This is a genomic window from Streptomyces sp. NPDC002537, assembly GCF_053594975.1.
The window spans coordinates 1-111421 of sequence record NZ_JBSFWT010000009.1 but is presented as its reverse complement, the minus strand read 5'-3'; the positions used below and the strand labels follow the sequence as shown (position 1 = coordinate 111421).

At 71.4% G+C, this 111421-nt stretch carries 113 protein-coding genes, 1 tRNA gene and 1 pseudogene (1 of these 115 cut by a window edge); 33 read left to right on the top strand and 82 right to left on the bottom strand.

All coding sequences use genetic code 11. The features are described from left to right. Together panC and ACWD4A_RS06945 are read right to left on the bottom strand one after the other, a co-directional pair. Positions 1 to 72, bottom strand: the beginning of a protein-coding gene (gene panC, locus ACWD4A_RS06950) for a pantoate--beta-alanine ligase (RefSeq protein ID WP_451190358.1). 819 nt of this gene lie to the left of the window's left edge; the window shows 72 of its 891 coding nt (coding positions 1-72); it begins with the start codon at positions 70 to 72; the stop codon falls past the left edge of the window. Next, positions 69 to 989 carry a Rossmann-like and DUF2520 domain-containing protein gene (locus ACWD4A_RS06945; protein WP_451190355.1) on the bottom strand — a complete coding sequence of 307 codons (921 nt, stop codon included), beginning with the start codon at positions 987 to 989 and terminating at the stop codon, positions 69 to 71. The genes panC and ACWD4A_RS06945 overlap by 4 nt, the downstream gene beginning before the upstream one ends. A gap of 186 nt (positions 990 to 1175) precedes the next feature. On the opposite strand from ACWD4A_RS06945, the gene ACWD4A_RS06940 reads away from it, so the two are divergent. Next, positions 1176 to 2441: a threonine aldolase family protein gene (locus tag ACWD4A_RS06940; RefSeq protein WP_451190353.1), complete on the top strand. Its 1266-nt coding sequence runs from the start codon at positions 1176 to 1178 to the stop codon at positions 2439 to 2441. Here the strand turns inward: ACWD4A_RS06940 and ACWD4A_RS06935 are convergent. Beyond that, positions 2349 to 2720, bottom strand: coding sequence for a hypothetical protein (locus tag ACWD4A_RS06935; protein WP_451190351.1), 372 nt, complete (start codon positions 2718 to 2720; stop codon positions 2349 to 2351). The two genes, ACWD4A_RS06940 and ACWD4A_RS06935, sit on opposite strands and share 93 nt — an antisense overlap. A gap of 98 nt (positions 2721 to 2818) precedes the next feature. On the opposite strand from ACWD4A_RS06935, the gene ACWD4A_RS06930 reads away from it, so the two are divergent. Then, positions 2819 to 3904 (top strand): DUF5937 family protein, encoded by a 1086-nt coding sequence (locus tag ACWD4A_RS06930; RefSeq protein ID WP_451190350.1) that lies wholly within the window; start codon positions 2819 to 2821, stop codon positions 3902 to 3904. A gap of 32 nt (positions 3905 to 3936) precedes the next feature. Here ACWD4A_RS06930 and ACWD4A_RS06925 read toward each other — a convergent pair whose 3' ends face one another. After that, positions 3937 to 4536: a short chain dehydrogenase gene (locus tag ACWD4A_RS06925; protein ID WP_451190348.1), complete on the bottom strand. Its 600-nt coding sequence runs from the start codon at positions 4534 to 4536 to the stop codon at positions 3937 to 3939. A gap of 127 nt (positions 4537 to 4663) precedes the next feature. On the opposite strand from ACWD4A_RS06925, the gene ACWD4A_RS06920 reads away from it, so the two are divergent. Further along, complete coding sequence (locus tag ACWD4A_RS06920) at positions 4664 to 5521, top strand: LysR family transcriptional regulator (protein ID WP_451190345.1); 858 nt, start codon at positions 4664 to 4666, stop codon at positions 5519 to 5521. A 25-nt stretch (positions 5522 to 5546) separates the two neighbouring features. Here the strand turns inward: ACWD4A_RS06920 and ACWD4A_RS06915 are convergent, their stop codons facing one another. After that, on the bottom strand, positions 5547 to 6224 hold the full coding sequence (locus tag ACWD4A_RS06915) for a response regulator (protein ID WP_451190343.1): 678 nt from the start codon (positions 6222 to 6224) through the stop codon (positions 5547 to 5549). A gap of 68 nt (positions 6225 to 6292) precedes the next feature. Next, positions 6293 to 7489 (bottom strand): sensor histidine kinase, encoded by a 1197-nt coding sequence (locus tag ACWD4A_RS06910; protein WP_451190411.1) that lies wholly within the window; start codon positions 7487 to 7489, stop codon positions 6293 to 6295. Positions 7490 to 7610: 121 nt separating this feature from the next. On the opposite strand from ACWD4A_RS06910, the gene ACWD4A_RS06905 reads away from it, so the two are divergent. Beyond that, on the top strand, positions 7611 to 8627 hold the full coding sequence (locus ACWD4A_RS06905; protein ID WP_451190340.1) for an SAM-dependent methyltransferase: 1017 nt from the start codon (positions 7611 to 7613) through the stop codon (positions 8625 to 8627). 12 nt (positions 8628 to 8639) lie between these two features. Continuing rightward, on the top strand, positions 8640 to 9791 hold the full coding sequence (locus tag ACWD4A_RS06900; RefSeq protein WP_451190338.1) for an NADH-quinone oxidoreductase subunit D: 1152 nt from the start codon (positions 8640 to 8642) through the stop codon (positions 9789 to 9791). 49 nt (positions 9792 to 9840) lie between these two features. Here ACWD4A_RS06900 and ACWD4A_RS06895 read toward each other — a convergent pair whose 3' ends face one another. The 4 genes from ACWD4A_RS06895 to ACWD4A_RS06880 form a co-directional block, all read right to left on the bottom strand. After that, entirely contained in the window at positions 9841 to 10986 is a 1146-nt protein-coding gene (locus tag ACWD4A_RS06895) for a hypothetical protein (RefSeq protein WP_451190336.1), read from the bottom strand. A 75-nt stretch (positions 10987 to 11061) separates the two neighbouring features. Then, entirely contained in the window at positions 11062 to 12051 is a 990-nt protein-coding gene (locus ACWD4A_RS06890) for an ABC transporter substrate-binding protein (RefSeq protein ID WP_451190334.1), read from the bottom strand. A gap of 94 nt (positions 12052 to 12145) precedes the next feature. After that, on the bottom strand, positions 12146 to 12850 hold the full coding sequence (locus ACWD4A_RS06885; protein ID WP_451190331.1) for an ABC transporter permease: 705 nt from the start codon (positions 12848 to 12850) through the stop codon (positions 12146 to 12148). Further along, positions 12850 to 13578 (bottom strand): ABC transporter permease, encoded by a 729-nt coding sequence (locus tag ACWD4A_RS06880; RefSeq protein WP_451190329.1) that lies wholly within the window; start codon positions 13576 to 13578, stop codon positions 12850 to 12852. Before ACWD4A_RS06880 ends, ACWD4A_RS06885 begins: the two co-directional genes overlap by 1 nt. 128 nt (positions 13579 to 13706) lie before the next feature. Between ACWD4A_RS06880 and ACWD4A_RS06875 the strand changes: the two genes are divergently transcribed. Continuing rightward, positions 13707 to 14876 carry an ABC transporter ATP-binding protein gene (locus ACWD4A_RS06875; protein WP_451190327.1) on the top strand — a complete coding sequence of 390 codons (1170 nt, stop codon included), beginning with the start codon at positions 13707 to 13709 and terminating at the stop codon, positions 14874 to 14876. A 255-nt stretch (positions 14877 to 15131) separates the two neighbouring features. On the opposite strand, the gene ACWD4A_RS06870 is transcribed toward ACWD4A_RS06875, so the two are convergent. From ACWD4A_RS06870 to ACWD4A_RS06845, 6 genes are all read right to left on the bottom strand, one after another. Then, a complete protein-coding gene (locus ACWD4A_RS06870; RefSeq protein WP_451190325.1) occupies positions 15132 to 15626 on the bottom strand; it encodes a DUF3180 domain-containing protein in 495 nt (164 codons plus the stop codon). Positions 15627 to 15676: 50 nt separating this feature from the next. Beyond that, the gene (folK, locus tag ACWD4A_RS06865) at positions 15677 to 16270 is read right to left on the bottom strand and encodes a 2-amino-4-hydroxy-6-hydroxymethyldihydropteridine diphosphokinase (RefSeq protein WP_451190323.1); all 594 of its coding nucleotides are present in this window, start codon (positions 16268 to 16270) and stop codon (positions 15677 to 15679) included. Next, positions 16267 to 16626, bottom strand: a complete 360-nt coding sequence (gene folB, locus ACWD4A_RS06860; RefSeq protein WP_451190321.1) for a dihydroneopterin aldolase — start codon at positions 16624 to 16626, stop codon at positions 16267 to 16269. Before folB ends, folK begins: the two co-directional genes overlap by 4 nt. Positions 16627 to 16942: 316 nt before the next feature. Continuing rightward, positions 16943 to 17422 (bottom strand): nuclear transport factor 2 family protein, encoded by a 480-nt coding sequence (locus ACWD4A_RS06855; protein WP_451190319.1) that lies wholly within the window; start codon positions 17420 to 17422, stop codon positions 16943 to 16945. Beyond that, positions 17419 to 18345: a dihydropteroate synthase gene (gene folP / locus ACWD4A_RS06850; protein ID WP_451190317.1), complete on the bottom strand. Its 927-nt coding sequence runs from the start codon at positions 18343 to 18345 to the stop codon at positions 17419 to 17421. The genes ACWD4A_RS06855 and folP overlap by 4 nt, the downstream gene beginning before the upstream one ends. 157 nt (positions 18346 to 18502) lie before the next feature. Continuing rightward, complete coding sequence (locus ACWD4A_RS06845) at positions 18503 to 20353, bottom strand: phosphatidylglycerol lysyltransferase domain-containing protein (protein ID WP_451190315.1); 1851 nt, start codon at positions 20351 to 20353, stop codon at positions 18503 to 18505. A 168-nt stretch (positions 20354 to 20521) separates the two neighbouring features. Between ACWD4A_RS06845 and ACWD4A_RS06840 the strand changes: the two genes are divergently transcribed. Continuing rightward, positions 20522 to 21631 (top strand): alpha/beta hydrolase, encoded by a 1110-nt coding sequence (locus ACWD4A_RS06840; protein ID WP_451190313.1) that lies wholly within the window; start codon positions 20522 to 20524, stop codon positions 21629 to 21631. Positions 21632 to 21742: 111 nt separating this feature from the next. Here ACWD4A_RS06840 and folE read toward each other — a convergent pair whose 3' ends face one another. The 6 genes from folE to dacB all read right to left on the bottom strand — a co-directional run bounded on the left by folE (position 21743) and on the right by dacB (position 29248). After that, positions 21743 to 22348 (bottom strand): GTP cyclohydrolase I FolE, encoded by a 606-nt coding sequence (gene folE / locus ACWD4A_RS06835; RefSeq protein ID WP_451190311.1) that lies wholly within the window; start codon positions 22346 to 22348, stop codon positions 21743 to 21745. Between the two features lie 142 nt (positions 22349 to 22490). Beyond that, positions 22491 to 24482, bottom strand: a complete 1992-nt coding sequence (ftsH, locus tag ACWD4A_RS06830; RefSeq protein WP_451190309.1) for an ATP-dependent zinc metalloprotease FtsH — start codon at positions 24480 to 24482, stop codon at positions 22491 to 22493. Between the two features lie 249 nt (positions 24483 to 24731). Next, positions 24732 to 25271, bottom strand: coding sequence for a hypoxanthine phosphoribosyltransferase (hpt, locus tag ACWD4A_RS06825; RefSeq protein ID WP_116215820.1), 540 nt, complete (start codon positions 25269 to 25271; stop codon positions 24732 to 24734). Positions 25272 to 25374: 103 nt separating this feature from the next. Further along, a complete protein-coding gene (gene tilS / locus ACWD4A_RS06820) occupies positions 25375 to 26397 on the bottom strand; it encodes a tRNA lysidine(34) synthetase TilS (RefSeq protein WP_451190307.1) in 1023 nt (340 codons plus the stop codon). Positions 26398 to 26584: 187 nt separating this feature from the next. Next, positions 26585 to 27724: a zinc-dependent metalloprotease gene (locus tag ACWD4A_RS06815; RefSeq protein ID WP_451190306.1), complete on the bottom strand. Its 1140-nt coding sequence runs from the start codon at positions 27722 to 27724 to the stop codon at positions 26585 to 26587. An 84-nt stretch (positions 27725 to 27808) separates the two neighbouring features. Next, a complete protein-coding gene (gene dacB / locus ACWD4A_RS06810; protein WP_451190304.1) occupies positions 27809 to 29248 on the bottom strand; it encodes a D-alanyl-D-alanine carboxypeptidase/D-alanyl-D-alanine endopeptidase in 1440 nt (479 codons plus the stop codon). Positions 29249 to 29391: 143 nt separating this feature from the next. Between dacB and ACWD4A_RS06805 the strand changes: the two genes are divergently transcribed. Beyond that, positions 29392 to 29889 carry an inorganic diphosphatase gene (locus ACWD4A_RS06805; protein WP_045933001.1) on the top strand — a complete coding sequence of 166 codons (498 nt, stop codon included), beginning with the start codon at positions 29392 to 29394 and terminating at the stop codon, positions 29887 to 29889. Positions 29890 to 30301: 412 nt separating this feature from the next. On the opposite strand, the gene ACWD4A_RS06800 is transcribed toward ACWD4A_RS06805, so the two are convergent. Together ACWD4A_RS06800 and ACWD4A_RS06795 are read right to left on the bottom strand one after the other, a co-directional pair. Then, positions 30302 to 31969 (bottom strand): threonine/serine ThrE exporter family protein, encoded by a 1668-nt coding sequence (locus tag ACWD4A_RS06800; protein WP_451190301.1) that lies wholly within the window; start codon positions 31967 to 31969, stop codon positions 30302 to 30304. A gap of 381 nt (positions 31970 to 32350) precedes the next feature. Continuing rightward, positions 32351 to 33043, bottom strand: a pseudogene (locus ACWD4A_RS06795) (DedA family protein); the annotation flags it as partial. Positions 33044 to 33267: 224 nt separating this feature from the next. On the opposite strand from ACWD4A_RS06795, the gene ACWD4A_RS06790 reads away from it, so the two are divergent. Beyond that, positions 33268 to 33633, top strand: coding sequence for a YbjQ family protein (locus tag ACWD4A_RS06790; protein ID WP_451190300.1), 366 nt, complete (start codon positions 33268 to 33270; stop codon positions 33631 to 33633). 88 nt (positions 33634 to 33721) lie between these two features. Next, a complete protein-coding gene (locus ACWD4A_RS06785) occupies positions 33722 to 35137 on the top strand; it encodes a glutamate decarboxylase (protein ID WP_451190298.1) in 1416 nt (471 codons plus the stop codon). A gap of 42 nt (positions 35138 to 35179) precedes the next feature. Here ACWD4A_RS06785 and ACWD4A_RS06780 read toward each other — a convergent pair whose 3' ends face one another. The 4 genes from ACWD4A_RS06780 to ACWD4A_RS06765 all read right to left on the bottom strand — a co-directional run bounded on the left by ACWD4A_RS06780 (position 35180) and on the right by ACWD4A_RS06765 (position 39174). Next, positions 35180 to 35779, bottom strand: a complete 600-nt coding sequence (locus ACWD4A_RS06780) for a PadR family transcriptional regulator (RefSeq protein ID WP_451190296.1) — start codon at positions 35777 to 35779, stop codon at positions 35180 to 35182. 338 nt (positions 35780 to 36117) lie between these two features. Beyond that, the gene (locus ACWD4A_RS06775) at positions 36118 to 36669 is read right to left on the bottom strand and encodes a DinB family protein (RefSeq protein WP_451190294.1); all 552 of its coding nucleotides are present in this window, start codon (positions 36667 to 36669) and stop codon (positions 36118 to 36120) included. 97 nt (positions 36670 to 36766) lie between these two features. After that, complete coding sequence (locus tag ACWD4A_RS06770; protein ID WP_451190293.1) at positions 36767 to 38224, bottom strand: aldehyde dehydrogenase family protein; 1458 nt, start codon at positions 38222 to 38224, stop codon at positions 36767 to 36769. A gap of 86 nt (positions 38225 to 38310) precedes the next feature. Next, a complete protein-coding gene (locus ACWD4A_RS06765; RefSeq protein WP_451190291.1) occupies positions 38311 to 39174 on the bottom strand; it encodes a helix-turn-helix domain-containing protein in 864 nt (287 codons plus the stop codon). A 312-nt stretch (positions 39175 to 39486) separates the two neighbouring features. Here ACWD4A_RS06765 and ACWD4A_RS06760 point away from each other — a divergent pair, with 312 nt between their 5' ends. After that, positions 39487 to 39981, top strand: coding sequence for an ATP-binding protein (locus ACWD4A_RS06760; RefSeq protein ID WP_451190287.1), 495 nt, complete (start codon positions 39487 to 39489; stop codon positions 39979 to 39981). Between the two features lie 18 nt (positions 39982 to 39999). Here ACWD4A_RS06760 and ACWD4A_RS06755 read toward each other — a convergent pair whose 3' ends face one another. From ACWD4A_RS06755 to rpmG, 5 genes are all read right to left on the bottom strand, one after another. Then, positions 40000 to 40236 (bottom strand): DUF397 domain-containing protein, encoded by a 237-nt coding sequence (locus ACWD4A_RS06755; protein WP_451190285.1) that lies wholly within the window; start codon positions 40234 to 40236, stop codon positions 40000 to 40002. A gap of 131 nt (positions 40237 to 40367) precedes the next feature. Next, positions 40368 to 40634, bottom strand: a complete 267-nt coding sequence (rpsR, locus tag ACWD4A_RS06750; protein WP_451190283.1) for a 30S ribosomal protein S18 — start codon at positions 40632 to 40634, stop codon at positions 40368 to 40370. A 67-nt stretch (positions 40635 to 40701) separates the two neighbouring features. Continuing rightward, on the bottom strand, positions 40702 to 41874 hold the full coding sequence (locus tag ACWD4A_RS06745; RefSeq protein WP_451190281.1) for a GTP-binding protein: 1173 nt from the start codon (positions 41872 to 41874) through the stop codon (positions 40702 to 40704). Continuing rightward, on the bottom strand, positions 41871 to 42128 hold the full coding sequence (locus ACWD4A_RS06740; protein WP_451190279.1) for a type B 50S ribosomal protein L31: 258 nt from the start codon (positions 42126 to 42128) through the stop codon (positions 41871 to 41873). Before ACWD4A_RS06740 ends, ACWD4A_RS06745 begins: the two co-directional genes overlap by 4 nt. Positions 42129 to 42135: 7 nt before the next feature. Further along, on the bottom strand, positions 42136 to 42300 hold the full coding sequence (gene rpmG, locus ACWD4A_RS06735; RefSeq protein ID WP_399935596.1) for a 50S ribosomal protein L33: 165 nt from the start codon (positions 42298 to 42300) through the stop codon (positions 42136 to 42138). Positions 42301 to 42349: 49 nt separating this feature from the next. Between rpmG and rpmB the strand changes: the two genes are divergently transcribed. The 4 genes from rpmB to ACWD4A_RS06715 all read left to right on the top strand — a co-directional run bounded on the left by rpmB (position 42350) and on the right by ACWD4A_RS06715 (position 43820). Continuing rightward, positions 42350 to 42586, top strand: a complete 237-nt coding sequence (gene rpmB, locus ACWD4A_RS06730) for a 50S ribosomal protein L28 (protein ID WP_451190277.1) — start codon at positions 42350 to 42352, stop codon at positions 42584 to 42586. Beyond that, complete coding sequence (gene rpsN, locus ACWD4A_RS06725) at positions 42586 to 42891, top strand: 30S ribosomal protein S14 (protein WP_451190275.1); 306 nt, start codon at positions 42586 to 42588, stop codon at positions 42889 to 42891. Before rpmB ends, rpsN begins: the two co-directional genes overlap by 1 nt. Positions 42892 to 42982: 91 nt before the next feature. Continuing rightward, positions 42983 to 43486, top strand: a complete 504-nt coding sequence (locus ACWD4A_RS06720) for an alkyl sulfatase dimerization domain-containing protein (protein WP_451190272.1) — start codon at positions 42983 to 42985, stop codon at positions 43484 to 43486. Between the two features lie 85 nt (positions 43487 to 43571). Continuing rightward, a complete protein-coding gene (locus ACWD4A_RS06715; RefSeq protein ID WP_451190269.1) occupies positions 43572 to 43820 on the top strand; it encodes a hypothetical protein in 249 nt (82 codons plus the stop codon). Here ACWD4A_RS06715 and ACWD4A_RS06710 read toward each other — a convergent pair. Further along, a complete protein-coding gene (locus ACWD4A_RS06710) occupies positions 43817 to 44551 on the bottom strand; it encodes a hypothetical protein (RefSeq protein ID WP_451190267.1) in 735 nt (244 codons plus the stop codon). The genes ACWD4A_RS06715 and ACWD4A_RS06710 overlap by 4 nt on opposite strands. Positions 44552 to 44690: 139 nt before the next feature. Between ACWD4A_RS06710 and ACWD4A_RS06705 the strand changes: the two genes are divergently transcribed. After that, positions 44691 to 45341 (top strand): maltokinase N-terminal cap-like domain-containing protein, encoded by a 651-nt coding sequence (locus tag ACWD4A_RS06705; protein WP_451190265.1) that lies wholly within the window; start codon positions 44691 to 44693, stop codon positions 45339 to 45341. A gap of 101 nt (positions 45342 to 45442) precedes the next feature. On the opposite strand, the gene ACWD4A_RS06700 is transcribed toward ACWD4A_RS06705, so the two are convergent. Together ACWD4A_RS06700 and ACWD4A_RS06695 are read right to left on the bottom strand one after the other, a co-directional pair. Next, entirely contained in the window at positions 45443 to 45730 is a 288-nt protein-coding gene (locus ACWD4A_RS06700; RefSeq protein ID WP_451190262.1) for a GntR family transcriptional regulator, read from the bottom strand. 33 nt (positions 45731 to 45763) lie between these two features. After that, a complete protein-coding gene (locus ACWD4A_RS06695) occupies positions 45764 to 46018 on the bottom strand; it encodes a GntR family transcriptional regulator (RefSeq protein ID WP_451190409.1) in 255 nt (84 codons plus the stop codon). Positions 46019 to 46188: 170 nt separating this feature from the next. On the opposite strand from ACWD4A_RS06695, the gene ACWD4A_RS06690 reads away from it, so the two are divergent. Further along, the gene (locus ACWD4A_RS06690; RefSeq protein ID WP_451190259.1) at positions 46189 to 46593 is read left to right on the top strand and encodes a hypothetical protein; all 405 of its coding nucleotides are present in this window, start codon (positions 46189 to 46191) and stop codon (positions 46591 to 46593) included. Here the strand turns inward: ACWD4A_RS06690 and ACWD4A_RS06685 are convergent. The 6 genes from ACWD4A_RS06685 to ACWD4A_RS06660 form a co-directional block, all read right to left on the bottom strand. Beyond that, entirely contained in the window at positions 46582 to 47106 is a 525-nt protein-coding gene (locus ACWD4A_RS06685; RefSeq protein WP_451190256.1) for a hypothetical protein, read from the bottom strand. The genes ACWD4A_RS06690 and ACWD4A_RS06685 overlap by 12 nt on opposite strands. Then, complete coding sequence (locus ACWD4A_RS06680; RefSeq protein ID WP_451190253.1) at positions 47075 to 47374, bottom strand: hypothetical protein; 300 nt, start codon at positions 47372 to 47374, stop codon at positions 47075 to 47077. Before ACWD4A_RS06680 ends, ACWD4A_RS06685 begins: the two co-directional genes overlap by 32 nt. After that, positions 47289 to 48833 (bottom strand): hypothetical protein, encoded by a 1545-nt coding sequence (locus ACWD4A_RS06675; RefSeq protein WP_451190251.1) that lies wholly within the window; start codon positions 48831 to 48833, stop codon positions 47289 to 47291. The genes ACWD4A_RS06680 and ACWD4A_RS06675 overlap by 86 nt, the downstream gene beginning before the upstream one ends. Before the next feature lie 20 nt (positions 48834 to 48853). Next, positions 48854 to 49570, bottom strand: coding sequence for an ABC transporter ATP-binding protein (locus ACWD4A_RS06670; protein ID WP_451190249.1), 717 nt, complete (start codon positions 49568 to 49570; stop codon positions 48854 to 48856). Between the two features lie 104 nt (positions 49571 to 49674). Further along, positions 49675 to 50007 carry a hypothetical protein gene (locus ACWD4A_RS06665; RefSeq protein WP_451190247.1) on the bottom strand — a complete coding sequence of 111 codons (333 nt, stop codon included), beginning with the start codon at positions 50005 to 50007 and terminating at the stop codon, positions 49675 to 49677. A gap of 62 nt (positions 50008 to 50069) precedes the next feature. Continuing rightward, positions 50070 to 50366 (bottom strand): response regulator transcription factor, encoded by a 297-nt coding sequence (locus ACWD4A_RS06660; protein WP_451190245.1) that lies wholly within the window; start codon positions 50364 to 50366, stop codon positions 50070 to 50072. A 435-nt stretch (positions 50367 to 50801) separates the two neighbouring features. On the opposite strand from ACWD4A_RS06660, the gene ACWD4A_RS06655 reads away from it, so the two are divergent. Genes ACWD4A_RS06655 through ACWD4A_RS06640 form a run of 4 tightly spaced genes read left to right on the top strand, consistent with a single transcriptional unit; the run spans position 50802 to position 53510 of the window. Further along, a complete protein-coding gene (locus tag ACWD4A_RS06655; RefSeq protein WP_451190243.1) occupies positions 50802 to 50954 on the top strand; it encodes a lasso RiPP family leader peptide-containing protein in 153 nt (50 codons plus the stop codon). A gap of 8 nt (positions 50955 to 50962) precedes the next feature. Further along, entirely contained in the window at positions 50963 to 52804 is a 1842-nt protein-coding gene (locus ACWD4A_RS06650; protein WP_451190241.1) for an asparagine synthase-related protein, read from the top strand. Next, positions 52801 to 53061: a lasso peptide biosynthesis PqqD family chaperone gene (locus ACWD4A_RS06645; protein ID WP_451190239.1), complete on the top strand. Its 261-nt coding sequence runs from the start codon at positions 52801 to 52803 to the stop codon at positions 53059 to 53061. Before ACWD4A_RS06650 ends, ACWD4A_RS06645 begins: the two co-directional genes overlap by 4 nt. Next, positions 53058 to 53510 (top strand): lasso peptide biosynthesis B2 protein, encoded by a 453-nt coding sequence (locus tag ACWD4A_RS06640; protein ID WP_451190236.1) that lies wholly within the window; start codon positions 53058 to 53060, stop codon positions 53508 to 53510. Before ACWD4A_RS06645 ends, ACWD4A_RS06640 begins: the two co-directional genes overlap by 4 nt. On the opposite strand, the gene ACWD4A_RS06635 is transcribed toward ACWD4A_RS06640, so the two are convergent. Next, positions 53477 to 53797: a UBP-type zinc finger domain-containing protein gene (locus ACWD4A_RS06635; RefSeq protein WP_451190234.1), complete on the bottom strand. Its 321-nt coding sequence runs from the start codon at positions 53795 to 53797 to the stop codon at positions 53477 to 53479. The genes ACWD4A_RS06640 and ACWD4A_RS06635 overlap by 34 nt on opposite strands. Positions 53798 to 54435: 638 nt before the next feature. Here ACWD4A_RS06635 and ACWD4A_RS06630 point away from each other — a divergent pair. After that, positions 54436 to 55464 (top strand): rod shape-determining protein, encoded by a 1029-nt coding sequence (locus ACWD4A_RS06630; RefSeq protein WP_451190232.1) that lies wholly within the window; start codon positions 54436 to 54438, stop codon positions 55462 to 55464. 333 nt (positions 55465 to 55797) lie between these two features. Here ACWD4A_RS06630 and ACWD4A_RS06625 read toward each other — a convergent pair whose 3' ends face one another. After that, entirely contained in the window at positions 55798 to 56892 is a 1095-nt protein-coding gene (locus ACWD4A_RS06625) for a type III polyketide synthase (RefSeq protein ID WP_451190230.1), read from the bottom strand. A 10-nt stretch (positions 56893 to 56902) separates the two neighbouring features. Next, positions 56903 to 58111 carry a cytochrome P450 gene (locus tag ACWD4A_RS06620; RefSeq protein ID WP_451190227.1) on the bottom strand — a complete coding sequence of 403 codons (1209 nt, stop codon included), beginning with the start codon at positions 58109 to 58111 and terminating at the stop codon, positions 56903 to 56905. A 340-nt stretch (positions 58112 to 58451) separates the two neighbouring features. Between ACWD4A_RS06620 and ACWD4A_RS06615 the strand changes: the two genes are divergently transcribed. The 4 genes from ACWD4A_RS06615 to ACWD4A_RS06600 are packed head-to-tail and all read left to right on the top strand — an operon-like array spanning position 58452 to position 61367. Continuing rightward, positions 58452 to 58634, top strand: a complete 183-nt coding sequence (locus ACWD4A_RS06615; protein WP_451190225.1) for a hypothetical protein — start codon at positions 58452 to 58454, stop codon at positions 58632 to 58634. Beyond that, entirely contained in the window at positions 58631 to 59374 is a 744-nt protein-coding gene (locus tag ACWD4A_RS06610; protein ID WP_451190223.1) for a hypothetical protein, read from the top strand. Before ACWD4A_RS06615 ends, ACWD4A_RS06610 begins: the two co-directional genes overlap by 4 nt. Further along, positions 59371 to 60288 (top strand): DUF6895 family protein, encoded by a 918-nt coding sequence (locus tag ACWD4A_RS06605; RefSeq protein ID WP_451190221.1) that lies wholly within the window; start codon positions 59371 to 59373, stop codon positions 60286 to 60288. Before ACWD4A_RS06610 ends, ACWD4A_RS06605 begins: the two co-directional genes overlap by 4 nt. Beyond that, positions 60285 to 61367 carry a serine hydrolase domain-containing protein gene (locus ACWD4A_RS06600; RefSeq protein WP_451190219.1) on the top strand — a complete coding sequence of 361 codons (1083 nt, stop codon included), beginning with the start codon at positions 60285 to 60287 and terminating at the stop codon, positions 61365 to 61367. Before ACWD4A_RS06605 ends, ACWD4A_RS06600 begins: the two co-directional genes overlap by 4 nt. Here ACWD4A_RS06600 and ACWD4A_RS06595 read toward each other — a convergent pair. From ACWD4A_RS06595 to ACWD4A_RS06570, 6 genes are all read right to left on the bottom strand, one after another. Then, complete coding sequence (locus ACWD4A_RS06595; protein WP_451190218.1) at positions 61269 to 62168, bottom strand: LysR family transcriptional regulator; 900 nt, start codon at positions 62166 to 62168, stop codon at positions 61269 to 61271. The two genes, ACWD4A_RS06600 and ACWD4A_RS06595, sit on opposite strands and share 99 nt — an antisense overlap. Positions 62169 to 62361: 193 nt before the next feature. Then, the gene (locus ACWD4A_RS06590; protein WP_451190216.1) at positions 62362 to 63108 is read right to left on the bottom strand and encodes a thioesterase II family protein; all 747 of its coding nucleotides are present in this window, start codon (positions 63106 to 63108) and stop codon (positions 62362 to 62364) included. 64 nt (positions 63109 to 63172) lie between these two features. Continuing rightward, positions 63173 to 64888, bottom strand: coding sequence for a dipeptide ABC transporter ATP-binding protein (locus ACWD4A_RS06585; RefSeq protein ID WP_451190215.1), 1716 nt, complete (start codon positions 64886 to 64888; stop codon positions 63173 to 63175). After that, on the bottom strand, positions 64885 to 65700 hold the full coding sequence (locus ACWD4A_RS06580; protein WP_451190213.1) for an ABC transporter permease: 816 nt from the start codon (positions 65698 to 65700) through the stop codon (positions 64885 to 64887). The genes ACWD4A_RS06585 and ACWD4A_RS06580 overlap by 4 nt, the downstream gene beginning before the upstream one ends. Next, the gene (locus ACWD4A_RS06575; RefSeq protein ID WP_451190211.1) at positions 65700 to 66641 is read right to left on the bottom strand and encodes an ABC transporter permease; all 942 of its coding nucleotides are present in this window, start codon (positions 66639 to 66641) and stop codon (positions 65700 to 65702) included. The genes ACWD4A_RS06580 and ACWD4A_RS06575 overlap by 1 nt, the downstream gene beginning before the upstream one ends. Beyond that, positions 66638 to 68149 (bottom strand): ABC transporter substrate-binding protein, encoded by a 1512-nt coding sequence (locus ACWD4A_RS06570; protein WP_451190210.1) that lies wholly within the window; start codon positions 68147 to 68149, stop codon positions 66638 to 66640. Before ACWD4A_RS06570 ends, ACWD4A_RS06575 begins: the two co-directional genes overlap by 4 nt. Positions 68150 to 68418: 269 nt before the next feature. Between ACWD4A_RS06570 and ACWD4A_RS06565 the strand changes: the two genes are divergently transcribed. Continuing rightward, positions 68419 to 69456, top strand: coding sequence for a TauD/TfdA family dioxygenase (locus ACWD4A_RS06565; protein ID WP_451190208.1), 1038 nt, complete (start codon positions 68419 to 68421; stop codon positions 69454 to 69456). A gap of 103 nt (positions 69457 to 69559) precedes the next feature. On the opposite strand, the gene ACWD4A_RS06560 is transcribed toward ACWD4A_RS06565, so the two are convergent. From ACWD4A_RS06560 to ACWD4A_RS06460, 21 genes are all read right to left on the bottom strand, one after another. Next, a complete protein-coding gene (locus tag ACWD4A_RS06560; RefSeq protein ID WP_451190206.1) occupies positions 69560 to 70288 on the bottom strand; it encodes a 4'-phosphopantetheinyl transferase family protein in 729 nt (242 codons plus the stop codon). Then, positions 70285 to 71142, bottom strand: a complete 858-nt coding sequence (locus ACWD4A_RS06555; protein ID WP_451190204.1) for a metallophosphoesterase family protein — start codon at positions 71140 to 71142, stop codon at positions 70285 to 70287. Before ACWD4A_RS06555 ends, ACWD4A_RS06560 begins: the two co-directional genes overlap by 4 nt. Positions 71143 to 71221: 79 nt before the next feature. Further along, positions 71222 to 71854 (bottom strand): response regulator, encoded by a 633-nt coding sequence (locus tag ACWD4A_RS06550; RefSeq protein WP_451190202.1) that lies wholly within the window; start codon positions 71852 to 71854, stop codon positions 71222 to 71224. Beyond that, positions 71851 to 73323, bottom strand: coding sequence for a sensor histidine kinase (locus tag ACWD4A_RS06545; RefSeq protein WP_451190200.1), 1473 nt, complete (start codon positions 73321 to 73323; stop codon positions 71851 to 71853). Before ACWD4A_RS06545 ends, ACWD4A_RS06550 begins: the two co-directional genes overlap by 4 nt. Then, complete coding sequence (locus ACWD4A_RS06540; protein WP_451190199.1) at positions 73281 to 74105, bottom strand: ABC transporter permease; 825 nt, start codon at positions 74103 to 74105, stop codon at positions 73281 to 73283. Before ACWD4A_RS06540 ends, ACWD4A_RS06545 begins: the two co-directional genes overlap by 43 nt. Next, a complete protein-coding gene (locus tag ACWD4A_RS06535; protein ID WP_451190197.1) occupies positions 74102 to 74959 on the bottom strand; it encodes an ABC transporter ATP-binding protein in 858 nt (285 codons plus the stop codon). The genes ACWD4A_RS06540 and ACWD4A_RS06535 overlap by 4 nt, the downstream gene beginning before the upstream one ends. A 76-nt stretch (positions 74960 to 75035) precedes the next feature. Further along, positions 75036 to 75254, bottom strand: a complete 219-nt coding sequence (locus ACWD4A_RS06530; protein ID WP_451190196.1) for a hypothetical protein — start codon at positions 75252 to 75254, stop codon at positions 75036 to 75038. Between the two features lie 28 nt (positions 75255 to 75282). Beyond that, complete coding sequence (locus tag ACWD4A_RS06525; RefSeq protein WP_451190194.1) at positions 75283 to 75519, bottom strand: chaplin family protein; 237 nt, start codon at positions 75517 to 75519, stop codon at positions 75283 to 75285. Between the two features lie 157 nt (positions 75520 to 75676). Continuing rightward, positions 75677 to 76345 (bottom strand): ribonuclease H family protein, encoded by a 669-nt coding sequence (locus ACWD4A_RS06520; protein ID WP_451190192.1) that lies wholly within the window; start codon positions 76343 to 76345, stop codon positions 75677 to 75679. A gap of 79 nt (positions 76346 to 76424) precedes the next feature. Continuing rightward, a complete protein-coding gene (locus ACWD4A_RS06515) occupies positions 76425 to 76748 on the bottom strand; it encodes an AzlD domain-containing protein (protein WP_451190189.1) in 324 nt (107 codons plus the stop codon). Then, entirely contained in the window at positions 76739 to 77551 is an 813-nt protein-coding gene (locus ACWD4A_RS06510; protein WP_451190188.1) for an AzlC family ABC transporter permease, read from the bottom strand. Before ACWD4A_RS06510 ends, ACWD4A_RS06515 begins: the two co-directional genes overlap by 10 nt. A 48-nt stretch (positions 77552 to 77599) precedes the next feature. Further along, positions 77600 to 78505: a menaquinone biosynthetic enzyme MqnA/MqnD family protein gene (locus tag ACWD4A_RS06505; protein WP_451190407.1), complete on the bottom strand. Its 906-nt coding sequence runs from the start codon at positions 78503 to 78505 to the stop codon at positions 77600 to 77602. A 387-nt stretch (positions 78506 to 78892) separates the two neighbouring features. Beyond that, the gene (locus ACWD4A_RS06500; protein ID WP_451190187.1) at positions 78893 to 79936 is read right to left on the bottom strand and encodes a hypothetical protein; all 1044 of its coding nucleotides are present in this window, start codon (positions 79934 to 79936) and stop codon (positions 78893 to 78895) included. Positions 79937 to 80409: 473 nt separating this feature from the next. Continuing rightward, positions 80410 to 80483 (bottom strand) — tRNA-Thr (locus ACWD4A_RS06495). Positions 80484 to 80571: 88 nt separating this feature from the next. Next, the gene (locus ACWD4A_RS06490) at positions 80572 to 82242 is read right to left on the bottom strand and encodes an alpha/beta hydrolase (protein ID WP_451190185.1); all 1671 of its coding nucleotides are present in this window, start codon (positions 82240 to 82242) and stop codon (positions 80572 to 80574) included. 241 nt (positions 82243 to 82483) lie between these two features. Beyond that, a complete protein-coding gene (locus ACWD4A_RS06485; protein WP_451190184.1) occupies positions 82484 to 83701 on the bottom strand; it encodes a DNA polymerase III subunit delta' in 1218 nt (405 codons plus the stop codon). Between the two features lie 126 nt (positions 83702 to 83827). After that, positions 83828 to 87571, bottom strand: coding sequence for a dTMP kinase (gene tmk / locus ACWD4A_RS06480; protein WP_451190182.1), 3744 nt, complete (start codon positions 87569 to 87571; stop codon positions 83828 to 83830). Positions 87572 to 87773: 202 nt separating this feature from the next. After that, positions 87774 to 90611: a type I DNA topoisomerase gene (gene topA / locus ACWD4A_RS06475; RefSeq protein WP_451190180.1), complete on the bottom strand. Its 2838-nt coding sequence runs from the start codon at positions 90609 to 90611 to the stop codon at positions 87774 to 87776. A gap of 338 nt (positions 90612 to 90949) precedes the next feature. Beyond that, positions 90950 to 92482 (bottom strand): DUF7059 domain-containing protein, encoded by a 1533-nt coding sequence (locus ACWD4A_RS06470; protein ID WP_451190179.1) that lies wholly within the window; start codon positions 92480 to 92482, stop codon positions 90950 to 90952. A 113-nt stretch (positions 92483 to 92595) separates the two neighbouring features. After that, complete coding sequence (locus ACWD4A_RS06465; RefSeq protein WP_451190177.1) at positions 92596 to 93168, bottom strand: small secreted protein; 573 nt, start codon at positions 93166 to 93168, stop codon at positions 92596 to 92598. Positions 93169 to 93371: 203 nt separating this feature from the next. Then, positions 93372 to 95759 (bottom strand): sodium-translocating pyrophosphatase, encoded by a 2388-nt coding sequence (locus ACWD4A_RS06460; RefSeq protein ID WP_451190176.1) that lies wholly within the window; start codon positions 95757 to 95759, stop codon positions 93372 to 93374. 169 nt (positions 95760 to 95928) lie between these two features. On the opposite strand from ACWD4A_RS06460, the gene ACWD4A_RS06455 reads away from it, so the two are divergent. Beyond that, complete coding sequence (locus ACWD4A_RS06455; RefSeq protein ID WP_451190174.1) at positions 95929 to 96078, top strand: hypothetical protein; 150 nt, start codon at positions 95929 to 95931, stop codon at positions 96076 to 96078. 123 nt (positions 96079 to 96201) lie between these two features. Here the strand turns inward: ACWD4A_RS06455 and ACWD4A_RS06450 are convergent, their stop codons facing one another. Both ACWD4A_RS06450 and bldG read right to left on the bottom strand, forming a co-directional pair. Next, positions 96202 to 96663 carry an ATP-binding protein gene (locus tag ACWD4A_RS06450; RefSeq protein WP_451190172.1) on the bottom strand — a complete coding sequence of 154 codons (462 nt, stop codon included), beginning with the start codon at positions 96661 to 96663 and terminating at the stop codon, positions 96202 to 96204. Positions 96664 to 96783: 120 nt separating this feature from the next. Then, positions 96784 to 97125 (bottom strand): anti-sigma factor antagonist BldG, encoded by a 342-nt coding sequence (gene bldG / locus ACWD4A_RS06445; protein WP_451190170.1) that lies wholly within the window; start codon positions 97123 to 97125, stop codon positions 96784 to 96786. Between the two features lie 54 nt (positions 97126 to 97179). Between bldG and ACWD4A_RS06440 the strand changes: the two genes are divergently transcribed. Beyond that, positions 97180 to 99636 (top strand): DEAD/DEAH box helicase, encoded by a 2457-nt coding sequence (locus tag ACWD4A_RS06440; protein ID WP_451190168.1) that lies wholly within the window; start codon positions 97180 to 97182, stop codon positions 99634 to 99636. A 68-nt stretch (positions 99637 to 99704) separates the two neighbouring features. Here ACWD4A_RS06440 and ACWD4A_RS06435 read toward each other — a convergent pair whose 3' ends face one another. The 7 genes from ACWD4A_RS06435 to ssd all read right to left on the bottom strand — a co-directional run bounded on the left by ACWD4A_RS06435 (position 99705) and on the right by ssd (position 104622). Beyond that, complete coding sequence (locus ACWD4A_RS06435) at positions 99705 to 100037, bottom strand: Rv3654c family TadE-like protein (protein ID WP_451190167.1); 333 nt, start codon at positions 100035 to 100037, stop codon at positions 99705 to 99707. A 7-nt stretch (positions 100038 to 100044) separates the two neighbouring features. Continuing rightward, positions 100045 to 100389, bottom strand: a complete 345-nt coding sequence (locus tag ACWD4A_RS06430) for a TadE family type IV pilus minor pilin (RefSeq protein ID WP_451190165.1) — start codon at positions 100387 to 100389, stop codon at positions 100045 to 100047. Next, positions 100376 to 100624: a DUF4244 domain-containing protein gene (locus ACWD4A_RS06425; RefSeq protein WP_451190163.1), complete on the bottom strand. Its 249-nt coding sequence runs from the start codon at positions 100622 to 100624 to the stop codon at positions 100376 to 100378. Before ACWD4A_RS06425 ends, ACWD4A_RS06430 begins: the two co-directional genes overlap by 14 nt. Before the next feature lie 2 nt (positions 100625 to 100626). Beyond that, positions 100627 to 101067: a type II secretion system F family protein gene (locus ACWD4A_RS06420; RefSeq protein WP_451190161.1), complete on the bottom strand. Its 441-nt coding sequence runs from the start codon at positions 101065 to 101067 to the stop codon at positions 100627 to 100629. A gap of 371 nt (positions 101068 to 101438) precedes the next feature. After that, on the bottom strand, positions 101439 to 102356 hold the full coding sequence (locus ACWD4A_RS06415) for a type II secretion system F family protein (RefSeq protein ID WP_451190159.1): 918 nt from the start codon (positions 102354 to 102356) through the stop codon (positions 101439 to 101441). Next, complete coding sequence (locus tag ACWD4A_RS06410; RefSeq protein WP_451190157.1) at positions 102353 to 103510, bottom strand: TadA family conjugal transfer-associated ATPase; 1158 nt, start codon at positions 103508 to 103510, stop codon at positions 102353 to 102355. The genes ACWD4A_RS06415 and ACWD4A_RS06410 overlap by 4 nt, the downstream gene beginning before the upstream one ends. Next, on the bottom strand, positions 103507 to 104622 hold the full coding sequence (gene ssd, locus ACWD4A_RS06405) for a septum site-determining protein Ssd (protein ID WP_451190155.1): 1116 nt from the start codon (positions 104620 to 104622) through the stop codon (positions 103507 to 103509). The genes ACWD4A_RS06410 and ssd overlap by 4 nt, the downstream gene beginning before the upstream one ends. 453 nt (positions 104623 to 105075) lie before the next feature. Here ssd and ACWD4A_RS06400 point away from each other — a divergent pair, with 453 nt between their 5' ends. Then, positions 105076 to 105921: an HAD family hydrolase gene (locus tag ACWD4A_RS06400; RefSeq protein WP_451190153.1), complete on the top strand. Its 846-nt coding sequence runs from the start codon at positions 105076 to 105078 to the stop codon at positions 105919 to 105921. A gap of 359 nt (positions 105922 to 106280) precedes the next feature. Here the strand turns inward: ACWD4A_RS06400 and ACWD4A_RS06395 are convergent, their stop codons facing one another. Continuing rightward, positions 106281 to 107102, bottom strand: a complete 822-nt coding sequence (locus ACWD4A_RS06395; RefSeq protein ID WP_451190151.1) for an oxidoreductase — start codon at positions 107100 to 107102, stop codon at positions 106281 to 106283. 101 nt (positions 107103 to 107203) lie between these two features. On the opposite strand from ACWD4A_RS06395, the gene ACWD4A_RS06390 reads away from it, so the two are divergent. From ACWD4A_RS06390 to ACWD4A_RS06380, 3 genes are all read left to right on the top strand, one after another. Beyond that, on the top strand, positions 107204 to 108199 hold the full coding sequence (locus tag ACWD4A_RS06390; protein ID WP_451190149.1) for an ATP-binding protein: 996 nt from the start codon (positions 107204 to 107206) through the stop codon (positions 108197 to 108199). Positions 108200 to 108399: 200 nt separating this feature from the next. Further along, complete coding sequence (locus tag ACWD4A_RS06385) at positions 108400 to 110682, top strand: SulP family inorganic anion transporter (protein ID WP_451190147.1); 2283 nt, start codon at positions 108400 to 108402, stop codon at positions 110680 to 110682. Between the two features lie 287 nt (positions 110683 to 110969). After that, positions 110970 to 111421: acetyl-coenzyme A synthetase N-terminal domain-containing protein (locus ACWD4A_RS06380; protein WP_451190145.1), on the top strand; the 452-nt coding region annotated here is incomplete at its 3' end.

The following is a 111421-nucleotide window of genomic DNA, read 5'->3' as shown; positions in this document are numbered from 1 at the left end:
GACGACGGCGCGGCGGCCGTCCCGGGGCAGGGCGTGGAGCTCTTCGGCCGTGCGGGTGAGCTGGATGGTCATGCGTTGCCTCCGTCCGCGAGGACGCCGAGCAGGTCCTCCGCCAGTTCCGGCTTGAGCAGGCCGTGCGCGAGTGCGCGGTCCGCGGTGGTGCGCGCCATGGCCAGGTATCCGGCGACGGCGTTGGGCGCGTGGGCGCGCAGCTCCTCGATGTGGGCCGCGACGGTGCCCGCGTCACCGCGGGCCACCGGGCCGGTGAGGGCCGCGTCCCCACTGCGCAGGACGTTGTCGAGCGCGGCGCCGAGGAGCGGCCCGAGCATGCGGTCGGGGGCGGCGACACCGGCGGTGCGCAGCAGCTCCATGGCCTGGGCGACCAGGGTGACCAGGTGGTTCGAGCCCATGGCGAGGGCCGCGTGGTAGAGCGGGCGGGCGCTCTCCGCTATCCACTCGGGCTCGCCGCCCATCTCGATGACCAGGGCCTCCGCGGCGAGCCGCAGTTCGTCGGGCGCGGTGACGCCGAAGGAGCAGCCCGCGAGCCGCTCGACGTCCACCTGGGTGCCGGTGAAGGTCATGGCGGGGTGGAGGGCGAGCGGCAGGGCGCCCGCCCGGCGGGCCGGGTCGAGAACGGCCGCGCCGTGCCGGCCCGAGGTGTGCACGATGATCTGCCCGGGGCGGACGGCGCCGGTCTCGGCGAGGCCGGCGACGAGGCCGGGGAGGACGTCGTCGGGGACGGTGAGCAGCACCAGCTCCGCGCGCGCGAGGACTTCGGCGGGCGGGACGAGGGGCACTCCGGGGAGCAGCTCGGCGGCCCGGCGCACGGAGGCGTCCGAGACCCCGGAGGCCGCCACGGGGCGGTGTCCGGCGAGTCGCAGCGCGGCGGCGAGCGGGGGGCCGACACGGCCCGCTCCGACGACGCCCACGGTGAGCCGGGCCGGGCGGTCCTGAGTGCTCGGGTGCTGCGGGATGGGTTGTGCGTTCACGCGGCGATGGCCTTCCGTTCCAGTCCTGGGCTCCCCCATGCCGCGCAGGCCAGGGGCGGGTACCGGACGATTCCTTCGTCATGCTACGCGAGTACGGGGTGGCCTCTTCCGTACGTCCCCAGCCCTGTGGAAAACCTGCCTGTGGATAACTCCGGGTGCGGGGTCGCGGTGGGTCATCATCGAGGCATGACGGGAGACGGACCAGTGCCAGGGGCCGGGGAATCCGGCGGGGAATTCGGCGGGGAATCCGGCGGGGAAGCCGGCGGGGAAGCCAGCGGGGAAGAGGTGCGGGAGATGAGGGAAGGGGTGGGCCGGGCCCGGTGGGCGGCGGCCGCGCGGGGCGCGGAGCGGATCCTCTCGGCGGGCCTGTCCGCGCCGACGGTGCGCGAGCGGCTGGCGGCCCTGGCCGCGGACGCCCCCGGCCCGGCGCTGGATCTGCCGTTGGACGCGTACGGGGACGGGGACGGGATCGTCGGCGAGCTGGAGCGCAGGGTCGCGGAGCTGCTGGGCATGGAGGCCGCGGCGTTCTTCCCGACCGGCACGATGGCGCAGCAGGTGGCCCTGCGGTGCTGGGCGGGGCGTACGGGCAGCGAGGTCGTGGCGCTGCACCCGATGTCCCATCTGGAGCGGGACGAGCGCGGTGCGTACGCGCGGGTCTCGGGCCTGCGCGCGGTGCACCCGACGCACGCGCCGCGGCTGCCGACGGCCGCGGAGGTGCGTGATCTCGACGAGCCGTTCGGGACGCTCGCGCTCGAACTGCCGTTGCTGCGCGCGGGCTTCGTCCTGCCCACGTGGGAGGAGCTGGTGGCGGTCGTGGAGGCCGCCCGCGAGCGGGACGCGGTGGTCCACTTCGACGGGGCGCGGCTGTGGGAGTGCCCGGCCCGTTTCGGGGTGGGGCTGGCCGAGGTGGCCGCTCTCGCCGACTCGGTCTACGTGTCCTTCTACAAGTCGCTCGGCGGCATATCGGGGGCCGCGCTGGCCGGTCCCGCGGAGCTGGTGGAGGAGGCGCGTGCCTGGCGGCACCGGTACGGCGGGAACGTGTTCCAGCAGTGGCCCGCGGCGCTCGCGGCGTTGACGGGGCTGGAGCGGGAGCTGCCCCGGCTGCCGTCGTACGTGGCGCACGCCGAGGTGGTGGCGGCGGCCGTGGCGGAGGCGTTCCGGACAGCGGGGGTGCCGTGGTTCCGGGTGAGTCCGGAGGTGCCGCACACCCATCAGTTCCAGGTGTGGCTGCCGCATCCGGTGGCGGTGCTGGACGAGGCCGGGGTGTCGCTGGCCGAGGAGACGCGGACGCTGGTGTTCGGCGGCTGGTACGCGTCCGAGGTGCCCGGTCTGTCGATCACCGAGGTCACGGTCGGCTCGTCAGCCCTGGGCTGGACGTCCGAGGCGGTCGTCGAGGCGGTCGGTGCCTTTCTGGCCCGGGTGGCGGCGGGCTCCGGAGGCGCAGGCCGATAGGGCATCGGGCGCGGGGGCGGCGGCTGCGGGCCGGCCGGCCGGTCGTGCGGGGGTGCGGGTCTCCTGGCGCGGGAGGGCCCCCGGGAGCAGGAGGCGGAGCAGTGCGCGCCGACGGGCCCGGCGGGCGGCGGCCCGCTCGTCGACGACGGCCCGGAAGTCCCTCCAGGTGCGGAATTCGCGGATGAGGCGGAGCTCGCCCTCGCCCGGGGAGGATGGCGCGGGCTCATGGTGCTGGGCGGTGCGGTAGAGGTCGAGCATGTGCTGCTGGGTGGCGTTCATGGCTCCACCCTGCGCCGGTCGCGGGGCCTTCGCCGTGTGGATTGACAAGGACCGTCAATCGACGGCCCGACCTGCGAGGAGAGAGGCACGATGGGCGCATGAGCGTGGACATCGACATCACCGGCCTGCCGCTGGAGCGCATCCAGTTCTGCCCGTCGCCCCTCGCGGAGCTGGGCGCGATGCTGCACGCGCTGGCCGAGCCGGGCCATCACCCGGGGCTGCACGGCTGGGCCACCGCCACCGCGTCCTCCCTCCAGCCGGATCTCGCCGACAGGCTGACCGAGGCGGACTTCCTGTGGCGCTCCTCGCGCTCGGACTTCCTGCTGCCCGCCGTCCCCCGGGCCACGCTCGCCGAAGAGCTGGACGACCTCGACCGGATGGACGACGAGGCCTTCGTCTCGGCGGCCTTCGAGATCACCTGCCACCCCGGCTACGAGAAGGGGTGGCCCTCCCCGTTGGTCGACGCCGGGCAGCGGGCGCGGGTGCTGGAGCTGTCCGCCGCACGCGGGCCGCTGCAGGCGGCGTTCGCGGCCCGCGTGCTGGAGGACCCCACCACGCTGCGCGGCTGGCTGCGGCGGCTCTTCGAGGACTGCGAGCAGGCGTTCTTCGGCGACAACTGGCAGCGGGTCCGGGTGCAGCTGGCCGCCGACGCCCGGCACAAGGCGGAGCTGCTCCGGCGCAAGGGCCTCGCGGAGGCCCTCGGAGCGGTCTCCCCCGCGATCTCGCTCAGCGAGGACGGGTCGCGCATCGTCATCGACAAGTTGACGGTCGGGCGGACCACCGCGGCACGCGGGCGGGGAGTGGTCTTCCTGCCGACCGCGTTCGGCTGGCCGCACCTGTTCGCCGTCCACCGCTCCGGCTGGAAGCCGGTCGTGCAGTACCCGGTGACCGCCGCCGAGCTTCCCCAGCCCACGGCCCCGCACCTGGTGCAGCAGCGGCTGGAGGCGCTCTCCCACCCGGTGCGGATGCGGCTGTGCCGCACCCTCTCGCGCGGCCCGCACACCACAGGAGAGCTGGCCGCCGCGTACGGCCTGACGCCGCCGGAGGTGTCCCGGCACATAGCCGTGCTGAAGAAAGCCGGCCTGCTGGGCACACGGCGGCGGGGCCGCTACGTCCTGCACCAGCTGGACCTGACGACGGTGGCACGGCTGGGCAGCGACTTCCTGGAAACGGTGCTGCGCTGATCCCGAGCGGTCCCGCGAGGGAGCCTGGGTACTCATCCCACGCGGTAGACCTGCCCCGTCTGCCGTCCCTCCACCGAGCGGACGTACGCCTGTGCGACGCGCGCGGCGGGGACCGGTTCCATGCCGGGGAAGAAGGCGCCGTACGCGGCGACCGACTCCGCCACGATCGTCGGGCTCACGGCGTTGATCCGCTGCGGCGGCAGCTCGATGGCGGCGGCCCGGACGAACGCCTCCACCGCCCCGTTCACGGCGGAAGCGGCGGCGCCCGCCGGGATCGGCTCGTGCGTCAGGATTCCGCTGATCAGGGTGAAGGAGCCGTGCGGAGGCAGGTGCCGGGCGCCCTGGCGGACCAGCTCGATCTGACTCAGTGCCTTCCCCCGGAAGGAGGTGGCGAAGTCGTCGGCGGCCAGTTCACCCAGTGGCTTGAAAACGGCGTCGCCCGCCGCGCACACCACCGCGTCGAGCCCCGTCACCTGCCCGTAGAGGCCCGCCACCGCCTCGGGGTCGGTGATGTCGCAGACGATGTCGCCCTTCGTCCGTCCGACGGTGACCACGTCGTGGCCACGGTCGCTCAGAGCCGTGCGCACCGCGGTACCCAGGGTGCCGGAGGCACCGACGAGGAGAATCTTCATTGCCGACCTTCCAGAAAACGAACGGAATCGAGAACCGCGGGGCGGCCGCCCCGCGGACAACCCCGACGCTAGAAGGCCACCCCCGCATCCGGAAATACCTTCTGCGCAGCGACTATGCTCCGGACGCATGGATGATGTGGAGCTGCGGCACCTCAAGGCCCTGGTCGCCATCGCCGACGAGGGCACGGTCACCGCGGCGGCCGCGCGGCTGTGCCTGACGCAGCCCGCGCTGTCCCGTACGCTCGCCCAGCTCGAACAGCGGGTCGGGGTGCGGCTCGTCGACCGCTCGTCCCGCCGTCTGGCCCTGACCCCGGCCGGGAGCACGCTGCTGGAGCACGGCCGGGCGATCCTCGCCCACCTTGACGCGGCGCTCGCCGACACGGCGGCCGTCTCCCGGCCGCTGCGGCTCGGCTACAACTGCGCCGTCCTCGGTCGGCAGACCGTGCCCCTGCTGCGCTCCTGGCGCCGGGACCACCCGCACGTCCCGCTGGAGCTGCGCCGGATGGACAACCGCACCGCCGGCCTCGCCACGCGCGAGGTCGACCTGGCGATCCTGCGCGTCCGGCCCACCGACCCACGTATCGAGGCGGAGGCCCTCTACCTGGAGGAACGCGTCGCCGCCCTCCCCGACGACCATCCGCTCGCCGCCCGCGACACGGTCACGGCGGCCGAGCTCCACACCGAGACCCTCGTCGTCTGCCCGGAGACAAGCTCGGCCGGGGTCGAGCTGTGGCCCCCGGACCTCCGGCCGCTGCGGACGGTCGAGGCACGCAACGTCGACGAATGGCTGACCGTGGTCTCCGCCGGTCAGGCGATCGGCCTGGCGGCGGCCGGCACGCGGGAGAGCCACGCGCACCCGGGCGTCCGCTACGTCACGGTCACGGACGCCCCCGCCGCGACGGTGTGGCTCGCCCGCCCGGCGCGGCCGACGCACCCGGCGACGGATACGTTCCGCGAGGCCGTACGGGACGTGGTCAGCGGCTGATCAGCCGCAGGAACCCTTACTGCGGCTACTGCCCCGCTCCCCCGCCGGCCCGCACCAGGCCGCTCTCGTACGCGAGGACGACGACCTGCACCCGGTCGCGCAGGCCCAGCTTGGTGAGGATGCGCCCCACGTGGGTCTTGACCGTGGCCTCGGAGAGGACCAGGCGCCCGGCGATCTCACCGTTGGAGAGGCCCTGCGCCACGAGCATCATGACCTCGCGCTCCCGGTCGGTGAGCCTGCCGATCTCCGCGCTCGTCGGCTCGTTTCCCGTACTGGGCAGCATCGGGGTGAAACGGTCCAGCAGCCGCCGGGTCGTGCTGGGCGCGACCACCGCGTCACCGCTGTGCACGGCCCGGATCGCGCCGAGCAGTTCGGCGGGCGGCACGTCCTTGAGCATGAAGCCGCTCGCGCCGACCTTGAGCGCCGAGAAGGCGTACTCGTCCAGGTCGAACGTGGTCAGGATCAGCACCTTCGGCGGGTTCTCCTGCGCGCAGATGCGGCGGGTCGCCTCCACGCCGTCCAGCCGGGGCATGCGCACGTCCATCAGGACGACGTCCACCTCGGTACCGGCCAGCACCTCCAGCGCCTCGGCGCCGTCCCCGGCCTCGGCGACGACGTCCATGTCGGGCTGGGCGGCCAGCACCATACGGAAGCCGGTACGGAGAAGCGCCTGGTCGTCGACGAGCATGACCCGGATGGACATAGAGATCCCTTTCTGGACCGGATGCGTACTACACCGGATGTGTACTACGGAGCAGCGGTGCGGGGCGGTCAGCGGCCGCCCGGCTTGGCGGGCAGGAGGACGCTGATCCGGAAGCCGCCGCCGTGCCGGGGCCCCGCGTCCAGCGTGCCGCCCACCATGCCGACACGCTCGCGCATGCCGATGAGGCCGTGGCCCATGCCGTCGGCGCCGCCCGACTCGTACAGCTCGTGCTGCGCGCCCCGGCCGTCGTCCTCGATCAGCAGTCCCAGCCCGTCGTCGAAGTAGGTCAGGCACACGCTCGCGCCGACGTCCGGCCCGCCGTGCTTGCGGGTGTTGGTGAGCGCCTCCTGCACGATGCGGTACGCGGTGAGCTCGACGCCGCTCGGCAGCGGTCGCGCGGCGCCCTCCACCCGGAAGTCCACCGGCAGGCCCGCGCGCCGCACCTGTTCGACGAGATCGCCGATCTGCTCCACGTCGGGCTGCGGCACGTACTCCCCGCCCTCGCCGCCCTCGTCCGTGCGCAGCACGCCCAGCAGCCGGCGCATTTCGGCCAGGGCCTGCCGGCCGGTGCCGGAGATCGTCTCCAGGGCCTGCTTGGCCTGTTCGGGCGAGGCGTCCAGCACATACGCGGCGCCATCGGCCTGCACCACCATGACCGAGACGTTGTGCGCGACGACGTCGTGCAGCTCGCGGGCGATGCGCGCGCGCTCGGCGGTGACCGCCAGCTTCGCCTGCTGCTCGCGGTCCTTCTCCAGCTGCTCGGCGCGCTCCTCCAGCTGCGCCCAGTACGCGCGGCGGGTGCGCATCGAGTCGCCCATCACCCAGGCGAGGACGAAGGGGATGGTCAGGAGCACCGCCGTGGTCCCGGTCCGGAAGACGTCCGTGTCGTGCATCCAGCGCAGCGTGGCGAGCGAAGGGGCCAGCAGGCCGCCGATCAGCGCCAGCCGTGAGGCCCACTTCACATGGCCGGAAGCGACCGTGTAGACGATCGCGAGCATCGCGAAGTCGTACACGTTCGGCTGGATGTCGAGCACGAGCTGCACCACGCCGGTGGCGATGGTGAGCAGCAGCATCTTCTCCGGCGCCCGCCTCCGCAGGGCGATCACCAGGCACAGCGCGATCGAGACGGCGGCGCCGCCGAGCCGGTGGAGGGCACTGCCCGACTGTTCGGCGACCGCGAGCCCGCTCATGCAGAACAGCAGCAGAGCCCAGGAGGAGTCCACACCCGTCGGGTGCCTGCGGAGAAAGTCGTAAAGGCGCTGCACGTCACCCAGCGTAGGCATGTCGCGTACGTGCCGGGGTCAACCGGACGATCGATCCGACGGCGCCCCGCCTACTCCCCAAGGTGGAGGCGGCTGGCCCGCCCGGGGCGCATAGCGTGTGCGTATGGCAAGCGGAACCAAAACCTGGCGCGCCGCCACGGAGGGCGCCCTCTACGGCCCGAAGGGCTTCTACCGACGTCCCGAGGGCCCCGCCGGGCACTTCCGTACCTCCGTGCACGCCTCGCCGCTCTACGCGGGAGCCGTAGCGGAACTGCTGCGGCGGGTCGACGAGGCGCTGGGGCACCCGGCGGAACTGGCGTTCACGGATGTCGGCGCCGGCCGGGGCGAGCTCCTGACCGGAGTGCTCGCGCGGACCGGGCCCGAACTGGGCGCACGGCTGCGCCCGTACGCCGTGGAACGCGCCGGGCGCCCCCCGGGGCTCGACGAGCGCGTCACCTGGCTGGGCACGGTCCCGGAAGGCGTCGACGGGCTGATCTTCGCCAACGAGTGGCTGGACAACGTGCCGGTGGACGTCGCCGAGGCGGACGCGGAGGGCACCGCGCGCCAAGTGCTCGTCCAGGAGGACGGCGAGGAACTCCTCGGCGCGCCCGTGTCGGGCGCGGACGCCGCCTGGCTCGCCCGCTGGTGGCCGCTGGACGGGGCGCCGCCCGGCAGCCGCGCCGAGATCGGCGGTCCGCGGGACGCCGCCTGGGCGCGGGCCGTGGGCAGCCTGCGGTCCGGGCTGGCGGTAGCCGTCGACTACGCGCACGAGCGCGCCGGGCGGCCGCCGTTCGGGACGCTGGCGGGGTTCCGGGACGGCCGCGAGGTCCGGCCGGTGCCGGACGGTTCGTGCGACATCACCGCGCACGTCGCCCTGGACGCCTGCGCGGGCCCCGGCAGCTCCCTGCTGACCCAGCGGGAGGCCCTGCACGCCCTCGGTGTGGACGGCCGCCGTCCGCCCCTGTCGCTCGCCTCGTCCGATCCGGCCGGTTACGTACGGGCGCTGGGCGCGGCGGGCGAGGCGGCGGAGCTGACGGCCCCGGCCGGGCTGGGCGGTTTCGGCTGGCTCGTGCAGCCGGTCGGCGACGCCTGTGCCGGGCTGCTGGGGCCCGCCCACGGGCACCCGGACGGGGAAGGCTGACAAACTGTTCCCATGGCCCCTACCTCTGAGACGACAGTCGGCATCGGCGGCGCGGCGGAGAGCACCGACATGGTGCTCAACATCGGCCCGCAGCACCCGTCCACCCACGGTGTGCTGCGGCTGCGGCTCGTCCTCGACGGGGAGCGGGTCCTGGAGGCGGAGCCGGTCATCGGCTATATGCACCGGGGCGCGGAGAAGCTGTTCGAGGCGCGCGACTACCGGCAGATCGTCATGCTCGCCAACCGCCACGACTGGCTGTCGGCCTTCTCCAACGAGCTCGGGGTCGTGCTCGCCGTGGAGCGGATGCTCGGCATGGAGGTCCCGGAGCGCGCCGTGTGGACGCGGACGCTGCTCGCCGAGCTGAACCGGGTGCTCAACCACCTGATGTTCCTCGGCTCGTACCCCCTCGAACTCGGCGGGATCACGCCGGTCTTCCACGCCTTCCACGAGCGCGAGCAGCTCCAGACGGTGATGGAGGAGGTCTCGGGCGGCCGGATGCACTACATGTTCAACCGCGTCGGCGGCCTGAAGGAGGACCTGCCCGCCGGCTGGCTGGGCCGGGCCCGGCACGCGGTCGCCGACGTCCGCTCGCGGATGGACGTCTACGACCGGCTGGTGCTCGGCAACGAGATCTTCCGGGGGCGCACGCGCGGCGTCGGCGTGCTGTCGCGCGAGGCCGTGCACGCGTACGGGGTGAGCGGGCCGATCGCCCGCGCGTCCGGGGTGGACTTCGACCTGCGCCGCGACGAGCCGTACCTCGCGTACGGGGAGCTGCGGGACACCCTGAAGGTGGTCACGCGCGAGGACAGCGACTGCCTGGCCCGCTTCGAGTGCCTGCTGGAGCAGACGCACAACTCGCTGGAGCTCGCGGAGGCCTGCCTGGACCGGATCGCGGAGCTCGCGCCCGGCCCGATCAACCAGCGGCTGCCGAAGGTGCTGAAGGCGCCCGAGGGCGCCACGTACGCCTGGACCGAGAACCCTCTCGGCCTCAACGGCTACTACCTGGTGTCGAAGGGTGAGAAGACGCCGTACCGCCTCAAGCTGCGGTCGGCGTCCTACAACAACATCCAGGCGCTGACCGAGCTGTTGCCCGGCACGCTGGTCGCGGACATGGTCGCGATCCTGGGCTCGCTGTTCTTCGTCGTGGGCGACATCGACAAGTAGCGCCGAGTGGCGTCCGCGAGCCCGGGACCGGAACCGGGGGAACCCCGGGTTACGAGATCGCGCTCCGCAGACCGACGACGTCGATCTGCTCCGTCTCGTCGTGCGCGGTCAGGTCGATGACGCCCTCTTTGGCACCGGCGTCACCACCGGCCTCCGCCTCCGCCGCTGCCTCCGCTTCGGCTTCGGCGAGCGCCTCTTCGCCCACGACGTCCGCCAGGTCCGTCTCCTCGACGGGCCGCGCCGCAGGCCGCTGGGTGCCGAAGAAGTCGAACCCGCCCTGCGTACGGGACGCGGGCCGCCGTGCGGGAGCCTGCTGCGGCACGATGGCGGCGGCGACGGACGCGACGGGGGCGTCCTTGGCCGCCTCGACGGACTTGACGGACTTGACGGCCTCGACCGTCTTGCCGGCCTCAACAGCCTTGCTGTCCCTGACGATCTCGGCGATCTCGCCGACCCTGACGAACTTGGCCGGCTTGACGGGCTTGGCGGGCTTGACGTCCTCGGCGGGCTTCGCGTCCGTTGCGGGGGGCGTGGGGGCCGTGGGGACAGCCGCCTTGCCGCTCCCGGCGTCCGCGGCCGCGGTCACGGCCGTGACCGCCTCGGCACGCTCGGCGGCCTTCAGCTCCAGGTTGCGCAGCGCATCCGCGGCGGCGCGGTACGCGGTCGCGTCGACGGGCGTCCCGGCCGTCCCGGCCGTCCGCACCGCGTCGGGCGTCTTCGCGTTCGCCTGGCCCGCCGCGCTCTTCGCGCCGCGCGCCTGACGGCGGCTCTCCAGGGCGCTGGCCCGGCCGGTCTCCGCCGCGGCGTAACGGCGCAGCAGGTCGGCGTGTTCGGTACGGAGCCGGGCCAGTTCGGCGCGCTTGCCGCGCAACTTGGTCTCCAGCCTGGCCCGGCCGGCGCGGGTCTCCTCCAACTCGTTCTCGAGTTCGGCGATGCGCTCGTCGGTCTTCCATTCCTCGCGCACCTGGGCGGCGGTGAGCTGGGCGACCCGTTTTCCTGCGGAGCGGTCCCAACGGCGCGTCAGCACGGCGCCGAACACCGCGGCGGCGGCAGCCGCTGCGGCGAGGCCCCGGATGACGACCGTTTCACCTACCACCCAGGCGCCGGAAGCGGCAGCGACCGATGTCGCGGCGACCAGCGTCGGGGGGAGCAGCCTGTGCAGGGCGGGTGAATGGCGATGGCGTCCTCGTGGCATGGCCTGAAACTTACCGTGCGTCGCCTCAGGAGTGTGACTCCACCACCAAACTCTTCCCTTGATCTTACTTCTCTCCTACTTCTTCTCCCCCGTCAGCAACCCTTTGTCCTTGAGGTACTGAGCCGCCACATCGGCGGGCTTGAGCCGCTGTGCGTCCACCTTCTTGTTGAGTTCGGTGAGATCGGCCGTGGTCAGTACCTTGTTGAGCTTGCCGAGGGCATCGGCGATCTTCTGCGCGCCGGCCTTCTTGGCATTCACCACGGGGAGCACGTTGTCGGAGTTCTGCAGCTTCTTGTCGTCCTCCAGCAGGACCAGGCCGAACTGCTCGAGAGTGGCGTCCGTGGTGGTGGTCAGCACCATCTGGTCCTTGCCGGACTTGACCGCCTGCTTGGCCTGGGTGCTGCCGACCTCCAGCGGGTCGATACCGGTGACGGCGATGCCGTAGGTCTTCTCCAGACCGGGCTGGCAGAAAGGCCGCTGCGGGCATTCGTCACCCGCCGCGAGCTTGACCTTCTCCTTTGCCCTGCCCAGGTCGGAAAGGGTCTTGAGCTGGTGTTTCGCGGCGAACTCGGCGGTGACCGCGAAGGCGTTCTGATCGACGGCCCGGCCCGCGTCCAGCACCTTGAGGCCGCGGGGTTCGGCGAGTTTACGGAGCGCCTTCACCGTGGCATCGGCGTCGGCCGACGCGACGGCCGGCGCATCCTTGCCGTTCTGCTTCTTGTTCAGGAATTCGGCGAGTGTGGCGGCATACTCCGGAACCACATCGATCTTGCCGTTCTCCAGCTCCGGCTCATAGAGCTCGCGGGCGTCCACGGTCTTGACGGACGTCGAATATCCGGCGTCCTTCAGCAGCCCGGCATATATCTCCGCGAGCACCTTGGACTCGGTGAAGGACGCCGATCCGATGACCAGCGATCCTTCACCACCGGCGGCGGAATTACCCCCTCCACCGGACTTCTCCAGACTGTCGCCGCCGCACGCGGCGAGCCCCGCCGTCAGGGTGACGACGCCGGCCGCCGCCAGCAGGGCGCGGGTGGTCCGCGCTCGACACGGGGTCCTGCTCATCGTGAACTCCATCCAGTCGGTCGAACGTCCGGTACGCCCGGATGCCCTTGATCAGTCGTCACCGCGGCGGGGCGGCCTCCGTGGAGCGGCCGGGTCACGCCGGGCCGCCCGCCGGAGCGGCGACCGGCGGGCGGGCACGGCGCCGACGGGGGTCCAGCAGCCGCTCCAGCACCACCAGCGCCCCTTCGACCAGCAGCGCGAGCACCGCCACCAGCAGGGCGCCCGCCACCACTTGGGCCGTGTCGGTGAGCCGGAAGCCGGCCGTGATGATCCGGCCGAGGCCGCCGCCGCCCGGCAGCGCGGCGAGCGTGGTGGTGGCCACGACCTGCACCGCGGCCGTGCGCACCCCGGTGACGATCAGCGGGAAGGCCAGGGGCAGCTCGACCCTGGCGATCAGCTGACGACCGGTCATGCCCATGCCGCGGGCGGCCTCGACCACGTCCCGGTCCACCTCGCGCATCCCCACGTACGCGTTGGTGAGCAGCGGCGGGATCGCGAAGAGCACCAGGGCGATGATCGTCGGCCATGAACCATGCGTACCCAGCGGGCTGAGCAGCAACAGCACCAGCACCGCGAACGTCGGCACGGCACGGCCCGCGTTGGAGATGTTCACCGCGAGGGCGCCGCCCCGGCCCACGTGCCCCAGCAGCACCGCGACGGGCAGCGCGATGGCGCAGGAGATCGCCAGGCAGACGACGGTGAGGAACAGATGCTCGCCGAGCCGGTGCCACACACCGTCGGTGCCGGACCAGTGCGACCCGGTGGTCAGCCACGTCCACGTGCGGTCGATGACGCCCATCAGGCGGCCCCCTCGGCGGCCAGGCCCTCGCCCGCGCCCCCGCGGCTCCGCTTCGCCCGCCCGCCGAGGCGCGCCCAGGGGGTCAGCAGCCGCTGCACGAACAGCAGCGCGAGGTCGGCCACGATCGCCAGCGCCACGCACAGCACCGAAGCGGTGAGCACCTGCGCCTTGAAGTAGCTGTGCATGCCCTCGTAGATGAGATTGCCCAGGCCGCCGTAGCCGATGATCGCGCCGACCGTGGTGAGCGAGACGGTGGAGACCGTGGCGATCCGCAGACCCGCCATCAGGGCGGGCAGCGCCAGCGGCAGTTCCACCCCGAAGAGCAGCCGCAGCGGCCCGTAGCCCATGCCGCGCGCCGCCTCGCGGGCCTCCTCGGGCACCGAGCCGAGCCCGGCCAGGATGTTCCGCACGAGGACCGTCAGCGAATAGAGCACCAGGCCGGTGACCACGACCGACACCGACAGCCCGAAGAACGGGACCAGCAGCGAGAACATGGCCAGCGACGGCACCGTGTAGAGCACGGTGGTCAGCCCGAGGACCGGGCCCGCGGCGGCGCGCCATCTGCGGGCCAGCAGCGCCAGCGGGAAGGCGACGAGCAGACCGATGGCGACCGAGGCCAGCGTGATCCCGATGTGCTGGAGCGTGGCGTCCGTCAGCTCGTGGCCGCGGGTCCGCAGATATTCGCCGCAGATCCACTCGTTGGTGACCAGGCAGTTCTGCCCCGCCATACGCTCTCACCTCCCCCTTGGCCTTGACCGTCGGTTACTGGCGACCCTAACCCCGGGCACTGACATTCGAGCCGGGCGCCACACAACGGCAACAATGTCAGGAGCGAGTACGGCCAGAATGGGGAACCATGATCCGCTTCGAGCACGTCACCAAGCGCTACGCCGACGGCACCACCGCCGTGGACGACCTGTCCTTCGAGGTGGCCGAGGGCGAACTGGTCACGCTCGTCGGACCTTCCGGCTGCGGCAAGACCACCACCATGAAAATGGTCAACCGGCTGATCGAACCGACCGGCGGCCAGATCTTCCTGGACGGCGAGGACATCGCCACCGTCGACCCGGTCGCCCTGCGCCGCCGGATCGGCTACGTCATCCAGCAGGTCGGACTCTTCCCCCACAAGACCGTGCTGGACAACACCGCGACCGTCCCGCATCTGCTCGGCTGGCAGCGCAAGAAGGCCCGCGCCCGCGCCGCCGAACTCCTCGACCTCGTCGGACTCGACCCGGCCGTCTACGGGGACCGCTACCCGGAACAGCTCTCCGGCGGACAGCGGCAGCGCGTCGGCGTGGCCCGCGCGCTGGCCGCCGACCCGCCCGTCCTGCTGATGGACGAGCCGTTCGGCGCGGTCGACCCGGTGGTGCGGGAGCGCCTCCAGAGCGAGTTCCTGCGGCTCCAGTCCCAGGTGCGCAAGACGGTGCTGTTCGTCACGCACGACATCGAGGAGGCGGTCCGGCTCGGTGACCGCATCGCGGTCTACGGCAACGGCCGCATCGAGCAGTTCGACCCGCCGGCGGCCGTGCTCGGAGCGCCCGCCACCCCGTACGTGGCCGACTTCGTCGGCGCCGACCGGGGCCTCAAGCGGCTCTCCGTCACCCCCGTCGAGTCGGGCGACCTCGAACAGCCGCCCGTCGTCCACCTCGACGACGACGCGGCCGGCGCGGCAGACCGGCTCGGCGCGGAAGGGGCGCGCTGGGCGGTGGTCCTGGACCGCGCGGACAAGCTGCACGGCTGGGTCTCGGCGGACGCGCTCGCCGACGCCACCGGGGGTACGGTCCGGGACCGCTCCCGGCGCATGGACGCGTGGGTGCCCGTGGGGGCGTCGCTCAAGCAGGCGTTCAGCACGATGCTCCAGCACGACGCCGGATGGATCGCAGTCCTCGACGGCGACCACGCGGACCACTTCCTCGGCGTCCTCACCCCCGCCCGCCTCCACGAGGCGCTGCGGCGGTCGACGGCGGCCGATGCGACGGGCGCTGCTCGCGCGGAGGTGTCCGTGGAGACCGTGGCGGACGTCTAGCCCTGCGCCTGCGGCGGGCTTGTCTCCTGGGTGCGGGTCGTTCGCCGCCTGCGGCGGTGGCGGCCTGCGGCCGCGTCCTCAAACGCCGGACGGGCTGGATTGTGCGGACCGTGGCCTTGAGCCTGCGGGCCCGCAGTGTGCGGACCACGGTCCACGAAATCCAGCCCGTCCGGCGTTTGAGGACAACGCGGCGAAGCCGTGTTGCGGGGTCCGGGGCGCAGCCCCGGTTCGGGAAGGGGCGGGGCTGGGGAAAAACTAGGCGCGAGCCGACCCCGGCCCGCCCGCTTCGTCGTCGTCCTCCGGCAGGCGACAGACCCGCTCCAGGAAAAAGGCCGCGACCACGACGCAGACGCCCGCCAGAACGGACGCGCCCGCGTAGATGGTCTGGTCGCGCCGCGCCGGATTGTTGTCCAGCCCGGCCATCAGGAGGAAGGCGCCCACGCCGCCGTACATGCCGGCGACCAGCGCCGCGACGAGCGCGCTCGCCTGGCCGAAGACCACCGCGCGCGCGGCGACCAGCGGATCGACGCCCTTCGCCCCGGGGCGCCGCTCGCGCTGCGCCCGCAGCCGGGAGCGCAGGTTGATCGCCGTGGCGGCCAGCACCACGGCGATCACCGCCAGCACGATGGGGGCCGCCACGGGCACGCTCGGCAGCGTGCCGAAGGCGTCCCACAGCCGGGCGCCCGCCCAGGACACCACCCCGGCCACGACGAACAGCCCGGCCAGCACCCTGACCCGCAGTTGCTTCACCGGTTCGCTCCCCTGTCGCCCTTCATCGCCTGTCTCCCTGGACCCAACGCCTACTCCGGCAGCCGGAGTTCCAGATCCACCCGCGGCGCGACCCCGTCCAGGCCGACCGCGGACAGCAGCTCGACGACCGCGCCGCGCCCCGGGACGACGGCCTCCGGGTCGACGTCGTGCCACGGTGCCAGCACGAAGGCGCGCTCGTGGGCGCGCGGGTGCGGCAGCGTGAGGACGGGGTCGTCGGAGACGACGTCCTGGTAGCTGACGATGTCGACATCGAGGGTGCGCGGGCCCCAGCGCTCGTCCCGCACCCGCTCGAAGGCCTCCTCGATCGCGTGCCCGCGCTCCAGCAGCGAGTCCGGCGGGAGGGTCGTCTTCACCAGGACGACGGCGTTGAAGTACGAGGGCTGGCTGCCCGGCGCGACGCCCCACGGCTCCGTCTCGTAGACCGGGGACACGGCCTTGACCCGGAGGCCGGGCGTGTCCTCCAGGGCGTCGATCGCGCCCTGGAGCGTCTCCAGCCGGTTGCCCAGGTTGCTGCCCAGCGAGATCACGGCGCGTTTGGGATTGCTCAAGGTCATGTCCGCGGCATCCACCTGCTCCACGACGGAGGCGGGCACCGGCTGCACGGTCGGGTCGCTGCTGCTCATACTCGGCTCCGGGTGATCGTGATCGTCACATCGTCAAAAGGCACGGTGATGGGGGCGTCCGGCTTGTGCACGACGACCTCCACCTCCCGCACCGCTTCGTGCTTGAGGCACACCTGGGCGATCCGTTCGGCGAGGGTCTCGATCAGGTCGACCGGCTCGCCCTGGACGACGTCGACGACCTCCTCCGCCACCACGCCGTAGTGCACCGTCTTCGCGAGGTCGTCGGTGGCCGCGGCGGCCCTGGTGTCCAGACTCAGCACCAGGTCCACGATGAAGGTCTGGCCCTCCTCGCGCTCCCGGGGGAACACCCCGTGGTGCCCGCGGGCCTTCAGGCCGCGCAGCGCGACACGATCCACACGAATCACTCCTGCTGGTCGTCGGTATGGCGAGTGCGCGCCGGCAGCCACCGGCACATCGCCCGTCCCCCCGTCGGCCGGGGTACCCACTTCGAATCTACCTGCGAGCACCGACAGCGCTCGCACATGGACGTCACGGGGTGGTACAGATATCCAGCGACATTTACGGATCTTTACGGACACTCCAGAGTGTTACGGACAAGGAACCCCGGCGCCGCCGACGGGTCGCGCCGCGCTTACCCCCCGTTTCGCGCCTCACCCCTGCACCGCGGGCAAGCACCCCGAACGAGTGGCCTCCGAATGCCCCGTGCTGACGTCACGCGGCCTCGCCCTCCGGACCGTCCCGCTCGCCGTCCTCCTCGTCCTCCCGGCCCGCGAGCACCGGGGAGCCGTGGTGCGACCACACCTTCCACTCCCGGCCGACCCGCCGGAAGGCGTTGGTCGCCACGACCAGCTGCCCCACCAGAGGGCCCAGCTCGCCCTCCTCCTCGGCGGGCCCCCCGCTGAGGATGTTCTCCGTGCAGGTCACCAGCGCCGTGTCACCGGCCACCGAGACCTCGACGTCCGTCAGGAAGAACTGGATGTAGTCGGTGCTCGCCATGATCAGCGCATACGAGCGGAGCACCTCGTTCCGGCCCCGCAGCACCGGCCAGCCCGGATGCACACAGGACACCTCGGCACCGGGGTCGTCCAGCCACAGCCGCCCCATGGCCGCCGTGTCGCCGCGCTCCACCGCCTCGTACAGCGCCGTGTTCGCCAGCTCGACCTGCTCGCCGTCCGTACGGGCCGCGCTCACTCGGCCCCCTCGGCGCGCTCGGCGCCCGCCGCCTCTGCCGCCATCGCCACCCCTGCCGTCTCCGCCGCCCGGTCCACGGCCCGCACCACACGCACCGCGTCCGCGCTCGCCCGCACCTCGTGCACCCGCACCGCCCACGCGCCGTCGCGCGCGGCGATCGTCGTCACCGCCGCCGTCGCCGCGTCCCGCTCCCTGGCCGGGGGCGGAGTGCCACCGGCCTCCGCCAGCACGCTGCCCAGGAAACGCTTGCGGGAAGCGGCCACCAGCATCGGCAGCCCCAGCTCCCGGCGGAACCGGGCCAGCTGCGCGACCAGCGCCAGGTCGTGATCGGCACCCTTGGCGAAGCCCAGCCCCGGGTCGACCACCAGCCGCTCCGGGTCCACGCCCGCGGCGACCACCGCGTCCAGCCGCTGCCGCAGCTCGCCGAGCACCTCGCCGACCACGTCCCCGTAGACCGCCAGACCGTTCATGCCCTCGCTGAAGCCGCGCCAGTGCATCACCACGAACGGCACCCCGGCCGTGGCCACCACCGGCACCATCGCCGGGTCGGCGAGGCCCCCGCTCACATCGTTGACCAGCGCCGCGCCCGCCTCGACGGCCGCCTCCGCGACCGAGGCGCGCATGGTGTCCACCGACACCACCACCCCCTCGGACACCAGCTGCCGGACCACCGGGATCACCCGGCGCAGCTCCTCGCGCTCGTCGACCCGGGTCGCGCCCGGCCGCGTGGACTCGCCGCCCACGTCGACCAGGTCGGCGCCCTCGGCGACCAGGTCCATGCCCCGCTTGACCGCCACGTCGGTGTCGAACCAGCGGCCGCCGTCGGAGAACGAATCGGGCGTGACGTTGACCACACCCATCACCGCACAGCGGTCCCACTCCGGGAGACCGACGGGCCCGAACCGACCGCGCAACGTACTCATGGCACCAGCCTAGGGCGTGGTGCGAAGGGCGCGCCGCCCGCCCGGCGGCGGATCGCGGGGAACCGCGGCCGCCCCGGCATATGACCGAGGCCCTGCCCGTCGGCACCCTCCGGGGAGGGCGCGGACGGGCAGGGCCTCAAGGGCTCGTGCCGTACGGTCACGCGGCGCGCGTGACCTCCGAGGCGGAGACCTTCTCGTCGTCGACGATCTCCTTGGGCTCGGCGGGGCGGCGGCGCAGCAGGCGCGGCAGCTCCAGGAAGCCCTCCGCCTGCATCATGGCGAAGCCGATGCGCGGCAGGTCGCGGTTGTTCGGGAAGACGATGAAGCGAGGCTCCCAGCGCGGCCGGAACTTCTCGTTGAACTTGTAGAGCGACTCGATCTGGAACCAGCGCGAGAGGAAGACCAGCACGCCGCGCTGGGCGCGCACCACCGGGCCGGCGCCCAGCTTGCCGCCGCGCTCCAGGGCGGAGCGGAAGAACGCGAAGTTCAGCGACACCCGCTTGATCTTCATCTCGCCGGCGCCCTGCAGGAAGGCGACGATGAGCAGCTCGTTCATGCCCGGGTCGGCGCTGCGGTCGCGGCGCATGAGCTCCAGCGACATGCCGTCCTTGCCCCACGGCACGAAGTGCTGCATCGCCTTGAGGTCCCCGAACGAGCCGGGCTCCTCGCCCTCCTCCGGGTCCTTGTGGGCGGTGACGATGATCGCGTCCAGGTCCTTCGGGTCGCCGATCCGGCCGAGCGCCATGGAGAAACCGCGCTCGTCCTCGGTGTCGCGCCAGGCGTTGGCCGCCTTCTGGACGTTCTCCAGCTCCTCGGCGGACAGGTCGCCGACGCGGCGCACCTTGGTGACGTAGCCGTTGCGCTCGATGCGCTTGACCATCTGCCGGACGTTGCGCATGGAGCGGCCGGTGAGCGTGAAGTCGGCCACGTCGACGATCGCCTCGTCGCCCATCTCCAGCGCGTCGAGACCGGTCTCGCGGGTCCACACCTCGCCACCGGTCTCGCTGCACCCGGCGACGGCGGGCGTCCAGGAGTGGCGCTTGGCGAGCGTCATGAACTGCTCGATCGCACCCGGCCAGGCCTCGACGTCACCGATCGGGTCGCCGCTGGCGAGCATCACGCCGGAGACGACGCGGTACGAGACGGCCGCCTTGCCCGACGGGGAGAAGACGACGCTCTTGTCGCGGCGCAGCGCGAAGTGTCCGAGCGAGTCGCGGTCGCCGTGCTTGGCGAGCAGGTCGCGCAGCTTGTCCTCGTCGTCCTCGGTGAGGACGGGCGCCGGGTAGGCCGGGCGGAAGGCCAGGTAGGCGGTGGTGGCGACGGTCAGCAGGCCGAGGGCGCCGAGGGAGTAGCCGACCACGTAGTCGACGCCGTGGCGGTAGCGGATCGAGCCCTCGAAGCCGAAGAGGCCCCAGATCACGTGCTCGATCTGCTCGATGACCGACGGGTTGCCGACCATCTGCCGGTACTGCGAGCCGACGATGACCCAGCCGAGGGTGAAGCTGACGCCACCCATGATGATGAAGTTCGCCACCGCCTTCCAGCGGCTGCGCGGGTCGGGCAGGGCCGTGAAGGAGGGCTTGTGCCAGACCAGGTAGGCGAAGAGCACCAGCGACAGGATCGTGCCGATGATCGAGTGGCGGTAGATCAGCTGGGCGGCCGCACCGATCGGCAGGACGACGACGGCGGCCATCCAGGCGCGCTGCTTGGCGCGGATGAGGCCGTGGGCCAGCATCAGCATCAGGATGCCGACGACGATGGAGCCGGCCGCAGCGAGCTGCGTCACCGTACCGGGCAGAACCTCCGCCCAGGTGTGAAACTTGCTCCAGCGAACCCTCGGGAAGACACCGGCGGCGATGTTGAGCAGGCCGATGATGATGCCGACCCATCCCACCACGGTCGGCACGTTCTCGGGCCGTGGCCCCTTGGCGATACGCGCAAGCCTCGACAGTCGCTTGGTTCCCTCGGGAACCCCATCGGACTTTTTGCCATCTACCCTGACAGACATCTCTTCCCGTCGTCCTGTCGAGTGGTCCTGCGCCTTCTGTTGGCAGCGCCCGGACAATGTGCGCCCTGTAGGACGACGGTTTCGGGGTTGAGGTTCCGCCGGGGGCCGAGCCCGGAAAGAAGTAACCATTTCGCGGCCCGCGGCGGGCCGCTCGGCAGAAAGCACCTCATGGGTCTCACCAGCATGGCGGTTCTGCTGCTTGCCATCGCGGCGGCGGTAGTGCTCTTCGCGTTGACCATTTGGCTCTGGCCCCGTCTGGGCAAGAAGACCGTCGGCTCCGTCCTGGGCCGCTTCGGCATGATGCTCGCCACCCAGCTGACGCTGTTCGCCGCGATCGGCCTCTGGGCGAACCAGTCCTTCGGCTTCTTCGCCTCCTGGGCCGACCTCTTCGGTCTGGAGAAGGGCCAGGGCGTGGTCGTCGACCACAGCGCGGGCAGCAAGCCGGTCCAGGTGGTCGGCATCCAGCAGGTCAAGGGCCATGGCTCGGTGCCGTCGATCGCGGGCAAGGTCGAGAAGGTCAACATCAAGGGCTCCGAGTCCAAGATCGCCAGCCCGGCCTATGTCTATCTGCCGCCGGAGTACTTTCAGCCGCAGTTCGCCAACAAGACCTTTCCCGCCTCCGTCGTGCTGACCGGTTACCCGGGCACCGCCGAGGCGCTGATCAAGGGCCTGCACTACCCGCAGGAGGCGCAGAAGCTGGCCAAGGCCAAGAAGATGCAGCCGACCATCCTGGTGATGATGCGCCCGACCGTGGCCCCGCCGCGCGACACCGAGTGCATCGACATACCCGGCGGCCCGCAGACCGAGACCTTCTTCACCAAGGATCTGCGCAAGGCCCTCTCGGACCAGTACCGCATCGGCATGAAGGCCGCGAACTGGGGCGTGATCGGTGACTCCACCGGTGGCTACTGCGCGCTGAAGTTCGCCATGCGCCACCCCGACTCCTACGGTGCCGCCGCCGCCCTGTCCGGCTACTACGACGCCAAGCAGGACGCCACCACCGGTTCCCTCTTCGGCGGCAACAAGCAGCTGGAGAAGGAGAACGACCTGATGTGGCGGCTGAAGAACAAGTCGCTGCCGCCCGTCTCCCTCCTCGTGACCAGCAGCAAGCAGGGCGAGGACAACTACGGCGACACCAAGAAGTTCATCGCCGCCGCCGCGCACCACCCCACCCGCGTCTCGTCGATGATCCTCGACGTGGGCGGCCACAACTTCAACACCTGGCGCCGTGAGATCCCCGGCACCCTCCAGTGGATGGGCAGCCGCCTCAGCGCGTGACGCCCTCCCGGCCAGAACACAGCAGAGCTGCCCGCCCGGCTTCGGCCGCGGCGGGCAGCTCTTTTTCGGCTCTTCTTCTTCGGCTCTTCTTCGGCTCTTCGCGCGGGGCCGTCAGCGGGCCATGATCAGGCTCATGGCCTCGGCGCGGGTCGCGGGGTCGCGCAGCTGCCCGCGTACGGCGGAGGTCAGCGTCTTGGCGCCGGGCTTGCGGATGCCCCGCATGGACATGCACATGTGCTCGCACTCGATGACCACGACCACACCGCGCGGCTCCAGGATCTCCATCAGCGAGTCCGCGATCTGCGTGGTGAGCCGCTCCTGGACCTGCGGGCGGCGGGCGTAGACGTCCACCAGCCGGGCCAGCTTCGACAGGCCCGTGATCTTGCCGCTGGTCGACGGGATGTAGCCGACGTGCGCGACTCCGTGGAAGGGCACCAGGTGGTGCTCACAGGTGCTGTACACCTCGATGTCGCGGACGAGCACCATCTCGTCGTGACCGAGGTCGAAGGTGGTGGTCAGCACGTCCTCCGGCTCCTGCCAGAGGCCCGCGAATATCTCCTTGTAGGCTCGCGCCACCCGGGCCGGTGTCTCCCGCAGGCCCTCCCGGTCCGGGTCCTCGCCCACCGCGAGAAGCAGCTCGCGGACGGCGTTCTCGGCGCGCTTCTCGTCGAACGCGCCGATGGAGTTCTCGGCGTCCAGCGTCACCGGGTCGGTCATGGAGTTGCCTCGTTCTCTCGTACGTACGGTCCGGCAGCGGTCGCCCAAAGCGGAAAGCCGCGCCTCCCAGGCTAATAACCTGGGGGACGCGGCTTCCATTCCGGGCCCTGTGATGCCGGACCGGTCACGGACCGTGCCGGGCTCAGAGCTCCCGGGTGTCGTCCGGGAGGTCGACCTGCTCCACGGGCTGGCCGCCATTGCTCGGGGCGAGCTCCTTGGGGGAGAGCACCGGCGGGCGGGTGGACGGCGTGCGCCGGGAGGAACCGGTCCACGCCGGGCGGGCCGGGCGCTTCACGATGTGCTTGAAGACCTCGGCGATCTCCTCCTTGTTCAGCGTCTCCTTCTCCAGGAGGGCCAGAACCAGGTTGTCGAGGACGTCGCGGTTCTCGACGAGGATCTCCCACGCCTCGTTGTGCGCGGTCTCGATGAGCTTCTTGACCTCTTCGTCGACCAGCGCGGCGACCTCTTCGGAGTAGTCGCGCTGATGCGACATCTCACGGCCCAGGAACGGCTCGCTGTTGTCGGAGCCGAACTTGATCGCGCCGAGCCGCTCGGTCATGCCGTACTGCGTGACCATCGCGCGGGCCGTGGCGGTGGCCTTCTCGATGTCGTTGGCCGCACCCGTGGTCGGGTCGTGGAAGACGAGCTCCTCCGCCGCACGGCCGCCCAGCATGTACGCCAGCTGGTCGAGCATCTCGTTGCGCGTGGTGGAGTACTTGTCCTCGTCGGGGAGGACCATGGTGTAGCCGAGCGCGCGGCCGCGGGACAGGATCGTGATCTTGTGCACCGGGTCGGAGTTCGGGGACGCCGCCGCGACCAGGGCGTGACCGCCCTCGTGGTAGGCGGTGATCTTCTTTTCCTTGTCGCTCATGATCCGGGTCCGCTTCTGCGGTCCGGCCACGACACGGTCGATCGCCTCGTCCAGCATGGTGTTGTCGATCAGCTTCTTGTCGCTGCGGGCCGTCAGCAGGGCGGCCTCGTTCAGCACGTTCGACAGATCGGCACCGGTGAAACCGGGGGTGCGGCGGGCGACGGCCGACAGGTCGACGTCCGGGGCGACCGGCTTGCCCTTCTGGTGAACCTTGAGGATCTCCAGACGGCCCTGCATGTCCGGACGGTCGACGGCGATCTGGCGGTCGAAGCGGCCGGGGCGCAGCAGCGCCGGGTCGAGGATGTCGGGGCGGTTCGTGGCGGCGATCAGGATGACGCCGCCCTTCACGTCGAAGCCGTCCATCTCGACCAGCAGCTGGTTGAGGGTCTGCTCGCGCTCGTCGTGACCGCCGCCGAGGCCCGCGCCGCGATGCCGGCCGACGGCGTCGATCTCGTCGACGAAGACGATCGCCGGAGCGTTGGCCTTGGCCTGCTCGAAGAGGTCACGGACACGCGAGGCGCCGACACCCACGAACATCTCGACGAAGTCGGAGCCGGAGATCGAGTAGAACGGGACGCCCGCCTCGCCCGCGACGGCGCGCGCGAGCAGCGTCTTGCCCGTACCGGGCGGGCCGTAGAGCAGCACACCCTTGGGAATCTTGGCGCCGACGGCCTGGAACTTCGCCGGCTCCTGGAGGAACTCCTTGATCTCGTGGAGCTCCTCGACCGCCTCGTCGGACCCGGCCACATCGGCGAAGGTCGTCTTCGGGGTGTCCTTGGTGATCAGCTTGGCCTTGGACTTCCCGAAGTTCATCACTCGGGAGCCGCCGCCCTGCATCTGATTCATCAGGAACAGGAAGACCACGACGATCAGGACGAACGGCAGGAGCGAGAGCAGCACCCCGATGAACGGGTTCTGCTTCGACGTCGAGACGTTGTAGCCGTCGGAAATCTGCTTGGAGTCGGCCTTGGCCTGCAGGGTCTTGGCGAGGTCGACGCCCTGGTCGCCGATGTAGTTCGCCTGGATCTTGCTGGAGCCCTTGACCTTCTGGCCGTCCTTGAGCTCGACCTTGATCTTGTTCTCGTCGCCGGTCGTCAGCTCGGCCGATTTCACCAGGTCCTTGTTGATCGCGTTGACGACCTGGCTGGTGTCCACCGACTTGTAGCCGCCGGACGAGCCGACGACCTGCATCAACACGACCACGGCGAGGACGGCCAGCACGATCCACATGACCGGCCCACGGAAGTAGCGCTTCACGTCCATCCATACGGGGCGCGAGCGCCCCGTCCCTCCTGCCACAGTGAGGCACGGCCGCCCCTGTCAGGGGTGCCTGTGCGTACGGTGTTCTGCTCGACCTTGAAAAAGATTGAAAAGACTGACCTTCGGACGGTACCCCAGCATTGTCACCCGACGCCGCCGCAGGCGGTCAACCAACCCGCCTTCCCCTGCTCCAACGGCGGAAACCGTGCATCGGTTCCCGCGCGCTGGAGGGCCCCGTCCGGGCCGGTGGCCCTAGCCGCCGTAGACGTGCGGCGCGAGCGTGCCCACGAAGGGCAGGTTGCGGTACTTCTCCGCGAAGTCGAGGCCGTAGCCGACCACGAACTCGTTCGGGATGTCGAAGCCGACCCACTTGACGTCGATGGCGACCTTGGCCGCCTCCGGCTTGCGCAGGAGGGTGACCACGTTGAGGGAGGCCGGCTCCCGCGAGCCGAGGTTCGACAGCAGCCAGGACAGCGTCAGGCCGGAGTCGATGATGTCCTCGACGATCAGGACGTCCTTGCCCTTGATGTCGGTGTCCAGGTCCTTGAGGATCCGGACCACCCCGGAGGACTGGGTGCCCGCGCCGTACGAGGACACCGCCATCCAGTCCATGGTGACGGGGGTGGACAGCGCACGCGCCAGGTCCGCCATCACCATCACGGCGCCCTTGAGGACGCCGACGATGAGCAGGTCCTTGCCCGCGTACTCCGCGTCGATCTTCGCCGCCAGCTCCGCCAGCTTCGCGTCGATCTCTTCCTTGGTGATGAGCACCGACTTGAGGTCGGTGCCCATGTCCTTGTCGTCCACCCGCGCCACTCTCGTTTGTTGAAGGCTCAACCTGCCTGCCTCATCCGGTGTTGAGGAGGCGGGCCGGGCTCGTTCGCGCTCGTTCGAATCAGCCCTGCCGAAGGACCAGTCTGCCACCCTGCCTGCGGACCGCGACGCGGCCGGGCAGGTTGATGGCTCCCTGGCCGCGCCAACCGGTGATCAACCGGTCGACTTCCTCGATGTGCCGGGCGAAGAGCGAACCGGCCGGAGCGCCCGCCGAGATGGCCGCGCGGCGCAGCACCCTGCGGCGGACGGCGGGCGGCAGGGCGTACAGCTTGGCGGCCTCCAGGGCCCCGCTGTCGTCCCGTACGGAGGGCTCGACGGCGGCGGCCCAGCCGTCGAGGGCGTCGGCGTCGTCCCGGGAGAGCTGGGCCGTGCGGGCGAGGGCCTCGACGACGCCCTTGCCGAGCGCCTTCTCCAGGACGGGCAGCGCTTCGTGACGGACCCGGGAGCGGGTGTAGGCCGGGTCCGCGTTGTGCGGGTCGTCCCAGACGGGGAGCGACTGGACCATGCACGCCTTGCGGGCCGTCTGGCGGTCCAGCCCGAGGAACGGCCTGCGGTAGCGGCCGCCGGCGCCGGAGGCGACGGCCATGCCGGACAGCGAGCGGATGCCCGAGCCGCGGGCGAGCCCCAGCAGCACGGTCTCCGCCTGGTCGTCCCGGGTGTGGCCGAGCAGGATCGCCGCGGCTCCGTGGCGGTCGGCGGCGGCGTCCAGGGCGGCGTAGCGGGCGTCGCGGGCGGCGGCCTCCGGGCCGCCGTCGCGGCCGACCGACACCGCGACGGCCTCGACGGGGTCGAGCCCGAGGGCGGTCATCCTGCTGACCACCTCGGCGGCGCGGATGTCGGAGCCGTGCTGCAGGCCGTGGTCGACGGTGACCCCGCCGGCCCTGACGCCGAGCTTGGGGGCCTCGAAGGCCAGGGCGGAGGCCAGCGCCATGGAGTCGGCGCCGCCGGAGCAGGCGACGAGGACGAGCGGCGGCATACCGGCGGGGGCGGGGGGAACGGATGAGGGTGTGGTGGGGGTGAGGACGTCGTGGAGTACGCGGCGGACCGCCAGGCGTATCGCGGCGACCGCGGGATGTGGACCCATGTCCGTGTGTCCAATCGTTCCATATGGAGATGGTCGGAGCTGCGCGAGCTTCGAGCCTCAGTCACGCTGTGTGCGTCGATGGTGACAGAAGCGAGCCATTACCCGAGCATCGCACGCCCACCCCTGGCTCACGGTCCCTCGGACGGGTGATTACGGAAGCGTTCTACCCGGAGGTGGAGCTTCCGCTTCAGGATTCCGGCTTCCGGTGCACCCGCGCGACCCAGTCCGCCGGTTTGGCGATCTCCGCCTTGGTGGGAAGGGTGTTCGGGGACGTCCAGACCCGGTTGAAACCCTCCATACCGACCTCGTCGACAACCGCTCGTACGAACCGCTCGCCATCACGGTACTGCCGCAGTTTGGCGTCCAGGCCCAGCAGCTTGCGCAGCGCCGCGTCCAGCCGTCCGGCGCCGCTCTGGCGCCGCTGCTGGAACTTCTCCCGGATCTCCGCCACCGACGGCACGACCGCGGGGCCCACGCCGTCCATCACATAGTCCGCGTGGCCCTCCAGCAGCGACATCACCGCCGTCAGCCGGCCGAGGATCTCCCGCTGGGCGGGCGTCTGGACCAGGTCGACGATGCTGCGGCCGCCGTCCGCCTCGTCCTGCGGCGGCCTGCCGCCCGCCATGCTCTGCGCCGCCTCGCGCACCCGTTCCAGCAGCGTCGCCGGGTCGACCTCCGTCTCGCCGAGGAAGGACTGGATCTCCCCCTCGATGTGGTCGCGCAGCCAGGGCACGGCGGTGAACTGCGTCCGGTGCGTCTCCTCGTGGAGGCACACCCACAGCCGGAAGTCGTGCGGATGCACGTCCAGCTCGCGTTCGACGTGGACGATGTTCGGCGCCACCAGCAACAGCCGTCCGCCCCCCGCCGACCCCGGCAGGTCGCGGGTGGCGGGCGCGAACGTCTCGTACTGCCCGAGCACCCTGGACGCGAGGAACGACAGCAGCATGCCCAGCTCCACGCCGGTCACCTTGCCGCCGACCGCGCCCAGCACCGCGCCGCCGGGGACGCCCGCACGGCGGTCCTGCATCTTCTCCAGCAGCGGCCCGAGCAGCGCGCGGAAACCGGCGACGTTCGCCTTGATCCAGCCCGCCCGGTCCACGATCAGCACCGGGGTGTCCACCGCCCCCTCGGCCGCGGCCCCTCCGGGAGGAGTCATCCGGGTGAAGCCCCGGACATGCTCCTCCGACGTCCTCGCGTGCCGCCGCAGCTCCGCGACCACCTCGCGGGCCGCGTCCCGGCCGATCTCCGGGCCCGGCCGCACGAGCCGCGTCGCGGTCGCGACCGCGAGCTTCCAGTCGACCATCTCCGCACCACCGATGCTCGTCATTCCTTCACCGTACGTGCTGCGCATGGCCGGTGGTTAGGGGTTACTCGGTTGCCGGGACGGCCGTCCGCGCCCGCGGCGGACCGGTCAGCGACGGCAGCCGCAGGTGGAGACCGTGGTGGCCAGGCGGTCCAGGGCGCGCTGGGCCGCGTCGGCGTCGCTGGTGCCCGAGGCCATGAAGGCGAACGTCAGGAGGCGGCCGTCCGCGTCCACCGCCGTTCCGGCGAGGGTGTTCACGCCGGTCAGCGTGCCCGTCTTCGCCCGCACCGTGCCCCTGCCCACCGCCTCGTCGTCCGCGTAGCGGCCGCTCAGGGTGCCGCTGAAGCCGGCGACGGGGAGGCCCGTCAGGACGGGGCGCAGTTCCGGGTGGGCCGGGTCCGCCGCGCGGACGAGGAGGCGGGCCAGGAAGGCCGCCGACGCCTGGTCGGACCGGTCGAGGCCGCTGCCGTCCGCGACATGCGCGCCGGTGAGCCCGAGCGCGTCCAGCCGCGCGGTGACCGCCTTCGCCGCGCCCTCGAAGCTCGCGGGCTGCCCCGAGGCGAGGGCGGTCTGCCGGGCGAGCGCCTCGGCGATGTCGTTGTCGCTGTTGGTCAGGGCGCGCTCGACCAGCGCGCCCAGCGGCGGGGAGGACACCGAAGCGAGACGTTCCGCTTTGCCGTCGGCCTTGCCGGAGGCCGGGTCGCCGTCGACCTTGACGCCCTGTTCGCCCAGCATGTCCGCGAATTTCCGGGCGGCGTCCGCGGCCGGGTCGGCGGTGCGGGCGGCGGGCCCGTGGTCCGAGTCGTCGAGGCGTCCCTCGTCGGCCATGAGGGCGCTGACGGGCGCGATGTTGTCGTTCGGGCCGATCGGGTGGGCGGCCGGGCCGGAGTAGAGCGAGGTGTCGTACGTGACCTTGGTGTGGTCCGTACCGCGCTCCTTGAGCTTGCGCGCGGTGGCCTCCGCGAGCTCCTTCAGGCTCGCGGAGGCCTGCCGGCCCGCCTTGACCGGGCGGGCGGAGAGCGTGGGGTCGCCGCCGCCCACGAGCACGATCCCGTCGCCCCCGGCGACGACGGTCGTGTCGATGCGGTGGTCGGGCCCGAGCGCGGCGAGCGCGGCCGCGGCGGTGGCGGGTTTGATCGTGGAGGCGGGCGTGTACGCGGTGTCCTGCGCGACGCCGTAGAGCTGCCGCCCGGTGGCGGCGTCGTACACGGCCGCCGAGCGGTCGGCGCCGAGCGCCGCGTCCTTCAGCAGCGGGTCGAGCACGGCGGCGAGGCCGTCCGGAGTCGGCTGCGGCGCGGCCGTCTTCCCGTCGAGAGCGGTGAGCACGGGCGGCGCGGTGGGCGTCAGGGGCCGGGTGTGGCGCTCGGCGCCCTGTACCGGACCCGTGGCGGCGCGGGCGCGCTCGGCCTTGCGCTGCCCGGACTCCCACGGCCCGGAGGCCCCCACGGCACCCGCCGCGGCGACCAGGCCCGCCATGGCGGACACCGCGACGAACCGCACGGTCCGCCGTTGTTCGCGCGGGGCGCTCCGCCACCACTCACGCACCATGGACCAGCCCCTTTCGCCACCACACACCTGCGTGAGAGACACTTAATCACTGCGCTGTGCCGCGAGCATGGCACCGGCTGTGTCACCCGTCCCGGAGGACGCAGCTTCACAGGACGAATGTGTTGATCTTGGAGGAGCCACCCGTGGAGTTCGACGTCACCATCGAGATCCCGAAGGGTTCGCGGAACAAGTACGAGGTGGACCACGAGACCGGTCGCATCCGTCTGGACCGCCGCCTGTTCACGTCGACCAGCTACCCGGCCGACTACGGTTTCGTGGAGAACACGCTGGGCGAGGACGGCGACCCGCTGGACGCACTGGTCATTCTGGACGAGCCGACCTTCCCGGGCTGCCTCATCAAGTGCCGCGCCATCGGCATGTTCCGCATGACGGACGAGGCCGGCGGCGACGACAAGCTGCTCTGCGTCCCGGCGAACGACCCGCGCGTCGAGCACCTGCGCGACATCCACCACGTGTCGGAGTTCGACCGCCTGGAGATCCAGCACTTCTTCGAGGTCTACAAGGACCTGGAGCCGGGCAAGTCCGTCGAAGGTGCGGACTGGGTCGGGCGCGCCGAGGCCGAGGCGGAGATCGAGGCCTCCTACAAGCGGCTTGAGGCGGCGGGCGGCTCCCACCACTGACCTCGCCGGTCCGGCACGTTGGACGCGCGGTTCCTGGTCGCTCTTTGCGGCCGGGGGCCGCGTTTCCTTTTCCGGCGCTGCCGGTTCGCCGCCTGCGGGTGCATTGCCGCCTGCGGCGGGGGCGCCCTGCGGCCGCGTCCTCAAACGCCGGACGGGCTAGTTTTACTGGCTGTGGTCTTGAGCCTGCGAGTGCGTTGCCGCCTGCGGCGGGAGCGGCCTGCGGCCGCGTCCTCAAACGCCGGACGGGCTGGATTGTTGCCCGGACGGGCGGGAAAAGTGCGGACCGTGGCCTTGGATCTGCGGGCCGCAGGTTCGCTGCCACGGTCCGCGAAATCAGCCCGTCCGGCGATTGAGGACAACGCGGCGAAGCCGTGTTGCGGGGTCCGGGGCGCAGCCCCGGTTACGGAAAAACCTAGAAGCCCCTCGTCCGCTTCGCCGCGCGGCGCGAGACCGCCGTGCCCGGGATGCGGATGAAGAGGCGGGCCATTTCGGAGCCGAGGTTGACGCCGATGGCGATGGCCAGGGCCAGGGCCGCGGCTCTGGTGAGGCTGGAGATGCCGACGTTGAGCTCGTTCTTCGCGAAGTTCAGGAGGGCGAAGTACGTGGCGCTACCGGGCAGCAGCGGCCCGATCGCCGCCGTGACGTACGGCAGCGCGGACGCGTACCGATAGCGGGCCAGCAACTGGCCGAAGAGGCCGACGACCCCGGCGGCGATGGCCGTGGCGGGCACCGGGTCGAGCCGCGCGGTGTCGGCGAGCGCCGCGTAGATCACCCAGGCGACGCCCCCGTTGAGGGTGACCGCCAGCACCGTGTGGCGCTCCTGCTGGAGGAGCACCGCGAAGGCGAAGACCAGCAGCATGGCCGCGACGATCTGGATGAGCGGCCGTTGCTTGTGCTCCAGCGCGGCCTCGGGGCTCAGCGTCCCGCCGCCGATGTGCACGCCTCCGTAGAGGACGATCAGCACGCCGCAGACGATGCCGACGATGAGGTAGCCGACTTCCAGCAGCCGGGCCGCGGCGGTGATGTAGAAGCCCGTCAGGCCGTCCTGGACACCCGCCACGAGCGCCCGTCCGGGGATCAGGGCGAACAGGCCGCCCGTGATGACCGCCGATGCCTGCACGTGCGCGTGACTGGCGCTGACGGCCACGCCCATCGCGGCGGGCGGCATCGCGGCGGCGGCGAACTGGTAGAACTCCGGCAGCCCGCGTCCCGCCGCCAGCCACGCCAGCCGGTCGCCCAGCATCGCGCCCAGGGCCGCCACCAGGAAGACCAGGACACCACCGCCGATGAGCATGCTCGCCGCGCCGGCGAGCAGCCCGGAGGCGGCCGTCAGCGCCCAGCCCGGGTAGGGGTGGCGGTTGCGGCGTATCTCGGCGAGGCCGCGGTAGGCCTCCTCCAGGGTCAGCCCGCGCGTGGTGATCTCGTGGACGAGCCGGAAGACGGCGGAGAGCCGGTTGTAGTCGGTGCCGCGGCGGCGGACGGTGCGGCTGGCCGTGATCGGGTCGTCGACCAGGGACGGCTGGTAGCTGACCGACAGCAGGGTGAAGGTGACCGTGGGCTCGCAGCGCCCGAGACCGTAGGCGTGGGCGACGCCGAACATCGCCGCTTCCACGTCCTCGGCGCCCTCGCCGCCCGCGAGCAGCAGCTCGCCGATGCGCAGGGTGAGGTCGAGTACGCGCGGTACGGGCGGGCCGGGCTCGTCCGCCTTCTCCGCGCGCTCGGGGACGGGCCGCTCGCCCACGGGCATGCGCAGCATCGTGCGCATCCGGTCCTGCCACGGCACTTCCTTGGTCAGGCTGACCTTGGGTATGCCGTGGGGCGGGGTGAAGGCGGGGAAAGGGGTGCTCTGGGTGGTGCTGGGACCGACGGTCCCAGCGGGCAGGGTGAAGGCGGAGCCTTCCGGTTCGCTCCCGGGTTCCGGGGCCACACCCTGCGGGACGGCGAACTCGGAGGTGGGGTGGTCCTCCTCGGAGGGGCTCGGGAGGGGGACGCCGAGGGGCGGGGTGAACGCGCTGTGCGCCTCGTCGGACTGCGGTTTCCGGTCCTCGCCCTGGTCCGCGTTCCGCTGCCGATCGGCCACCACCGTGCTCCTCGTGTGCCCCTGCCACCACTTCGGCCGCGCCCGAGGTCCGTCTCCCCGGCCCGGCGGAATGCGTTCCGCCGGATACCGCCTAGGGTCACCATGCCTGATGGACGACCCGACTGCCCAGTGGGGACGGGGTTTACGCCGGTGTGAGCCGCGTCAGCGGCGCGCGTGGCGGCCGCGCTGGCCGGGCGGGGCGGGCGGGTTGTTGCCGTGCGGCGGCGGAACGCTGCCCTGAGGGGGCGGAACGCTGCCGGGTGCGGCCGGAGTACTGCCGTAGCCCTGCGGGGGCGGAACGCTGCCGTACTGCTGCGGGCCGCCGTACTGCTGCGGAGTGCTGCCGTACGGGTACGAGGACGACGGAGCGCTGCCGTAGGGGGGCGGCGTGCTGCCGTAGGGGGCGTCGGTGCCCATGGGCGCCTGCGGGGCCTGCGGAGCCTTCGGCTCCTTCTTCGCCTTGGCGCGCGCCCGCAGCAGCTCGATCGCGACCGGGACGACCGAGATCAGCACGATGGCGATCAGGATCAGCTCGATGTTCTTGTTGACGAACTGGATCTTGCCGAGGGCCGATCCGAGCAGCGTCACACCGGCGCCCCACAGCACGCCGCCGATGACGTTGAAGATCAGGAAGGAGCGGTAGTTCATCCGGCTCACACCGGCGATGATCGGCGTGAACGTCCGGACGATCGGCACGAAGCGGGCGAGGATCAGGGACTTCGGCCCGTACTTCTCGAAGAACTCGTGGCCCTTCTCCACGTTCTCCTGCTTGAAGAAGCGGGAGTCGGGGCGCCTGAAGAGCGTGGGGCCGACCTTGCGGCCGAAGAGATAGCCGACCTGGTCACCGATGATCGCGGCGGCCACGATCAGCAGACAGACGAGCCACAGGGGCGTCTTGATCTGGTCGGTGGTGACGAGCAGGCCCGTGGTGAAGAGCAGCGCGTCGCCGGGGAGGAAGCAGCCGATCAGGAGGCCGGATTCCGCGAAGACAATGGCCAGCACGCCGATCAGACCGAATTGATCGATCAGGTAGTTCGCGTCGAGCCACTGTGGACCTAGCGCGAGGGTGGTCATGGGGGTCACGGTGACGGGCTCCTGGGTCGAAGGCACAGGCTCGAGCGAGGCCCGGCCGCAGGCGGGGAGGGGTGGTGTGCGGCCCCAAAAGTACAACGCGACCGCGACACGCTCGGTTCCAGTGTGCCTGTCCGACGAGTACGCCCGGTCGGGCTCAACCGCCTCGCCCCCGCGTGCGTCCCGGCCCTTGAACGGCAAAACTGCGACACACGGAGGTGGATGCGATGGGCATCGAGGAGTACGGCGGCGGGCAGTCCCAGGCGGATGTGCTGGTGGTCACCACGAACGACGTGCCCGGCTACAAGGTCGACCGGGTGATCGGCGAGGTCTTCGGCCTCACCGTGCGCTCCCGGCACGTCGGCAGCCAGATCGGCGCCAGCCTGAAGTCCCTGGTCGGCGGCGAGCTCAAGGGGCTGACCAAGACCCTGGTCGAGACCCGTAACCAGGCCATGGACCGCCTCGTGGAGCAGGCCCGCGCCCGGGGCGCCAACGCGGTCCTGATGTTCCGCTTCGACGTGACGGAGGCGGCGGACGTGGGCACGGAGGTCTGCGCGTACGGCACCGCCGTCGTCATCTCCCCGCGCGCGTGACGCCCGGGGCGGGGCCCGGCCGGCCCCGCCCCCAGTCGTACGGCGTCCGGGCGCGGCACGCGGACCGGACGGTGGAAGGGATGCGGCCATGGCACTGCACAAGGGCGGCGGGGGCAGGGGCGCCAAGCGGGGGTACTCCGTCAATCCCTTCTACGGTGAGGCCGACCCCGTCGGGGGGATGGCCGTCGAGCCACCGCGGCACCGGCTGCCCGACGTGCCCATGGCGCCGCACGCGGCGTACCAGTTCGTCCACGACGAGCTGATGCTGGACGGGAACTCCCGGCTGAACCTGGCGACCTTCGTGACCACCTGGATGGAGCCCCAGGCGGGGGTGCTCATGGCGGAGTGCCAGGACAAGAACATGATCGACAAGGACGAGTACCCGCGCACCGCGGAGCTGGAGTCGCGCTGCGTGCGGATGCTCGCCGACCTCTGGCACGCGCCCGATCCCGCCGGCGCCATCGGCTGCTCGACCACCGGATCGAGCGAGGCGTGCATGCTCGCCGGGCTGGCCTTCAAACGGCGCTGGGCGCTCGCGAACGCCGGCCGCTACCCCTCGGCGGACGTCCGGCCCAATCTGGTGATGGGCGCGAACGTGCAGGTCTGCTGGGAGAAGTTCTGCGACTTCTGGGAGGTCGAGGCCCGCCAGGTGCCGATGGAGGGCGAGCGCTTCCACCTCGACCCCGAGGCCGCCGTCGCGCTCTGCGACGAGAACACGATCGGCGTCGTGGCCGTGCTGGGGTCGACCTTCGACGGTTCGTACGAGCCGGTGGCCGAGGTGTGCGCGGCGCTGGACGCGCTGCGGGAGCGTACGGGGCTGGACATCCCGGTCCATGTGGACGGCGCGTCCGGGGCGATGATCGCGCCCTTCCTGGACGAGGGTCTCGTCTGGGACTTCCGGCTGCCGCGCGTCGCGTCCATCAACACCTCGGGCCACAAGTACGGGCTGGTCTACCCGGGCGTGGGCTGGGCGCTGTGGCGGGACCGGGCCGCGCTGCCCGAGGAGCTCGTCTTCCGCGTCAACTACCTGGGCGGCGACATGCCGACCTTCGCCCTGAACTTCTCCCGGCCCGGCGCCCAAGTGGCCGCGCAGTACTACACGTTCATCAGGCTCGGGCGCGAGGGGTTCCGCGCGGTGCAGCGGAACGCGCGGGACGTCGCGTGCCGCCTCGCCCGGCACATCGAGGACATGGCGGACTTCCGGCTGCTGACGCGCGGCGACGAACTGCCGGTCTTCGCCTTCACCGTGGCCGAAGGGGTCACGCGCTACGACGTGTTCGACGTGTCGCGACGGCTGCGGGAGCGGGGGTGGCTGGTGCCCGCGTACACCTTCCCGCCGAACCGCGAGGACCTGTCGGTGCTGCGCGTCGTCTGCCGCAACGGGTTCTCGCACGACCTGGCCGACCTCTTCGTCGAGGACCTGCGGTCACTGCTGCCCGAACTGCGACGGCAGCCCGGCCCGTTGGGGCGGCCGGAGGACGTCGCCACGGCCTTCCACCACTGAGCGCTCCGCCGGAAGTCCCGTACGCCGAACCGTGGAACAGGGTCAGGCGTCCGGGTCCGAGGTGGTGACGTCCGCCCAGGGGTCGCCCTCGCCCGCCATGACGTACGCCCCGTCCTGCAGGCGGGAGATGAGGCCCTCGGCCCAGCGCTCGCCGGATTCCGCCGTGTGGATCCACATGCCGCGGATCTCACCGATGTGGCCCCAGTCCTCGCCCTCCCCCGGTGTCCAGTTGCGGGCGATCTCCTCGCGCCAGGCCCGCAGCGACTCGACCCGCCGCTTCAGCAGGGCGATCGCCTCGGCACGCGGCAGGTCGACGAGGAAGCCGACGCCCGCGGTGAGGACGTCGACCTTCTGGTCGTGCGAGGAGAGCGCCTCGCGCAGCAGCCGGAAGTACTCCTGCTCGCCCTCGCCCGTCAGCTCGTACTCCGTGCGCGGCGGGCCGCCCGCCTCGCTGGGGGCCGTGTCGTGCGCGATCAGCAGTCCTTGCTTGGCCATGGTCTTGAGCGCGTGGTAGATCGACCCGGGCTTGGCGTTGGACCACTCGTGGGCGCCCCAGAATTCGAGGTCGCTGCGGACCTGATAGCCGTGGGCGCGACCGTGGCGCCTGACGGCGCCCAGAACCAGCAGTCTGATCGCCGACATTGCTTCCCCTGTTCCGCGGAACCCTTTGCTGCCGCCAGCGTAGGCGGTGGCCCGGGGTGGCACCCCGGTGGCCCCGGCTGTCCCGCCGTTGCCGCCTGCGGCGGAGGCGGCCTGCGGCCGCGTCCTCAATCGCCGGACGGGCTGGTTTTTGCGGACCGTGGCCTTGAACCTGCAGGCCCGCAGTGTGCGAACTACGGTCCGCGAAATTCAGCCCGTCCGGCGATTGAGGACAAGCGGCGGAGCCGCTTCGGGGGTTCCGGGGGTCTCCCCCGGTTCGGGAAGGGGCGGGGCTGGGGAACAAGCCCGCCGCAGGCGCGGACGGACCGGCCCGCCGAACATCAGCCGGCCGTCGTCGACTCCGCTACCAGCTCGAACGCCGTCCTGCCGTCCAAAGACTCGCGGATGACATCCGCATGCCCCGCATGCCGCGCGAGCTCCTCGATCAGGTGCAGCAGAAGCCACCGCATGGAGACCGACGCGTTGTCCTTGGGGAACCAGGGCGCCTCCGGCAGGGAGAAGGTCTGCTCCAGGGTGGGCAGGGCCCGGATGAAGCGTTCGGTCTCCGCGGCGAGTTCCTCCCAGGCGGCGAGGACGCCCGCGACGGACTCGTCGTCCGTGAGGACGAAGCCCATCTCGAACCGCTTCATGGCCTCCTCCTGGGAGAGCTCAGGAGCGGTCCCCTGGGCCATCACGAGCCAGCCGCGCTCGGCGCCCATGGCGTGCTTGAGCAGCCCGCCCAACGACAGCGTGCTCGCGCTGGGCTTCAGGGCCGCCTGTTCCTCGGTGAGCCCGAGCACCGACCGGCGCAGGCCGCCCCGCTGGGCGTCCAGGAAGGCGAGGAGGGTGCCCCGCTCGTCCGCGGGGTCGTTCTCGATGACGTGAGTGGGCATCAGGTCGGCCTTTCGTCGTTCCGCCGGCAACAGATGCAACGTACGCCCTAATGAGGACAGCGCCCGTCCTACATCCCTGTATCTCGTCGGAACGGGATCAGAACGGGAATCTGCTGCGCCCGTGCTGGATGGAGATCCACTTGGTGGTGGTGAAGACCTCGACCATGGCGTCGCCGTTGAGCCGTCCCACTCCCGAGTGCTTCTCCCCGCCGAACGGCACGATCGCCTCGTCGTTGACGGTCCCGTCGTTGATGTGGATCATGCCGGTGTCGATGCGCTTGGCGACGCGTACGCCGCGCTCGATGTCGCCGGTGTGCACCGCGCCGCTGAGGCCGTACGGGGTGGCGTTGGCGATCCGGATCGCTTCTTCCTCGCCCTCGAAGGGGATGATCAGGGCGACCGGGCCGAAGATCTCCTGCCCGAGGACCGGGGAGTCCGCCGGAAGGTCCGTCAGCACGGAGGGCGCGACGAGGGTGCCCGCCGTCTCGCCCCGCAGGAGCGCGGTGGCGCCGTCGGCGACGGTCTGGTCGACGAGGGCGTTGACGGCCTCCGCCTGGCCCGCGTTGATGAGCGGGCCGATGTGGGTGGCCGGGTCGCCGGGGTCGCCGACCTTGAGGGTCCTGACCTTGGCGACGAACTTCTCGGTGAACTCCCGTTCCACGGACCGGTCCACGAGCACCCGGTTGGCGGCCATGCAGACCTGCCCCTGGTGGATGAAGCGGCTGAAGACGGCGGCATCGACGGCGTAGTCGAGGTCGGCGTCGTCGAGGACGATCAGGGCGCTGTTGCCGCCGAGCTCCAGGACGGTGCGCTTGAAGTGCGACGCGGCGACGGTGGCGACGTGTCTGCCGACCTTGTCGGAGCCGGTGAAGGAGATCACGCGGGGCACCGGGTGCTCGATGAGCGCGTCGCCGATCTCCGCGATGTCGGTGACCACGACGTTGAGCACCCCGGCGGGCAGCCCGGCCTCCTCGAAGACCTTGGCGACCAGCCCGCCGCCGCATATCGGCGTGTTCTGGTGCGGCTTGAGGACGACGGCGTTGCCGAGCGCGAGCGCGGGCGCGACGGACTTGATCGACAGCAGGAAGGGGAAGTTGAAGGGGCTGATCACGCCGACGACGCCCACCGGCAGCCGGTAGAGCCGGTTCTCCTTGGTGTCGTCGGGCGACGGCAGGATGCGGCCCTCCGCCCGCAGCGCCAGATGCAGCGCCTCGCGCAGGAACTCCCGCACCAGGTGCAGCTCGAAGGCCGCCTTCAGGGCCGTGCCGCCGCACTCCGCCGTGATCGCGGCGGAGATCTCGGACTCCCGCTCGTCGACGATGCGCAGGGCCCGCTCGAAGACGAGCCTGCGGGTGTACGGGTTGGTGGCACCCCACGCGCGCTGGGCGCGCTCGGCGGCGCGGTACGCCTGGTCGATCTCGTCGACGCTCGCCACCGTGATGGAGGCGAGCTTCTCCCCGTCGTACGGGTTGAAGTCGACGATGTCCCAGGAGCCGGTGCCCGCCCGCCATTCACCGTCGATGTACTGGAAAGCCAACTCGTCGAAGTAGGACATCTGCCATCCCTGCCTGGAGAATCGGGGGCGCCGGGGCCACCGAAACGGACCGCGTACTCCTGATGGGACGTCATCGTACTGTTGTGTCAGAGGAGTTGAAGAAGCCGCCTCAGCAAGTCGCGGGTCGCCGCAGGCGGGAGGCTGTCCTCGTGCAGCCGGTCCATCACCTTGCCGTACTGCGCCACCTCGTCGGGCTTGTCGAGGTAGAGGGCGCTGGTGAGCTGCTCCAGGTAGACCACGTCCGACAGGTCGGACTCGGGGAAGCGCAGCATGGCGAAGGCGCCGCTCTCGCCCGCGTGCCCGCCGTGCGCGAAGGGCATCACCTGAAGCGTGACATTGGCTTGTTCCGAGATGTCGATGAGGTGCTCCAGCTGGCCGCGCATGACGGCCTCGCCGCCGTACGACCGGTGCAGCGCGGCCTCGTCCAGCACGGCGTGGAAGTGCGGGGCGCGCTCGGAGAAGAGCAGCTTCTGGCGCTCCATGCGCAGCGAGACGCGGCGCTCGACCTCGGCCTCGTCGGCGGTCGGCTGCCCGCGGACGACGACGGCCTGGGCGTACCCCTCGGTCTGCAGCAGTCCGTGCACGAACTGCACCTCGTAGATGCTGATGTGCGAGGCGGCACCCTCCAGCCCCACATAGGTCTGGAACCATCCCGGCAGCACATCGCCGTAACTGTGCCACCAGCCCGCGACGTTGGCCTCGCGGGCCAGCCCCAGCAACGCCTCCCGCTCCAGCTCGTCCGTGACTCCGTAGAGCGTGAGGAGGTCCTCGACGTCCCGTGCCTTGAAGCTCACCCTGCCCAGCTCCATACGGCTGATCTTCGACTCCGACGCCCGGATCGAGTAGCCCGCCGCCTCGCGGGTGATCCCCCGCGATTCCCGCAGCCTCCTGAGCTGTGAGCCCAGGAGTATGCGGCGCACCACAGAACCGCTCGACTCGCTCGTGGCCATCTTCGCGACTCCTCCTTTTCCGGTCCCTACCCGGTTGTGCCGCTCCCCGCACCCTTCCGGGGCGACCCCCGCTACCCCCGGCGCCGAAGTCTGCCACCTCCGGGCTCCGTTGAGTGTGCATCCGGTTACGGAGGTGGGGGCAGTCCGGACACCGTACGCAGGAGGGCGTAGGAAGAATTACCCCCGAACTGGAGCGCGCGCCCCCAAAACCCCCACGTGCACGTGCATCTGCCCTTGCATCCGCCATCCGCATTGGGAACCATGGGAACGCACACGTGCATGTCACGTCCACGATTGCCAGGAGTGCCTCGGATGGGTACCGAAGGATCGACTGTGCTCTCCCCCCTGTGGCGAGGGCTGCCACCGATCGCCCCATCGGCCGTCTCCAGCTCCGCCTCCTGCGCACTTCCCGCCCGCTTCGAGGCGGTCAGGGCGGCGCGGCGGTTCACCAGGAGCACACTCCAGCAATGGGACCTCCCGGGGCTCTTCGACGATGTGGCCGTGGTCGTCTCGGAGTTGGTGACCAACTCCATGCGGTACGCGCTGCCGGCCGAGCTCATCGGCACGGAGTACGAGCCTCCAGTACGGCTGCATCTGATGCGATGGACTTCGCGTCTGGTGTGCGCGGTGCGCGATCCGAGCGAGGAGAGCCCGGTCGTGCGGGAGGCGGACGCGGGCGCGGAGTGCGGGCGGGGGCTGTTCCTGGTGGAGTCGTTCAGCGACACCTGGGGCTGGCATCCGCTGGCGGGGGCCCTGCGGGGGAAGGTGGTCTGGGCGCTGTTCAGGCTGCCGCGGGATCGCGACTGAGCGCACCACGGGGGGCGCTCAGTCCGCGATCAGATAGTCGAATTCGCCGTCCTTGATCCCGAGCAGCATGGCCTCGATCTCCGCCGGGGTGTAGACGAGCGCCGGACCGTCCGGATGACGGGAATTACGCATGGCGATCCCGCCGTCCGGCAACTTGGCGAACTCCACGCAGGAACCTTGCGAGTTGGAGTGCCGGCTCTTGCGCCAGACGACGTCGAGGTCCGTGGCAGCCATGCCGTTGTACGCGTGAGGCACAGGACTCTCCCGGAGTATTCGCGGTGGTGCACCCCGGCACGAATGGTGGGGATGGCAACTACTCCGGATCATAGCTGCGTTCATGTGCCTCTGCATGAGCGAATGCACGTGCACTTACTGTGCGGACTCGGCTACTTCCCGATGCCGGAACCGGCGCCGGAAGCGTTGCCGGAATACGGAAGCAGTGCCATCTCCCGGGCGTTTTTGATCGCTCTGGAGAGTTGTCGCTGCTGCTGGGCGGTGACCCTGGTCACGCGGCGGCTGCGGATCTTCCCGCGATCCGAAATGAACTTCCGCAGCAGGTCGGTGTCTTTGTAGTCGATGTAGGTGATGCCCGCCGTTTCCAGGGGATTGGGACGGGGCCTGAGGCTCTTGCGGTGATCGGGGCGACGGGGCACGGCCTTTGCCTTTTCGGGTCGGTGATCGCGGTTCGGTGATGGCGGTTCGCTGATCGCTGATCGCTGTTCAGGAAACCGGATCGAGGAGTTCGTCGAATGCGGTGGACAGACAGCGCCAGGTGTCCGGTCCCGCCGCGTATTCGGTGTCGGTCAGGAGACAGGAGTCGAGCAGCTCGGCGAGCGTCCCGCCGTCGAGTCCGGGCGAGGTGAAGGTGAGGTGCTGCGCGCGGTCCCCGTGTTCGGGGTGCCAGTCCAGGGCGGCGGCCACCCTGCGGGTCGCGGGCACCATCTCCCAGGCGGCCTCCGGCAGCGCGGCCAGCCAGGGCCCGGCGTTCTCGACGCACAGCGCGCCGCCCGCCGCGTCCCAGGACAGCAGGGTGTCCGGCCGGTCGGCGAGCCAGAACCGGCCGCGGCTGCGGACGGCCGCGCAGGCCAGCTCCTCCAGCGCCGCGTACAGCCGCCCGGGGTGGAAGGGCCGGTGCCGGTGCCAGACGAGCGTGGCGACGCCCTCCGCGTCGGCGGTCTGCGGCAGCAGCGCGCAGGCGGCGTGCTGCCGGGCCGCCGCGGCCTCCACGTCGAAGCCGGCGACCGCGGCGGCGGCGAGTTCGGCGGAACCGGCCGGAATCCGCCGCGCCGTGGGGACGAGCTGGTCGAGCAGGGCGAAGTCGGCGGCGTCCGCGGCCGGTTCATCCTCTCCCCCGCTGTTCTCGACGACGGCCAGCACCGGCGCGTACTCCAGCTGCCGCGCGAAGGTGTCCGACACCGTGCGCCGGTCGGACGGGGCCGCGGCCAGCCCGGCGTCCACGAGGTCGTCGCCGCAGCCGAGCGCGGGCAGCAGCAGGGCGGGGTCCACGGCCGTGATCACCCCGGTCAGCCGGAAGTCCGGCCCGGCGTGCGCGGCGACGACCTCCGCCATGGCCTGGGGCTCGACCGAGTCCCAGAGCTCCACGACGGCGAGCCCGCACAGGCCGCTCGCTGCGAGCCGTTCGATCTCGGGCACCAGGTCCTCGCGCAGCGCGCAGCAGGCGCAGTCGTTGACGAGCGGCGCGTCGCCCTCGTCGAGGATCCCGGAGGCGTCGCGCACGCTCCGGCGGACCGTGCCCGCGCCTGCCGTGGACAGGTCGTGATGGAGGGCGACGCCGCCCGGGACGGTCTTCAACAGCCGGTCGACCGCGGCCCGGCGCGCGTCGGCGTGGAGTCCACCGACGAGCACCACGGGCAGCGGCCGCTCCCCGGTCACCGGCCGGCCTCCCGCTTGCCGTAGCGGCGCTCGAAGCGCTCGACGCGGCCCGCCGTGTCCAGGACGCGGGCGGTGCCGGTGTAGAAGGGGTGGCTCGCCGAGGAGATCTCGACGTCGATCACGGGATAGGTGTTGCCGTCCTCCCACTCGACGGTCTTGTCGCTGGTCGCGGTGGACCGGGTAAGGAAGGCGTAGTTCGCGGCGCGGTCGCGGAACACGACGGGGCCGTAGGGCGGGTGGATTCCGGGCTTCATCGCTGGGTCAGCGCTCCTCTCGGAAGACGACGTGGCGGCCGACGACGGGGTCGTACTTGCGCAGTTCCATGCGGTCGGGGTCGTTACGGCGGTTCTTGCGGGTGACGTACGTGTATCCCGTTCCGGCGGTGGACCGGAGCTTGATCACGGGGCGTAGCTCGTTGCGGGCCATGGGGCTACTATACAGAAATGGTTTCCATTTTCATTAGGAGGTCGACGCCATGTCCGCCCACTGCCAGCTGACCGGCCGCAAGCCGGGGTTCGGCAACTCCGTCTCGCACTCCCACCGGCGCACCGCCCGCCGCTTCGACCCCAACATCCAGTCCAAGCGCTACTGGCTCCCCAGCGAGGGCCGCCATGTGCGGCTGCGGCTCAGCGCGAAGGGGATCAGGACGGTCGACAGCATCGGCATCGAGGCCGCCGTGGCCCGCATCCGGGCGCGGGGAGGGAAGGTCTGATGGCGAAGAAGAGCAAGGTCGCGAAGAACGAGGCGCGGCGGCTGACGGTCGCGCGCTATGCGGCCCGCCGGGCCGTTCTCAAGGCGGTCGTCCGCGACCCGCGCCGCCCGGAGTCCGAGCGGGCGGCCGCCGCCCGCGAACTCCGGCGCCAGCCACGGGACGCGAGCGCGACGCGCGTCCGCAACCGCGACGCGGTGGACGGCCGCCCGCGCGGCTACGTGGGCCGCTTCGGCCTCTCCCGGGTGAACCTGCGGCAGCAGGCGCACGCGGGGTTCCTGCCGGGGGTGCGGAAGTCGAGCTGGTAGCGGGCGGGGCCGTACGGGCGGGCTCGACGGAGCCCGCCCGGGGCCTTCACCAAGGCGAACTCCGATCCGGAAGCGGCCCGCACTCCGCGCGATGGGCGGCCCCGAGGAGGTCGTCCGCATCGCCCGGCGCGCGTACGACGACCGCAACCCCGAGTACCGATGGGTGGTCGAGCTGCTCAACCACGTGATCTTCGCGGCGGGCGATCCCGGCTTCGAGATCACCGGCGACACCTTGCAGAGCGCCACCGGCCTCCAGGTCCAGGCCCTCACCCAGCTCGGCTACGGCACCGAGAACGGCACCTGGCGCAACTTCTTCCTCACCGGGGCGAAGGAGCTCCGCGAGGGCCACGCCCAGAGGCCCGTCTCGCACGGCGCGAAGGACCTCGTCCGCAGCATGACCCTGGAGAACCTCGTCCTGGACGGCCATCTCCTCAAGCGCAACTTCGACGAGGCGGTGGAGGCCGGCGCCATCCAGATCAGCGGCGACCGGCCCGACACGCCGGACGTCGTCCTGGGCTATCTGACGCCGGGCGACCCGGTGTTCCAGATCGTGGCGCCGCGGCCGGTACGCCCGGAGGACGTCGCGGGACGGTGACGCGCGTCGGGTGAACGGTACGGGTGCGGCACGGTCAATACCATTGCCGCTGCCCGCAGATACCTCCGGCGAAGCAGAGGCCCTGATGCTCCCCGAGATCACCGAACACACCTGCACCAACTGCGGCCGGGACGCCCGGGGCATCTTCGGCCGCTGGTCCTGCACGGCGTGCAGGACGAGCTCCCCGTACATCGAGCCGCCCGCCTCCTACGCGTCGTGGCTGGTGGCGCAGGAGGCGATAGCGCCACCGCCACGGCGTGACGTACGACCGCACCACCTGTGCGGGGAAGTCGCCTGTGTCTGCCCGAGGTTCGACGACCGGCGGCGGCGCTAGCTCACGTTCTCGTCCCAGCGGAGCTCAAGAGGCAGCCCGAGCCTGCGCACCCGCTGTACCAGGTCCGGGTCGGCGTTCTGTGCGGACAGCCGGGGGACGGCGTGGTGGGCGAGCCAGGTGTTCATTTCGTGTGCGACTGCGGTCGCGTTGTCGTCCCAGCACCACCAGCTGTTGGGCAGTTTGTCGCCCCCCAGGTCGTAGATCCAGCACTCGACCACTTCGAGCAAGTGCCGGTCGGCGACGGGGTCCTGGCACACCTCCCATTGCGCGAGCCAGGGGGTCACGGTTCCGGAAGCCGTCGCGCACATATCGAATACTTCGTGAGCCGGATAGGGCGGGGTGTCCGTTTCCAGAGTGTGCGCCCACCACGCGTGCAGGAATTCACGGACGGCGTCGGCCTGTTCTCCCGGCCAGTCGCGCCACTTGGCACGCCAGAACGGCAAGCCGCTCCAGTCCAGGCCCTTCTCCCATCCCTCGACCAGCACTTCGGCAACCTGCGGAAGCAGGCGCCGGACCAGGGCCGCGTCGTCCCGCCAGCCCACGTCGTGCCATGTCCGGTACAGCAGATCGGGATCGAGCGGCGCATCCGGGGTCCTGAGCAGCGCGACCTCCTCGGGGCCGCCCCAATGGCACTCGCAATTCGATTCCTCGGGGTGGGTGGCCATTCCGCCGAAGACCTCGCGTATCCGGTCCAGCGCCGCCCCGAGCCGGGCGTCGGTGACAGAAGCCATGGCGGGCCCCTCTCGATTACTCCGACGGGATCACACCGGTCGAAGATCGGAATGATGCCATGCGGGTGGGAAGGTAGGAGGGTCTTTTTTCGCTCGCTCACCTCACCTCACCTCGCCTCACCGGAAGAGAGCCCTCGGCATGGCCGTCATCCACAGCACCACTCTCAAGCCGACAAAACTCGAACTGCTCACCGCCTGGCTCCCGTCCCGGCCGTGGTACCGCGGTGGCGAGGGCGGGCCGGAGTTGGCCAAGGCAGGCGGTTTCCGGCTGGACGATCCGGAGGGGGAGGTCGGGATCGAGTTCATGGCGGTCACCGACACGTCGGGCGCGGACGCGGTCACCTATCTGGTGCCGTGCACCTATCGCGGCACCGCGCTGGCCGGAGCGGAGCACGCCCTCATCGGCACGCTGGAGCACGGAGTGCTGGGGAAGCGCTGGGTCTACGACGGCTGCCACGACCCGGTGCTGGTCGGCCAGTTGCTCGCCCTGATCGAGGGCCGGGCCGAGGCCCAGATGCAGAGTGTCGACGACACCCCGGACCCGGACGTCGTCCGCTCCTGCACCGGGGGCGGCTTCGCCGCCGCGGACTTCATGGCTACCGATGACCAGGAGGGCACCGCCCTGTCCGTCGCGCCGGGCGCGACGCTCCGCCTGCGGCGCGTCTTGGAACCCACCCCGGCTCTCCTCCCGGAGGGTGCCATCGGCCATGTCGGCGGTGCCTGGCAACTGCCGGACGGTACGGGGGCGGAGGGGCTGTTCGCGGTGCTGCGGGGTGGGTCCGGGAGCTGAGCGCTCCGCCGACGGTTATTCGACTGCGGGCCGTCGTGGCTGGTCGCGCAGTTCCCCGCGCCCCTTCGGGGCGCGGTACCCGGCGGTCGCGCCGGGATAGGTCAGGAGTCGGCTGAACCGTCCGCCTGCGGCGGCTGAGCGGCCACGAAAGTGCCTTTGGCCGGGAGGGTGACCAGAAGTCCACGCTCCCGCAGTTCTTGAACGGCCCGGCGGACCGTTCCGACAGCGACGCCGCATTCCGCGGCCAAGTCCCGCTCCCCTGGCAGGCGCGCGCCTAGGCGCAGAACCCCTGCCTCGATCCGAGCGGCCACATGATCCGCGACCTGCATGTAGACGTACGCGACCTTCGTCGGGTCGACAACGGGCGGCGGACCCTGCGCATCTGCCATGCGCAGCAACTTAGCGCGGCGGCTTCGCCATTGTCAGGAGTCGGCGGAACCGTCCGCCTGCGGCGGCTGAGCGGCTACGAAGGAACCCATGCCGGGCGTTGTGACGATGAGGCCCTCCGCGCGGAGGGCGGCGGTGACCTTGCGGACGGTCACGCGCGCGACACCGAACTCCTGCTCCAGCTTGGTCTCGGAGATCAGGTGCCTCAGCGGATATTCGCCGCTGGCGATGCGCCGCCGGATCACTTCCGCGATCTGCGTCCACTTGGGCTGAGTCGGGTCGAACTCCATCACGCGTGGAACTGTACGTATGACCGCCCAGTCGAACATAGATACCTAGGGCTATATCAGGCTATAGACAGGTGCAGCACTGCTCCGTATGGTGAACACCCATGGAAGACCCCCGCGACCGTGCGACCGGTCCGGGGGCATGGCCACCAGCAACACCAGGAGCTGATGACATGCAGCACCGTATCGCCGACCTCCTCGCCCGAGTAAGGGCACTGTTCACGCGCCGCACGCCCCGGCAGGACTCCCCCGCGCCCGCCGAGCCACCGCGCCACGCCTGCGGCGTGCACGCCTGGGCCACCGCCCGCGGGATCGAGATCAGGCCCAGTTCACCGCTCGCCTCCTGCACCTGCTGCACCCACGACCCCCTCCCCCGCGTCGGCGCGTTCGTCATCGATCTCCGGACCAACCGGGTCGGCCAGGTCATGGGCGACGAGGGGCTCTACCTCCAGCTGCGGCCGCCGCTCGGTGGCCGTGAGTGGGACGTCGACCCCGGCGACACCCGACCCGCCACCGACGCGGAACTGCTCAGCGCCAAGCTGAAGGCGGCCAATTCCGCGAGCAGCTCAGGCAGATGAGGTCGTCCTGAGGGCCCGGAGGCTGTGCCACAGGGCCCGGCCGTCGCCGAAGGGCGGCAGCAGGAACACGACGTGCGCGAGGTACCACCAGGACAGGGGCCGGTCGAGGCCGGAGAGCCACAGGAGGGCGCCCACCGCGACGCAGGCGGACGGCCCGGCCAGGGCCACCGCGGCCGTCTGCCGTGCGGTCATGGTCCCTCGCGGGAGCACCGACGTGCGCCACGCCGTCCGCTCGATCGTGATGTGCGTGACCGTGCGGACGCGTTTGAGGGCGAGGACGTGTGCCGACTCGTGCAGGGCGAACGGGAGCACCAGACCCAAGGTGGCCGGCTTGGCCAGCAGCGCCCACGCCATAGCGGCCGGTACGGGGTCACCGGAACGCGCCATCCAGGCCAGGGCCGCGGCCTGGAGGACGCCGATGAACGCCAGCAGTGGCCACACCTGGGCGGCCACCGCCCAGGCGACGACGCGGACCTTCAGGTCAGCTGCCGGACGCGTCGAGGAGCTGCTCACGGCGCTGCTTCAACCCCCGGTAGCTGACCTGGATCATCGTCAGGAAGACGGTGAGCAGGAGGAACAGGACGACGATCGGGACCGGGTTCTCGACGCCGGTGGTGATGCCCAGCGCTCCGTCGTCCTTCTTCACCGTTTCGAAGATCAACGACCCGAAGAACGCCTTCCGTTCGACGACCTCGTCAGTGCCCGTCGAGAACATGAGGGTGAGCAGGACCACCGCCACGGTGCCCAGCGTCAGCAGCGCGGCCCCTATGGCGGACGTCATGACCGACCGTGCCTTGAACATTCCTTCTCCTCGACTCACTTGTGTGGATTCCTTGCACCGCGTACCAGACGAACGCGGCGGCCGCCCCGGCGAAGCAGACCGGCACCGCCCAGGGCGGGGGACTGAGCAGGCCCAGCCCGATCAATGACACGCCCGCGACGACGAAGACGACGGACAGCCCCAGGAACACGGAGAACGGGTTGTCCTTCTCCGCCGGGAACACGATGCTGATGCACGTCGTCATGACCGCCCCGCCCAGGCAGGACGCCAGCGCCACCCCGCTGGAGAGGAGCCGGCCCGGCTGGACCGCGAGCGTGACCGCGAACGCGGGTACGGCGAACACGACGAGCAGGACCAGCTGCGCCCTGATGAGCCGTACGTAGACCCGCCAGGCCGGTTCCCGCGCGCCGGGCAGCACCCGCAACTGCTGTGTGGCGGTGAACTGGTACAGGCCGCCGAAGGACAGGGTGGCGAGGCCCCACAGGGGGTTCACCGAGGGCTTGGCCAGCAGCAGATAGGCGAACAGGGCCAGTGCCATGGCCACGGCGGCCACGGTCTGCGCGCTGCGCAGCAGACACCAGTCGTAGGGCCCGAGAACGCCTCGCAGCCGCACGCTGCCGGGGAGCTTCAGGTAACGGGACTGACGTACGTGCTGGTTGGGGGCGAGCGCGAAGACCAGGGCCACGAGCACGGCCGACAATGCCGTCACGGCGGCCAGGGCCGTCCAGGGCCCGTGTTCGTTCCAGAGCCAGGAAACGGACGTGACCCACGTGTACTCGGTCCGCTTGCTCAGGTACGCGCCGGAGAAGTCCCGGATCATCGGCGTCATCCGCGCGGTGTAGTACGCCAGCACCGCGAACAGGGCGAGCACGTTGAGGACGCCTGCCATCCGGCTCAGCCCTATGAGCATCCACAGCCGGGTCAGCAGCTGGTACAGGACGGACAGCGTCAGGTACGTCAGGACGGTCGGGAGGACGATCGAGGCGGCGATGTGGCCGACGGCGGACGGGCCGAGGAGGATCAGCGCGCTCACGACGAGGGAGACGAGGCCGGCGGCGGCCACGACGGCGGTCATCGCCGCTTCGTACATCAGGAACGCCGTGGAGCGCTCCCGGTTGGTGACCGGTAGCTGGTAGCTGAGCCGGAGCATCCCCTCGGCGTTGATGAACAGCACCTTCACCAACAGGAACGCGATCTGCACCCACAGCAGGAGGGACACCGTCGAGGTGTCGAACAGCAGCCGCCACACGGCCGCTTCGTCGGCCATGGGGCGCAGGAAGAAGTAGGAGGCGGTGCACATGGTGCCCAGGAGCAGCACGGCCGCCACGGCGACGAACACTCTGACCGAGGCGGATTTCAGGGCTCCCGCCCGCAGTACCCGGCGACGGAAGAAGACGAGGAGCATCCGGGCCAGGACCGCGGACTGCCTCAGCCGTACCGCCTTCGCAACCGGCCTCACAACCGGCTTCGCAACCGCCTTCACCGCTGGGACGTTTCGAGGTAGTCGAACACCATGGCGGCCAGTGATCCGTGTTCTTCGACCAGATCCTTCGTCGGCTCGTCGTACACCACGTGCCCCAGGTCGAGGAAGAGAGTCCTGTCGGCCAGGCGCTCCAGTACGGCGAAGTCGTGTGTGCACAGCAGGATCGAGCGGCCCTCGTCGCGGACCCGCCTGAATTCCTTCTCGGCGAGGTGCAGCGCTTCGAGGTCGATGCCGTTGAGGGTTTCGTCGATGACGGTCAGCGGGGGCCGGATGACGAGCGCGGACACCAGCTGCGTCTTTTTGCGCATGCCGTGCGAATAGTCCTCGATGAGGTCGTCGTAGCGGCCGTCCATGGCGAACTTGCGGAACAGGCCGACGGCTTCGTCGTGGTCGACATCGAGGCCGAACAGTCTGCCCATCATGGAGAGGTATTCGCGGGCGGTGAGGAACTCGGGAAGATAGTCATTGCTGGACAGGTACATGCTCAGCCGCTTCGCCTCGGGCCGGGCGTGCTCATGGCCTCCGATCCGGATGGACCCGGACTGCAGGCGTACGAGATCGAAGACGTTCTTGATCAGCGTGGACTTGCCGGATCCGTTGGGGCCGACGAGACCGACGATCGTGCCTTCCTCGACCGTGAAGGACACGTCCAGCAGGACGTTGACAATTCCGTCATAGGAGTAGCTGACGTCGTTGACATTCAGGAGAGACACTTCGCGTTGGTCCTTTACCGAGTCCGTCGATCAGGGCGGTGCGCAGGAAGCCCGGGTGCCATCGGGGGCTTCCTGCGCACCTCACAAGCTCAGCCGTCAGACGGCTACCTGCATTCGGCGCTGACCTTCAGGCCGTAGTCCTTGAAGGACCACGAGCCGGTGAACTTCTTGTTCTGCTTCACCACACACCAGACCACCAGTCCGGCATAGATGGTGGCGCCCAGGCCGAGGATGACGGCGACGAATATCAGGAACCAGGCGTCGTAGCGGACGAGCCCCTTGTCGACCTTCGCCTTGATCGACGCGATGGCGCGCGCGGGCGCCGTGGTCGCCGCCACGTACGCGCCGATCGACGCGGACGTGTACGCGGTGACGGCCTTCGCCGCCACCGGCTCGGCGGCGATTTCGGTTTCCCGTACCAGAGTTGACGCAGACACTTTTTGTTCTCCCCTGTGGTTGATGTTGACCAGGAGAAGATTTCACGCCTTCGGAAAGGGGACTAGTGTCCTGAGGGGCACCGCTGGGCGCATTTCCTGTATGTCGCTATGACGGCCGCTTCCGCCCGCGAGGAGATTTCCAGTTTGGTGAAGACATTGGTGACATGCTTCTTGACCGTCCGCTCCGCCACGAACCAGCGGCCCGCTATGGTGGCGTTCGACAGGCAGTCACCCAGCGCAAAGAGGACTTCACGTTCGCGCGCGGTCAAAAGAGACAGGTCCGCGTCCCGCACCCATGGCGGCGCACCGCAGACATGGGCCTCTTCGCGACGACTGTCTCTGTCCGATTGCAGTCTCAATCTCAATCTCCCCGTTAGCGCGGCAACTTGCCCGCACCCGTTCAACTCAACGCGATCCGTGCGGCTCGGCCGGCACCGTCGATCGCGGCTGTCACCATAGTCATGATCAAACGGAGGGGTCAAGAAAATGTAAACTCCGTTCGTTGCCTTGGGCACTCGATTCCCATGCCGCACAGGCGCGTTGACGCCGCCACCCGATCCGCAGTTTTATCTCAGGTTCAACTACCGCATCTCAATAGCGGAATTCCACCGGGCGGCGACGGCGGCCGCAGTCGGCACCTCCGCGCCGCGCCGCACTCCGACCCCGCGCCCGCCCCGGAACGCGCGCTCGGCGCGAGCCCGCGCGCGGGTGCGCACCCCAAGTGCGACCCTCACGGAGCGCCACGAGCCGATACGCTGAGTGACAGGAAGTCGCGTTTCGGGAGGGGACGAGCGATGACCGATCTCAAGGAGCCCAACGAACCCGGAGATGTGTACGAGCCTCCGGCACTCGTCGAGGTGGGGGACTTCGCCGGGCTGACGCTCGGGTGGATCGAGGGGAGCAGATTGGAGGAGGGCGGCGAAGGCCAGCTCTGGTACGTGAGTTAGCACCGACCATGCCGAGTGAGGAGTGGTTCGTCGTCCTGCCGGACGGCCCGGCGGCCCTGGCAGCGGTGTGCCTGCTGCGGCCGCGGGCCGACCGGATCGTCGCCCACGGTTCGGGCCGCCCGTGGCTGCTCGGGCACTGGCCCGACGGCCGGGTGACGGTCGCCCGTACGGGCAGGGCGAGGGTGGCGGTGATCGGGCGCTGCCCGGTCACCGCCGTCGAACTCGCGGCTCTGGTGAGCCATGTGGACGACCTCGCACAGGTCGAGGGGATCGCGGAGGCCCTGGCCGGCAGCTTCCATCTGATCGCGTCGGTCGGCGGGCGGGTGCGGGTCCGCGGGAGCGCCTCGGGGGTCCGGCGGGTGTTCTCCGCGCCGGTCGGCGAGGCGACGGTCGCGTCGGGCCGCTGCGATGTGCTGGCCACCGCGATCCACGCGTCGGTGGACGAACGGGTGCTGGTGACACGGCTGCTGCCCGCGGGCGCGGTGCACCCGGTGGAGGGGAGGAGCATCTGGCACGGCGTCATGGCCGTGCCCCCCGACCACTGTCTGGTCATCGAGCCCGACGGGCGGGCGGCGGTCCGGCGCTGGTGGACGGCGCCCGATCCGGTGGTCCCGCTCGCCGAGGCGGCGGGGGCGCTGCGGGTGGCGCTGGCGGCGGCCGTGGATTCCTGCACGGCGGGCGGCGGCACGGTCAGCGCCGACCTGTCGGGCGGTCTGGACTCCACGAGCCTGTGCTTCCTGGCGGCGCGCGGCCCGGCCCGGCTGGTCACCACCCACCGGCAGGGCGCGGACCCGGTCAACAGCGACGCGGTCTGGGCGGAGCGGGTCCGGGCCGAACTGCCGGACGCGGAGCACCACTCGGTGGGCCAGGACGGGGCACCGCTGTGGTTCGCCGGGGCGGGCGGCCCGCACCCGGCGCTGGAGGAGCCGGGCGCGTGGGTGCGCGACGCCGCCCGGCTGGCCGACCTCGCCCGGCGGATGGGCGCGGCGGGCTCCCGGCTGCACCTGGCCGGGCACGGCGGCGACGAGCTGTTCTCCGTCACCCCCCGCTACCTCCACGACCTGGCCCGCGACCACCCGTTCAAGGCCCCGGCCCATGTCCGCACCCACCGCCTCCGGATGCGGCAGCCGCTCCGCCCGCTGCTGCGCGCCCTCGCCGACCGCTCCACGTACGCGGAGTGGCTGGCCCTGGCCGCCGAGGAGATGGACGCGTCACCCGTCACGTTCACCGCGCCGACCATGGCCTGGGGTCCACCGCTGCGGATGCCGCCCTGGGCGACCCAGGACGCCGTGCGGAGCGCCCGGGGCCTGCTGCGCGAGGCCGTCGCCGACACCCCCGGACCACTGGCGCCGCACCGCGCCCAGCACGACGCCGTGCAGTACGCCCGCACGGCGGGCGTCACCGTCCGCAGGCTCGACCAGGCCACCACCCGGGCCGGGCTGCCGCTGGCCGCGCCCTGCCTGGACGATCCGGTGCTGGCCGCCGCCCTGTCCGCACGCCTGCACGAGCGCGCCGGCCCCACCGCGTACAAGCCGCTGCTCACCGCGGCGATGCGGGAGATCGTCCCGGCCACCCTGCTGACCCGTACGTCCAAGGGCGACTACAGCACCGACTTCTACATCGCCCTCCACCGGCACCGCGCCGAGCTCCTGGAGCTCTTCGACGGCTCGCTCCTGGCGGGGATGGGGCTGATCGACACCGCGGTGCTGCGGGACGCACTGCTCATCCCGCACCCCACGCCGCACATCGTCACCCACCTGTCCCAGACGCTGGCCTGTGAGACGTGGCTGCACTCCCTGCGCCGCATCGATCACGCCCCCGCCGCCCCGCCATCCGGGAGAGCACCATGACCGTCAGTCTGCGCGACACGATCAGCACCGCGGCCGTCGACGACGGCACGATCCTGCTCGACGAGCGCACCGGCCGCTATTGGCAGCTCAACGCCACCGGCACGCTCGTCCTCAACCTGCTCCTGCGAGGCGCCACCCTGTCCGAAGCCGCCCGCCACCTGCGGCAACAGCATCCGAGCCTGCCCACCGGGCAGGCCGAGGAGGACGTCTCGACGCTGGTCGTCTCACTGCGCGGCGCACGGCTGGTGAAACCGTGAGCGCGCCGCCGGGCCGCGCGGCACAGGTGAACCGGCGTTCCGTCAGGGCGGCCGTGGTCGCCGCCCGGTTGCTCGCGGCGCTGCCGCCGGGGCGGATCCGGCAGCTGCTCCGCCTCGTACGGCTGGGGGTCACGGGCCCGGCGAGCGCCGAGCAGGCGCTGGCGGCCCGGGAGGCCGTCACCTCCGCGAGCGCGCGCTGCGCCATGGAGCACGGCTGTCTGCAGCGGTCGCTGGCGGTGGTGCTGCTGTGCCGGATGAGCGGGGTGTGGGCCACCTGGTGCACGGGGGTGCGGACTCGGCCGTTCCGCTCCCATGCGTGGGTGGAGGCCGTGGGAGCCCCCGTCGGGGAGCCGTACCCGGAGGGATACTTCACGCCCATCCTGTGGGTGTCGTACCCGGCGGGGCGTCAGCGCCGTCAGCGCGGCAGCAGCAGAAGTTCGTCCGCGTAGCACCAGGCCCAGTCCTCGCCCGGCTCGAAGGACCGGGCGAGGACGTGGCCCGGTTCGGTACGGGCGTGGGCACTGGCGTGCCGGTTCGGGGAACTGTCGCAGCAGCCGACATGACCGCAGACCAGACACTCGCGCAGGTGCAACCAGGTACTGCCGATGCGCAGGCAGTCCTCGCAGCCCTCCGTCGTACTGGGTGTCACGTCGCGGACCTCACCCAAATGGGAACAGCCCCGCCGGGTGGGGCGGCCCTCGACGTCGGCGGCGACTTGCCAGTCCGCTTCGCTCATGTGCCCAACATAGGGCGGGTGGGGGTGGGACGCACTTGCGCTGACGCGCGTTTGCGCTGACGCGTGGGCCGGGTCGGGGTCGGGGGCGTTGTCAGACCCTGCTGGCAGACTCACGGAGTGAGGCGGGCGGAGACGGGCGACGGGGGTGTCCGTCTCCGCCTGGTCCTTGTGCCGGACGGGCATGACGCGGCCGTGTACGCCTGCGGCGGGCCTTTCCCCAGCCCCGCCCCTTCCCGAAACCGGTGCTCGTACCCCGGACCCCCGACTGCGGGTCGTTCGCCGCCTGCGGCGGGAGCGGCCTGCGGCCGCGTCCTCAATCGCCGGACGGGCTGGATTGCGCGGGCGTAGTCCACAGCCTGCGGGCGCAGGCCAAAAACCCACGGTCCGCAAAACCAGCCCGTCCGGCGATTGAGGACAACGCGGCGAAGCCGTGTTGCGGGGTCCGGGGCGCAGCCCCGGTTTCGGAAGGGACAGGTAGGGGACAAGGCCCGCCGCCAGGCGACACCGCTCGCCCGGACGGGTGGTGGGGGCTGACGTCACGTCAGCCATGCGGCGCAGTTCAGAAGGGTGCGGCCGAGCGGGCCGCTCCACGATGGACGCGTGGACCCCCACCCGCCCCCTCCCGGGAGGAACCCGCCGTGACCCTCCACAACCTCGAACAGCTCCGCCGCTGCACCGTCGCCGTCGACCTCGGCGCCGCCCGCACCCGCGTCTACGTCCGGGACACCGGACTGATCGTGGACGAGCCGAGCATCGCCGCCGTCAACACGCACACCGGCTCGCTGATCGCGGTCGGCGCCCTCGCCGAGGGCATGGCGGGCCGCACGCCCGACCACATCCGCGTCGTACGGCCCATCTCCGGCGGCACGGTCGTCGACATCGACATGGCACAGCGCATGCTCCGCTTCCTCGTCAGCGACAAGATCCGGCGGGCCTGGCGGCGCAAGCCGCTGCTGCGCGCGGCGGTCTGCCTGCCGTACGACGCCGAGCCGCTCGCCCAGCGGGCCGCCGTCGAGACGCTCGCCGGCCTGGGCGCCCGCCGGGTCGAGCTGGTCGACACGCTCATCGCGGCGGCGGTCGGCAGCGGGCTGCCCGTCGAGCAGCCCGAGGCGACGATGGTCGTGATCGCCGGTGCGGCGTCGACGCAGGTCGCCGTGTTGTCCCTGGGGTCGATCGTGGCGGCGGAGAAGGTGCACGTGGGCGGCGACGCCATCGACTACGCCGTGGTCCAGCACCTGCGGAGCAGGCACGAGCTGATGCTGCCCACACAGAGCCTGCAGCCGCTCCAGCGCGCGCTGTGCGCGGACCCCATGGAGGAGGGCGCGGAGGTACGCGGCCGCGATGTGGCCACCGGCCTCTCCCGCACGGTCATGGTCAACACCATGGACGTCCGGGAGGCCATCAACACCCCGCTGACCGGCGTGCTCGACGCCATCGGGCGCGTGCTGCGCGAATGCCCGCCGGACCTGGTCGCCGACCTCGCCGAGGCCGGCGTGATGCTCGCCGGCGGCAGCGCGGTGCTGCCGGGCCTGGACCGGATGATCGCGGACGCCACGGGCATGACCGTGCGGATCGCCGAACATCCCGATCTGTGCAGCGTGATGGGGCTCGGCGCGATGATCGAGGGAAAGGTGCGCCCGATGCACCTCGACCTCCTCAGCAACTGATTCCGGCCGTCGGCCGCAGGCCGGTTCGCGCCTGCGGCGGGCCTTTCCCACCCCGCCCCTTCCCGCAGTGTCGATGTGCGGCTCCGCCGCGTGAGGGGGAGACCCCCAGACCCCCGACCGCGCTGACGCGCGGTGTCCTCAAACGCCGGACGGGCTGGATTTCGCGGACCGTGAGCAGCGAACCTGCGGGCCCGGCCCGCAGACTCAACGCCACAGCCGGCAAATCCAGCCCGTCCTGGGGGCACCTCCCAGCGGTAGCTGGGGGAGATTGAGGACGCGGCCGCAGGCCGCCACCGCCGCAGGCGGCAACGGACCCGCAGCCAGGGGACCGCCTCAGGCGGCCGGGAGTCGGGCCGGGTCGGCCATATCGGTCACCGCTGCGGCAGCAGACCACGTGCCCAAAGCGATCTCCGCCGTGATCCCCGGGCCGAAGCCCGCGATCACCCCCCGCGCCTCGTGCTCCGCCCCGCCGTCCTGGAACAGCCTCTCCAGCGCGTCGAAGATGACCGCACTGGCGATGTTGCCCCGCTCGGTGAGCGTGGCCCTGCTGTAACGGAACATCTCCTCGGGCAGGTTGAGGTATTTGCAGAGGTCGTCGAGGATGCGCGGACCACCCGCGTGGACGATGTACCAGTCGAGCCCGGACATGTCCCAGTCGTAGGGCTCCGCCATGGCCCGCATGGCGGGCGCGAGCATGGCCATGGTGCCGGGCACCCGCTTGTCGAGCATGAAGTGGAAGCCGGTGTCCCGGACGCCGTACGAGATCCAGTCCTCGGTGTCGGGCACCAGGTGGGAGCCGTTGCGCTCCAGCCGGACCCCGGAACCGCCCTCGCCGCGCACCACCGCCGCCGCGAGGGCGTCGCCGAAGAGGCCGTTGGACAGGAGATTGCCGACGCCGAGGTCCGTCGGCTGGTAGCAGAGCGAGCAGAACTCGCAGGCGACGATCAGCACATTGGACCGTGGGTAAGCGGTGCAGAAGTCGTGCGCGCGGTTGATGGCTGCGCCTCCGGCGGCGCAGCCGAGTTGCGCGATCGGCAGCTGCCGGGTCTCCGACCGGAAGTCCATCGTGTTGATGATCCAGGCGGTCATCGAAGGCATCATGAAGCCGGTGCACGAGACGTAGACGATCAGGTCGATCTCGCGGGTGGTCATCTCGGCGTGGTCCAGCGCGCGCCGGATCACCTCGGGCACCCGCGCCTTGGCCTCGATCTCGTAGAGGGCGTTGCGGGCGGTGAAGCCGGGGTGTTTGAGGGTGTCCTCGATCGGCTGCACCAGGTGCCGCGTCTGCACGCCGGTGTTGCCGATCAGCCGCAGGGCGAGCCCCAGTTGGGGGTGGTCGGCGTGCAGCGTGCGTGCGAGTTCCAGGGTCTGTTCCCGGGTGATGATGTACTCGGGAACGGCGATGGCCGGTCTGCACAGAGTTGCCATGATCCGCTCCTTACCAGGCGACCGGCAGGGCGAGTGGATAGCGCCAGATCGAGGTGGTGTTCCACTTCACCTCCTCCGCCGGTACGGCCAGCCGCAGTTCGGGGAACCGGTTGAGCAGTGTGCCGATGGAGACCTGGAGCACCATGCGGGCCATGTGGGATCCCAGGCAGTGGTGGCTGCCGTAGCCGAACGCCATGTGGACGGCCGGATCCTTGCGGTCGAAGTCCAGCTCATCGGGGTGGTCGTAGATGCGCTCGTCGCGATTGGCGGTCAGGTACGACACATGGACCGTGTCGCCCGCCTTGATGGTCACCCCGTCGAAGTCGACGTCCTCCAGGGCGATCCGGGGAATGCCGACGCCCTGCCGGAACGGGATGAAGCGCAGCAGCTCCTCAAGGGCCTGCGGAAGGACCTCGGGCCTGGAGCGCAGATCGGCGAGGTGGTCCGGGTGGGTCAGCAGGGTGTAGATGACGTTGCTGATGTCGTAGGTGGTGGTGTCGTGGCCGGTGACCACGAGGAGCATGGCGAGCACGGCCAGCTCGTCCTCGTCGAGCATCTCGTCGCCGACGCGGGCGATGGCGAGTGAACTGACGAGGTCGTCCCCGGGGTTGGCGCGCCGCTCCTTGCTGAGCTTGCCGAAGTATCCCCGCAGGCCCAGCTTGGCCTCCGTCGCCGACTCCTTGTCGGCGGCGGCCATGGACATCATGGCCATCGCCCACTGCCGGATCTGCTTCTGGTCCTCCTGGGGGATGGCCAGCAGGTCGCAGATGGTCATCAGCGGCAGCCGGCCCGAGAGGTGGTCGGCGACATCTGCGGGGGCGCCGTGCTCGACCATGCCGTCCAGCAGCATGTCCACCCTGCGCTGGGTCTTGGGGCGCTGCTCCTCGACCTGCTTGGTGGTGAACGCCTTCACGATGATCTTGCGGACCCGGTTGAGGTCGGGCGGGTCCATCACGTTGATGGCCTCCGACTGGACGATCGGCGCCGGGGTGATGCGCGGGAAGTCCTTCCCGATCAGGGCGGCCCGGCTGAACCGCTTGTCCGAGGTGACCGTCTGCACGTAGTCGTACCGCGTCACCAACCAGCAGGTGCCTTCGCCGTACGGCATCTGCACCCGCGTGACGGGTGCCTCCTTCAGCATCCGGCTCATGAATGGATCGGGTTCCAGAGCCTCGTCGTGACGGAAGGGACAGGTTCGTACGGAGTCCGAATCGGTCATCGCAGCACTCCCTCTTGCCCAGGGCCCCGCCGATGGCGCGCCAGCCTATTTTCAGACCATGCCGCAACGGCAAGCCCGCCACACACAAGCCTCCACGATTCACCCGGACGATGGATTTTTAGAGGAATCACCGGCAACATCCCCCTCTCCGCCATCTTTTTCCTCTTTACTTCGCGCCTTCCTGTTTGCCCCCTGTTGTGCCCACGGCGGCCCGGGGCCGGGGTCCACCACCCGTTTGCCTTCCGCGCTTGCGTTCAAGTTGCGGACCCTTTGACCTCCCCACAGACTCAAATGCGGCATCACTGGACAAGTGATGACATTTCTCTGCAAGGAGACGCTGATGCTCGCTCAAGAAACCCGACTCATCGCAACCCCCACCGAGGCCGTCGCGATCGCAGACCTGATGGTGGAACCGGAAGCCACGGTCAGTGACGCACCGCTCCCCGCCCCCGAAGCAGGAGGGTTCCTGCTCCTGGGACTTCTCCTCTCCCCCAAGGAGCCGAGGGAGCCGAAGGGCAAGTGAGCTCCCGGGCGGACTTCGCCGCGGCGGCCGATGACCTGGCGATCCGTGTCCTCAGCGCCCTGCGCGGCGCTGAGGACACGGCGCTGGTCGCCCGGCACATCGACAGCGCGCCCGACGCCCTCGCGGCCCTCGCCGCGATCCGGGTGATCGGCGCGGACACCTTCTCCCCGTACGTCCTGACGGGCGCCCCCTTCCACGCCGAGGACGCGGCCGCCGTGGCCCGTTCCTTCGAGGCGTTCCCGCCGGCGGCCACCGGGCCGACGGCGCCCGCCGACGAACGGACCGCCGCCTGGCGGGACTGGGCGACGGCCCAGCTCCTGGCCCGGGTCGGCGGGAACGGCGGCCCGCGCGTGGCCGCCGCGCAGCCCGAGGGCGACGACGCCCTCGCCGACACGGCCGACTGGCAGCGCTGGTCCGTGCGCATGGCCCAGCTGGCGACGCTGGCCCAACCCGGCCTGGACGGGCCGGTGCACGAGGCGGCACGCGACGGAGCCCTGCCGCTGAGCCGCGGCGTCACCCGCTCCGTACTGCGCCGCGACTTCCCCACGGCGGTGCGGCTCATCCGCTGGCTGGCGTGGCTCGACCACGAGGGCGTCGACCTGCCCCTGGACCCGCTGCTCGCCCTGGAGCACGTGCGGTTGCTGGGCGGCGAGAGCCCGCGTACGGCGCTGGACCTGGCCGTCGCACGCCATCTGCTGGAAGACCGGCTCACCGAGGGCACGCAGGAGGTAGGGGCATGACGGTTCCCGGACCGGTGACGGCGGCAGCCCGGAGCATGACCGACCGGGCCCTGTCCTGGCTGCACGCCAACCGCACCTACGGCGCGTTCCCGGAAGGCACCACGGAGACGATCGCCGAACCCAACAGCGTCTACAAGCCTCTCGGGGAGACCAGCCTCGCCGCCTCCCTCATCCTGCGCGACGGTGTCGCCGGGCCCGGTCAACTGGCCGCCGCGCAGAGCCTGATGGACTACGTCTGGCAGCAGTTCCGCCGTGGCGACCTGCTCTACGAGCGGCAGCTCCGGCACACCCTGATGACCGATCCGCTGGAGACGTACGCGCCCTTCGTCCGCTGCGGCTACCGCCACGCGGACCTCGACCGGCTGCTGGCCCACCACGCGCGGCTGCGCTCGGTGGGCGGCGTGGAACTGCTGCCCAACCGCCGGCTCGCCGTCGCCAACGCCGCACGGATCGCCGGGCTCGACCGGGACGTGGACTGGTCCGCGCTCGCCGCCGCCACCTGGCTGGGAGCCACCCCCGAGCCCTGGGCCATCAACTGGTTCACCGGGTACGAGATGACCCACGCGGTCTTCCACCTCACCGACTGGGGCGGACGCCCGCAGGGGCTCCCCGCCGCGATCGCCGCGTACCTGCGGACCTGGCTGCCGGTGTGGATCGACATCTGGCGCGAGGTCGAACACTGGGACCTGGTCGCCGAGTTGATGATCGTCGGCGCCTCGCTGGAAGAGCCCTACTGCGTGCCCGAGGACTGGGAGATCATCGCCGCCCTGCAGCACGAGGACGGCTTCGTCCCCCGGGACGGCGACCCCGTCGACGACGATCCGGAACAGCGCTTCAAGGATCATCAGCACACCGTCGTCGTCACCGCCGTCGCGGGCTCCATCGCGCTCGCGCGAGCGGCGCGCGAGCCGTGAACGCGGCGCTCGACAGCCTCATGGCGCCCCTCCTGGGCGCCGCCGACGGCGCGCGGGCCGTGGCCGTCGCGGCGATGCGCGGTGAGGAGCGCGTGGTGCTGTGCCGGGGGCCCGCCGAGCCGGACACCCGGTTCGAAGTGGGCTCCCTGACCAAGACGTTCACGGCGCTGCTGCTCGCCGAACTGGCCGCCCGGGGGGAGGTGCGCTACGACGACCCCGTGGACCGCTATCTGCCGTGCGCCGTACCGGGCCCGTCGATCACCCTGCTGCACCTGGCCACGCACACGTCCGGGCTGCCGCGCCTGCCGCCGGGGCTGCTCGGCCGGGAGGCGCGCGCGGCCTGGTTCAGCAATCCGTACGCGGCCTTCTCCCCCGCGGACCTGCTGGCCGCGCTCCCCCGCACCCGGCTGCACCACCGGCCCGGCGCCCGGGTGCGTTACTCCAACTACGGCGTGGGCCTGCTGGGGCACGTCCTGGCCCGCGCCGCGGGCGGCGACTACGCGGAGCTGCTCGCCGAGCGCGTCCTGGCACCGCTCGGGCTGGCGGACACCGACTGCGACCCGTATCGCCCGCAGGCCGTCGGGCACTGGCGCGGCAGGCCCCGGCCGCCCTGGCTGATCCCCGGACTGCCCGCGGCGGGCGCCCTGCGCTCCAGCGCACGCGACCTGCTCCGCTGCCTGTCGGCCCTGCTCGCGCCGGAACGGGCCGGGCCGCCGAGCCTGCGCGCCGCCCTGGCCGACGTGCAGCGCCCCCGGCTGGCCCTGCCCCGTACGGGCCACCGCCTCTGCCTGGTCTGGAACCTCCGCCCCCGGCAGGGCCGTCCACTGCTCCACCACTGCGGCGGCACCCGGGGGTTCACGGCCTTCGCCGGTTTCCTGCCCGGTTCCGGGATCGCCCTCGCGGCCCTGGCGGACACGGCCCCCACCCCACTGGCACCCTTCATCCAGGCGGCCTACGGGACGCTGTGCGCCCTGGACGGGTCAGCCCCCGGCGACGTGCCGGGTGACCGTGTCGGCGAACTCCCGGGCGGAGGGCGAGAGCGCCGACCACTGGCGGGCGGCCCAGCCGACCTCCAGTGACGGGATGCCGGTGACGGGGATCAGCCGCACCCCGTCACCGGGCTGGCCGACCAGCGCCGGGACCGCGGGGATCAGCGCGTGCCCGAGCCCCAGCCCGGCGAGGAGCAGCGCGGTGTCCCAGTCGGTGGCCCGGGTGGTCGTGGCGCGCGGCGGGAGGCCGTGCGCGTCCAGGTAGTTCTCCACCTGGCGGCCCGAACTGGTCCCGGCCGGCGGGCGGATGAGGCGGGTGCGCGCCAGGTCCTCGGCGCTGAGCTCGGTCTCCTGGGCGAGTGGGTCCTCGGGCCGTACGGCCAGCACCCACTCCAGGCCGACGACCGGCCGCTGCTCGACACCCTGCGCGTCCGCGTCGGGGGTGACGGTCACCCAGGCCAGGTCGACCGAGCCGGTGCGGAGCACGTCGAGACAGCGGCGGCTGGACCGCTCGGTGTGGAACTCCAGGCCCACGTCCGGACAGGCGCGGCTGAAGTCCTTGATGGCCGGGCCCATCAGATTGCGGATGGAGGTGGCGCCGGTGGCGATGACGACCCCGCCGCCCCGGCCGGTGCGCAGCTCCTCCAGCTGCCGGAGCCCTTCGGCGAGCGCGGTGAGCCCGTCGGAGGCGGCCCGCTGGAGAATGCGGCCCGCCGGGGTGGGTACCACCCCGCGTGGCTGACGCTCCATCAAGGGCATGCCGACCTCCTTCTCCAGGCGCCGCACGTGCTGGCTGACCGCGGACTGACTGCAATTCATGTCCCGGGCCACCGCACTGAGGTTGCGCGCCTCGCAGACCGCGACGAACACCTTCAGGTCATCAAGCGTCATGGAATCAGGCTACCCAAGCTTCCTCTTGGAGGGATCGAGTCAACCCTTAGGATTGACTTGACTGCAGACCGGCCGCCATGATCGGTGCGAACGGCGGCAACCTGTCCGCGGCTTCTCCGCACGACCCGTCGGCGCCGAGCATGCGCGGCATCCGCCATGGCGTTGCCGAGGACAGGTGTCGACCGCCCCCTGCCTACGAGTGGACGTCCGCCCGCAGCAGTTCCGCGACCGCCCGCCGTACGGCCGGTGCGCCGTCGCCCCGGAGGTAGAAGTGCCCGCCCGGGAAGGTCCGTACGGGCACCGCGCCCGCCGTGGTGTACTCCCCCCAGGCGCCGAGCGCGCCGCCCCGCGCCAGCTCCTCGTCCTCCCCCGCCAGCACGGCGAACGGTACGGGCAGCGGCGCGTGCCCCGGCCAGGTGTAGTCCTCCAGCACCGTGTAATCCGCGCGCAGGGCGGCGGCGATCATTTCCCTCATGTCGGCGTAGGCGAGCACCTCTTCGGGAATCCCGCCGTGCCGGGCCTGGACCGCGGCGAGCAGTTCGTCGTCGTCCAGCTCCCGCGCGCCGAAGTACCGGCGGGGCACGTGCGGAGCGGAGGCGCTGGACAGGACGAGCTTCCGGGGCAGGGGCCGTCCCGCGTCGCGGAGGGCGCAGGCGAGTTCATAGGCGAGGAGGGCACCGAAGCTGTGGCCGAAGAAGGCGTAGGGGGTGGCGAATTCCTCCCCGGCGAGCAGTTCGGCGACGAGGGTCCTGATATCGGTGACCGGCGCCTCTCCGAGGCGGGGGCCCCTGCCGGGGAGTTGGACGACGCATACGTCCGTCTCCTGGAGCGCCTTGCCCCAGTGGAGGTATTCGGCGGCGGAGCCGCCGGCGTGGGGGAAGAAGTAGATGCGGTGCGGGGCGGTTGGGTTGGGCGTGCGGGTGATCCAGCGTGAGGTCATGGGGTGGATTCTTTCCCCAGGCCCGCCGCAGGCGGCAGACCGGCCCGTACCCGGAAACGTAGGCTCACCCCCGCAGAGCCGCCGGCACGGCCGCCAGCAGCCGTCGCGTATAGGGGTGTTCAGGCCGGTTCCACACCGTGGAGACCGGCCCCCGCTCCACCACCCGCCCCCTCCACAGCACCACCACCGCATCGCACAGATACCGGATCACCCCGAGGTCGTGGGAGACGACGCACAGGCCCATCCCCCGCTCCGCCGTCACCCCCCGCAGCACGTCCAGGATCTGGGCGCGGACCGAGACGTCGAGCGCACTGACCGGCTCGTCCGCGAGGAGGACCGCGGGCTCGGGGGCGAGGGCACGGGCGATCGCTATGCGCTGGCGCTGGCCGCCGGAGAACTGGTGGGGGTAGCGCGCCGCCGCGTCCGGCGGCAGGCCCACCGCGGTGAGGAGTTCCGTCACCCGCCCGGCCGCGGCGGCGGACCGTCGGCCGGACAGGGGTTCGGCGACGATGTCGCGTACCCGCATCCGGGGGTCGAGCGAGCCCGTCGGGTCCTGGAAGACGACCTGGACGCCCGAGCCGTCGGGCGGCGAGACCGTGCCGTCCGTCGGCCGGTCCAGCCCGGCGAGCAGTCGCAGCAGGGTCGTCTTCCCGGACCCCGACTCGCCGACCACGCCGAGCCGTTGACCGGCCCGCAGCTCCAGGCCGACGTCCTCCAGGGCGGTGAAGCGGGCGCGCCGCCGGCCGTAGCGGCGGGTCAGCCCCCGGGCGGTGAGCAGCACCGGTCCGGGCTCCCGTCGCTCCTCCACGACCGGGGACGGCAACGGCACGGGGGCCGTACTTCCCGTACGGGGGTGCCAGCAGGCGACGGTGTCGCCCTCGGGCCGTACGCCGCAGGCGTCGTCCGCGTACGCGCACCGGTCGCGGAAGACGCAGCCGTCCGGCCGCGCGCCGGGGGCGGGCACGGTCCCGGGGATCGTCTTCGGCCGGGAACCGGGCGTCAGGTCGCAGGCCGCGAGGAGGGCCTCGGTGTACGGGTGGGACGGGCGGGACAGCACCCGCTCCACCGGCCCGCTCTCCACGATCCGCCCGCCGTACATCACCAGCACCCGGTGGCACACGGAGGCGACGAGGGCGAGGTCGTGGCTGATGTACAGCACGGCGGTGCCGCGCTCCTCGGACAGGCCGGTGATCAGGTCGACGATGTCCTTCTGCACGGTGACGTCGAGGGCGGTGGTGGGTTCGTCGCAGATCAGCAGGGCGGGGTCGTTGGCGAGGGCGATGCCGAGCACGCCGCGCTGCCGCTGCCCGCCGGAGAGCTGGTGGGGGTACGAGCGGGCGGCGCGGGCGGGGTCGGGGAGCCGCAGCCGGTCCAGGAGTCCGACGGCCGTGGCCCGCGCGGTGCTCCGCGCGGTGCGGGTGCCGTGCAGCCGCAGGGCCTCGGCGATCTGCGGGCCGACCCGCATGACGGGGTTGAGGGCGGTCATCGGCTCCTGGAAGACCATTCCGGTGACCTTGCCGCGGATGGAGGACAGCTCCCGGTCGGAGGCGCCCACCAGGTCGAAGGGGGCGCCGTCGAGGCGGACGCCGCCCCGGGCGCGCAGCCCGTCGTCCAGGAGGCCCAGCAGGGCGAGGGCGGTGAGGGTCTTGCCGGACCCGGACTCCCCGATGACGCCGATCCGTTCGCCGCGCGCGACGGTGAACGACACGTCGCGCACGAGTGGTACGGCTCCGGCGTCCACGCCGAGCCCGGTCACCTCCAGCAGGGGCGCGCCGGTCATCGCACTCCTTCGAGCGTGGGGTCGAAGCGGTCCCGCAGCCCGTCGCCGAAGAGGTTGAGCCCGAGGACGGCGGCGGCGACGGCGAGACCGGGCCACAGGCTCAGCTCGGGCCGGGAGAACAGCAGTTCCTGCGAGTCCAGCAGCATCCGCCCCCACGACGGGGTGGGCGGCGGGGTGCCGAGCCCGAGGTAGGACAGCGCGGCCTCGGCGAGCACGGCGGTGGCGAAGGCGACGGACGTCTGGACGATGACGACGTCCCGGATGTTCGGCAGCACGTGCCGTACGGCGATCCCCGTACGGGTGCGCCGGGCGAGCCGGGCCGCGTCGACGTACTCGGCGGCCATGACGCGCAGGGTGGCCGCCCGGCTCACCCGGGCGAAGCCGGGCGCGGAGGCGATGCCGATGGCCACCATCGCGGTGAGCGTGCTCGTCCCGTAGACGGCGGCCAGCATGATGGCGAGCAGCAGCGCGGGGAAGGCCAGCAGGAAGTCGCCGACCCGCATGATCAGCGTGCCGAGCGCGCCGCCGGACATTCCGGCGGCGATCCCCGCCGGGACCCCGAGGAGCACGGCGGAGCCGACGGCCACCACACCGACGAAGACGGTGGTCCGGGCCCCGGTCATCAGCCTGCTCGCGACGTCCCGGCCGAACTGGTCGGTGCCCAGCGGATGTCCGCCGCCGGGCGCGGCCAGCCGGTGGGCGGCGTCCACGTGCAGCGGGTCGTAGGGCGTCCACACCAGGGAGAGCAGCGCGGCGGCGAGGACGAGGGCGACCAGGACACCGCCGGCGGCCGGCGTGGCGCGGTGCCTCATCAGCGGCTCCGCAGCCGGGGGTCGGCCAGGTGGTGGAGCAGGTCGGTGAGGACGTTCACCACGAGCACCGCCACCACGAGGACGATCACGACGCCCTGCACCAGCAGCAGGTCCCGGTCGGCCACGCCCTGGAGCAGCAGGTCGCCGAGGCCGGGGACGACGAAGACCCGCTCGACGACGACGGCGCCGACCAGCAGGGCGCTGAGCTGGAGCCCGAGCACGGTGAGGACGGGCACGGCCGCGTTGGGCAGGCCGTGCCGCCAGAGGGCGGCGCGGCGCCGTCTGCCCTTGGCGCGGGCCGTGCGCAGGAAGTCCTGGTGCAGGACGGTCAGCACGGCGGACCGTACGTAGCGGGTGAGGACCGCGCCCTGCACGAGCCCCAGGGAGAGCCAGGGCAGCGCGAGGTGGCGTGCCCATTCCACGGGGTCGTCGGCGAGCGGCGTGTAGCCGCCGGCGGGCAGGGCGCCCGCCCGTACCGCGAAGACGTAGACGAGCAGGATGCCCGCGAGGAACGCGGGGACGGCGATGCCCGCCTGGCTGAGCGCGGACAGCAGCGTCCCGGCGGCCCTGCGGTGCCAGGCCGCGGCCAGCACCCCGGCGGGCAGCGCGAGCAGGACGGCCACCAGCATGCCGCCCGCGGCCAGCCAGCAGGTGACACCGAGGCGGTCGGCGATCCGGGGGCCGATGAGGTCGTGGGTGACGTACGAGGTGCCGAAGTCGCCGTGCAGCAGGCCCTGCGCCCAGTCGAGATACTGGGTGGCGAGCGGCCGGTCGGTGCCGAACTCGTGGCGCAGGGCCGCCACGGCGTCCGGGGTGGCGTTGGTGCCGAGGGCGACCTCCGCCGGGTCGCCGGGCAGCACGGCCAGGAACGCGAACACCGCGAAGCTCGCGATCACCACGCTGATCAGCAGTGCGGCGAACTTGCGCAGCAGCAGCCTCACTTCTTCGCCCAGTGCACGCCGGCGAGTTCGAAGCCCTCGCCGACCTGGTTGACGGGCAGGCCGACGAGGCTCTTGTCGGCCACCATCAGATTGGGCATCAGGTAGAGCCAGTCGGCGGCCGCGTCGTCGGAGAGCAGCCGGGCCGCCTCGCGGTAGCGGGCCGCCTCGTCCTCGGGCCTCCCGGCGTCGCCCTCCTTGAGGAGCTTGCCGTACGCGGGGTTGTCGTAGTGGAAGTAGTAGCCGGGATCGGCGAAGGTCCACAGGTCGCGCGGCTCGGCGTGGTCGATGATCGACATGTCGTAGTCGCCCTTGGTGAAGACCTCGGACAGCCAGCGGGCGGGGAACTCCAGCGGCTCGATCCCCACCTTCAGCCCGACCTGGTCGAGCTGGGACTTCACGACCTGGGCGGCGGAGACCGCGTACGGCATGTTGGGCACCCGGAGCCGCACCGTCCGCCCGTCCGCGCCCGCCTCCTTGAGGAGCGCCTTCGCCTTGGCCGGGTCGTACGGGTAGGCGCCGGTGAGGTCCTCGTACCAGGGGTCGGTGGGGGTGGCCATGGTGCCGATGAGCTTGCCGTGGCCGGAACGGGCGGTGGCGAGGAGCGCCTTGTGGTCGACGGCGTACCGGACGGCCTGGCGGACGCGCTTGTCCTTGAACGGCTCGCGGGCGTTGTTCATCGAGAGGACGACCTCGCCGGTGGAGGTGCCCTCGACGGTCTGGAAGCGGTTGGTGTCGGCGAAGCGGGACAGCGACTCGGGCGCCTGGACCGTGCCGAGGACGTCGATGCCGTTGGTGAGCATGGCGTTGTTCATCGCCCCGGCGTCCTTGAAGTACTTCAGGGTCACCTTGCTCAACTGCGGCTTGGTGCCCCAGTAGGAGGAGTTGCGGTCGAGGACGATGTGCTCGCCGCGGCGGCGCTCGGCGAGCTTGAACGGGCCGGTGCCCACCGGGTGGTTGGCGAGGTCGCCCACACCGGTGCGGCTGAACATGGCGCCGACGCGCTCGGTCATGGAGAACAGCCAGCCGTTGCTGGGGCGGCTCAGGGTGACCTTGACAGTGCGGTCGTCGGTCTTCTCCGCCTTGTCGACCACGTCCATCTGGCGGGCGATCTTCAGCTTCCAGTCCTTCTTGACGCGGTTGACGGAGAAGACCACGTCGTCGGCCGTGAAGTCGGCGCCGTTGGTGAACGTCACGCCCCGGCGGAGGCGGAAGGTGTAGGTCAGGCCGTCGGCGGAACGTTCGTAGCGCTCGGCGAGGTGGGGCTGGATCCTGCCCGACTGGTCGAGGCGGACCAGCCCCTCATAGACGCTGCCCAGCATCGCCTGCGGAATGGCGGCCCCGTCGGTCGTGGTGAAGTCCAGGCTCGCCGGTTCGGCGACAAGGCCGACGGAGAGCGTGTCGGCGCTGCCGGAGGCGGACGGACCACCGCCGGAACCGCATCCGGCCAGCACGCCCAGGAGCAGGGCACTGCAGGCCGCGAGGAGGGAAGTGCGCTTCGAGCCGGCCACTGAGCCTCCGCCCGTAAACGTGGGGAATTACCCCAACTCGATTGACCACACGGCATGTTCGATTCATGATCGATGGCCAGCACAGCTTAAACGTCCAACTCCTTTTCAGCGAGCCCGTTTCGAAGAGCCCGTTTCGGCGAGCACGGCTGCCGACAAGCCCTGTTGCCGATGAGTCCCCGTTGCCGGCGAGTCCCGTTGCCGGCGAGTCCCGTTGCCGACAAGCCCTGCTGTCGACGAGTCCCGTCCCCGCGAGTCCGAGTGGAGTCCGCATGCCCGCACCGTCCGCCACCGACGCGTCCCCCGCAGCCCCCGCACTGCTCACCGAGCCCGTCACCGGCCCCAGCGCCTGGCTCGCCCGCGACTTCACCGGGGAGGACGACTGGGTGGTCGTCGTCACGCCGGAGGAGGTGCGCGAGCTCGATGCCGCGGTGGCCGCGCTACGGGACCGCGCGCACGGGCTCGACGGCCTGACGACGGCGGACTTCCCGCTGCCCACCCTGGAGAAGACCCTTGAACAGGCCGTTCAGGAGCTGGAGTTCGGGCGCGGCTTCACCGTGCTGCGCGGGCTGCCGGTGGAGCGGTGGTCGCCGGAGGAGGCCCGGCTGGCGTACTGGGGCATCGCCCTGCACCTGGGCACCCCGGTCTCGCAGAACGCCGCCGGGGAGCTGATCGCCCACGTCAGGGACTACGGCGAGGGCGGGCTCGACAACCCGACGACGCGCGCCTACCGCACCCGCAACGCCCTGCCCTTCCACACCGACAGCTCGGACATCGTGGGGCTGCTGTGCCTGCGCGCGGCCGGGCAGGGCGGCGGCGTCAGCACCCTGGCCAGCTCCATGACCGTCTACAACCACCTGCTGGCCCACCACCGGGAGCTCATCGGCCTCTTCTACCGGGGCTTCGTCTACGACCGGCGTACGGAAGAGGGCTCGGCGGAGCTGCCGTACTACCGCAATGCCGTGTACGGCTGTTTCGACGGGCAGTTGAGCTGCCGGTTCTATATGACGCACTACATCGAGTCGGCGGTGGCGAGGACCGGCATCCCGCTGAGCGGCATCGAGCGGCACGCCCTGCGGCTGTTCCAGGACATCGCCGCGCTGGACGAGCACCGGGTGGAGATGACCCTGCGGCCGGGCGATCTCCAGCTCCTCAACAACAATGTGGTCGTCCACGGCAGGTCCGCCTACCAGGACGACCCGGGCCGCCGCCGCGATCTGCTGCGCCTGTGGCTCAACACCCGCTACGCACGCCGGATCCCGGACGACTTCGCCCGCTTCCGCCACGGAATGCCGCGGACGCGGCGCTGAGCGGCGCCCCCTACGGCTCGTCCCTATGACTCGTCCCTATGGCTCAGCTCTATGGCTCAGCTCTATGGCTCAGCTCTATGGCTCAGGGGCCGCCCTCGCGGGATCAGCCCTTCGCCACGGACCCCGTGGCCGCGCCGGCCCGTCCGTCAGGGTCGGGGGAGGTCGCCGACGCGCCGAGGGCGATGGCGGTGACGACGAATCCTTCGTCGGCCAGCCAGCGGCCGGTGAAGCCGTCCAGCCGACGGCCCTCGACGACCGGGCCGGGCACCAGCAGCCGGGCGGAGAAGGTGCCCGCCTCGGGCTCGAACTCCAGCTCCGCCTCGGAAAAATCCAGCTCCTCGCGGGTGAGCGGGTACCAGGTCTTGAAGACGCTCTCCTTGGCGCTGAACAGCATCCGGTCCCAGGCGACATCGGGCCTGCGGGCGGTCAGCCCGGCCAGCCGGGTGCGCTCGGCGGGCAGGGATATCGTGCCCAGGACGCCTTCGGGCAGAGGGGCGTTCGGCTCGGCGTCGATGCCGATCGACACGGCGTCCGCCGCCCGCGCCACGACGGCGGCGCGATAGCCGTCGCAGTGCGTCATGCTGCCGACGACCCCGGACGGCCAGCCCGGTGCGCCGCGCCGGTTGGGCAACAGGGCCACGGGCCCGTGCCCCAGCCGCCCGAGCGCCTTGCGCGCACAGACCCGCACGGTCGCGAACTCGCCCTTCCGCTTGGGCACGGCGCGCGCCACATGGGCCGCCTCCTCGGGGAGGAGCAGGCCCGACACATCGGCCGGGAGCGGACCGAAATTCTCCTCCGAGACCGTGCCCGCGGGCAGGATGCGCTCGATCACCGTGCTGTTCCTCGCTGTTCCTCGTCGGGCCGGGGCAGGATCTGCCGCAGGGGCTCGCGCGGCGGCCGGGGCTTCCACTCGCGCGGATAGCCGACCGAGACCTCCTCGAAGCGGACCCCGTCGTACCAGGTGACGCGCGGGATGTGCAGATGGCCGTAGACCATGGCGGCGGCGCGGAACCGCACGTGCCAGTCGGCCGTCAGCGCGGTGCCGCACCACTGGGCGAAGTCGGGGTACCGCAGGATGTCGGTGGGCTGCCGCACCAGCGGGTAGTGGTTGACGAGCACGGTGCGCAGGGCGGGATCGACCGCCGCCAGCCTGCGCTCGGTGTACTCCACCCGGGCCCGGCACCAGTCGTCGCGCCCCGGGTACGGATCCGGGTGCAGGAAGTGCTCGTCGGCGCAGACGATGCCCGCCTCGTAGGCACGGCGCAGCGACTCCTCCTTGGTGCCGGCGCCGGGCACGCGGAAGCTGTAGTCGTAGCCGACGAAGAGGGGGGCCACGGCCACCGGGCCGCCGTCGCCGCGCCAGACCGGGTACGGGTCCTCGGGGGTGTCGATGCCGAGGCCGCGGCACAGCTCCACGAGGTGCAGATAGCGCTTCTCGCCGCGCAGGTCGACGGGGTCCTTGGGGTGGGTCCACAACTCGTGGTTGCCGGGCGCCCAGATCACCTTGGCGAAGCGCTCGCCGAGCAGCCCGAGGGCCCATGCGATGTCGGCGTACTTCTCTCCGACGTCCCCGGCGACGATCAGCCAGTCGTCCTCGGACGTCGGACGCAGCCGCTCGACGAGCGCGCGGTTCTCCGCGTGGACGACGTGCAGATCGCTGACAGCGAGCAGTTTTCCTGTGGTCACCGTTGTCCCTCCCCGGCCTCGAAACTAATCGATCAACCGTCCGGAAGAAAGGCTTCACGGTGGTTTCCACCCCTGTGGGTCACTCCGCGGGCAGCAGCCCCAGCCGTATCGCGCGGGTGACCGCGGCCGTGCGGTCGGAGACCTCCAGCTTGCCGAAGGCGCGCAGGAGATGGGTCTTGACGGTGCTCTCCCCGATGAACAGCTCGCGCCCGATCTCGGCGTTGGTGCGCCCCCGGGCCACGAGCCGCAGCACCTCCAGCTCCCGCTGCGAGAGCTGCGGCCGTTCCGGAGCGCCGCCCCGCAGCCGGGTCACCAGCGCGGCCGTCACCGAGGGGGCCAGCACCGTCTCGCCGCGGGCGGCCGCGCGGACCGCGTCGGCGAGGTCGCCGCTGGAGGAGTCCTTCAGCAGGTACCCGGCGGCCCCGGCCTCGACCGCGCGCAGGATGTCCCGGTCGGTGTCGTACGTGGTCAGGACGACGACGCGGGTGCGGGGGTGCGCGGCGACGATCCGGCGGGTGGCGTCGACGCCGTCGCCGCCCGGCATCCGCAGGTCCATCAGCACGATGTCCGGGTCCAACTGCGCGCACAGGGCGACGCCCTGCGGGCCGGAGGCGGCGTCGCCGACCACTTCCAGACCGGGCTGCGCGTCGAGCATGCCGCGCAGGCCCTGGCGGACGACGGGATGGTCGTCGACGAGCAGAATCCGGATCATCGGGTGGTCTCCTGGGATGGCGCGGTGCCGGTCTCTTGGAACAATGTGGTGCCGGTCTCCCGGGCGGTCTCCCGGCTGGTCTGCCGGGCGATCTCCCGGCTGGTCTCCCGGAGCGGCGCGGGTCCAGCCTCCCCAACAGCAGGGTCCACGGGATCCGCGGCCAGCCGTACGGTCAGTCGCGTGCCCCGGCCGGGCGCACTGGTCAGCGTCATCGTGCCGCCGGTCCCGGTGACCCGGGCGCGCATGCCGGGCAGCCCGTAGCCGTTCGTCCGCTCGTCCGGCGCGAAGCCGCGCCCGTCGTCCTCGACGGTCAGCTCCAGTCCCCGCGCGGTGTGGGCGAGGGCGATGCCGACGCGGGTGGCGGCCGCGTGCTTGCGCACATTGGCCAGCGCCTCCTGCACCGCGCGCAGGGCCACCACCTCCAGGGCGGGCGGGAGTTCACGGGGTGCCCCGTCGACCGTGACGTCCACGGCGATCCCGAGCTCCTCGGCGAGCCGCTCGCCCAGGCGCCGTACGGCCTCGTCGAGGGAGTCGTCGTCGAGTTGGGCGGGGGTCAGCGAGGAGACCAGGGAGCGGGACTCGGCGAGGTTCTCCCGGGCGGTGCGCTGCATGAGGGCGACATAGCGGCGGGCCTGTTCGGGGTTCCGCTCCAACTCGCCCTCCAGGGCCTGGCTGAGCATGACCAGGCTGGTGAAGCCCTGCGCCAGGGTGTCGTGGATCTCCCGGGCGAGCCGCTCGCGCTCCAGCAGCGCGCCGTGGGCGACCGACAGCCGGGCGGCCTCCTCGCGGCTCTCGTCCAACTGCCGGATCAGCTCGGCACGCTCCTGGCTCTGGTCGACGATGCTCTCCACCCAGCCGCCGACGGCCAGCGTGGAGCCCGTCACCACCAGCGTGATCAGCACCATGCGCACCAGGTGCCCCGGCTGGCCCCACCACACGGCCGTCCAGCCCGCGAGCGGGGCGAGGTTGTAGACCAGCAGGGCGGCGACGGCCCGCCGCCGGGACAGCAGGATGTACGCCAGCGGCGCCAGGGCCACCATGAGGACGGACACCTCCTGCGCGAGGACCGCGGCCGGCGCGTAGAGCGCGGCCATCCCGGCGCAGAAGGCGAGCGACCGCGGGGAGTCCTCCGGGTCCAAGTGGAGCGCCGGGCGGCCGAGAACCACGTACAGCGGCACGGACAGCAGCAGCCAGCCCGCCACCGGCCACGACCAGACGCCGGGCCATCCGGAGGTGGCGACGAACGTCTCCGCGATCAACAGGGCGATACCGAAGTGGACGTCCCAGAGGCGGGGGTTGCGCTGCCAGGCGTGGACGGCGCCGGGGCCACGGCAGGGCGCCGTCCCGGCATCACCGGAGGGCGCACCGTCGGAAGACACATCGCCGGAAGGCGCATCACCGGAGGCCACATCGCCGGAGGGCACGCTCACCCCTCGTTCCGGCTCCGCCAGCGGAACGTCGTCAGACACAGCACCAATCCCCCTACGCACCACACACCCAGCACCAGGGCGATCTTTCCGGGCTCCCATTCTCCGGCCTGCTCCAGCACCTTCGCGCGGTCGGGGAGGAAGACCGCACGGAAACCCTGGCACATCCACTTGAGCGGAAAGACGGCGCCCACCCGCTCCATCCAGCCGGACATCCCGGTGAGCGGGATGTAGACCCCGGACACGAACTGCAGCAGGAGGAACGGCAGTGCCACGACCGCCGACGCGCTCTTCCCGTCGCGCGGCACGCTGCTCATCGCGATGCCCAGCAGCGAGCAGGCGACGATGCCGAGCAGCAGCACCCAGCCGAACATCAGCCACTTCCCCGGCGCGGTGGGCAGACGCAGGTCGAAGAAGGCCGCCCCGATCGCGAGCAGCAGTACCGTCTCCGCGACGCCCGTCACCAGAACGAGCCACAGCTTGCCGAGGAAGTACGCGCTCCTCGGCATCGGCAGCCCGCGCAGCCTCCGCAGGGTCCCGTCGTCCCGCTCCCCGGCGATGCCGATCGCGAGCGACTGGAAGCTCGTCGACATCAGACCGGCGCCGAGCATCGCGGCCACGTACAGCTGCGCGACGGTGGTGCCCGCGTTCTCGACCCTGTCGTGGAAGATCGACGCGAACATCACCATCATCATGACCGGCAGGGCGAAGGTGAACAGCACGGCGTCCCTGGCCCGGAAGAAGCTCCTGATCTCCAGCCCGCCCCGGAGCAGCCCCAGCCTGAAGGCGCCGGGTGACGTACGGGTGATGGCCACGGCACTCATACGGCTGCCTCCTGCTGTTCCTTGATGAGACCCAGATAGACGTCCTCCAGCGAGGGACGGCCGACCGTGAGTTCCGGGACCTCCCCGCCGAAGCGGGTCGCCAGTTGGGCGACGACCGCGGTGGGCGAGTCCGTGCGCACGCTGCGCGGACCGTCCGGGCCCTGCCAGGTGACGACGGCCCCCGCGGTGGCCCGCCCGCCGAGCGAGGCGGGGTCGCCCTCCGCGACGACCTTCCCCTTGACGACCACGGCGAGCCGTCCCGCCAGGGCCTCGACCTCGTCCAGGTAGTGCGAGGTCAGCACGATCGTCGTGCCGTCGTCGGCGAGCGACCGGATCAGCCCCCAGAACTGCCGCCGGGCGGCCGGGTCAAAGCCGGTGGTCGGCTCGTCGAGGAACAGCAGCTCGGGCCGTCCGACGACCCCGACCGCCACGTCCACCCGGCGCCGTTGCCCGCCCGACAGCGCGCTCACCCGCGCGTCACGGCGCTCGGTGAGCCCGACGAGGCCGATGACCTCGTCGGGGTCGCGCGGAGCGGGGAAGTAGCGGGCGTAGTGCCGTAGCGTCTCCGCGACGGTCAATTCGCCCGTCGCGCCCTCCCGTTGCGCCACGATCCCGATCCGCGCCCGCCATTCCCGCCCGGCCCGCCCCGGATCCTCCCCCAGCACCGCGACCGCACCCCCGTCGCGCTCGCGGTGCCCCTCCAGGATCTCGACCGTCGTGCTCTTCCCCGCCCCGTTGGGGCCGAGGATCCCGAAGATCTCCCCCCGCCGGATCTCCAGGTCGAGCCCGTCGACCGCGGGCCTCCCCCGGTACGCCTTCCGCAGACCGCGCACCCGAACTGCTGTGTCCTCCATGCCTCAAGCCTCGCGGCCGGGCGGGTGCGACGGTACGTCCGAGCGGACAGTCCGCTGTCCACCAGTCGGTGGACACTCAGGGGCTGACGACCCGGTCGCGATGCGCCTGCCACGCCCCGGCGGCGCACCGCGCGGAGTCCGTGGTGAGGGATTCCCCCGACCCGGTGGCGAAAGCACGGGCGTCGAGCGCCTCCGCGACCGCGAGCGCGGCGTGTGCGGCGGCTTCACCGCCACCGTGGATGAAGAGGCCGACTCCGGTGACCGGCAGGGCGGCCGGGCGCCGGTTCCCGCCCACCGGACCGTGGGCGGGAACCGGCGGGCGGTCAGCGGTCGATCGTGGGGCAGAAGCTGCCGTTGGCCGGGTTCGCCAGGCCCAGGATGATGTCGATCGCGTTCCCGCAGACGGTGGGCCTCAGCTTGAGCGGGATTTGGATGATGTCGCCGGTGAGGATGCCCGGCTCGCCCACGGCGACGGTGTGGGGACCCCCGGCGACAGCGGTCCCCGCGCAGCCGAGGCCGCCGGCCACGGCGAGCGCGGTGGCGACAGAGACTCTTCGCATACGCATGCTTTCTCCAGACGATGTCAGGACGTCGACGCGCACGATTACCGCACCAAAGATGAACAAACGCCTTGCATTAGCCGAAACATGGGCACGCCGGACATACGATTCACTCCGCGCCGGAGGGACCCAGGGGAGCCCTGGAGGAGGCCGACGATCAGACGCGGCACTCCGGGTGGCCCCAGCCACGCTCCAGCTTGGTGATGTCGGCGCCCGCCGCGTAAGGGGTCCCGCAGGGGCAGCGGCCCGCGAACTTGGCCTTGATCGTGCGAGCGGCACCGCCGCTCTTCGGCTTCGGGGCGGCGGCCTTCTTACGGGCGGGGGCGGTGCGGGACGGGGCCGGTACGGGCATCGGGGAGCCCAGGTGGGTGCCCGCGGGCTCCTGGGAGGCGGCCGCGTCGCTCGCCGCCTGGTCGGCGATCGCGTTGAGGTGGTCACCGTCCTCGCGGTGCGCCGGGACGTAGCGGAACTCCACGTCGTGGTCTGCCAGCAACCGGTCGATGCTCTCGACGAGTTCGCGGTTGGCGACCGGCTTGCCGCCCGCCGTCTTCCAGCCGTTGCGCTTCCAGCCGGGCAGCCACTGGGTCACGGCCTTCATCGCGTACTGGGAGTCCATGCGGACCTGCACGGGCGTCCCGGCCGGAACATCCTCCAGGAGGGATTCGAGGGCGGTCAGCTCCGCCACGTTGTTGGTGGCCTTGCCCAGCGGGCCCGCCGCCCAGCGCTCGGGGCGCCCCTCGGAATCGGCGACGACCCAGGCCCACGCGGCCGGGCCCGGGTTCCCCTTCGACGCTCCGTCGCAGGCGGCAATGATGCGGTCAGACATCCCCCGATCATGCCAGTGCCACGGCGGGGCGGGCGACATCGCGCCGGGGCCGCCGCCCGCCACCCGGGGCCGCCACCCGCTACGCACCCAGCAATTGCCGCGCGACGAAGAACGTCACCACCCCGATCGCCGCCACCGCCAGGAAGTTCTTGACGAGACGGCCCGCGATCAGGGTGACCACACCGCCGATCAGGGTGGGGACCGCCCACCCGTCTCCCCCGCCCTCGTAGACCGGGGCGACGACCTCGGGGAAGACGAGCGCGGCGAGCACCGCCGCCGGGACGTAGTTCAGGGCCGTCTTCACGGGGCCGGGAAGTTCACGGTCCCGGAAGAGGACGACGGGGAGGTAGCGCGTGGCGAAGGCGCATGCGGCCATGCCGATGACGAGCAGGGTCAGGAACATCGGGGCGCCTCCGCCGGCTTCGTCCGCTTCTTCTCCCACGCCTCGCAGCCCGCACCGATCGCCGCGCCGCCGAGAACCGCGACGACCAGCCCCAGGTTGTACGGGAGCGGGCGCGCGGCCAGGGCCAGCGCCCCGGCGCCCAGGACCGCCGTCCACACCTTCCAGTTGACCATCGCGCCCGCCATCATGGCGATGAAGATCGCCGTCATGGGGAATTCGAGGCCCTGGTGTGCGATGTCCGGCACGGCGGAGCCGAGGATCATGCCCAGGACGAGGGAGGTGATCCAGTTGCCGAACATGGCCGTGGAGGCGCCGAGGAAGTACCACTGCCGGTCCCGGATGCCGGTCGGCGTCCTGAACCTGTCCACCACGACGAAGAAGACGGCGTCGACGAGCCCGAAGGCCAGCAGGGCGCGCCAGCGCTGCGGGAGGTCCCGCAGGTGCGGCCGGAGCATGATCGCGTAGATCGTCATCCGCAGGCTCAGGACGAGCGTGGTCAGCAGGATGACCGGCCAGCCCACCCCGTCGCGGAGCAGTTGCTGACCGGCCAGCATCGCGGTGCCGGAGTTGACGGCGGCGGCCATGGCGACGGTGCCCGCCCAGCCGATGCCCCCGGCGATCCCGGCCGCCCCGGCGATGATGCCCATGGGGAACGCGCCGATCATGAACGGCGTCATGGCACGGGCTCCCGCCCAGAACTCGGACCGGTGGGAATCCCCCTCGCCCGACTTGTCCGGTGCGCCGACGAGGCCCTCGTCGGCCACGCCGGGCTCTTCGGTCCTGCCGCACGCAGGCTCGTTCAACGCGTCCCCCTCCCTCTACACGGCCCACAGGCCGCGACACCGGTAACGCTATGCGTCTGCACGTCCGTTGACGTCGAGCAGCCGGACCCGGACATACGGCGGGAATCCCTCGTCCACGCCGCCGACCCTGCGGGCGAATTCCGCGATACCGGCCAGCTGCCGCTCCCCCAGGCCGTAGTCGAGCGCCTCGGTGAAATACCGCTTCAGTGTCTTCTCGTCGAAGTGCCCGGCATTTGCCGCCTGTTCGCAGACTTCGTCCACTTCGGCGAGCGCGACGTCCCGCGCGGCAAGCAATGCCCGATGCACGCGGTGGACGGTGGCGGGCTCCTCCGCCAGGAATTCACGGCGGGCCGCGAACACCGCGAAGACGAAGGGGAGTCCGGTCCATTCCCGCCAGAGATGCCCCAGGTCGTACACCCGCAGCCCTTTTCGGGGCGCCTCCACCAGGGACGCCCGGAGCGCGGGATCACCGATGACGACAGCGGCGGACGCCCGGGACAGCATGGCCCCCAGATCGGGAGGACTGACAAAGTATTCCGGCGCGACGCCGTACCGCGCGGACAACAGCAACCGTGCGAGCCGCACCGACGTACGGCTGGTGTCGCAGAGCGCGACGGGCACGCCGTCCAGCTCCTCCAGCGGCACCTCGCTGACGATCAGACACGACATGACCGGCCCGTCACTGCCTATACCGATGCCCGGCAGGGCGACCAACTCTTCGGCGTTCCGGAGGAATTCGACGAGGCTGACGGGCCCCATGTCCAGGTCACCCGCGACGAGCGCGGTGTTCAACCGGTCCGGGGTGCCCGGCAGCAGATCCAGATCCCGCAGGCCGCCGGTCCTGCCCAGCCCCCAGGAAAGGGGCAGACAATTCAGAAACTCGATATGCCCGACCCGCGGGCGCCGGAGCGGCTTCTCCTCACCCACGCATTCCTCGGCGGGCGACTGCGTCATCTTGCGGTTCACACGTCGCGACCGTACACCGAGGTCATCGGCGTCATCATCACGGGGCACCGCTCGGCTCGACGACAGGGCATACGGCAGCCCCCGGTGCTTCCCGTCGTCCCTGAGTCTCAGTCGTCGCCGACGGCCCAGTTCCCGACAGGCGCTCTTCCGGGGGCCTGGCCAGTTTGCCGAGATGGGGGTCACTCGGGCCGACGAACGTCTCCGCCGACGGTGCGGCTCTCACCGGTTGTCTGGTGTATTGGCCAGTTTCCTCCTTATTCGCCCGGAGTCAAGGGCTCGGCGAAACCGACCTGTCCCGGCTCCCCCACCACCACCCACACACGAAAAAGCCCAGGTCACCGACGTGGGTGACCTGGGCTCCAGATGAGCCGAGGCTCAGTCGTCGCAGCGCTCGGTGACGACGAACTTCGTCCCCGCGAACGCCGCTCCGACACCCGTCTCGGCCCACTTGACGAGCAGGTCCGGCTCCCGTTCGGCCTGATCCAACAGATCGGCGATCTCGTCAGCGCTCGGTGACGTGGACAACACGCAGCGAAGTACCGCACTGCCTGTCGCGCTGCCGCATTCCTCGTACTCCTCATCGGGATCGTCGGGTTGCCAGCGACCGATCTCGATATCCCAGGAACCGGCGCTGTCATCGCCGAGCTCCGGCGCACGGACCGACAGGTAATAACCGTCCGAACCGTACGGCTCGGCGAAGATCTCAAGGTCGTGATGTTCCAGCACAGCCGACTCGCCAGAGCACCGGGAGTAGGCAGTGGCCAACACCCGCAGGTCCGCGACGGCTTTCTCACGCCTCTCGGCGGTGATCCCCTCTTCGAGACGATCCAACCGCTCACGGACCTCGCGACTCAGCGCGGCCATTCCGCCCTCATACGTCACGAATGGACGGCCGAAGTCCCAGTGACGCCGCCCCTCTGTCTCAGGGAGAGGAGTTCCCTCCGAGTACTCGGCGAGCGCCTCGGACAGATCTCGCGCTTCCGTTTCCAGTTCCGCGTTGATCGCGATCCTGACCGGCTCAGGCACCGTCGACAGGGCATCGTCCAATTCAGCCAGCGCCTGGTGGAGCTGCAGACAGACGTACTCGTACCACAAACTGTGCGCACCGCTCAGAAGCTCGGCGCGCGCAGCCCGCTCGGCCAGCGCCACAAGATGCTTGCCCGGATAGCTGGCCACGCGGCGATCACGAAGATCATGGACGCTCAGGGGGACGGTGGCGAGGGCGGAGATCCGGTTGAGCGCGTCGATGATCGGTACCGCGAGAACGGGGTCACCGAGGCTCGTCACAGTTGACGACACGGCCCCGCCCGATCCCTGGTAGGTCGCCAGGATCTGCGTTTTCCCGCGGTTCGCGTGCTGAGAGTAAATAGTCACGAAAAGCGCCTTTCGACCACTGGCCGACGACGGCCCGATGGTCACGGAAGAATACGGAAAGAGGCGGTGGCGAGGGCGCTTTCCGACGCTCCATGCCTCGAAGTGATCGGCGGTGGCTCAGGTCCTGTCCCGAGCTCCGTGCCTACCCGAACCATAGGTGTACACATGGCCCGCGACAACCTCATTCCCCAACCCTCTTGAAACAGGCGGCTACTGACAGAACGCCCGCTTCGGGTGTCACAGACTCAGGTGTGCCCCGCAAAGGGATTCTCCCGGGTGTCGAGGACGGGTACCGACAGGCGCTCGCCGAGACCTCCGGTACGCCACTGCCCGACATCGGCACGCGCCGTCGCCGACGCTCGCCCACCTTGCCGGGCAGGCGACCGATGCGGCTGCAAATCAGGATAGGCACGCAACGGCCACACACGAGGGCGCGAAGATCATCGAGTTCCGCCCGCACCGAGTCCCTGCATAAGAAAAAGCCCAGGTCACGAACTACATGACCTGGGCTTCCACTGAGCCGCCTTCGGGATTCGAACCCGAGACCTACGCATTACGAGTGCGTTGCTCTGGCCAACTGAGCTAAGGCGGCAAGCTGCCGGATTGCCGGATCGGCATCAGCAGCGCGGCCAAGTCTACACAGTTTCCGAGGGTGCTCCGTACGCGATGGGATGCGCAGGTCAGGAGCACTTCTGGGAGGCCGGGGGCGGGGTGGCGGTGAGGAGGTAGTTGTTGATCGCGGTGTCGATGCAGGCGCTGCCCCGGGTGTAGGCCGTGTGCCCGTCGCCGTCGTAGGTGAGGAGGCGGCCGGAGTCGAGCTGGGAGGCCAGGGAGCGGGCCCACGGGTAGGGCGTGGCGGGGTCGCGGGTGGTGCCGACGACGAGGATGGGGGCGGCGCCCCGGGCCGGGATGCGGTGGGGGCGGCCGGCGGCCGGGACGTGCCAATAAGCGCAGGTCAGAGCGGACCAGGCGAGGGTCGGGCCGAAGACGGGGGACGCCTTCCGGAAGTCGGGGAGGGCCTCGCGGACGTCGTCGGGGCCACGGAAGGCCGGGGGCAGGTCGAGGCAGTTCACGGCGGCGTTGGCGTACATGAGGTTGGAGTACGCGCCGTTGCCGTCCCGCTCGTAGTAGGCGTCCGAGAGCCGGAGCAGGAGGCTGCCGTCACCGCGCTGCGCGTCGCTCAGGGCCTTGCGGAGGAGACCCCAGGCGGCCTCGTCGTACATGGCGGAGATCACACCGGTCGTGGCGAGACTCTCGGTGAGCTTGCGCGTCCGGCCGGCCGGGACGGGGTGGGTGTGGAGCTGCTTGAAGAGGGCGCTGATGCGGTCGCCCGCCGCGGTGGTGCTCGCGCCGGGACCGAGGGGGCAGTCCTTGCGCTTGGCGCAGTCCTGGGTGAAGGAGGCGAAGGCGGTCTGGAAGCCGGCCGTCTGGTCGCGGTTGACCTGCTCCGCGTCGAGGGAGGGGTCGAGGGCCCCGTCGAGCACCAGGCGACCGACGCGGGACGGGAAGAGCCCGGCGTAGGTGGCGCCGAGGAAGGTGCCGTACGAGGCGCCGACGTACGCCAGCTTGTCGTCACCCAGGACCGCGCGCAGGACGTCCATGTCGCGGGCGGCGTCGACGGTCGAGACGTGCTCCAGGAGCCTGCCGGAGCGGGCGGCGCAGCCGTCGGCGAACTTCCGGTACGCGTCGACCAGGTCGTCGACCTCGGCCTCGGTACCGGGCGCCTGGTCGACCTGGGTGTAGGCGTCCATCTCGGCGTTGGTGAGACAGGTGACGGGGTCGCTGCCGGCCACCCCGCGCGGGTCCATGGCGACCATGTCGTACCGGGCGCGGACGGCGGCGGGGTAGCCGACACCCGCGTACTGCTGGAGGTAGCCGATCGCCGAGCCGCCCGGACCACCGGGGTTGACCATCAGGGAGCCGAGGTGCCGGCCGGACCCCGGCGCCTTCTTCCGGGAGACGGCGAGCTTGATGTCGCCGCCTTCCCGGGGGCGGTCGTAGTCCAGGGGCACGGTCAGGGTGGCGCACTCGAAGCCGGCGGCGGCACACGGGCGCCAGCTCAGCTTCTGGTCGTAGTAGCGGCGGAGGGCCATGGGCAGCCCGACCGGCAGGGGGGCCAGCGGGCTCGCGAGACCCATGCGGGAGCGGACGCGGTCGAGCGCGCCCACGACCGGCACGTCGCCCGCCGAACGGCCGCCGGACCGCCACGTCGTCGGGCCGTCGCCCAGGCCGGACGGTCTCCCCGTCGCGGACGCGCTCGGCGCCGAACCCTCCAGGGCACAGCCGGAGATCAGCAGTGCCGCGGTCGCGATGACGGCGCCGGAGGTGCGGAGCAGACGGCTGGTGTCCATCGGCTGGTCCCTTGAACGGGGTGGACGGGCATGGAAAGTACGCGCAGCGGGCATCACTGATGGTTACGACACATCACGGCGCCCGCACGGAGCGTATCCATATGGGTGCGCGGCATGGCCAGTCGCGGGGCCTACTTGGCCTCGTATGAGTGAGATCGCGTAACCGTCGGCGCCTGCGCGCGTACGCGTTCTGCGCGCGCACGTGCGGGACCGGCCCCGGCGCCGCCGGGGCGCGTGGTGGTCAGCCCGCCCGCAGGGCCATCGTCATCGCCTCGACGGCGAGCAGCGGGGCCACGTTCCGGTCGAGGGCGCGGCGGCACTCGATGATGGCCTCGATGCGGCGCAGGGTCCGCTCCGGCCCCGACGCGGAGGCGATGCGCTGGAGGGCGTCCCTGACATCGGTGTTGGCGAGCTCCACCCGCGAGCCGAGCTGCATCGCGAGAACGTCGCGGTAGAAACCGGTGAGGTCGACGAGGGCGAGGTCGAGGCTGTCGCGCTGGGTGCGCGTGCTGCGGCGCTTCTGCCGGTCCTGGAGCTCCTTCATGGCCCCCGCCGTGCCGCGCGGGAGCCTGCTGCCGGTGCCCGCGGCCGCGCCGAGGGCGGCGCGCAGCTCCTCGGTCTCCTTCGTGTCGACCTCCTCGGCGACCTGCTTGGCGTCCTCGGCGGCCGCGTCGACGAGCTCCTGGGCGGCCTTGAGGCAGCCGCCGACGTCGTCGACGCGGAGCGGGAGCTTGAGGACGGCGGCGCGGCGGGCACGGGCGCGCTCGTCGGTGGCGAGGCGGCGGGCCCTGTCGATGTGGCCCTGGGTGGCGCGGGCCGACTGCGCGGCGACCTCCGGCTCGATGCCGTCGCGGCGGACGAGGAGGTCCGCGACGGCGGGGACGGGCGGCGTGCGCAGGGTGAGGAGACGGCAGCGGGAGCGGATCGTCGGGAGCACGTCCTCCAAAGAGGGCGTGCAGAGCAGCCACACGGTGCGGGGTGCGGGCTCCTCGACGGCCTTGAGCAGGACGTTGCCCGCGCCCTCGGTCAGGCGGTCCGCGTCCTCCAGGACGATCACCTGCCAGCGGCCTCCGGCGGGCGACAGCTGGGCCCGGCGCACGAGGTCGCGGGTTTCCTTGACGCCGATGGAGAGCTGGTCGGTGCGGACGATCTCCACGTCCGCGTGGGTGCCCACAAGGGTGGTGTGGCAGCCGTCGCAGAACCCGCAGCCGGGGGCTCCGCCGAGGGCGCGGTCCGGGCTGACGCACTGGAGGGCGGCGGCGAACGCGCGGGCCGCGGTGGCGCGTCCGGAGCCGGGGGGGCCGGTGAACAGCCACGCGTGCGTCATGGACGATCCGCCGGCGGCCACGGAACCGGGGGCCGCGCCCGCGGCCGTGACCAGGGCGTCGGCGTCGCGCGCGGCGGCGGAGAGCTGCTCCGTCACCCGGTCCTGGCCGACCAGGTCGTCCCACACCGCCATGGCTGTCCTCCGCGTCCTGGTTCTGCTGCGGGTTCCATTGTGGGACACGGCACTGACAGCGACGGCCACCACCGGTTCCGGGGTGGGCGGACGGGCCCGCCCCCACGCCCCGCCCCCGGCCGCGGGTCAGCTACGGCCGCGGCGGCGGTCCTCGCGGTCGTCCCGCGGGCCGAGCAGTTCGTCCGCCAGCGTCGGCTCGTCACCGGACGGCTCCTCCGCCCAGCCGGGCCGACGGCGCGGGCGGCGGTCACCGGACCGTTCGTCGCTCACGTGCGGCAGTTCGCGCGTACGGTCATCGTCCGCGTCGCCCTCCGCCGGCTCCTCCGGGCGGAACAGCCAGTTCGGCACCCGGTCCGCCGGGTCCTCCGGACGTACGGGCGGCAGCACCGCGGTCTCGTCCTCGGCGTCGGCCGGACCGGAGGCGGCCTTACCGGAAGCGGCCTTACCGGAAGCGGTCGGACGGGAAGGGGCCTTACCGGGAGAAGCCTTACCGGAAGCGGTCGGCTGCGGGAGCACCGCCGTCTCCTCGGACTCGGACGCGGCGGCCTTCTTCGGGTCCATGCCCCAGGTGACGCGCTGCGGCTCGGGACGGGCGACAGGCGTCGCGGGCCGTACGGGCGGAAGCACCTCGGTCTCGTCGGACGCGCCTGCCGGGCCGGAGGCGGCTGAGTCGGAAGCGGTCGAGCCGGAAGCGGTCGAACCGGTGACGGCCGGGCCAGAGGCAGTCGGACCGGAGGCGGTCCGGCCAGTGACAGTCCGGTCAGTGACAGTCGGCTGCGGAAGCACCGCAGTCTCCTCGGACGCGCCCGCCGGTTCCGTACTACGCGGGGCGACGCGCGGCCGCTCTACCGTAGGGGTCTCGTCGGGGACGCGCGGGTCGGGCCGTCCGAGGACCGGCCTCCGCACCGTCTGCGTACGGTCGGAAGCACCCGCCCCGGAACGGGCCGCACCGGCTCGACCGCGCCCGCCGGAACCACTCTCCCCGGCAGCACGCGCGTCGGCGCCGCTCGCACCAGAAGCACTCGCGTCAGAAGCACTCGCGTCAGCACCGCGCGTACCGGAACCGCCCGCACCGGAACCGCGCGCACCGGCATCGTCGGCCGTCCGCGGCAGCGGCGTCTGCACCGTCTGCGTCTCCTCCGCGCCCTGCGGACGGGAAGTCGCGTCCCGCGGAGCCGTCTTGCCGAGCGAAGGCCGCTCGACCGTCGGCGCTTCGTCGGCGGCGGCCTGAGCCGTCGGAGCGGCAGCAGCCGGAGCGGCCGGAGCAACTGGAGCGGCCACGGCAGAAGCCGCCGCGGCGGCCGCCTCCGCCTCGATCCGTGCCTGTTCCGCCCTCAGCAGCGCCTCTTCCGCCCGGCGCTGCTTCTCCAGGCGGCGCTCCTCCGCCTCCGCGCGCAGCCGGGCCTCTTCCGCGGCCTGCTTGCGGAGCCGTTCCTGTTCGGCGGCGTGGGCGCGCTCCTCCGCCTCGCGGCGCTTGCGCTCCTCCTCCGCCAGACGGCGGGCCTCCTCGGCGCGCTGGCGGGCCTCCTCGGCGAGCCGGGCCTCTTCCCGCAGGCGGGCCTCCTCGGCTTCGCGCCGCTTCCGCTCCTCTTCCTCCGCCCGCAGCTTGGCGAGACGCTCCTGGCGCTCGTGCTCCAGGCGCTCCTCCTCCGCCTTGCGCGCGGCCTCTTCCTCCGCCTTGCGCCGGGCTTCCTCCTCGGCCGCCTTGCGGGCCTGCTCCCGGGCCTCGATCTCGTTGGCGGAGAGCGGGAGGACCTGGTCGAGCCGGTGGCGTACGACCGTGGAGACGGCCTCGGGCTCCTGCCCGGCGTCCACGACGAGGTAGCGCGCCGGGTCGGCGGCGGCGAGGGTGAGGAATCCGGTCCGCACCCTCTGGTGGAACTCCGCCGGTTCGGACTCCAGCCGGTCCGGTGCCTCGGTGAAGCGTTCGCGGGCGGTCTCGGGCGAGACGTCGAGCAGCACCGTCAGGTGCGGAACGAGTCCGTCCGTCGCCCAGCGGGAAATACGGGCGATCTCGGTCGGCGAGAGATCGCGCCCGGCACCCTGGTAGGCGACGGAGGAGTCGATGTAGCGGTCGGTGATGACGACCGCGCCGCGCTCCAGGGCGGGCCGTACGACGGAGTCGACGTGCTGCGCGCGGTCGGCCGCGTACAGCAGGGCCTCCGCCCGGTCGGACAGACCGGCGGAGCCCACGTCGAGCAGGATCGCGCGCAGCCGCTTGCCGATGGCCGTCGCGCCGGGCTCCCGGGTGACGACGACCTCGTGGCCCTTGGCGCGGATCCAGTCGGCGACGGCCTGCACCTGGGTCGACTTGCCCGCTCCGTCACCGCCCTCGAAGGCGATGAAGAACCCGCTCCCGGACGGCGCCTGCGCGGGGTCACCGCCGCGCAGGACGTCCATCAGGTCGCGGCGGAACGGTACGCCGTGCCGGTCGTCCGTCTTGCCGAGGACGACGGCGCCCACGGGCAGCAGCAGCGCGCCGATGAGCATCAGCGTGAACGCCGCCCCGCCGTGCGCGAAGACGAAGCTGCCGCTCTCCAGGCGGTGCGGTCCGATGGCGGCGGCGAGCAGCGGCGCGACGACCGCGCCCAGGGCCGCGGTGACGCGGACGACGGCGTGCAGGTGATCGGTCGTCCGGGCCCGGCGCGCCTCCTCGGTCTCCTGGTCGAGCAGGGAGTGCCCGGTGCTGGCGACGATGCCCGCGCTGACACCCGCGAACAGGATGAGCAGGAGGACGGTCGTCGGGTCCGGCACCAGGCCCGCGATCAGCAGGGCGAGGCCCGTCAGGGCGAGCGCCAGGGCGAGCAGGCGGCGGCGCGAGAAGCCTGGCAGGACCTTGCCGGCCGTGCGGATGCCGATGACGGGGCCGCCGCTCAGCGCCAGCACCAGCAGCCCGAAGGCCACCGGCCCGCCACCGAGGTCGACGGCCTGCAGCGCGGCCACGCCGACGGCCGCGGCGATCGCGCCCGCGACGGCGGCACAGGCGAGGACGAGCACCGGGATCGCGCCCGTGCGCCCGGTGTCCGGACCGTGCGGCGTCTTGGGGCGGCGCAGTCCCTCAAGAGGGGAGCGCACGCGCGGTGACTGCGCGCCGGGAAGTTCGAGGGGGTAGAGGATCGCCACCGACCCGGCGAACAGCCCGGCCGCGAGGAAGGACCCCAGCGCTGCCTGGTGCTCGTGGAACCACGTGATCCCGGAACCGAGCAGATTGCTGATCAGGGTGATGACGACGAGCGCGGTGGCGGCCACAGGGAGGGCGACGAAGTTCGTCCGCAGCGACAGTCTGTGCAGCGCCTCGTGGTTGTCCGGCAGCGGCCGTACGGCCCCGCCTTCGGCAGGCGGTACGGGCAGCAGCGCGGGGGCGGCGCCGTCCTTGGCGACGGTCCAGAACCGTTCGGCGACGCCCATGACGAAGGCCGTCACCAGCAGTGCGGCGAGCGCCTTGCTCTCGGTCCAGCCGATCCACAGGGGCGCGACCGCCAGCAGCGCGAGCCGTACGCCGTCGGCGCCGAGCATCGTCCAGCGGCGGTCCAGCGGGCCGCTCGGCGCGATCAGGGAGGAGACCGGACCGAGCAGGACGGCGCCGAAGAGCAGGGTCGCGAACAGCCGCGCGCCGAAGACCGCGGCGATCGTGAAGGCGGCACCGCGGTAACCGCCCCCGAAGGAACCCGCCGCCACCGCCGCCTGGAACGACAGCAGCAGAAGCACCAGCAGGGCGAGGGAATCCCCGATGCCGCCGACGAACTGGGCACTCCACAGCCGCCTGAGCGGGGGAATGCGCAGCAGGGCCCGTACGGCACGCTCGCGGGAGTCCGCGGCCAGTGCCCCGGATGTGGGGGTTTCCACTGTTGGCTGCTCGGCTCGCGTCATCCTGCCAGCCTATCCGGCTGCGCCGGGGCCCCGCGTATCGATAGAACGCCCGTCCGAAGGTGTGAGTCTGTTCCGCCCGCGTCCTCAAACGCCGGACGGGCTGATTTTGGGCTCGTCGCCGTTGTCACAGCGAGGGGCCGCAAATCGACACTGCGGGAAGCAGGAAGGGGTGGGGCGGGGAAGGAGCCCCGCCCCACCCCCGCTACTCCGCTGCCGCCGTCTTCTTCGCCGCCGTCTTCTTGGCAGCGGTCTTCTTGGCCGTGGTCTTCTTCGCCGCAGCCGTCGTCTTCTTGGCGACAGTCTTCTTCGCGGTCGTCTTCTTCGCCGCGGCCGCCGTCTTCTTCGCCGGGGCCTTCTTGGCCGTCTTCTTCGCGGGCCCCTTGGCCCGCTTCTCGGCGAGCAGCTCGTAGCCGCGCTCCGGCGTGATCGTCTCGACGTCGTCGTCACGGCGCAGCGTGGCGTTGGTCTCGCCGTCCGTCACGTACGGGCCGAAGCGGCCGTCCTTGACCACGACGGGACGCTCGCTGACCGGGTCCGTGCCCAGCTCCTTCAGCGGCGGCTTGGCCGCGGCCCGGCCGCGCTGCTTGGGCTGCGCGTAGATCGCGAGGGCCTCGTCGAGGGTGATCGTGAAGAGCTGGTCCTCGGTCTCCAGGGAGCGCGAGTCGGTGCCCTTCTTCAGGTACGGGCCGTAGCGGCCGTTCTGCGCGGTGATCTCCACGCCCTCGGCGTCCTTGCCGACGACGCGCGGCAGCGACATCAGCCGGAGCGCGTCCTCGAGGGTGACCGTGTCGAGGGACATGGACTTGAAGAGCGAGGCGGTGCGCGCCTTGACGGCGTTCTTGCCGGTCTTGGGCGTGCCCTCGGGAAGGACCTCGGTGACGTACGGGCCGTAGCGGCCGTCGCGGGCGATGATCTGGTGGCCGCTGACCGGGTCCGGGCCCAGCTCGAAGTCGCCGCTCGGCTTGGCGAGCAGCTCCTCGGCGTACTCGACGGTCAGCTCGTCGGGCGCCAGGTCGTCCGGGACGTCGGCGCGCTGGTGGCCCTCGGCGTCCTTCTCGCCGCGCTCCACGTACGGGCCGTAGCGGCCGACGCGCAGCACGATGTCGTTGCCGACGGGGAACGAGGAGACCTCTCGGGCGTCGATCGCGCCGAGGTCGGTGACGAGCTCCTTGAGGCCGCCCAGGTGGTCGCCGTCGCCGTTGCCGGCCTCGGCGGCGCCACCTGCCGCGCCCTCGGTGCCCTCGCCGAAGTAGAAGCGGCGCAGCCACGGCACGGCCTGTGCCTCGCCGCGGGCGATGCGGTCGAGGTCCTCCTCCATGGAGGCGGTGAAGTCGTAGTCGACGAGCCGGCCGAAGTGCTTCTCCAGCAGGTTCACGACGGCGAAGGACAGGAAGGACGGCACGAGCGCCGTGCCCTTCTTGAACACGTAGCCGCGGTCGAGGATGGTGCCGATGATCGACGCGTATGTCGACGGGCGGCCGATCTCGCGCTCTTCGAGCTCCTTGACCAGCGACGCCTCGGTGTAGCGCGCCGGGGGCTTGGTCGCGTGGCCGTCGGCGGCGATCTCCTCGGCGGTCAGCGAGTCGCCCTCGGTGACCTGCGGGAGGCGGCGCTCGCGGTCGTCGAGCTCGGCGTTCGGGTCGTCGGCGCCCTCGACGTAGGCCTTCATGAAGCCGTGGAAGGTGATCGTCTTGCCGGACGCGCTGAACTCGGCGTCACGGCCGTCGGCCGCCCGGCCGCCGATCTTGACGGTCACGGAGTTGCCGGTCGCGTCCTTCATCTGGGAGGCGACGGTCCGCTTCCAGATCAGCTCGTAGAGCCGGAACTGGTCGCCGGTGAGGCCGGTCTCGGCAGGCGTGCGGAAACGATCACCCGAAGGACGGATCGCCTCGTGCGCCTCCTGCGCGTTCTTGACCTTGCCGGCGTACGTGCGCGGCTTCTCCGGCAGATAGTCGGCGCCGTACAGCTGGGTCACCTGCGCGCGGGCGGCGGAGACCGCCGTGTCGGACAGCGTGGTGGAGTCCGTACGCATATAGGTGATGAAGCCGTTCTCGTACAGCTTCTGGGCCACCTGCATCGTCGCCTTGGCACCGAAGCCCAGCTTGCGCGAGGCCTCCTGCTGCAGCGTGGTGGTGCGGAACGGGGCGTACGGGGAGCGGCGGTACGGCTTGGACTCCACCGACCGCACGGAGAAGGAGGTCTCCGCGAGAGCGGCGGCCAGCGCGCGGGCGTTGGCCTCGTCCAGGTGCAGGACCTGCGCGGAGTCCTTGAGCCGCCCGGTCGATCCGAAGTCGCGGCCCTGGGCGACACGGCGGCCGTCGACCGCGCTCAGCCGGGCGGCGATGGTGCCCGGGTCACTGGCGTCACCACCGCGGCCGGTGGAGAACGTGCCGGTCAGATCCCAGTACTCGGCGGAGCGGAACGCGATGCGCTCGCGCTCCCGCTCGACGACGAGACGGGTGGCGACGGACTGCACACGGCCGGCCGACAGACGCGGCATGACCTTCTTCCAGAGGACCGGCGAGACCTCGTAGCCGTAGAGGCGGTCGAGGATGCGGCGGGTCTCCTGGGCGTCGACGAGCTTCTTGTTGAGCTCGCGCGGGTTGGCGACGGCCTCGCGGATCGCGTCCTTGGTGATCTCGTGGAAGACCATCCGGCGGACCGGGACCTTCGGCTTGAGGACTTCCTGGAGGTGCCAGGCGATGGCCTCGCCCTCGCGGTCCTCATCGGTGGCGAGGAAGAGCTCGTCGGAGTCGGCCAGCAGCTCCTTGAGCTTCTTGACCTGGTCCTTCTTGTCGTGGTTGACCACGTAGATGGGCTGGAAGTCGGCGTCGACGTTCACGCCGAGCCGGGCCCACGGCTCGCCCTTGTACTTCGCCGGGACCTCGGCGGCCCCGTTCGGCAGGTCACGGATGTGCCCGACGCTCGCCTCGACGACGTATCCGGGGCCGAGGTAGCCCTTGATCGTCTTCGCCTTGGCAGGCGACTCGACGATGACGAGTCGGCGGCCGCCCTGTGCGGTCTCGCTGGTCGGGGACAACTTCGCTCTTCTTCCGGTCGGCACTCGGTGTAGGCGCTGCGGTGACGCTGCGGAGTGTGACGGTACATCCCGCCCCCGTGTCAAACGGAAAAAGCCCGCAACGCCACTCGAACGGTAACCCGACAAGCGTCCTGTCTGCCGCCCGGACCGGCACACCACTGGAGTGAACCGGCGGCCGGAAGCCGCCGGAGGGGCTCCCGCGCCGTCGGCGGACGGCATCAGGGACCGCATCGGCCGGTCTCTCCGGGAACCGCAGGTGACAGGCCTGCCACCCGTGCCCCCGGAGAGATCATGCCCAGTCGAACGTGACGTGAACCCGACCCATCCGAATCTCTTTCTCAGCCGTCGACCGGCGTCAGGAAACCCTGCTCCACGAGCAGCCGGATCGCCTCCGGCGTACGGTCGCGCAAGCTCACCGGGTCCTCGCCGACGAGCTGCGCGATCGCGTCCAGGATGCGGCCCGCGCTGAGAGAGCCGTCACACACGCCGGCGAAACCCGCACCGACCGTGTCGACCTTGGTGGCCCGCCGCATGCCACGGTTCTGCCGGAGCACGACGTGCTCCGGGTCCTCCGCGCCCGGCAGCCCGACCTGCTCCTGGACGACCTCGTCGGCCAGCCGGAAACGGGCGGCCAGCAGGGCGGCGGCGTCGTGCGTGCGCAGGAAGTCCTGTCGCTCGAAATGGGCCCGAACGGATGCACCGAGCGGCTGCTCGACCGGGTGCGGCCACTCCTCCGCGCTGACGGACGGCCGCTCGGAACCGGTTTTGCGCAGCGTGATCCAGCCAAATCCGACGGCTTTGGTCCTGCGGGCCGCGAACTCGTCCAGCCACGCTTCGTAGCGGGCCGCGTACTCCTCGGGGGCGGCGCGGTGGTCGCCTCCGTCGCGCAGCCACAGCTCGGCGTACTGCGCGACGTCCTGCACCTCGCGCTGGACGATCCACGCGTCGCAGCCGCGCGGCACCCAGGAGGACAGCCGGTCGCGCCAGTCCTCCCCTTCGACGTGCTGCCAGTTGGCGAGCAGCTGGCAGTAGCCGCCGTCGTTGAGCCGGTCCGCCGCCTGCTCGACGAGCGTGCGGCAGAGGTCGTCGCCGCCCATCCCGCCGTCGCGGTAGGTGAGCCGGGCGCCGGGGGAGATGACGAACGGCGGGTTGGAGACGATCAGGTCGTACGTGTCGTGGGCGACCGGCTCGAAGAGCGAGCCCTCGCGCAGGTCGGCCTCGGGCGCGCCGGACAGGGCGAGGGTGAGCCGGGCGAAGTGCAGCGCACGGGGGTTGAGATCGGTGGCGGTGACCTTGGTGGCGTGCTGGGCGGCGTGCAGCGCCTGGATGCCGGAGCCGGTGCCGAGGTCGAGGGCGCTCGCGACGGGTGTGCGGACGGTGATCCCGGCGAGGGTGGCGGAGGCCCCGCCGACGCCGAGGACGAGCTGCGAACGCTCCACCCCGGCCGGGCCCGCGGTGCCCCCGGCGATCCCGCCGGCGCCGCCGACGGCGCAGCCGAGGTCGGAGACGATCCACCAGTCCTGCCCCTCGGGGCCGCCGTAGGGGCGCACGTCGACGGTCGCCCGTACGTCATCACTGCCGCCGTCGCGGACCAGCCAGCCGTCGGCCAGGCAGTCGTCCACGGGCAGCGCGGCGGCGGCCCGCGCGTACGCGGCAGGCCGCTGCAGCAGGAAGAGCCGGATCAGTGTCTCCAGCGGGCTGTCACCCCGTGTGGCGCGCAGCGCGGGGACGGTCTCGCTGCGTGCGAGGGCGGCGTAGGCGGGGGCGCCCAGCAGGTCGAGGAGGCCGTCGGCGGTGAACGCGGCGGCGAGCAGGGCATCGCGCAGTCGGGCGGTGCCCGCGCGATCGGCGGCGGGAAGGAGCGTACTCACGGCTCCATTGTCGGGTGCGGCACCGACATTCCCCGAAAGCGGGCGGGCGGCGGGCCGTTGCGCGTGCGCGACCACCTCGCGCGCGGCCCGCCGCCACACTCCGAGCCGGTCGGCTACTTCTTGGTCTCCGACGGCGAGGCGGACGTCTTCTGGCAGCCGGGCTGCTTCGTCATCGCCTTGCCGAGGTCGCCGGACTGGAGCTTCTTGAGCGCGTCGTCGCTCTGGCCGCTGAGCTTGCCGATGTCGGTGCCGATATCGTGGAGTCCGGCGGAGAACTTCAGCTTGTCGCCGGTGTCCAGGCCGTCGATGCGCTTCTTCAGTCCGGCGTAGGCGGAGGAGAGGTCGTTGAGCGCCTTCACGGCGTTCTTCTGGCTCGTCTCGCCGTCCTTGACCGGTGGGGCGCCCGCGTTCTCCACTCCGGTGGCGAGCGCCTTGTAGGCGTCCGCGTTGGCCTGGAAGGCCGCCGAGTCGGTCTGCTGGACCTTCTTGGAGTCCTCCTCGCTCTGCACGCCGGCGATCGAGTGGTTGGCCTCCTGGATCTTCTTGACCTGGGGCTGCATCTGGTCGCAGACCTTCTTGGCCCAGTCGTCCAGCTTCTTGCTGCCGTCATCGCCGCCGCCGCAGCCCGTCAGCACCAGGACAAGTGCCGCACCGCCGGACAGTGCCGCCACAAGCTTCTTGTTCACCGGATTGGTCCCTTCGATGGCTCCGGCCCCGGAACTTACACGTCCAGGCGTCGCCACCTCGGAGCCGAGCACCCCGTATGCACCCTTTTAAAGCCATTTGCACCAAGAACGCCGTGGTGTTCGCCGCACCTTGATCCACTCCATGACGGGGGAAGGCGGGCGGGGCGGAACTCCCCGCCCGCCTTCCCCGGACGAACCGTCCGTCAGGACACCACCGCGGGATCCGCCGGGCGCGCGGCCAGGTCCGCCTCCTCCCCGTCCACGGCGACGCCCCGCCGCTTGGACACGTAGACGGCCCCGACGATGACGACGACGGCGAACACCGCCACCCCGATCCGCAGCCCCCTGTTGGCGTCGGCCCCATAGGAGAACTTGACCACCGCGGGCGCGATCAGCAGCGCCACCAGGTTCATCACCTTCAGCAGCGGGTTGATCGCGGGCCCGGCCGTGTCCTTGAAGGGGTCGCCGACCGTGTCCCCGATGACGGTCGCGGCGTGCGCCTCGCTGCCCTTGCCGCCGTGGTGCCCGTCCTCGACCAGTTTCTTGGCGTTGTCCCAGGCGCCACCGGAGTTGGCGAGGAACACGGCCATCAGGGTGCCGGCGCCGATGGCGCCCGCGAGGTACGAACCGAGCGCGCCCACGCCGAGCGCGAAACCGACCGCGATCGGCGCCATGACGGCGAGCAGGCCGGGCGTGGCGAGTTCGCGCAGCGCGTCCTTGGTGCAGATGTCGACGACCCGCCCGTATTCCGGCTTCTCGCTGTAATCCATGATTCCGGGGTGCTCGCGGAATTGCCGTCGCACTTCGTAGACGACCGCGCCCGCCGAGCGCGACACGGCGCTGATGGCCAGCCCGGAGAAGAGGAAGACGACGGCGGCGCCCAGCACCAGGCCCACGAGATTGTTGGGCTGGGAGATGTCCAGGCTCAGATTCATCTCCGTGGATTTCGCGTGCACGTCCTCGACCGCCGTGGCGATCGCGTCACGGTACGAACCGAACAGGGCCGACGCCGCCAGGACCGCCGTGGCGATGGCGATGCCCTTGGTGATGGCCTTGGTGGTGTTGCCGACGGCGTCGAGATCGGTGAGGACCTGCGCGCCCGCGCCCTCGACGTCGCCCGACATCTCGGCGATTCCCTGCGCGTTGTCGGAGACCGGCCCGAAGGTGTCCATCGCGACGATCACGCCGACGGTGGTCAGCAGCCCCGTACCGGCCAGCGCCACGGCGAACAGCGCCAGCATGATGGACGTTCCCCCGAGCAGGAACGCGCCATAAACGGCGAGCGCGATGAGCACGGCCGAATAGACCGCCGACTCCAGGCCGATGGAGATCCCGGCGAGCACCACGGTCGCGGGTCCGGTCAGGGACGTCTTGCCGATGTCCCGTACGGGCCGCCGGCTCGTCTCCGTGAAATAACCGGTGAGCTGCTGGATGAGCGCGGCGAGAACGATCCCGATGGCCACCGCCACGAGGGCGAGCACCCGGGGGTCGCCCTTGTGCCCGCTGATGGCGGCATCGCCGACACCCTTCAAATCGGCGTAGCTGGACGGCAGATAGACGAACACCGCCACCGCGACCAGTACCAGCGAGACGATCGCTGAGATGAAGAAACCGCGGTTGATGGCGGTCATTCCACTGCGGTCGGCACGGCGCGGGGCGACGGCGAAAATACCGATCATCGCGGTGAGCACGCCGATGGCGGGAACGAGCAGCGGAAAGGCGAGGCCCGAGTTCCCGAAGGCGGCCTTGCCGAGGATCAGCGCGGCGACGAGGGTCACGGCGTACGACTCGAAGAGGTCGGCGGCCATGCCCGCGCAGTCCCCGACGTTGTCGCCCACATTGTCGGCGATGGTGGCGGCATTGCGCGGATCGTCCTCCGGGATGCCCTGTTCCACCTTGCCGACCAGGTCGGCGCCCACGTCGGCGGCCTTGGTGAAGATGCCGCCGCCGACCCTCATGAACATCGCGAGCAGCGCCGCGCCGAAACCGAATCCCTCCAGCACCTTGGGGGCATCGGACTTGTAGGCCAGCACCACACAGGAAGCGCCCAGCAGGCCGAGCCCCACCGTGCACATTCCGACGACCCCGCCCGTACGGAAAGCGATCTTCATGGCCTTGTGCGAAACGGCCGTCAGATCCTTTTCGGGCTCGCCCTCGGCAGGCGTGGCCTCCCGTGCCGCCGCGGCGACCCGCACATTGCTGCGCACCGCGAGCCACATTCCGATATAGCCGGTGGCCGCGGAGAAAAGCGCACCGACCAGAAAGAAGGCCGAACGCCCGATGCGCTGTGACCAGTTGTCCGCCGGCAACAGCATCAGCAGGAAGAACACGGCCACGGCGAACACACCGAGGGTGCGCAGCTGCCGGGCGAGATAGGCGTTCGCCCCCTCCTGCACCGCCGCCGCGATCCTTCTCATGCTGTCGGTGCCCTCGCCCGCCGCGAGAACCTGCCGTACGAGCACCACGGCGACCCCGAGCGCCGCGAGCGCCACGGCGCCGATCACCAGTACCAGCGTGCGATTGCCCGAGGTGAGCTCGGCTGCGAGATGTTGAGTGAAGTCCACCTGTCCAGGGGTAAGGGGCCCCGCCATTCGTCCTCCTTGACGTTTGGCACATGGGCGCGCGGCCGGCCCGCGACCGCGGAACAGCCACCACGCTCAGGCGTCCTGAGCTCAAGATGGACGGATTGTAGGGAGCATGGCGAGATCAAAACAGAGCGCGGCAACCGGAACAGGACTTTCCTCGGTGAAGATCGAGTGAATGATCGCGACAGGAACGCTCGCGGAAAAGATCCGCCGCTGCATGCCCGAAGATCCGCGTAAGAAAGATCGGGAAATGGAGATCAAAGAGGAGATCGGAAACAGACCCGCGGCTCTTGTCCAACGGCGGGAATTCGCTCTTGCCCTGTGACGGCTCCGTGCCTGCCGGGATGCTTCCCCGGCCCTGCCCCACGCCGAGCCGGAGCCCGCACCGTGCCCATGGCAGTTACGGCAAATCCGTGGCGGCCCACTACGGCAATACGGTGAACCCGGGCTACGACAGCACGGGCGCCGGGGTCGTCGGCCAGCTCATACGGATCAGCCCGCCGCTCTCGTCGGCGGTCACCTCGACATCGTCGACCAGGCCGCTGATCACGGCGAGGCCCATGTCGTCCTCACCGCTGTCGCCACCGTCCTCCTGAGCGGGCACCGACGGCTCGGAACCGGCCGCCACGCGCGCGGCCGCGAGCTCGACGGCGGGCGGCCGCGGCGCGTCGTCCGCGACCTCGATGGAGAACTTCTTCTCGTCCTCGATCAGCACCACCCGCACCGGGGTGGTCACGCCATGGCTGATGTGCAGGCCGACCGCGCGGGAGCACGCCTCGCCCACGGCGAGCCGGAGCTCGTCCATCACGGCCTCGTCGACCCCGGCCCGGCGCGCCACCGCGGCCGCCACCAGACGGGCGGTCCGGACATGCTCGGGAAGGGCACTGAAGAGCAGTTCGACGGTGGCCATGCCATCCCCCTCAAGGCGTACACGCCCCCCTTCCCCTCTTCTGGAAAAGGGCGGACTCACGGGGAGGGCCGGACCCCTCGGGCCCGGTTCCCCCGCGTGGCAGTCTTCCCGCGACGACCGTCAGTCGGTCGCCGACACCGCGTCCTGAACCGAGGTGTGAATCGGGAACACCTTGGTCAGACCGGTGATACGGAAAATCTTCAGAATGCGCTCCTGGTTGCAGACCAGGCGCAGCGAGCCCTCGTGGGCCCTCACCCGCTTGAGACCGCCGACCAGCACGCCGAGCCCGGTGGAGTCGAGGAAGTCGACGCCCTCCATGTCCACGACGAGGTGATAGCTGCCGTCGTTGACAAGCTCGACCAGCTGCTCACGCAGCTTGGGCGCGGTGTACACATCAATCTCGCCACCGACCTTCACGACCGTGCGGTCGCCAACGGTCTCGGTCGACAGGGACAGGTCCACGGATCCTCCAGCACCTTGCATCGAGCGGTCGCCCCCCATGGATCGGCAGCCGCGATGGCATTCAATCACTTACCGGCAGGCGTGCACGACGCCTTGGCGCCATTGTCCGCCACGCCAGTGACACACTCGGTGTCAATGGCCAACGATCAACTCCCGCCGGAGGCGGGCATACACCCCGATCCCCGGACGGTCCTCGACAGGCTGACCGCCGTGGCGGACCGGGCTGCACGCATCACTCATACGGAGCACTTGCCCCCGCGTCCGGGACGTCATGCCCCCTGGCCCGAGAAGATCCGGCCGGAAGTGGTCGACGCCATCCGGCTGGCCGGCATCGACCGCCCCTGGGCCCATCAGGCCCGCACGGCCGAGCATGCCCTGCGCGGCGAATCCGTGGTGGTGGCCACCGGCACCGCCTCCGGAAAGTCCCTCGCCTACCTCGCACCGGTGCTGAGCGCCCTGCTGGACGGCGCCGAGGCCCCGAACGGCCGTGGCGCGACCGCCCTCTACCTCGCTCCCACCAAGGCCCTCGCCGCCGACCAGCGCCGCGCCGTACGGGCGCTCGCCGAGCCCCTGGGCAAGAGCGTCCGGCCCGCCGTCTACGACGGCGACACGCCCGTGGAGGAGCGGGAGTGGGTGCGCCAGTACGCCAATTACGCGCTCACCAACCCCGACATGCTCCACCGCTCCATCCTGCCCGCGCACCCAAAGTGGTCCTCCTTCCTGCGCGCCCTGCGCTATGTCGTCATCGACGAGTGCCACACCTACCGCGGCGTCTTCGGCTCCCATGTCGCCCAAGTGCTGCGCCGCCTCCGGCGTGTCTGCGCCCGCTACGGCTCGAATCCGGTCTTCCTGCTCGCCTCCGCCACCGTCTCGGACCCGGCCGCCGCCGCGACCCGGCTCACCGGCGTGCCCGTGGCGGAGATCACCGAGGACGCCTCCCCGCGCGGCGAGCTGGTCTTCGCCCTCTGGGAACCCCCGCTCACCGAGCTGCACGGCGAGAAGGGCGCCCCCGTGCGCCGTACGGCCACCGCCGAGACCGCCGACCTCCTCACCGACCTCGTCGTCCAGGGCGTCCGCACCGTCGCGTTCGTCCGCTCACGGCGCGGCGCCGAGCTCGTCTCCCTGATCGCCCAGGAACGCCTGGCCCACGTCGACCGCTCCCTCCCTTCCCGCGTGGCCGCCTACCGGGGCGGCTACCTCCCCGAGGAGCGCCGCGCCATCGAGCGCGCCCTGCACTCCGGTGAACTGCTCGGGCTGTCCGCCACCACCGCCCTGGAACTCGGCGTCGACGTCGCGGGCCTCGACACGGTCCTCCTCTCCGGCTACCCGGGTACGCGGGCCTCCCTGTGGCAGCAGGCAGGCCGCGCGGGCCGTACGGGCCGTGGCGCCCTCGCTGTCCTCGTCGCCCGCGACGACCCCCTGGACACCTATCTCGTCCACCACCCGGAGGCCCTCTTCCGGCAGCCCGTGGAATCCACGGTCCTCGACCCCGACAACCCCTACGTCCTCGCCCCCCATCTGTGCGCCGCAGCCGCCGAACTTCCGCTCACCGATGCCGACCTCTCGCTCTTCGGCCCCGAGACCCCTGGCCTCCTCACCCAGCTGGAGGGCCGCAAGCTGCTGCGCCGCCGAGCCGCCGCCTGGCACTGGACGCGCCGCGAGCGGGCCGTCGACCTGACCGATATCCGGGGCGGGGGCGGGCGGCCCGTCCAGGTCGTCGAGGAAGGCACCGGCCGCCTGCTGGGCACCGTGGACACCGCCGCTGCCCACGTCACCGTCCACGAAGGCGCCGTCCACCTCCACCAGGGCCGCACCTATCTCGTCCGCCACCTGGACCTGGAGGAGTCCGTCGCCCTGGTCGAGCAGGCCGACCCGCCCTACTCGACGACAGCCCGAGACACCACCGCCGTCTCCATCCTGGAAACCAGTGCCGAGATCCCTTGGGGGGACGCACGGCTCTGCTTCGGCTCCGTCGAGGTCACCAACCAAGTCGTCTCCTTCCTCCGCCGCCGGCTCATCACCGGCGAGGTTCTCGGCGAGTCCAAGCTGGACCTGCCGCCCCGTACGCTGCGCACCCGAGCCGTGTGGTGGACCGTCACCAAGGACCAGCTCGACGAGGCCCGCATCGACCCCGAGGCCCTCGGGGGCGCCCTGCACGCCGCGGAACACGCCTCCATCGGCATGCTGCCGCTCTTCGCCACCTGCGACCGCTGGGACATCGGCGGCGTCTCCGTCCCCCTCCACCCCGATACGCTCCTGCCCACCGTTTTCGTCTACGACGGGCACTCGGGCGGCGCCGGCTTCGCCGAACGCGCCTTCCACACCGCCGCCGACTGGCTCGCCGCCACCCGCGAGGCCATCGCGGCCTGCGAGTGCGCGTCCGGCTGCCCCTCCTGCGTCCAGTCCCCCAAGTGCGGCAACGGCAACGAGCCTCTGGACAAGAAGGCCGCCGTCCGCCTCCTCACCCGTCTCCTCAGGGACGCCCCGAGCGAGGCCCCGGAGGAGGCGTAACCCTCGTGGCTCGCACCGGGTCGGGCCGCGGCCGGGAGCCCATGCCCGGCGGGCCCTCCGGGGCTGCGTCAGGGCAGCGGTTCCGGGACACCCGTCGCCGGGCCGGCCCGGGAACGGGCCCGCACCGCGTACGGACCGGCCCGCGCCTCCGCCGACACCTCGGCGAACTCACCACTCACGGCGCACCGCACCATCCTCGCCCGCTGAGCCGCCGCCACCCGGCGGGCGAACCCACACGCGATCTCCTTCCCTCGCAAGGCGTTGTCCGCGGCCGCCAGTGCCGCCAAGTCCGCAGTGCCACCGGCCCGGTGGCGGGCCACGACCGCCTGCCCCATGGCCAGCACCACCGCGAACACCACGCAGAACGCCATGGTCGCCAGCGCCACCCACACCGTCGCCATGCCGCCGTCACCCCACGGTCTCCTCCGCAAGGGCCACCGCCTCTCCCGCGACCCGTACCGTCAGCGGCCCCGGCCCGGCGGTCCGGGCGTCGACCCGCACCCGGACCAGGTCGCCCTCTCTGGCGAGCGAGATCCGGGCGCCCCCCGGTGCGGCCGCGCGGGCCGCGGCGACCGCCACCGGCGGAGGATCGGCCCGAGCGGCCGCCCGAGCCCCTGCCCTCGCCGCATCCACGCACTGGATCTGCGCGGACGCAGCCATCAGCCCCCAGATCAGCGCCATGCCGAACAGCGTCAGCGTCGGCAGCACCAACGCGGCCTCCGCGGTCACATAGCCGCCGTCAGAACGGCGCATGGAGCGCCTTCTCGATCAGCCCCTGCAGCGCCGCGGTGACGGCGCCGCTCGTGACCACTTTGTAGAGCACGGCGGCCAGCGCGCAGGCCGCCAGAGTCCCGATGGCGTATTCGGCCGTGGACATCCCGGCCTCCGCGCCGGTCCTTCTCCGCGCCCCGTGCCACGACCGGAGCCTCGACCACCACGACGTGTCCAGCACCGTCATCATCACTTCCCCCATTTCGGTTTCACGCATCGTCAGTTGCCCTTCATCAGCCCGCTCGCGAGCCCGATCACCACCGGGACCACGCCGACCGTCAGGAACGCGGGCAGGAAGCACAGCCCCAGCGGAGCCGTCACCAGCACGCCCGCGCGCCGGGCCCGTATGCCCGCCGTCCTGTTCCGCTCGGCGCGCCACCGGCCCGCGAGCCGGGACATCGGTTCCACCGCCGGCACGCCGGTGGCCTGGGCCCGCTCCAGACAGTGCGCCAGCGGCCGGGCGTGAGGGAGGCTGCCGACACGGCTCCAGGCCGCGGCCGGATCTCCGCCGAGCCGCACCTCCGCGGCGGCCTGGGCCAGGCTCTTCCCCACCGGGCCGCCCAGGGAGGAGCCCACCGCCTCCGCCGCTTCCCTCGGTCCCGCTCCGGCCGCGAGGCAGGCGGCCATGAGGTCCGCGGCGAGCGGCAGTTGTCGCTCCACTTCCTCTGCCGGTGCGGCAGACGGCCCACCCGGCGGCCCGCCACCGGCTTTTCTCGACCGCCGCCACCGCCACATGCCGTACGCAGCGGCGAGTCCCAACGCCCACCCGGCAACGCCTCCGAGGATGATGGGGCCCACAGCCGCCGCCCCCGCGACAGGCAGCAGATGACGGAGCCCGGGGAACCGCGCCGCCCACGCCCTCAGCGACTCCATCGGCCCTGGCGGGACCTCCGCCCCGCCCCGGCCGAACAGGGACTCGACCCGGCGACGCACCGGCCGCTCCCCGCGGGCAGCCTTCAGGGCCACCGCGGCCCCCATGAGAGTGGCGCAGGGAATCAGCGCCATCCACAGGCTGTGGATAACATGTGCACTCATTCGACCGCCCTCCCCTGCGGCTTCGCCGCCGGAGGCCCGGCCGCGGCGCGCACGATCCGCCCCGTCCACGCGAGCCCCGCGTACTCGAGCAGCCCTCCGAGGAGCAGACAGCCCAGACCTACCGGCGTGTGCAGCAGCACAATCAGCGGCCTCGCCCCGAGCGCACCACCCATCAGGAGCGCGAGAACGGGCAGGACAGCGAGCATCGCGGCAGTGGATCTCGTACCTGCCAACTGCGCCTGAAGATCCTCCCGTTGGTCACGTTCCGCGCTCAGCGCGGCAGCCACCCGTTCGAGCCCGGCAGCAAGCCCCGCACCACCGTCGACCGCGACTTTCCAGCATGCGGCCACACCCTGGAGCCCTTCGGCTCCCGGCAGCCGCCCCACGGCCCGCAGGGCCTCCGGCACATCCCCGCCGAACCGCGCCGCCGCCGGGACCGCCGCCCACTCCGGGCCCAGCTCCCCCGCAGGAGTGCCCAACAGGGCCTCGGCAGGCTGCCGTCCGGCCCGCAGTTCCCCCGCGACGGTCCCACAGAGCTCGATCACCGCCGTTTCCCGCCGCTCCCGCTCCCGCTGCGCACTTCGAGCGGCGAGCCACCTCCGTACGAGCGGCACAGCCACCACCGCCGCGCACAGCGGCAGCACGGACTCCCCCAGCAGCGCCAAGGCGCCGCCCACCGGAAGGCACACCAGCTCGCGCCGTTCCCGGGCCAACCGCCGTACCCAGTCGGCCCATTCACCGATCCACGCGGGCAACGCGGGGCCGGGCGGGCCGATCACCGCGGCACCGGCCACCAACAATCTGGCCCTCCGCAGCCCCTGACCCGGCCGGGTCAGCGACCAGGCCACGGCCAGCGCACCCAGCACCGCCGCGAATGCGAGCGCGGTGTGCGGCGCCGCCGCAGGGGCCGTCATGGCGCACTCCCCCCGCGCTCGCACAGTTCCGCCAGACGGCCCCAACCGCGCGCACGTTCGAAGCCCCGCGGACTGCGGACGGCCGCCGGCACGGTCGTCACAAAGCCCGCCCGGTCCCGGTCCAGCACATGCACCTCGGCGACGCGCCGCACCCCGCCCCGCTCCCGCGCCAGATGGATCACCACCGCCAGCCCTGCTGCCAACTGGCTGTGCAGCGCGGCCCGGTCGAGCCCTGCCGTGGACCCAAGAGCCTCCAAACGGGCGGGCACATCCGCCGCGGCGTTCGCGTGAACGGTCCCGCAACCGCCCTCGTGCCCGGTGTTCAACGCCGCCAGAAGGTCCGTCACCTCGGGGCCGCGAACCTCTCCCACCACCAGCCGGTCAGGGCGCATCCGCAGGGCCTGCCGCACCAGGTCCCGCAGGGTGACCAGGCCGATTCCCTCCTGGTTCGCGGGCCGCGCCTCCAACCGCACCACGTGCGGATGGTCCGGCCGCAGCTCGGCGGAATCCTCCGCGAGGACGATCCGCTCGTCCGGGGCGACCAGACCCAACAAGGTCGTCAGCAATGTGGTCTTGCCCGAGCCGGTACCCCCACTGATGACGAAGGACAGCCGAGCATCCAGCACCGCCCGCAACAACCGCTCGCCACCCGGCGGGACCGTCCCCGCGGCCACCAGATCGTCCAGAGTGAAGGCCCGCGGCCGCACCACCCGCAGCGAGAGACACGTCGAACCCACCGCCACCGGTGGCAGCACGGCGTGCAACCGCGTCCCGTCCGGAAGCCTGGCGTCCACCCATGGCCTGGCATCGTCCAGCCGTCGCCCGGCGATCGCGGCGAGTCGCTGCGCCAACCTGCGCACAGCGGCCGCGTCGGGGAACGTCACCTCCGTGCGTTCCAGGCCGGAGCCCCGGTCCACCCACACCTGATCGGGCGCGGTGACCAACACATCGGTGACCTCGGGCTCGGCGAGCAGTCGTTCCAAGGGGCCCGCACCGACCAGTTCGGATCTCAACCGGGCCACGACGCCGAGCACTTCGGCGTCCCCCAACAGCCGCCCCTCGCTGCGGAGAGCCTCGGCGACCCTGGCCGGAGTCGGCTCCATGCCGCTCTCCGCGAGCCTCAGCCTCACGGCGTCCAGCAGTTCGGCACTCATAGCGACACCTCACCGCCGTCAGCCGTCACCCGGGCCCAGAACTCCGCGCAGAACTGCGCGAGCGGACCACGATCGGCACCCGGCGGCCGTCCCGCGGCCAACGCGGCGGGCAGCGCGGGCTCCACGGGCAGCTCACCGGCCAGCGGCAGTCCGAGCAGACGGGCGATCTCCTCACCGTCGAGCCCCGCGCCGCACGGGCCGCGCACGACCATCCTGAGATCGCCGAGCACCATCCCCACCGTCGACGCGACGCGCTGCGCCGCTACCACGGCACGCAGCTCCGCGGGCACCACCAACAGGCCCATGTCCAGCTGCCCGAGGGCTTCGACAGCGGCATCGTCGAGTCGGCGCGGCAGATCGACGACGACCACTCCGCCGCGCCTGCGCGCCGCGGCGAGGACGGCCCGCATCGCGTCGGGCGGAACGCTCGCGCAGGTGCCCCGGTCCCAACTGAGCAGACGCAGCGAGTGCAGCTCGGGTAGCGCCTCCTCCAGCGCCTGGCCCGCCATCCGGCCCCGCGAGTCGGCGAAGGCGGGCCAGCGCAGGCCTTCCGCCTTCTCGCCTCCGAAGAGCACGTCCAGGCCCCCGCCCAGCGGGTCGCCGTCGATGAGCATGGTGCGCCGTTCCGTGCGGGCGGCGCCGACGGCGAGGGCGCACGCCAGGGTGCTTGCTCCCGCGCCCCCGCGCCCGCCGATCACGCCGACGGTCAGGGCGGGCCGTCCGGCCTCTTCCATGGCGTCGGCGATCCGGTCGACCAGCCAGGCTTCGTTGTCGGGGAGCAGGGCCACGCCCCGGGCACCGATCTCCACGGCCCGCCGCCAGATGTCGGGGTCGTCGGGATCCCTGCCGACGAGCACGACCCCGTCCCCGGGGAGCCCGGCCATGCTCTTCGCGACGCGATCGGCACAGTCGTCACCGATGAGGATCAGCGGCGCCCGCTCCCAGGCGCCTCTGCGCGGGGGAACCCCCTGAAGCACTTCGGGCAACGCCCCCGCCGCGGCGCACAGCCGCAGCAGATCGTCGAGCAGCGCCTCGTCCTCCACGACGATCAGCGGACCGGCCCGCCTTCCCTCGGCGGCGGGCGGCCAATCGGATGCACTGGGTCCGGCCACGGTGTCCTCCCCGTCCCACTACGCGCTCTCGCTTCCGCGGACATCGCGGAACAGCGCGGGGAATCACCGTGCCGGTAACCGAGAAATCATGTGGATCTTGGTTGAAAACTGTGGACAAGTGAGCCGTTGTGAATATCCCAGTCACCTATACCGGTGACTTCCGGAGAGCACCCTGGCGATTACGCAGCGTGACGCGTATGAAGGAGGGGAGGCAGCGGCGATCCGAGCGCCACAGAAGGGGAGGAGGGCCGTCACGGACGGGGAAAACACATCCGGACATGCGACGACCCCCGCCGGGGGGGAGAGCGGGGGTCGTCCCCACGGCCGACTCGGGGGGGGAGGAGTCGGGCCGGGTTAGACACGGTCGCGAACGATCCGTGACTTCCATGGTGTACCCGAGAGCCTTCTCAGGCAAACCCACACGCCTCAGCTTACGCCGAATGGAGGGCCCCTATGCTCGGCACCGTGGAAAACCACTCGTTGCCTCGGACAGCCGCGTTCTTTGATCTGGACAAGACGGTCATTGCGAAGTCGAGCACGCTCACCTTCAGCAAGTCGTTCTACCAAGGCGGCTTGATCAACCGACGCGCCGTGCTGCGCACCGCATACGCGCAGTTCGTGTTCCTCGCGGGCGGGGCCGATCATGACCAGATGGAGCGGATGCGCGAGTATCTCTCCGCGCTCTGCCGGGGCTGGAATGTCCAACAGGTGCGTGAGCTCGTCGCAGAGACTCTGCATGAACTCATCGACCCGATCATTTACGACGAGGCCGCTTCTCTCATCGAAGCACACCACGCGGCCGGACGCGATGTGGTGATTGTGAGCACCTCCGGCGCCGAGGTCGTCGAGCCGATCGGTGAACTCCTGGGTGCGGACCGCGTGGTCGCCACCCGTATGGTCGTCGAGGACGGCGCCTTCACCGGCGAGGTGGAGTACTACGCCTATGGCCCGACCAAGGCGGAGGCCATCAGGGAGCTCGCCGAGTCGGAGGGATATGACCTCTCCCGCTGCTACGCCTACAGCGACTCGGTGACCGATATACCGATGCTGGAATCGGTCGGGCACCCGCATGCGGTCAATCCGGATCGCGCGTTGCGCCGGGAGGCGGCCGCGCGGGACTGGCCGATCCTGTCCTTCAACCGTCCCGTGCGGCTCAAGCAGCGTCTCCCGGCCTTTTCCCTGCCGTCACGTCCGGCCCTTGTCGCGGCCGCCGCGGTCGGTGCCGCCGCCCTCACGGCGGGCCTGGTCTGGCTCGCCGGCCGACGCCGCACATCACGTGTCCCTATTGCCCGCCTTTGAGGTCAAAAGCAAAGAACTGTGGCTTGGGCTTCCGCTTCGCGGATGACAGGAGTAGAAAGGAATCAACGGCCCGCGAGACCAGGGACATCCGGGAGGACGCCCTTCACGCACCACGGCCCCACGGACCGAAGCATGAACGTCGGGCACCCACGCGACGCCGACCCGTCGATTACGGGCCAGCCGCACCAGGCGCGGGCGAAGTTCCCGGTCTGATGGGCAAACATCGTGCACGCATGGTAACCCGGCGAACATGCCAGCGGCGGTACCGGAATTGACCGGTACCGCCGCAACCCTGTCCGGGGTTCTTCCCTGCGCCGGGCTCCACTCAGGGAGACTCCCACCCCGGCCGGGGAAAGCCGTCAGGCGGCTCCGCGTTGGAGCGCCTCACAGACGGCCGTGCTCTCCCGCACCCCGAGTTCGACGGCGCGGGCGCAGTGGGCGATCCAGGCCGCGACGCCCTCCGGAGTGCCGGACACATAGCCTTCGAGTGCCGTCGCATAGGCCGCACGGCCCAGTTCGGCGTGGCCCACTTCCGCGGGGCAGATCGACTTGGGGTCGAGCCCACTCCCGACGAGCACGATCCGCTCGGCGGTCCGCGCCACCAGCCCGTTGCACGAGCCGAAGGGGCGCAGCGCCAGCAGTTCTCCGTGCACCACGGCCGCCGTCACCAGCGCGGGCGCCTCGCTGCCCGCTATCAGCAGGTCGGCCAGCCCCTCCAGCCGTCCGGAAACCTCGGAGGCGCTGGGCAGTTCCAGTTCGATCAGCGGCTCGTCGACCGGCTCGCCCGCCAGTCGCGGACGCCCCACCGTGTCGTCGGGCCGGTTGCCGCCCGCCGCCACCAGGTGCAGCCTGGCCAGCACCCGCAGCGGCGACTGCCGCCACACGCTCAGCAGCTGTCCCGCGTCGGCGGTGAGCCGGAGGGCGGCACCTACCGTCATGGGCTCGCCCTCGACGCTGAAGTCGGTGCGGCGGCGCACCTCTTCGAGCGCCCAGTCGGCGCCGGAGAGCGCCGCGGAACCGCGCGCTCCGCGCAGCGCGGCCTCGGAGGCGATCTCATTGCTGCGGCGGCGCATCACTCGGTGCCCGTAGACGCGGTCCACCGCCTTGCGCACGGAGTCCACGGAGTCGGCAACGCCAGGGAGCGAGCCCAGGGCTGCGAGCGGATCGGCAGTCGTACTCATGGGTAAAACAGTACGCACTTTGGCTTCACACCCCTCGAAGGAGTGGTCTTCTTCACGCGCGGCTCTCACTTTCCGCGGCCATCACCCTACGCTTGGTGAACATGAAGATCGCTTTCGTAGGCAAGGGAGGCAGCGGCAAAACCACGCTGTCGTCCCTGTTCATCCACCATCTCGCCGCGGACGGCGTCCCCCTGGTCGCAGTGGACGCGGACATCAATCAGCATCTCGGCGCGGCGCTCGGGCTGGACGACGAGGAGGCCGCCGCGCTGCCCGCGATGGGTGCCGAGCTGCCCTTGATCAAGGACTATCTGCGGGGCTCCAACCCCCGCATCACCTCCGCCACCACCATGATCAAGACGACTCCGCCGGGCGAGGGCTCCCGACTGCTGCGGGTCGACGAGGACAACCCGGTCTACGAGGCGTGTGCCCGGACGGTCCAGCTGGAGGACGGCGCCTCGGTCCGACTGATGGCGACCGGCCCCTTCACCGAGTCGGACCTGGGGGTCGCCTGCTACCACTCCAAGGTCGGCGCGGTCGAGCTGTGCCTCAATCACCTTGTCGACGGGCCCGGCGAGTACGTCGTCGTCGACATGACGGCGGGCAGCGACTCCTTCGCGTCCGGGATGTTCACCCGCTTCGACATGACGTTCCTGGTCGCCGAGCCGACCCGCAAGGGGGTCTCCGTCTACCGCCAGTACAAGGAGTACGCACGGGACTTCGGCGTCTGCCTGAAGGTGGTCGGCAACAAGGTGCAGGGCGCCGACGACCTCGACTTCCTGCGCGCGGAGGTGGGCGACGACCTGTTGATCACGGTGGGCCACTCCGACTGGGTACGGGCCATGGAGAAGGGACGACCGCCCCGCTTCGGGCTGCTCGAGGAGTCCAACCGCGCGGCGCTGCGCACGCTGCGCGAGACGGTGGACGGCACGTACGAGCGACGCGACTGGCAGCGCTACACACGTCAGATGGTGCACTTCCACCTCAAGAACGCGGAGAGCTGGGGCAACGCGAAGACCGGTGCCGATCTGGCGGCTCAGGTCGACCCCTCATTCGTCCTGGGCGAGCACGAGCCATCCATCACCCCTCAACCAGCCTGATAAAACGCCTATTCACTCGATAGAAGGAACCGCCTCTTTATTCGACCAAGCAGCCTTCCCCCTCACCTTTACTCTGCATTACGATTCGTTTACCGAGAGTTGATACGCCCCGCCATCGCAGCCGCTCCCGCCGCTGCACGCCGTGACCACGACCGCGTTTTGTACGCGGGCGCGCCGCCCCGACGAAGACGGGAACGCCCATGCAGCCTCAGTCGACGAATACACAGCACAGCGGACAGCGCACTTCCGGCAGGCTCGCCTGGCGGCGGGACCTTTCCGCTTCCGTGGCCGTCTTCCTGATTGCCGTCCCACTGTCACTGGGCATTGCCCTGGCCACCGGCGCACCGCTCCAGTCCGGGCTGGTCGCGGCGGCGGTCGGAGGCATCGTCGCGGGGCTGCTGGGCGGGGTGCCGCTCCAGGTCAGCGGTGCCGCCACAGGGCTCGTCGTGGTGACCGCCGAGCTGGTGCAGCGGTACGGCTGGCGGGCCACCTGCGCGATCACGGCCCTCGCCGGTCTGGCTCAACTGGCGCTCGGCGCCGCACGAGTGGCCCGTGCGGCGCTGGCTGTCAGCCCGGCCATCGTGCACGGCATGCTCGCCGGCATCGGCGTCACGATCGCGCTCGGGCAAGTGCACGTCGTCCTGGGCGGCAGCCCGTACAGCTCCGCTCCTGCGAATGTCGCGGCGCTGCCCTCGGTGCTGGCGGACCCGCACCCGTCGGCCCTGTTGATCGGGACGGTCACCGGAGCCGTCCTGGTCGCCTGGCCCCGGCTGCCCGGCCGCGCCGGACGTCTGCTGCGCACGGTCCCGACGCCGATGGCCGCCGTGGCCGTGGCCACGGCGGCCGCCACCGGCCTGTCCCTCCCCCGGGTCTCGTTGCCCCGTTGGGAGTTCCAGGCGCTGCCCACCCTGCCGTCCGGGCCGGTGCTCGGGGTGTTCTCGGCCGTCATGACAGTCACGCTCGTCGCCAGCATGGAGTCCCTGTTGTCCGCGGTGGCCGTGGACAGCCTGCGGGCCGAACAGCCGGACACGGAAGACGGAAAGACCGACCAGGGCGCGCTGGACCGGGAGCTCGTCGGCCAAGGGGCGGCCAATGTGGTGTCAGGGCTGCTCGGCGGGCTGCCGATCGCCGGTGGCGCCCTGCGCGGCTCGGCGAACGTCCGGGCGGGCGCCGCCACCCGCAAGTCCACCGTCCTGCACGGGGTGTGGGTGCTGCTGTGCGCGGCACTGCTCACGTCCGTGCTGGAGCTGATCCCCTTGGCGGCGCTGGCCGCGCTGGTCATGGCGGCCGGTGTCAGGATGGCGAGCTTCGCCCACATCAAGCATGTCCAGCGGCACCGCGAGTTCCCGATGTACGCGGCCACGTTGGGGGCAGTCGTGCTGTTCGGCGTGCTGCAAGGGCTCGCGGTCGGCGTCGTGGTGGCCGCCTTCCTCTCGCTGTGGCGGCTCGCCCACACCCGGATCGCCGTGGAGGAGAAGGAGAGCTCCCACCGGGTGGCGGTCAATGGCCAGTTGACCTTCTTGGCGGTGCCGCGGCTGAGCCGGGCGTTGGCACACGTGCCCGCGGGTGCGAGCGTGGTGGTCGAGCTGGGCGGATCGTTCATGGACCATGCCGCTTACGACACCCTGCAGTCGTGGAGCAACGCCCACCAGGCACAGGGCGGTTGGGTCACTCTCCGCGGGCGCGGCGGGCGGTCGATCGCCGAACCGTCCGGCACCCATGTCTGCCGTCCCTGGATGCCCTGGCACAACCACCACTGCACCCACCCCACCACGGTCAACGGCTCGCCGGACACCGGTGGTGGACGGCAGCTCATCGGTGGAGTCACCGCGTTCCAGCGGCACACGGCCCCTCTGGTGCGGGACGAGCTGGCGCGGCTCGCTCTGGAGGGACAGCGGCCCACTCACCTCTTCCTCACCTGCGCCGACTCCCGGCTGGTGACCAGCATGATCACCTCCAGTGGTCCCGGGGATCTGTTCACCGTGCGCAACGTGGGCAATCTGATGCCCCCGCCCGGCAGCGAGAGCAGCTGTGATTCGGTCGGCGCCGCCGTGGAGTACGCGGTGGAGGTGCTGAAGGTCGGCACCATTACCGTATGCGGGCATTCCGGTTGTGGGGCGATGCAGGCCCTGCTCGACGCCGCGGACCAGGGGCCGGGCGCCCAGCAGACCTCGCTCACCCGCTGGTTGCGGCACGGCCGCCCCAGCCTGGCCCGGATGCAGCGGATCGGCCGGCTCGGCCGCGGCGAGGTGGCCCTGGCCGACCGGCCCGTGACGGACGACGTCGAACGCCTCTCGCTCGTCAATGTGATGCAACAGCTCGACCACCTGATGGCGCATGGTTGCGTCGCCCGGCGGGTGGCCGAGGGGTCGCTTCAGCTCCAGGGGATGTACTTCCACGTCGCCGAGGCCCAGGCCTATGTGCTCAACCGGCCTTCGCGCACCTTCAAGGCGGTTCGGCCGGAGGTCCTCGACGCCGTCTGACCGAAATCCGTCACACCACCCCGGCCAAGACCCGAGCGCACCCGCCGATGTGGCCGAAAAGCCTCCATGGCCCCCGGCTCCCCGACCGGAACCCCTCGGCAACCCCTCGACGCGGCCGAGGGGCGCGCACCACTCCGCACGCCCCATCGGCGCACTCCGCACGCCCCATCGGCGCACTCCGTACGCCCCTTGATCGACCGCCTGACCTCGCACAACCCCTCTTCGCATAGGTCTAAACCAGTTTTTCCCGACAACCCTTGTCAGAGTGCACTCCGGGCTGATGAGCTATGGCCCCGGACACAACGGGCACCCTGGGAAAGGGAGATGTCGTGAGCAACGAAAGCCTGGCCAACCTCTTGAAGGAGGAGCGCCGGTTCGCACCGCCTGCCGACCTGGCCGCGAGCGCCAACGTCACCGCGGAGGCGTACGAGCGGGCGCGGGCTGACCGGCTGGGCTTCTGGGCTGAGCAGGCCCGCCGCCTGAGCTGGGAGACCGAGCCGGCCCAGACCCTGGACTGGTCGAGGCCGCCGTTCGCCAAGTGGTTCGCCGACGGCAGGCTCAACGTGGCGTACAACTGCGTGGACCGGCACGTGGAGAACGGCCTGGGCGACCGGGTGGCCATCCACTTCGAGGGCGAGCCCGGTGACACGCGCACCATCACCTACGCCGAGCTCCAGCGCGAGGTGGCCAGGGCCGCCAACGCCCTCACCGGGCTGGGCGTCCAGGCGGGCGACCGGGT

Coding starts and splice junctions, on each gene's coding strand:
- ACWD4A_RS06520 (WP_451190192.1), bottom strand. CDS start 76,345: ATGTCTGACCGCATCATTGCCGCCTGCGACGGAGCGTCGAAGGGGAAC.
- ACWD4A_RS06895 (WP_451190336.1), bottom strand. CDS start 10,986: ATGCCACGAGGACGCCATCGCCATTCACCCGCCCTGCACAGGCTGCTC.
- ACWD4A_RS06410 (WP_451190157.1), bottom strand. CDS start 103,510: ATGAGTGCCGAACTGCTGGACGCCGTGAGGCTGAGGCTCGCGGAGAGC.
- ACWD4A_RS06550 (WP_451190202.1), bottom strand. CDS start 71,854: ATGATCCGGATTCTGCTCGTCGACGACCATCCCGTCGTCCGCCAGGGC.
- ACWD4A_RS06680 (WP_451190253.1), bottom strand. CDS start 47,374: ATGACGTCCGCCATAGGGGCCGCGCTGCTGACGCTGGGCACCGTGGCG.
- ACWD4A_RS06455 (WP_451190174.1), top strand. CDS start 95,929: ATGATCGCGACAGGAACGCTCGCGGAAAAGATCCGCCGCTGCATGCCC.
- ACWD4A_RS06880 (WP_451190329.1), bottom strand. CDS start 13,578: ATGGCGGGGCAGAACTGCCTGGTCACCAACGAGTGGATCTGCGGCGAA.
- ACWD4A_RS06900 (WP_451190338.1), top strand. CDS start 8,640: ATGGCCCCTACCTCTGAGACGACAGTCGGCATCGGCGGCGCGGCGGAG.
- ACWD4A_RS06785 (WP_451190298.1), top strand. CDS start 33,722: ATGGCACTGCACAAGGGCGGCGGGGGCAGGGGCGCCAAGCGGGGGTAC.
- ACWD4A_RS06700 (WP_451190262.1), bottom strand. CDS start 45,730: ATGGCAGATGCGCAGGGTCCGCCGCCCGTTGTCGACCCGACGAAGGTC.
- ACWD4A_RS06790 (WP_451190300.1), top strand. CDS start 33,268: ATGGGCATCGAGGAGTACGGCGGCGGGCAGTCCCAGGCGGATGTGCTG.
- ACWD4A_RS06940 (WP_451190353.1), top strand. CDS start 1,176: ATGACGGGAGACGGACCAGTGCCAGGGGCCGGGGAATCCGGCGGGGAA.
- ACWD4A_RS06540 (WP_451190199.1), bottom strand. CDS start 74,105: ATGAGTGCCGTGGCCATCACCCGTACGTCACCCGGCGCCTTCAGGCTG.
- ACWD4A_RS06535 (WP_451190197.1), bottom strand. CDS start 74,959: ATGGAGGACACAGCAGTTCGGGTGCGCGGTCTGCGGAAGGCGTACCGG.
- ACWD4A_RS06615 (WP_451190225.1), top strand. CDS start 58,452: ATGCTCGCTCAAGAAACCCGACTCATCGCAACCCCCACCGAGGCCGTC.
- ACWD4A_RS06840 (WP_451190313.1), top strand. CDS start 20,522: ATGGGTCTCACCAGCATGGCGGTTCTGCTGCTTGCCATCGCGGCGGCG.
- dacB (WP_451190304.1), bottom strand. CDS start 29,248: ATGGTGCGTGAGTGGTGGCGGAGCGCCCCGCGCGAACAACGGCGGACC.
- ACWD4A_RS06390 (WP_451190149.1), top strand. CDS start 107,204: ATGAAGATCGCTTTCGTAGGCAAGGGAGGCAGCGGCAAAACCACGCTG.
- ACWD4A_RS06585 (WP_451190215.1), bottom strand. CDS start 64,888: ATGACCGGCGCGCCCCTGCTGGAGGTGACCGGGCTCGGCGTGGACGCC.
- ACWD4A_RS06425 (WP_451190163.1), bottom strand. CDS start 100,624: ATGCGTGAAACCGAAATGGGGGAAGTGATGATGACGGTGCTGGACACG.
- ACWD4A_RS06740 (WP_451190279.1), bottom strand. CDS start 42,128: ATGAAGCCCGGAATCCACCCGCCCTACGGCCCCGTCGTGTTCCGCGAC.
- ACWD4A_RS06890 (WP_451190334.1), bottom strand. CDS start 12,051: ATGAGCAGGACCCCGTGTCGAGCGCGGACCACCCGCGCCCTGCTGGCG.
- ACWD4A_RS06655 (WP_451190243.1), top strand. CDS start 50,802: ATGACCGATCTCAAGGAGCCCAACGAACCCGGAGATGTGTACGAGCCT.
- hpt (WP_116215820.1), bottom strand. CDS start 25,271: ATGGGCACCGACCTCAAGTCGGTGCTCATCACCAAGGAAGAGATCGAC.
- ACWD4A_RS06690 (WP_451190259.1), top strand. CDS start 46,189: ATGCAGCACCGTATCGCCGACCTCCTCGCCCGAGTAAGGGCACTGTTC.
- ACWD4A_RS06505 (WP_451190407.1), bottom strand. CDS start 78,505: ATGACGCAGTCGCCCGCCGAGGAATGCGTGGGTGAGGAGAAGCCGCTC.
- ACWD4A_RS06930 (WP_451190350.1), top strand. CDS start 2,819: ATGAGCGTGGACATCGACATCACCGGCCTGCCGCTGGAGCGCATCCAG.
- ACWD4A_RS06695 (WP_451190409.1), bottom strand. CDS start 46,018: ATGGAGTTCGACCCGACTCAGCCCAAGTGGACGCAGATCGCGGAAGTG.
- ACWD4A_RS06440 (WP_451190168.1), top strand. CDS start 97,180: ATGGCATTCAATCACTTACCGGCAGGCGTGCACGACGCCTTGGCGCCA.
- ACWD4A_RS06635 (WP_451190234.1), bottom strand. CDS start 53,797: ATGAGCGAAGCGGACTGGCAAGTCGCCGCCGACGTCGAGGGCCGCCCC.
- ACWD4A_RS06935 (WP_451190351.1), bottom strand. CDS start 2,720: ATGAACGCCACCCAGCAGCACATGCTCGACCTCTACCGCACCGCCCAG.
- ACWD4A_RS06395 (WP_451190151.1), bottom strand. CDS start 107,102: ATGAGTACGACTGCCGATCCGCTCGCAGCCCTGGGCTCGCTCCCTGGC.
- ACWD4A_RS06590 (WP_451190216.1), bottom strand. CDS start 63,108: ATGACCTCACGCTGGATCACCCGCACGCCCAACCCAACCGCCCCGCAC.
- ACWD4A_RS06430 (WP_451190165.1), bottom strand. CDS start 100,389: ATGCGCCGTTCTGACGGCGGCTATGTGACCGCGGAGGCCGCGTTGGTG.
- ACWD4A_RS06760 (WP_451190287.1), top strand. CDS start 39,487: ATGGGTACCGAAGGATCGACTGTGCTCTCCCCCCTGTGGCGAGGGCTG.
- ACWD4A_RS06885 (WP_451190331.1), bottom strand. CDS start 12,850: ATGGGCGTCATCGACCGCACGTGGACGTGGCTGACCACCGGGTCGCAC.
- ACWD4A_RS06905 (WP_451190340.1), top strand. CDS start 7,611: ATGGCAAGCGGAACCAAAACCTGGCGCGCCGCCACGGAGGGCGCCCTC.
- ACWD4A_RS06415 (WP_451190159.1), bottom strand. CDS start 102,356: ATGACGGCCCCTGCGGCGGCGCCGCACACCGCGCTCGCATTCGCGGCG.
- rpmB (WP_451190277.1), top strand. CDS start 42,350: ATGTCCGCCCACTGCCAGCTGACCGGCCGCAAGCCGGGGTTCGGCAAC.
- ACWD4A_RS06770 (WP_451190293.1), bottom strand. CDS start 38,224: ATGTCCTACTTCGACGAGTTGGCTTTCCAGTACATCGACGGTGAATGG.
- ACWD4A_RS06485 (WP_451190184.1), bottom strand. CDS start 83,701: ATGGCGGTGTGGGACGACCTGGTCGGCCAGGACCGGGTGACGGAGCAG.
- ACWD4A_RS06775 (WP_451190294.1), bottom strand. CDS start 36,669: ATGCCCACTCACGTCATCGAGAACGACCCCGCGGACGAGCGGGGCACC.
- ACWD4A_RS06705 (WP_451190265.1), top strand. CDS start 44,691: ATGGCCGTCATCCACAGCACCACTCTCAAGCCGACAAAACTCGAACTG.
- ACWD4A_RS06780 (WP_451190296.1), bottom strand. CDS start 35,779: ATGTCGGCGATCAGACTGCTGGTTCTGGGCGCCGTCAGGCGCCACGGT.
- folP (WP_451190317.1), bottom strand. CDS start 18,345: ATGAGTACGTTGCGCGGTCGGTTCGGGCCCGTCGGTCTCCCGGAGTGG.
- ACWD4A_RS06625 (WP_451190230.1), bottom strand. CDS start 56,892: ATGGCAACTCTGTGCAGACCGGCCATCGCCGTTCCCGAGTACATCATC.
- ACWD4A_RS06450 (WP_451190172.1), bottom strand. CDS start 96,663: ATGGCCACCGTCGAACTGCTCTTCAGTGCCCTTCCCGAGCATGTCCGG.
- ACWD4A_RS06435 (WP_451190167.1), bottom strand. CDS start 100,037: ATGGCGACGGTGTGGGTGGCGCTGGCGACCATGGCGTTCTGCGTGGTG.
- ACWD4A_RS06460 (WP_451190176.1), bottom strand. CDS start 95,759: ATGGCGGGGCCCCTTACCCCTGGACAGGTGGACTTCACTCAACATCTC.
- ACWD4A_RS06580 (WP_451190213.1), bottom strand. CDS start 65,700: ATGAGGCACCGCGCCACGCCGGCCGCCGGCGGTGTCCTGGTCGCCCTC.
- ACWD4A_RS06595 (WP_451190218.1), bottom strand. CDS start 62,168: ATGACGCTTGATGACCTGAAGGTGTTCGTCGCGGTCTGCGAGGCGCGC.
- tilS (WP_451190307.1), bottom strand. CDS start 26,397: ATGGGTCCACATCCCGCGGTCGCCGCGATACGCCTGGCGGTCCGCCGC.
- ACWD4A_RS06920 (WP_451190345.1), top strand. CDS start 4,664: ATGGATGATGTGGAGCTGCGGCACCTCAAGGCCCTGGTCGCCATCGCC.
- ACWD4A_RS06715 (WP_451190269.1), top strand. CDS start 43,572: ATGCTCCCCGAGATCACCGAACACACCTGCACCAACTGCGGCCGGGAC.
- ACWD4A_RS06620 (WP_451190227.1), bottom strand. CDS start 58,111: ATGACCGATTCGGACTCCGTACGAACCTGTCCCTTCCGTCACGACGAG.
- ACWD4A_RS06815 (WP_451190306.1), bottom strand. CDS start 27,724: ATGACGAGCATCGGTGGTGCGGAGATGGTCGACTGGAAGCTCGCGGTC.
- ACWD4A_RS06650 (WP_451190241.1), top strand. CDS start 50,963: ATGCCGAGTGAGGAGTGGTTCGTCGTCCTGCCGGACGGCCCGGCGGCC.
- ACWD4A_RS06720 (WP_451190272.1), top strand. CDS start 42,983: ATGGGCGGCCCCGAGGAGGTCGTCCGCATCGCCCGGCGCGCGTACGAC.
- ACWD4A_RS06565 (WP_451190208.1), top strand. CDS start 68,419: ATGCCCGCACCGTCCGCCACCGACGCGTCCCCCGCAGCCCCCGCACTG.
- rpsN (WP_451190275.1), top strand. CDS start 42,586: ATGGCGAAGAAGAGCAAGGTCGCGAAGAACGAGGCGCGGCGGCTGACG.
- ACWD4A_RS06765 (WP_451190291.1), bottom strand. CDS start 39,174: ATGGCCACGAGCGAGTCGAGCGGTTCTGTGGTGCGCCGCATACTCCTG.
- ACWD4A_RS06385 (WP_451190147.1), top strand. CDS start 108,400: ATGCAGCCTCAGTCGACGAATACACAGCACAGCGGACAGCGCACTTCC.
- ACWD4A_RS06400 (WP_451190153.1), top strand. CDS start 105,076: ATGCTCGGCACCGTGGAAAACCACTCGTTGCCTCGGACAGCCGCGTTC.
- folK (WP_451190323.1), bottom strand. CDS start 16,270: ATGAGCAGCAGCGACCCGACCGTGCAGCCGGTGCCCGCCTCCGTCGTG.
- ACWD4A_RS06915 (WP_451190343.1), bottom strand. CDS start 6,224: ATGTCCATCCGGGTCATGCTCGTCGACGACCAGGCGCTTCTCCGTACC.
- ACWD4A_RS06645 (WP_451190239.1), top strand. CDS start 52,801: ATGACCGTCAGTCTGCGCGACACGATCAGCACCGCGGCCGTCGACGAC.
- ACWD4A_RS06925 (WP_451190348.1), bottom strand. CDS start 4,536: ATGAAGATTCTCCTCGTCGGTGCCTCCGGCACCCTGGGTACCGCGGTG.
- ACWD4A_RS06490 (WP_451190185.1), bottom strand. CDS start 82,242: ATGGACACCAGCCGTCTGCTCCGCACCTCCGGCGCCGTCATCGCGACC.
- rpmG (WP_399935596.1), bottom strand. CDS start 42,300: ATGGCCCGCAACGAGCTACGCCCCGTGATCAAGCTCCGGTCCACCGCC.
- ACWD4A_RS06845 (WP_451190315.1), bottom strand. CDS start 20,353: ATGTCTGTCAGGGTAGATGGCAAAAAGTCCGATGGGGTTCCCGAGGGA.
- folE (WP_451190311.1), bottom strand. CDS start 22,348: ATGACCGACCCGGTGACGCTGGACGCCGAGAACTCCATCGGCGCGTTC.
- ACWD4A_RS06875 (WP_451190327.1), top strand. CDS start 13,707: ATGATCCGCTTCGAGCACGTCACCAAGCGCTACGCCGACGGCACCACC.
- ACWD4A_RS06525 (WP_451190194.1), bottom strand. CDS start 75,519: ATGCGAAGAGTCTCTGTCGCCACCGCGCTCGCCGTGGCCGGCGGCCTC.
- ACWD4A_RS06515 (WP_451190189.1), bottom strand. CDS start 76,748: ATGTTCCTGACCCTGCTCGTCATCGGCATGGCCGCATGCGCCTTCGCC.
- ACWD4A_RS06710 (WP_451190267.1), bottom strand. CDS start 44,551: ATGGCTTCTGTCACCGACGCCCGGCTCGGGGCGGCGCTGGACCGGATA.
- tmk (WP_451190182.1), bottom strand. CDS start 87,571: ATGACGCGAGCCGAGCAGCCAACAGTGGAAACCCCCACATCCGGGGCA.
- ACWD4A_RS06605 (WP_451190221.1), top strand. CDS start 59,371: ATGACGGTTCCCGGACCGGTGACGGCGGCAGCCCGGAGCATGACCGAC.
- ftsH (WP_451190309.1), bottom strand. CDS start 24,482: ATGGACGTGAAGCGCTACTTCCGTGGGCCGGTCATGTGGATCGTGCTG.